Genomic DNA, 109,312 nt, shown 5'->3' on the forward strand with positions numbered 1-109,312 from the left:
CCCGCGCCGTCATCGCGAGCCGCAGGCGAAGCGATCTACCGTGTCTCGGGTCAAGCGGGTTTGAAGGGCTTTCCGGCTCGGATCATCGCGTTGAGGACGGTGACGAGCTTCCGCAGGACGGCGATGAGGGCGAGCTTGTGGGGTTTGCCGTCGGCGCGCAGGCGGTCGTAGACGGCCGTGAAGGTGGGGTTGTGGCGGCTTGCGGTCAGCGCTGCCATGAACAGCACGTCGCGCAGGGGCTTGCGGCCGCCGGCGATGGCGGCGGCGCGCAGGGCCGAGCCGCTGTGGCGGGTGATGGGGGCGACGCCCACGAGGGCGGCGACGGTGCGGCGGTTGAGGGTGCCGATCTCGGGCAGCCAGGCGAGGACGGCCTGACAGGCGCGCGGGCCGACGCCCTTGCACGAGCGCAGCAGGGCGGCCTTGCGGGCGAGGTCGGCGTCGGCGGCGATGGCGGCGTCGAGGGCTTGGGTCATCGCGGCGATCTGCGCCTCGATCACGGCGAGGCAGGCCGCGATCGAGGCGCGCACGGCCGGGCTCTCGGCGCGCTCGGCCCGGCAGCGCTCGGCGTGGCGCTGGTCCTTGAGCTGGGTGAGGCGGGCCATCAGCTCGGCCAGGGCGCGCTGGGCCGGGCTGGGCGGGGGCACGGCGGCCTCGTCTGCGGTGAAGGCGGCCAGCCCCGCCAGGACGGCGGCGTCGATCCGGTCGGTCTTGGCCAGCCGGCCCGTGGCGCGGGCGAACGCGCGGGCGCGGTTGGGGTGGAGGCGGCGGATCGGCAGACCGAGGCTCTGGGCGGCGGCCAGCAGCGGGCGCTCGTAGCCGCCGGTGGGCTCGTAGGCGAGGGCGGCGCAGGCGGCGGGCGCCCAGGGGCCGGCGAACGCCGCCGCCAGGGCCTCGGGGGTGTTGGCGGTGCGCAGGCTGCGGCCGGTGGTGTCGGCGAGATCGACCCAGGCCTTGGACACGTCGGCGCCGACGAAGCGGGCCGCAGGCGAGGGAGCGGGGGACGGAGCAGGCGGCGTGGGGAAGGGCGTGGGGAAGGGCGTGGCGGGGGACGTTCCGGCGCGGGACGTTGCGCTGGGCTGGACGGAGGCTACCATGGCGAGACCTTTCGCGAGAGAGGCGAGGTCCTCTGGCACCGGATCGTAGGCTCGGGCTGCTCCCGCTCTACCGTTCGTGCTCAAGACCGCGGAGGGACGGCCGGCGGATCCAGATTGCTTGCGACCTCGCGGTCCACCCAGGAGCGATCTCGCCGGCCGCCCTCCATCATCGGTCCGACCGGTCAACCGGCAAACCGATGGAGATGACGTACGACCCAGGGCTGCGCGCGTTCTCCGGACGTTGGCGCCGCTGGATTGCTTCGCTGCGCTCGCAAAGACGGCGTGGTGACGACGAGCGCTCCGATCGGAAACCGGATCGGGCATCGTGGGGCGATCGCCGAGCCCGCTCGGGCCGGTGCGGCGACCTCCGTGCCAACACGACGGCCCGCGCTGGACGACCTCTCAACCCCTCCGCCCGAGCCGCTTGGCGTTCGCCTGCACCTTGCGCCGGTAGTGGCGGATCACCCTCCCGTTCGAGGCGCCGGAGGCGACCATCAGCGCCGCCTCGCCGGCCGCCATGACCTTCTCGGTGACCATGCGCTGCGCTTCGAGCTGCGCCGCGGGACCGCCCATCGCCAGCATCGCCATGCGCTGCGCGATGACGCCCTGCGCCTCGAACCCGAGCATGGCCATGTCCAGGCCCGCTTTCCACCACCCGAACAGCATCGTCGCCCCCGTCATCGCCTCGGGCAACCGCCGAGCCGGACGTTGGGTCCCGGGCAGGGATGCTGAGGCCGGGAGACCCGGACATGCGTGCGATGCGGGGGCATGGCTTTGCGCAGGCACGGTCCGTGCCGTAAGCGCGGGCGGGACATCCCGTTGAGCCCGCGCGACGCATGATACGCCTGGACAGACTCGTCAAACAGAACGGGCGGCAGCTCGTCTTCATCGAGGCCTCCGCCGCCCTCCAGCGCGGGGAGAAAGTCGGGCTGGTGGGCCCGAACGGCGCCGGCAAGACCACCCTGTTCCGGATGCTGACCGGCGAGGAGCAGCCCGACGAGGGGCAGGTGGTGGCCGAGCGCGGCATCACGATCGGCTATTTCAGCCAGGATGTCGGCGAGATGGCCGGCCGCAGCGTCGTGGCCGAGGTGATGGACGGCGCCGGCCCCGTGAGCGCGGTCGCGGCGGAACTGGCCGAGCTCGGCGCGGCGATGGCCGATCCCGACCGGGCCGACGAGATGGACGCGCTGATCGAGCGCTACGGCGAGGTCCAGGCCCGGTTCGAGGAACTCGACGGCTACGCCCTGGAGGGCCGCGCCCGCGAGACGCTGGCGGGGCTCTCCTTCAGCCAGGAGACCATGGACGGCGATGTCGGCGCCCTGTCCGGGGGCTGGAAGATGCGCGTGGCGCTCGCCCGCATCCTGCTGATGCGCCCGGACGTGATGCTGCTCGACGAGCCGAGCAACCACCTCGACATCGAGAGCCTGATCTGGCTCGAGGATTTCCTGAAGGGCTACGACGGCGCCCTCTTGATGACCTCGCACGACCGCGAGTTCATGAACCGGGTGGTCGGCAAGATCATCGAGATCGACGGCGGCGCGCTCACGACCTACTCGGGCGACTACGCCTTCTACGAGGGCCAGCGGGCGCTCGCCGAGGCGCAGCGCCAGGCGCAGTTCGAGCGCCAGCAGGCGATGCTCGCCAAGGAGATCGCCTTCATCGAGCGCTTCAAGGCCCGGGCGAGCCACGCCGCGCAGGTGCAGAGCCGGGTGAAGAAGCTCGACAAGATCGAGCGGATCGAGCCGCCCCGGCGCCGCCAGACGGTCGCCTTCGAGTTCCAGCCGCCGCCGCGCTCGGGCGACGACGTGGCGATGCTGAAGGGCGTGAACAAGCGCTACGGCGGGCGGGTGATCTACGAGGGGCTCGACTTCTCCGTGCGCCGCCGGGAGCGCTGGTGCGTGATGGGCATCAACGGTGCCGGCAAGTCGACGCTCCTGAAGCTCGTGACCGGCACCATGACGCCGGATTCCGGCACGGTGACGGTGGGCGGCAGCGTCAAGCTCGGCTACTTCGCCCAGCACGCCATGGACCTGCTCGACGGCGAGCGCACCGTGTTCCAGTCGCTCGAAGACGCCTTCCCGCAGGCGGGCCAGGGCTCGCTGCGCACGCTCGCCGGCTGCTTCGGCTTCTCGGGCGACGACGTCGAGAAGCGCTGCCGGGTGCTCTCTGGCGGCGAGAAGGCGCGGCTGGTGATGGCGCGCATGCTCTACGACCCGCCGAACTTCCTCGTGCTCGACGAGCCGACCAACCACCTCGACATGGACACCAAGGCGATGCTGGTCGCCGCGCTCGCCGAGTTCGAGGGCACGATGCTGTTCGTGAGCCACGACCGCCATTTCCTGGCCGCGCTCTCGAACCGCGTGCTCGAACTGACCCCCGACGGCGCCCACCAGTACGGCGGCGGCTACACCGAGTACGTCGCCCGCACCGGCCGGGAGGCGCCGGGCCTGCGGAGCTGAGCGGGATCCGATGCCGCACGTCCTCACCCCCGGGATCGCCGACCGTTTCGCGGCGATCACCCTCGGCCACGTCACCCGGGAATACCCGTACAAGACCGGGCTCGTGCTCGCCGGGCCTGAGGACGCGCGCGTGCCGTCCGCGCTGCACCCGATCTTCCACGGCAGCTTCGACTGGCATTCCTGCGTCCACGGCTACTGGCTGCTCGCCAACCTGCTCGGGCGCTTTCCGGACGGTCCCCACGCGGGGGCGACCCGCGCCCTGTTCGACCGGCAGCTCGTGCCGGACAAGGTCGCGGGCGAGTGCGCGACCTTCCGGGCGCCGGCCGCCCGCGGCTTCGAGCGGCCCTACGGCTGGGCGTGGCTGCTGAAGCTCGCCGACGCCCTGGCGCGCCTGCCGGAACCGCGCTGGGCCGGGGCCCTGGCGCCGCTCGCCGACCTGATCGCCGACCGGTTCCGCGCGTTTCTGCCGCTGGCGGCCTACCCGGTCCGGGTCGGGACCCACTTCAACACCGCCTTCGCCCTGAATCTGGCGGCCGATTACGCGGAGGGCCGGGCGGATGCGGGCCTGTCGGCGCTGCTGCAGGACACCGCGCTGTCCTGGTACGGCGGCGACCGCGACTGCCCCGCCTGGGGCGAGCCCGGCGGCGACGATTTCCTGTCCTCCGCGCTGATCGAGGCCGCGTGCATGCGGCGCCTGCTGCCGCCGGAGGACTTCGCGCCCTGGTTCGACCACTTCCTGCCGGATCTCGCGGCGGGCCGGCCGGCCACCCTGTTCGCGCCGGCGCGGGTGACCGATCGCAGCGACGGCAAGATCGCCCATCTCGACGGGTTGAACCTCAGCCGGGCGTGGTGCTTCCGGTCGCTCGCCGAGGCCGTGCCGCCGAACGACCCGCGCGCCGCCGCCATGCGCGCGGCGGCCGAGGCGCATCTCGCCGTCAGCCTCCCGCACCTGTTTGCCGACTACATGGGCGAGCACTGGCTCGCCAGCTTCGCGCTTCTGGCGCTGGAGGCCTGAGGGTCCGTTCGGGACGACGCGCGCAGCCCAGGATCGCGTCGCGGCCGTTCGCGATGGCGGGCGCGGGCTCGATGCGGTGTCCCCGCGCCGTGGAATGTGGCTGGTCTCGGTTCGACGGACACGTCGTGGCCGGACGAGAAGGGCCGCGACCCGCTCAGGAGGCGGGTGCGGCCCTCGGTCCGTGTCGTCGAATCGCGCGGGCGGGGAAGCCCGTCCGTTGCCGGCTCAGTAAGGCTGGCCGTAATAGGGCCGCAGGCGCAGGCGCGGCTGGGCGGCCGGGGGTGCGGCGTAGGCGGCCGCGGCCTCCGGATCGTAGGTTCGGAGGTAGGGGTCGAGGGCGGGGTCGCGGTAATTGCCGTTGTTGACCCCCGCCGAGCGGTCGTTGCCGTTCAGCGCGGCGTAGGGCGAGAGCCCGCTGCCGCTGTTGCCGCCGGCCCCGCCACCGAAGGCCAGGGCCGCGCCCGAGAGGCCGACGAGCATCGCCGCCGCCAGGGGAAGCCGTGCAGTCCGGATCGTCATGGTCGCCTCTCAGGTCGCTTCTGGTGTCTAACGCAGTCCATCGTCATCGAACGGCCTGTCGATCGAACGGCCAAGCGTGGCCGTAAGTTCCGTGGCCGGCAAGGTCTTGCGGGCGCCGAGCCCCGTCACAGCCGGCGGATCCCCGTGACCGGGCCGTAGCTGGTCGCGAGGATCCGCGCCGCCGCCTCGGCCAGCGGCTCCACCGCGACGCTCATGTGGTGGCCGTTGGCGTGGATGAGGCGTGCGGCATCGAGCATCATCCCGACATGGCCCTTCCAGAACACGAAGTCGCCGCGTTGCAGGCCGTCGCTTTGCAGAGCGTCGTGGACCGGCGGCAGGGGCCGGCCCAGCGCCCGCTCCTGCATGTCCGCGTCGCGCGGGCAGGGCAGGCCGGCGGCGTCGAGGCAGAGCTGCACCAGCCCCGAGCAGTCGAGGCCGAGGGTGGTGCGGCCGCCCCACAGGTAGGGCGTGCCGACCATGCGCTCGGCGGTGCCGGCGTAGTCCGGCGCGGCCTCTCCGACCGGGACACAGTGGCGGGCGAACACGTAGCCGCCCGGCGTCTCCAGGTACGCCCCCGCCGCGCCGGTCACGACGAGGCGCGCGCCGAGGCTCAGATGCGCGCAGGGCGGGCGCTTCAGGTCGGGGGCCGGGTAGAGGAAGGTGCGCAGGGCCGCGACGCGGTGCGTCGGCTCGGGGCCGGCCGGCCCGAGGCTGTCGGCGGGCAGGTAGCCGACGTAGCCGTCGCGCGCGAGCTGCACGAGGACGTGGTCGCCGACCGCGTCGTAGGCGGTCACGGCGTCGCCGAGCAGCGCCTCCGTGTCGGTTCCGGACTCCGGCGACGGCGCGCGGCGCAGCGGGGCCGAGGGCACGACCACCCGGGCCGGCTCGCCCGCGACGTAGCGCTCGGCGGCGACCACGCCGCGCAGCGCGACGTCGGCGGCGTGGGGCCGGGCGGGGGTCAGGCGCGGGTCGAGGGTCTGCGTCATCGGCGGCCTTGAGGGAGGTGCGATCCTGGCGCCGGGACGTCAACCGACCGCTTCCGCAGGACCGCCAGCGCTCTGCGGCAAGACGACGCAGGACGCTCGGATCGCGGGGCGATGCGGGGTGCTGAAGCGGGACCGCGCGCCGGGCTCCATCCTTCTGATGCCGGCCTTCAAATGCAGGTGAACGTCACGGGAAACGGGGGCGGTCAGTCTGTCCGCCACGCAGCCCTGACGCCCGACTCAGGATTTTGATGCACTGCACAACACCGCAGATCCAGGCTATGATGCGCCCCATGAAGACCGCGAGTCGCCCCGTGAAGAAGTCGCCGAAGAGCTTCGCCGACCTGCCCCCGATCCGGGTGCGGCGTGAGCCCCCGACCGTCAACGAGGCGGTCGCCGCCGCGCAGGATCTGTCCGACGACGTCGAGCAGCAGGTCGAGATCGCCGCCGGGCTGATCGGCCTGCCCTCGGACGAGGTGCGCCCGCACGTGCTGGCGGCCAAGCGCCTCAAGCCGGAGCGCGCGCCGGAGCGGATCCTGACCCAGGCGAGCCCGAGCCGGGCGCCGCGTACCGTGGTCGTGGAGCGCCGCACGCGCCCGACCGTGGTGGTCGAGCGGCGCATCCGCCCCCTCGACCCGCGCCGCTGACTTTCTTCGCGGTTTCGGGCCCGCCCGGCCGCTGCCGGGCGGGTTTCTCGTGTCACCACGCCAGCGTGTCGCCTCGGTAATCGAGGTACTGGACACCCGGCCGGCCGAGCTGCGCCGCGATCACGTCGGCGAGGCCGGCGACGCTGGTCTCCACGTCGATGTCGGCCTCCGCGCCGCCCATCTCGGTGCGGACCCAGCCCGGATGCAGGATCAGCACGGACGGGCTCTCCGCCCGGTGGCGGACCGCGAAGCTGCGGGCGAGGGTGTTCAGCGCCGCCTTGCTCGCCCGGTAGGTCTCCCAGCCGCCCGTCTCGTTGAGCGCGACGCTGCCGAGGATCGAACTCATCACCGCGAGGCTGCCGCCGGGCGCGAGCCGGTCGCGGAAGGCTTCCAGGAAGCGGATCGGGCTCACCGCGTTGGTGAGGTAGACCTGGGCCGCGACCTCCCGCGACACCGCGTGCACCGGGTCGTGCGCCTGCGTCGCGACACCCGCCACCACGAAGATCAGGTCGTAGCGCTCAGGTCCGAGGCGGTCGTGCAGGGACGCCACGCCCGCGTCATCGTCGATGTCGGCGGTCTCGACCCGCAGGGCCGCGGAATTCAGGGCGGCGAGGCCCTGTGAAGGCCGGCGCTCGGTCGCGGTGACCTGCCAGCCGCGCGCCAGGAAGGTCTCGACGAGGCCGAGGCCGAGGCCGCGCGAGGCGCCGACGATCAGGGCGCGCTTTTGGGAATCGTTCGCCATGGTGCTCTCCGGGAGGCCGGGTTCAAGGTCCGGTCCTCCGGGGCGATGATCTCGGCCCGGCCGCCGCTCCGGGCCAGTCCGCCGCCGGCGGAGGCGTGCGCTGCCGCACGAACGGCGGTCGGGTGTCCCGCGCGGCGAGCGGGTGTGGACGAAACTTGTCACACCCACACGGCCAAGTCCGAAAAAATCAATCGGTGGTCTGGATGGACCAGGTGGCGTGGCGGATGCCCGGGGCACGGGCGAGGTCGGCGGTGACGGCGTCGAGTTCGGCGGCCTCGACGGCGCTGGCGGTGAGGGTGGCGATGACCTCGACCGCCTCCTCGCCGCGCTCCTCCACCTCGATGGCGCCGACGGGATAGTTCGCCGCCTCCAGCCGCTCGACGAGGAGGTCCTGGGCCGGGCCGGCGGCGCCGGGGGCGGTGGTGACCTGCACCTCGTAGGTCGCCTCGGTCTCGGATTCGCGGATCGGCAGGCGGTCGATCAGCTTCACGAGCGGGCGCAGGGCGGTGTTGCAGGCGAGCACCGTGACCGCCACGAATACCGCCTCCAGCGGCAGGTCGGCCCCCGCGAAGGCGCCGACCGCGGCCGAGCACCAGAGGGTGGCGGCCGTGTTGAGGCCGCGGACGTTCATGCCCTCCTTCATGATCACGCCGGCGCCGAGGAAGCCGATGCCGGAGATCACGTAGGCGACGGTGCGGGTGCCCCCCTCCGGCCCGGTGAGGCGCATGCCGAGATCGACGAAGGCCGAGGCGCCCACCGCCACCAGCACGGCGGTGCGCAGGCCGGCGGTGCGCTGCCGGTACTGCCGCTCGACCCCGATCAGGGTGCCGAGGCCGAAGGCGACGGCGAGGCCGAGGGCGGACCGGGCGGGTTCGGGGAGGCTGGCGAGCAGATCCATGGTGGCAGCGCTCTAGGATCGGCCGTGTGACGGGACCGTGACGCCGTGTGCCGGGGAGATGGGCCAAGGTAGGATTGACGGCCGCCCCGGCCAGCGGGCACACCGGCGCCCCTGAGGATCCCTTAAGAAAACGGGACCCGGGCCGAGGAGACGCGTCGGATGCAGAACGGGATTCCCGCCCCAGGAGCCGTCCCGGCATGAGCGATGCCGTCCCGGCCGAGCGCCCGCCGGAAGCCGCCGCCCTGCACGGCCGGGTCCTGGCGCTGCGCGACGGGCTGGAGCGGGGCCTGATCGGCGCCTCCGGCCTCGTCGAGCGGCTGCTGATCGGCCTCCTCACCGGCGGCCACCTGCTGATCGAGGGCGCGCCGGGGCTCGCCAAGACCCGGGCGGTCAAGCGCCTCGCCGACGGGCTCGACGGCTCCTTCGCCCGCATCCAGTGCACGCCGGACCTGATGCCGGCCGACCTCACCGGCACCACCGTGTGGCGCCAGGACAGCGGCACGTTCGAGTTCCTGCAAGGCCCCCTGTTCCACGCCCTCGTCCTCGTCGACGAGGTGAACCGCGCGCCGCCGAAGGTGCAGTCGGCCCTGCTGGAATCGATGGCCGAGGGGCAGGTGACGGTCTCGGGGGTCACGCACCGGCTGTCCGACCCGTTCATGGTGGTGGCCACCCAGAACCCGATCGAGCACGCGGGCACCTTCCCGCTGCCGGAGGCGCAGCTCGACCGCTTCCTGCTGCACGTCGTGGTCGACATGCCCGACGAGGGCACCGAGCGGGCGATCCTCGACCTCGTCGAGGGCGAGCTGACCCACCACGCCGAGCCGATGCCGACCCGGCTGACGCTCGCCGAGGTTCGCGCGGCCCGGGAGGCGGCGCTCGCGACCTACGTGTCGCCCGCTTTGAAGGACTACCTCGTGCGGCTGGTGGCGGCGACCCGCACGGACGCGGCGGCGCCGGACCTGCGCGCCCAGATCGAGCACCCGGCCTCGCCGCGCGGCACGCTGGCGCTGATGATGGCCGGCAAGGCGCGGGCGTGGCTGCACGGCCGCGACCACGTGACCCCCGAGGACGTCACGGCTCTCGCCCGCGACGCCCTCTCGCACCGCATCGGCCTGACGTGGCGCGCGGCCGCCGAGGGCCGGACCGCCCGCTTGCTGATCGACGAGCTGGTGCGACGGGTGCGGGCGCTGTGAGGACGGGCGCCGCCCCGGCCTCCAGTCCCGATGCCGGCATCCACCTCTCCGGCGAGGCGCTGATGGGCCTGCGCCATCTCGCGCGCCGCGGCGGGATGCCCGCGACCCGGACGCTGGCCGGCCTGCCCGGCGGGATCGTCACCCGGCGGCGCGGGCGCGGCTCCGAGCCGGAGGACGTGCGGCCCTGGACCGAGGGCGACGACCGCCGCCACATCGACCGCAACGCCACCGCCCGCACCGGCCAGTTGCACGTGCGCACCCACCACGACGAGCGTGACCGCGCGGTGGTGCTGCTCGCCGATTTCCGCCCGGCCATGCTGTTCGGCACCCGCCGGGCGCTGCGCTCGGTGGCGGCGGCCGAGGCGCTGGCGCTGCTCGGCTGGCGGATCGCCGCGGATGGCGGCCGCATCGGCCTCGCGGTCGCGGGCGTCGGCGAGCCGACGGTCCTGCGGCCGTCGGGCGGCGAGCGGGCGATGACCGCCGTCACCGGCGCCCTGGCCGCCGCCCACGCCCGCGCCCTGGAGAGTGCCGAGGCGGCCGACCCGCCGCTGGAGCCGGTGCTCGCCGCCGCCGCGAGCCTGCTGCCGTCGGGCGGCCACCTCGTGATCGCCAGCGCGCTGGACACGCCCGGCCCGGGCTTCGACGGGTTGCTGACGCTGGTGGCGGAGCGCGTCTCGGTCCGGCTGATCCTGGTGAGCGACGCGTTCGAGCGCGTGCGCCGTCCGGGCTTCTTCCCCTACGCGCTGGCGAACGGGCGCCGCGGCGTCCTGCGCGCCGACGGGGCGGGCGGGGCGAGCGCCGACGCGCGGCTGGCCGACTACGCCCGCCGCGGCATCGGCGGCCTGCGCCTCGACGTGGAGGCCGGGCCCGAGGCCTACGCGCCGCTGATGGAGCGGCTCGATGCGGTGCTGTAATTCTTTCGAGACATCCGCGCCCCTCCCTCCCCCCTCTGCGGGGGAGGGTACCCTGCGCAGCAGGGGAGGAGAGGGGAGCGCCGTCTACGGAAGACGCGCGACGGGTGCCGCCTCCCGCATCGTCGCGCTGCCCCTCTCCCGACCCCCGCTCACGCGAGAGGCGCCCATCGGGCCACCCTCCCCCGCAGAGGGGGGAGGGATGGGCGCGGACGCCGGGCGCCGTACCTGCGCGCTCGTGTACGCCCCATGACCCCCGCCGACGCCCCCCTGACCCTCGACGCCCTGCGCGGACTGCACCTGCCGGGCGGGGCCGCGGGCGCCGTGCAGGGCGAGATTCTCGCCGCCGCCGCGCTGGGCTTCCTGGCCGCGCTGCTCGTCGGCGCACTGCGGGTCCTCCGGGTCCGGGCGCGGGCCACGGTGCGGCGGGCGGCGCTGGCGGAGCTGGCGGGCAGCCGCGGGCTCGATCCGGACGCGCGCCTCGTCGCCCAGGCCCGGCTCCTGCGGCGGCTCGTGCGGACCGTATCGGGCGACGCCGACGCCGCGGTGCAGGGCGGCGACTGGGCGAGGCGGCTCGATGCCCTGTTCCGCACCGACTTCTTCACCGCCGGCGCCGGCCGGGTGCTCGCGGACGGCCTGTACCGGCGGCAGACGCCCGACCTCGATCGCCTCGACGCCGAGCTCGGCCGGCTGATCGGGCGGCTGCGGGCATGAGCGCGCTCCTGCCCGCGTGGCTCGGCGCCCTCGCCACCTTCGATCTCGCGGCGCCCTGGGCGCTGCTCGCCCTGCCGCTGCCCTGGCTCGCGGCGCGGCTGCTGCCGCCGGAGCGCGCGGGCGGCGGCGCGTTGCGCGTGCCCGGAACCCTGGCCGCGGAAGCCGGGCAGGGGGTCGACATCGCGGCCCGCGGCCGGCGCCGGGCCGCGGTCACCTGGACCCTGTGGGTTGCGCTGGTCGCCGCCCTGGCCGGGCCGCGGATCGTGCTGCCGGCCAAAGCTTTGCCGGCGTCCGGGCGCGAGATCGTGGTGGCGATGGATCTGTCGGGCTCGATGGAGCGGCGCGATTTCGCCCTGGACGGCGAGACGGTGAGCCGGCTCAACGCCGTCAAGCGGGTGGGCGCCGACTTCATCCGCAGACGGGCCGGGGACCGGATCGGCCTCGTGATCTTCGCCGACCAGGCCTACGTCGCCGCCGGGCTGACCTTCGACGCCGCCTCCGTCGCCCGCGCCCTGGAGGAGGCGACGATCGGCATCACCGGGCGCTCGACCGGCATCGGCGACGGGCTGGGCCTCGCCCTGCGCCGCCTCGACCCCCGGGAGCCGGCCGGACCGGGCGGCCCGCCGGCCGCGGCCAAGGCGGTGGTCCTGCTCTCCGACGGCGTCAACAACGCCGGGCAGACCGCGCCGCGGGACGTGGCCGACCTCGCCAAGACCCTTGGGATCAAGGTCTACACCATCGCGCTGGGCCCCCGCGACCTCGCCGACGCGAACGGCGAGCAGGACGTGGTCGACAGCGAGACCCTGCGGACGATGGCCGAGGTGAGCGGCGGCCGGGCCTTCCGGGTACGCACCACCGACGACCTCGTCCGCGTGACCGACGCCATCGACGCCCTGGAGGGCGGCCGGGCGACGGCGCCGCCGGTGCCCCTGCGCCGCGACCTCTGGCCCTGGCCCGCCGCGCTGGCGCTGCTCTGCGCCGCCGGGCTGCTGGCGACCCGGGGGCGCGCGTGATCGACGCGCTGGCCCTGCTGCGCCCCTGGTGGCTCGCCGCCCTGCCCGTGGTGGCGGTGCTCGCCGTCGTCGCGGTCCGCCGCGCCGCGCCGCTCGGCGACTGGGGCCGCGCCGTCGATCCGGCGCTGATGACCCATCTCGCCCGCTCCGGCGCGGTGCTCGGCGGCCGCAGGCGGGCGAGCCTCGCGGCCGCGCTCGCCGCCGGGCTGATCGCCCTGGCGCTCACCGGTCCGGCCGTGGAGCGCCGGGACGCGGCGACCTTCCGCAACCTCGACGAGACCGTCATCGTCCTCGACCTGTCCCGCTCCGTCGCCGAGGGCGGCAATCTCGGCGCCGTGCGGCAGGCCGCGGCCGCCGTCGCCGAGGCCGCCGGCACCCGGGCGGTGGCCTTGGTCGTCTACGCGGGCGACGCCTACCTCGCCGTCTCGCCCACCACCGACCGCGACAGCCTCGGCACCACCCTGTTCGCCCTCGACGCCGACACCGTGCCCGACCGCGGCAGCCACCCGGAGCGCGGCCTTGCGCTCGCCCGCCGCACCCTCGCCGAGGCCGACGTGGTCGCCGCCGACGTGGTGCTGATCAGCGACGGCGACGGGATCGGCGACGCGGCGGCCCGGGAGGCCCGGGCCCTGCGCGACCGCGGCTGGCGCCTCCAGACCCTGTTCGTGCCGGCGGGTCAGACCGTGCCCCCGGGCGCGCCGAGGCCCGACGCCCTCGCCCTCGCCCGGCTCGCGGCGGCGGGCGGCGGGGTCGCGGCCGACGTGACCGCCCCGGCCCCGGTGCTCGACGCGGTGGCCGAGCCCACCGCCCGCCACCTCGCCGCGGGCGGCTACGGCGTGTTCGCCTACGCCGATCTCGGGCGCTGGCTGCTGCTGCTCGCCGCCCTGCCGGCCCTGCTTCTGTTCCGCCGGAGCGCGTGACATGCTGCGCGCGAGAAGGGAGCGCCCGATATGACGGCCGGCCTCGCCCCCCCGCCCCGCGCCGCCCTGTCCCCGGGCTGGGGGCGCCGCGCCCGGATCGCCGGGCTCGGTCTCGCCGGCCTCGGCCTGCTCGGCGGCCTCGCCCTGTCGGAGCCGCGCACCGGCCTCGGCCGCGTGCTGATGGGCCTCGGCCTGCCGGGACTGGCCGCCGACGTGATCGCCGACCCGGCCTGGCGCGGCCCCGCCCTGTACGAGGCCGGGCGCTACGGCGAGGCGGTCGCGATCTTCCGGGCCGGCGGGCGGCGGGCGAGCTACAATCTCGGCAACGCCCTGGCGCGCTCCGGCGACCTCCCGGGGGCGGTCGAGGCCTACGACGAGGCCCTGCGCTACAACCCCCGCGACGCGGACGCCCAGGCCAACCGCGCCCTCGTCGCCCGCCTGCTCGCCGAGGCGATCGACCGCGGCCCCGGCGGCGGGATCGCCAACGGCACCGCCCAGTACGGCGCCCGCTACAACAAGACCGCCAACCAGGACCAGAACAACGACATCAACGCCTCCTCCAGCGGCGAGGGGCTGGCCGGCAACCGCGAGGCGGACAGCAGCGCCTCCCTGCCGGGCAACAGCGCGGTGGCCCGCCGCGGCCGCTCGGAGCAATCCGCCCTCGATCCGGGGGTGGGCCGCGCCCGCGGCTCGGCCGGCGACGCGGGCGGCCGCGGGCGCAGCGGGGTCGGCGCGGCGATGGTCGCCGAGTCGCCCGAGCGCGAGGCCCGCCGGGTGACGAAGAGCTTTGAGGCCCACGAGATCCGCCCCGACCGCCTGTGGCTCCAGACCCTGCCGGACGACCCCGGCCGCTACCTGAAGCTCCGCCTCAAGGCCGAGCAGGCCCGCCGCGTCGAGGCCGGCACCGCCATGCCCGCCGGGAGCAACCCGTGGTGATTGTTTTGGGACTTGGCGGAGAGGTTTCGAGCCCTCCCCCCTCTGCGGGGGAGGGTGGCCCCTGCGTGAGCAGGGGTCGGGAGAGGGGAACCCGGTTTCAGGCAAAGGCGCTGCGCGGGTGCGGGGCCCCTCGTCCGGCACCGTCGCTCCCCTCTCCCGACCCGCTTCGCGGGCCACCCTCCCCCGCAGAGGGAGGAGGGAGACCGCGCGCCTGCACCACCCGACGGGCGAATTCTTGCGTCCGCAGAGGGGGCAGCGACGTCGCGCTGGTCCTCGCCCTCCTGCTCGCCCTCCTCCTCGCCCCTCTGCCCGCCCGCGCCGAGATCGAGCCCGGCGACCTCACCCTCACGGTGACGCCGGAGCTGAACGGGGGCGCCGTGCCCTACCCGCGCGAGATGGTGCTGCTGCGCATCCACGGGGTCTACAAGCAGCCGATCATGCTGGAGGAGGTGATCCAGCCGACGCTCGCCAACTTCACCTGGACGCAGCTCGGCCGCGACCACTGGAGCCGCACCAAGCTGCCCGACGGCCAGAGCGCGCTGGCCTTCGACCGGACGGTGGCCGTCTTCCCCCACCACGCGGGCGACTTCACCATCGAGCCGTTCACGCACAAGCTCACCGTCAACGACGCGGGCGCCCGCCGGGTCGTCGAGGTGCGCTCGAACCCGATCCCGTTCCCGGTCGCGGCGTGGACCGCGCCGACCGGCGGGCCGGACGCCAAGGAGCCGTGGTGGCTCCCCGCCCGCGACGTGACGATCTCCGACACGTGGAGCCAGGACCCGGAGACGGTGAAGCTCGGCGAGACCGTGCGCCGGACCGTGACCCTGGAGGCGCAGGGCATGGTCGCCGAGGGGCTGCCGCCGCGGCCGGTGATGCGCACCCGCGGCATCCTCACCTTCGCCGGACCGGTCGCCCGCGAGACCCTGATCACCCCGTCGGGCCCCGTGGCCCGGGCGACCTACGTCTGGGACGTGAAGCCCGGCGTGCCGGAGGTGATCCCGCTCGACGCGATCACGATCCCCTGGTTCGACACGGGGACGCGGACGATGCGCGAGGCCGAGATCCCGGCCCGGCAGATCGGCGGCGGCCTGCCCGACCGGGAGACGGACCTCGCGCCCCCGGTCCGGGGCGGGCCGCTCGCCGCCGCCGCCGCGGCACTCGCCGCCTTCGGCCTCGGGCTGGCGCTCCTGGGCTTCGGCGCGGCGCGGGGCCGTCGGCGCCTCGCCGCCCCCGCGCGGCGGGCGCTGCACCGGGCCGCGCGGACGGGCGATCCGGTCCGGTTCCGGGCGGCCGTGGACGCGGCGCTGCGGGCGGCACCGGATCTCGCCGGGCTCTGGCGGGCCCGGCCCGAGACCGCCGCCCGGCTCGCCGCCCTGGATCGGGCCGTCTACGGAGGCGGGGACGCACCGGTGCCGGACCTCCCCGCCCTGGCGCGGGACCTGTCGCGCGGCGTGCGCGGGCCGGCGCCCGTCGCTGCGGGACGATTGCGGCCCCTCGACGGTCCCGCCTGATCCGGGAGCGGCTGCCCATTTTCCAGGCATGTAAGAAAATCGTGCAATAGCTCAAGTCCTGAGCAAGCATCAATGTTTTGCACCATCTTGCGGCATCTGTTTTCGGTCCGTAGATCTTGTTCGTCCGGGTGAGCGATCCCGCAGACCAAGGTTTCAGGAGGAACGAGGGATGGCGCGCAGCAACGAGGTCAAGGACCGTTTCCGGGAGCGGCTCGCGGCCGCGGACGCCCGCAGCAACGGCTTCCGCCAGAAGCTCCTCGAGGACGGCACCCGCGCGCTCCGCCCGGTGATCGAGGTCCTGACCCTGATGGCCGAGGTGCTCAACGAGGAGGACAACGTCCACGGCAGCATCCACGGCATCGAGCCCCAGATCGACCAGGACAACTTCATCGTCCTCTGCGCCAAGATGCGCGGGAACGAGACCGAGCAGAAGATCAAGATCAAGTACGGCCCCGAACTCGGCGGCAGCAACACCATCTCGGTCTCCGGCCTGAACCAGCGCTACAACGAGCAGCTGGTGCCGGGGGCGGGCTCCGTGGCGCATATCGGCCGGGTGATCGGCAGCGACATCCACCTGGACGAGAACCGGGGCGCGGAGCTCGCCGAGGTGGTGCGGGACGTGGTCGAGGATTTCTACGCCGCCCAGATCGAGCAGCGCAGCCACTTCGCAGCCGCGGCCTGACCGGCGATCCCGGACGGGAGACGGCACCGTCTCCCGCCCCCACGGTTGGTCCTCCCGGAACCGTCCCCGATCCCCGGATCGCGGGCGGTTTCTTCCTGTCCGGAGCGATCAGGGCTGCTCGGCGTCGAGGAGCGCCCGGTAGCGCGCCGCGGAGGCCCGAACGACGGCGTCGGCGCCCTCGCGGATGTGCAGGCCGAAGGCGCCGTAGATCCGCGCGAACCGCAGGCCGTCGAGCCGCGCCGCGATCCGCGCGACGCTGGCCCCCGAGAGCGGCAGCGCGTTGGGGTAGCTCCACTGGAACGACACGCTCTTCCGGTCGGCCCCCACCTGCAGGGTGTCGCCGACCATCAGCGCGCCCGCCCCCGCAGCGCCGGCCGCCCAGTGCAGCACCGTGCTGCCGGGGAAGTGGCCGCCGAGCCGGTGCAGCATCAGGCCCGGCCCGAGGGGCCGCACGTCCTCCTCCCAGAACGCCAGCCGGTCGTCCGGCCGCATCACCCAGGCCCGGTCGCGGGCGTGCAGGTAGACCGGGGCGTCGAGGGCGGCCGCCCAGTCCTGCATCGTCGTGTAGTAGTGCGGGTGCGAGATCGCGATACCGGTGATGCCGCCGAGCGCCTCGACGAGGGCGCGGGTGGCCGCGTCGCACAGGGCCACGCAGTCCCAGAGCAGGTTGCCCGTCGGCGTCCGGATCAGGAAGGCGCGCTGCCCGATGCCGAAGGCGGGCTGGGTCTGGATCTCGAACAGGTCCGGCTCGCGCTGCCGCCACGCGTTGGTGTGGCCGAGCGCCAGCGCCGCGGGCGTCGTCCAGCGCTGGCGCTCCACCGGCACGTACTGGCGCTCGTCCGCGCAGATCGGGCAGCGCCCGGGGGGCTCCGCCGCCTCCGGGTAGCTCGTCCCGCAGGCGGTGCACAGGAAGGTCGGCACGGGGATGCTCCGGCTCGGTGGGTCCCGGATCAACGCGCGAGCGTCGCCGAACGCGCCGCGACCGGCTTCCCCTCGCCCGCCCCATGCTCTAAGGCCGGCCGCGATGGGGATGGAGCTCCCCGACAACCGCCCGCGTCCCGCGGGCTGATGGCTCCTACCGCACGGGCGCGCTCCGCCCGCGGTAGGGCCGTGCGCCCGAGCCGCGCGGGGCCGCCCGACCCGAAGGAGAGGACGGGCAGGCATGTTCAACACCCTCATCGTGATCCTCGGCGCCGGGCTGGGCGGCGGGGTCCGGCACGGCATCAACGTCGCGGTCGCCCGCGCCCTGCCGGGGCTCGGCTTCCCGCTGGCGACGCTGCTCATCAACGTGCTCGGCTCGTTCCTGATGGGCGTGCTCGCCGAGGGCTTCGCGCTGCGCGGGGCGGCCGGCCACCCGGCGCGGCTGTTCCTCACCACCGGGATGCTCGGCGGCTTCACCACCTTCTCGACCTTCTCGCTCGACGCGATCAGCCTCTACCAGCGCGGTGAGACCGGCGCGGCGGCGGCCTACGTGCTCGCCTCGGTGATCGCGGGCCTCGCCGGGCTGGTGGCCGGCCTCGTGCTGACCCGGGCGGTGCTCGGGGGGCCTTGAGCCTCATGAAATGGGGTTCCCAAAGGGCTGCGCCCTTTGGTGGGTCATCAGGACAAAGTCCTGATATTGCAGGGTTCCACCCTGCACCCGCGAAAGGGTGCGCCCTTTCGAAACCTTGATCTCCCGCGCCCAGCCTCACACCGCGATGAACTTCATCCGGTGGTCGCGGTGCAGGTCGAGGATTGCCGCCGCGGTCTCCTCGATGGAGCGGCGGGTCACGTCGATCGTCGGCCAGCGGTTGCGGACGAACAGCCGGCGCGAGGCGGTGATCTCGTCGGCCACCGCCGAGCGGTCGACGTAGAGCGAGGATTCGTCGGCGTTGAGGCTGGAGAGCCGGTTCTGGCGGATCTGGACGATGCGCTCCGGCGACGCGAACAGGCCGACGACCAGGGGCTTCTTCGCCGCCTCGATCGCCGGCGGCAGCGGCACGCCCGGCACCAGCGGCAGGTTGGTGGTCTTGAGGCCGCGGTTGGCGAGGTAGATCGAGGTCGGCGTCTTCGAGGTGCGGCTGACGCCCAAGAGGATCACGTCGGCCTCCTCCAGGTCGTCCGGCAGGTTGCCGTCGTCGTGGGCGAGCGTGAAGTTCATTGCGTCGATGCGCTTGAAGTACTCGGCGTTCAGCATGTGCTGGGCGCCGGGCCGGGCCGCCTTCTGCGCGCCGAGGTAGGATTGCAGCAGGTCGTGGACCGGTTGCAGCACCGACAGGCACGGCGAGCCGCTCTCGCGCGCCGCCGCCTCCAGGGTCTGGCCGAGGTCGCCGCCGACGAGCGTGTAGAGCACGAGGCCCGGCGCCGCCCGGATCTCCGAGATCACCCGGTCGAGCTGCGCCGCCGAGCGCACCAGCGGGTAGACGTGCTCGATCGCCGAGATGCCCTCGTACTGCGCCGCCGCCGCGCGGCCGACGTTGATCAGCGTCTCGCCGGTGGAGTCGGAGACGAGGTGGAGGTGGAAGTAGCTGCGGCCCATACCCGTCGCCCGCTCGGTCGCCGTCCGGAAAGCGCTCCGCGCCGGACCGGCGGCCGCCGCGACGCCACATGCTCTCGGTCATCCACCGGCGACCGCCGGGGCGTGGACAGGTGTGGATAGGTCGCTCCGTTCGGCCGGTCCAGCGGGGCGGGTGCGCGAACCATCGACTCCGCCTTACACAGGCGGACGATCGGGACACGCGGAATCGGCGCCGTGGGAGAATCCGGGACGTCGCGGGGCCCGCGGGGGCCGGGGGCAGGCGCAAGACACTGAGCCTGCGACCGCTTCCCGAAGAATGGCGGGAATCCTTTAAAGCTCCGTTAACGGCGCGGTGGCGGGGACGGGCTGTGGACACGGTTGCGCTCCCGCCGTTCAGCCCCCAAGAGAAAAAAGAGAGTCTAGATTCTCTCTTCTCTTTGAGAGGGCCCGTGTGGGGATCGTCGCGCCCCGTCCGGACAGGCCAGGGGCGACAGGGGTCGAGCGAGCAGGCATGGCGACCGGACCGGACAGGAAGCTGCTGCGCGCGCTCTCCGGGGAGGCACTGTCGCCGCCCCCGGCCTGGGTCATGCGGCAGGCGGGACGCTACCTGCCGGAGTACCGGGCGACGCGGGCGGAGGCCGGCTCGTTCCTCGACCTCTGCTACAGCCCGGATTTCGCGGTCGAGGTGACCCTCCAGCCGATCCGCCGCTTCGGCTTCGACGGGGCGATCCTGTTCTCCGACATCCTCGTGGTGCCGCACGCGCTCGGCCAGGACGTGCGCTTCGTGGAAGGCGAGGGGCCCCGCCTCGACGCGCTGACCGGGCGCGCGGCCTTCGACCGGCTGCGGGAGGCCGGCGACCCGGCGATCTTCACCCATCTCGCCCCCGTGTTCGAGACGGTCGGGCGGCTGCGCGCCGAGCTGCCGCCCGAGACCACCCTGCTCGGGTTCTGCGGCGCGCCCTGGACGGTGGCGAGCTACATGATCGGCGGCCGGGGCACGCCCGACCTCGCCCCGGCCCGGGCGCTCGCCGAAGCCGACACGGCGCTGGTCGACGCGCTGATCGACCGCCTCGTGACGGTGCAGACCGAGTACCTCGTGCGCCAGTTCGAGGCCGGGGCCGACGCGGTGCAGATCTTCGAGTCCCACGCCGGGGTGCTGCCGGCCGCGCGTCCCCCCACGGCCGGGACCGTGGAGCCGGTCGGCGACGTGGCCGAGAGCGCCCTCCCGGGAGGATCCGAGGATGCCCTGACCCGCTGGTCCCTGAAGCCGATCGCCCGGATGGTCGCCGGGGTCCGCGCCCGGGTGCCGGGGGCGAAGATCATCGTGTTCGCCCGGGGCTCGGGGCTCGACGGCCATGCCCGGGTGATCCCCGAGACCGGCGCCGACGCGGTCGGCGTCGACTGGGCGGTGGACCTGAAGGCCCTGCGCGCCCGCCTGCCGGCCAGAACCGTCACCCAGGGCAACCTGCACCCGGAGACGCTGATCGCCGGCGGGGACGCGCTGGACGCGGCCGTCGACGCCGTGCGCGCGGCGACTGCCGGCCTGCCGCACGTGTTCAACCTCGGCCACGGCATCACCCCGCAGACGCCGGTCGCCCATGTCGAGCGCATGCTGGCGCGGCTGCGGGGCTGAGAGCGTGCTCTACGACTGGCTCAAGGCGGGGCACATCGTCAGCCTGATCGCCTGGATGGCGGGAATGCTCTACCTGCCCCGGCTGTTCGTCTACCACGCGAGCCTGCCGCCGGGCTCGGAGGCGCAGTCGGCGACCTTCAAGGTCATGGAGCGGCGCCTGCTCAAGGCGATCATGACGCCCGCGATGATCGCGACCTGGGCGTTCGGGCTGGCGCTCGCGGGGATGAGCGGCTTCTACGCGAGCCCCTGGCTCCAGGTGAAGTTCGCGCTGGTGCTGGTGCTGTCGGGCATCCACGGCTGGCTCGCCCGCATGGTCAAGGACTTCGCCGCCGACCGGAACACCCGCGGCCACCGCTTCTACCGGGTGATCAACGAGGTGCCGACGCTGCTGATGATCGTCATCGTGATCCTCGCCACGGTGAAGCCGGGGTTCTGATCTTTTGGGACCTGCCTCGGAGCAATCCTGAAGTCCGCGCGCTCCCTCCCCCCTGTGCGGGGGAGGGTGGCCCGCGAAGCGGGTCGGGAGAGGGGAGCGACGGTGCCGAAGAAGGCGTTCGGCATGAGCTACGGAGACCTTGCCTGAAGCCGGGCTCCCCTCTCCCGACCCCCGCTCACGCGGGGGCCACCCTCCCCCGCACAGGGGGGAGGGAGACGCGGCGCGTGTGGAAGCTGCCGGTTTCGCCGGCTACGGCCGCAGGGTTCCGCGGAGCCCGCCGCCGTTAACCGTACCGCCGCGCCCGCGGAGCCACCCGTCGCCACCGCCCGTTGTCCCGCATGCCCAAGACGATCCCCACCGTGGCGCTCCCCGCCGCCCTCGCCCTCCTGGCCCTGACGGGGACTGCCCGCGCCGCGAGCTTCCCCTGCGACCGGGCCGAGGCGCCCGACGAGCGGGCGATCTGCGCCAACCTGTCCCTCAACGACCGGGACGTGGAGATGGCGACCCGCTACGAGATCCTGAAGGCCGTGCTGCCGATGGGCGGCCGCGCCAAGTTGCAGGACGACCAGGAGGCGTGGCTGACCGAGCGCCGCGCCTGCGGGGCAGACGTCGCCTGCCTGAAGAGCGCCTACGACGCGCGGCTGACGGTGCTGCGCGGCGTGCTCTCCGAGTTCGCCAAGCAGGGGCCGTAGTCGCCCGCGCCGTCACCGCCGCAACAGACAATCGCGAGCCCGAGGCGAGGCGGCGCAGCCAGTGCGCGTTCCCCGAAGGTGGCGCGGCCCCCGGTCGCTTCGCTCCCCGGGGACGGACGAGGACGACCACGGCCCCTTCGACCAGCTCCGGTACGGGCGCCGGGATCCCTACTGCGTCGGCTTGGCGGGGGCGGCCGCGCTGCGCACGCGCCGCAGCGTCCACTCGCCCCCCGACGGCTTGCAGCCGGTGCCGCGCACGAACCGGCTGCGGCCGGGCGCGACCACCGAGGCGAGGAAGTTGCGGCAGATCAGGTCGTCGGCGACGTAAGGAAGCCCCGTCGGGTTGACCGAGCCGTACAGGCCGGTCTCCGGGTTGTCCCACTTCACCGGGCGGCCGTTGCCCTGGGGATCGAGGGCGACGGACAGGGCCGCCTTGGCGCGCCGCCAATCCTCCTCCGCGAGGTCGTCGCCGAAGCTCGCCGGGCGCCGGGCGATGCTGCCGGTGACCGCCGGCTCCTCGGCCGCGGCGACGGGCTTCGGCTGTGCCCGGAACACCAGCAGCGGGCCGCTGCATCCGCACAGGCCGCCGCCCAGGGCGAGCAGCACGGGGATCCCCAGCTTGAGGCGGACGTCTTTACAGGCGCGCCAACGCATTACACCTGACTCACACGGGTTTCCCGTTCGAGGACCCGCGCCGCTGCCCCCTCAGGCCCCGGTCGCGACAGGCCAGGAGTTTTCGCGTGGACCAGTTAAGGAACGATGATCCGATTGCGCACGAGGCGACGGACTTCACCCGCGCGGAGGATCCGTTCGCGCTGTTCGCCGCCTGGATGACGGAGGCGGAGGCGTCCGAGCCGAACGACCCGAATGCCATGGCGCTGGCCACCGCCGACGCCGACGGGCTGCCGGACGTGCGGGTGGTGCTGCTCAAGGGCTTCGACGCGCGCGGCTTCGTGTTCTACACCAACGTCGAGTCGACCAAGGGCGCGGAGCTGGCGCAGAACCCGCAGGCGGCGCTGGTGCTGCACTGGAAGAGCCTCGGCCGGCAGGTGCGCGCCCGCGGCTCCGTCGCGCGCGTCTCGGCGGCGGAGGCCGACGCCTACTTCGCCAGCCGCCACCGCAACAGCCGGATCGGCGCCATCGCCAGCCGCCAGTCGCGCCCGCTCGCCGACCGCGCCACGCTGATCGCGGAGGTCGAGGCGCTGACCGCGCGCTACGGCGACGGCCCGGTGCCGCGGCCGGAGAACTGGACGGGCTTCCGGATCGCGCCGGTCACCCTGGAATTCTGGCAGAACGGTGCGTTCCGCCTGCACGACCGCGTCCGGTTCACGCGCGACGGCGACCGCTGGAGCCGCGCGCGGCTCTACCCCTGATATGAGAGAAGCCCCGGCGGGGCCGGGGCTTCTCGATGGTGTTGCCGGGGTGGAGAGGCTCAGGCCTCCTCGCCCTCGTCCTTCTTCTCGTCCTCGGCGGCCTCGCTCTCGGCCTCGGCCTTCTCCTCGGCGGCCTCGGCGGACTGCGCCTCGGCGATCGCGGCCTCCTCGGCCTCGACCTCGGCGCCGAGCACCGTCGGCGGCACGATGTTGGCCACCGGATCGGTCGGCTCGCCGGTGTGGGTGCCGGCCGGGATGGTGATGTCGGAGACGTGGATCACGTCGCCGATCTGGCGGCCGGTGAGGTCGACCTCGATCGCGTCCGGGATCTGGTCCGGGGCGACGTCGAGGGTGAGGGTGTGCGCGACGATGTTGAGGGTGCCGCCGAGCTTCTTGATGCCCGGGGCCGCGTCCTCGTTCAGGAAGTGCACCGGCACCTCGACGGTGACCGTCTGGCCGGAGACGACGCGGAGGAAGTCAACGTGCAGCGGCACGCCGGTGACCGGGTCGAGCTGGAAGTCGCGCGGGATCGCGCGCACGGTCTTGCCGCCGGCCTTGATCTCGAACAGCGTCGTCTTGAAGCCGCCCGCGTAGATCAGGGTGCGGGTGCGGATGAGGTCGACGGCGATGGCCTGCGGCGGCTGGCCGCCTCCGTACACGACGGCGGGAACCTGGCCCTGGCGACGAACGGCCCGGGCGGCCCCCTTGCCGACCCGGTCGCGTGCCACGGCCTCAAGCGTCTTCACTGCGCTCATGGCGTGATCCTTCGATGGCTGGAGCCGGAAAACGAAAAAGCCGCCCGAAGCGGACGGCCCGACCGTTCCCAGCGCGCCCCTGCCTCCAAGGGTGTCTCGGGGGCGCGGGCTGCGGATACACAGTTCGACGCAGGAAAGCAATTTCCCCTCCGTCGCATGGATCGAAGCCCATTTGCACCGGTTCGCCGGATGATGGATGAACGCTGGAGCGGCCGTGTCAAATTTGGCGCGCTTCCCCTGGTTGATATTGTTGGTATGATGCTACCCCAGCGATCAGTGAGGAATAACTAGGAATTATTCGCTTGAAGGTTCGTTTCGAACTCTTGGATTTAGATTCCCTCGTCGCGAAAGGAGGCGATTTCGAGCGCGCATTGACGTGCTATGTGCGATCAACCGCCGCATCTGAGCGAACAGACACGCGCGAGATAGCTTATTGGCGGGAAATCCCGGTTGCTGACAGAGAGGGTATTAGATATTTTGCTTTTAAGATAAATGGAGATATAGTTGGTTATGCTCAATATAGATATGTATTGTCTTCAAAGATAGCCATACTTGATTATTTATGTATTGATCCTCAGCAAGAAAGCAACGCGGCTTACTTTTCCTTCATAGAGTTGTTTTGCAACATAATCGAGGTCTCTCATGTTGTATCGTATATTACGACAGAGATAAATTTTAATATTGACAGTGAAACTAAAGATGAAGCAAATAGATACTGGCTGAGGGTTTTGGAACTTTCGGGCTTTAAAGTTGCGCAAACAAAATACTTGCTTCCGTCCCTATCCATAGAAGCACCCTTGGAAAATCGGCTGGGCGTTCTCATGATACGCTCGAACGAGAAAAGTCCACAAATGTCAAATCAAACCTATATTAATATTGTTCATAGCATGTATTTTTGTCATTATATTCCATGGTACAAGCCATTCAAGAAGGACTTAAGCGCATATCAGTCCGTCTTAAAGAAGGAGTTAGATCGAGTTTCCTCATCTGTCAAAAAATCAAACTTTGTGAAATTAAATGGATCTCTCAAGCATTCCGGTCTTGTAGCAACGGAACAAATCGAGCCATCACTCACTGGGAAGGCTATATATGCTCTGGTTCTATTTGGATTGTTTTTCATACTGATTGTTTCTGCTAGCATTGCAATACTATCTGTTTACTTTGGACTTGGATCATATGCATCCATATTGATATTTCTCGTGTCTCTTATTATATTTGCTGGATTAATCACATTATTTATGCCTAGCCGGGCAGAGACATTGAAGAGTCTCACGAGACCGATTTGGAAGTTGTTCTCCGGGCTATGATGAAGACGTTTGATGATCTATTTCTGAGAACTGGTATATTGCAAAATATTTGATCAATACCACAGGAAATAGATGTGGCAACATTGCTCTCCGTCAAGCGCCAAATCAGCGATGAAAGTGTATGTATGTTGATGACATCGACTATATCAAAACCAGCAGCGTTCAAAAGTGCTTTCACATGATTCAATGAAAATACCCAGATTGTTTCATCAAGGTCGTTGAAGTCAGTCAGAAATAAATAGGAAGATTTTCCATATATTTCGGTTCCATAATGCTCATAAGCGGCCGACTGCTCAAAATCGAATAAAAAATATCCTTTTTCTTCTATGACTCGAGAAACTTCAATAAACAATTCGGTCGGCGCACAGTAGTTTAAGACGGAACCAATTGCAATTATAGATCGAAATGATCTACTACTAAAGGGCATACGGTGCCCGTCCCCGCATACGGCATGTTGATCACGTGGCAGGGACTTCTCGGCTACGTCAAGATACACCATATCCAAATTTGAAATATTGTAGTTCTCGCTCGCGCTTCCTAAATTTAATATACGTCCACCGCATAGCAGTTCTTCTCTTGCTTTCAGAATCCGCCTGTAGTTTTTGTGTAAGTGGAAATGCCAATAATCAGCAGCATTCCAAATTTGCAGTTTATGGTTGTACTTGTTTCTGACCTCTCTGAGGGGAATTCTCTCAAACATAATTCCTAGTTATTGTTGCGAGCGAAAATCCAACCTAATTGTTGAAGTGATTGTGTAATCGCTCAAAAACGCTCGCAGTCTGAATTGCTCCTCGCAGCGCCCGGTCACTCACATGCGTGTAAAGCTGAGTTGTGGAAATACTGCGGTGACCTAGCAAGCGCTGCACGAATCGGATGTCGACACCAGCTTCGAGAAGTTCCGTCGCTGCCGTGTGACGCAGCATGTGAGGCGTTACTGGGCGCGAAAGACCAGCCGAGCGTGCCAAACGTTTGATCCGCAATCGGATGCCGGCTGAACTCACAGGACGATTGAAAGGGTCTCGAAGCAGGCGCACGCTACCGCCATTGCCGTCGACGTGATGGATCCGAACATAGTCGCGTACGAGGCTCGCCACCTTTTCGTCCGGCACGAAAACTTGCCGTTGGCGATCACCTTTGCCGACGATGCGGATGCTACCGCTTTCGAGATCGATATCGGAGACGCGAATAGCTGCTAATTCGCTCACGCGAACACCAGTGGCGAACAAGAGGGTGGTGGCGAGGCGCGTCAGTGGCGGAGCGGCCTCGGCAGCGCGCGCCAGGGTGGCCATCTCGCCAGTCGCAAGACAGCGCGGCAGCCGGTCTGGCACCCGGACACGAATCTCTACCATGGCGAAGGGATTGACCCCGATCACCCGACGACGGACGAGCCAGCCGAACATTGAGCGCGCGCAAGCGAGGCGCCGCTTGACCGTGGCAGGGGCGAGCTTGCGCGCTGTCGACAGGTGCGCGGCATAAGCAACCAGCCGGGTGCCCGTTACGTCCGCGACCGCGACCGATCCGAGATTCCCGACCAGCTCGGCGATGTCTTGTCTGTACGCAGTTAAGGTGTTGGGCGAGAGATGTCGTTCGACCCGACAATGCTCCAGGAAACTTGCACCTGCCTCGTCTAGAATCATGACCCGCACCCCGCTCCGCGATGGAAGGGGCGGACCTAGCCGCGAGGTGATGGTAAACGGTTTAAGGTCGAGCTGCCGGCCAAATCGGGCTGGCAGAGGATCCGCGGGCGTCGCCGACGTGAAGAACCCGAAGACCATCTTCGTGCTGACCGGGGCGGGCGTCTCGGCCGAGAGCGGGCTCGGCACGTTTCGCGACCGCGGCGGCCTGTGGGCGCGGTTCGACCCGATGAAGCTCGCCACGCCCGAGGCCTACGCGGCCGACCCCGACACGGTGCTCGACTTCTACAACCATCGCCGCCGGGGCGTGGTGGCGGCCGTCCCCAACGCCGCGCACGCGGCGCTGGCCCGGGCGGAGACGCGCCTGGCCGAGCGGGGCGGGCGCCTGTTCCTGTGCACGCAGAACGTCGACGACCTGCACGAGCGGGCGGGTGCGCGGGCGGTGACCCACATGCACGGCGAGCTGCTCAAGGCCCGCTGCACCGCCTGCGAGGCGGTCACGCCCTGGCACGGCGACCTGACCCGGGCCGACGCCTGCCCGGCCTGCGGGGCGGCGGGACGGATGCGCCCGGACGTGGTCTGGTTCGGCGAGATGCCCAAGCACCTCGACGCGATCGAGCGGGCGCTGACGGCGGCCGACCTGTTCGTGGCGGTCGGCACCTCGGGGGCGGTCTACCCGGCGGCGGGCTACGTCCGCCTCGCGAAAGCGCGCGGCATCCCGACCTGCGAGGTCAACCTGGAGCCCTCCGACAACGCGGACGCCTTCGACACGGCGGAGTACGGACCGGCCAGCGTGGCGCTGCCGGCCTACCTCGCCAGGCTCGGCCTGTAGGGCGGCGCTCCGCGCAACGACTTGCAGAACATAGGTTAATCCGGAACGGCCTTTCCGGCCGGTGATCGCTTAACCATGCGAATCACATCCGCGCGATCTGTCAAGAACTGGCGGGAGCGTTGCAGGCGGGCTACAACGGTCAAGCTTGGACCGAGGCGTCGCGGTCCGGTCCGGGCATTCGTTGAAGCCACAAGGGGAAGCGAAGACCCATGCAGAACTTCACCGTATCGGACCGCGAGCGCGACACCGTCCTGGCGGCGCTGCGCTACTACCAGTTCTACCGGATGCAGGGGCATCCGTTCGACCCGCGCCAGGACCACCTGATCGACAGCATCGCCGGCCGGACCGGCGACGCGCTCGATCTCACCGAGGTGGACGATCTCTGCGCCGGCCTCAACGGCAACCCGCACGCGCTGGCCGCCTGCGCCTGAGCGCCTCCATCCGCACGGGCGGGACGTCCGGAACCGGCACGGTCGCTTTCCCGTGTCCCGCCGCCGATTGCGGACCCGGCGGACGAGCAACGACAGAAAAGGGCCCCCGCCGGGGCTAGAAGCTCAGCCTTTCGAGCGATCGTCGAGGCCGGCACGATCGTGCGGATCGCACAGCCCGATCCGCCGGTCCGCGGGCGACGGTCGTCAGGGCGCCGCCTTGAGATGCCCCTCGGCCCGCGTCACGGCCGCCTCGCAGGCCGCGGCGTCGCCCTTCCCGTCGGCGGTGCGCGCCTCGTTCAGGGCGACGCGAGCCTGCTGCGCGGCGTCCGCACCCTTGCCGGCCTCCGCCGAGGCCGCAGCCGGAGCCTGGGGCGCCTCGCCGGCCCGCTGTCCCTCCGTGCCGGTGACGCCCTCGCCCTCGCGCTTGGCCGCCACCCCCTTGCCGCCGGTCGAGGCCGAGATCGCCTCCCGCGACTGCGCGTCGACGCGTTTGTCCAGCGCGCCGAATTTTTCCGAACACGGCGAGGCGAGGGCGGGGGTGGCCGCCAGCAGGGTGGCGAGGCAGGCGAGACGCATCACTCTCTCGATCCTTATGTTCTGGACAGCCCGCGGGCCGCGGAAACCTCTCCCCGCGGCCCGCAAACGTTTCGGCGCGCCGCCCGGTTCAGGCGCTGAGCTGATCGCGGATCGGCAGTTGCCGCACCCGCCGGCCGGTGGCGGCGAACACCGCGTTGGCGATCGCCGGGGCCACCGGCGGCACGCCCGGCTCGCCGACGCCGCCCAGGGGCCCGTCGTAGGCGCCGGTGGGCACGAGGTGGACGCGCACGATCTTCGGGGCCGCGTCGATCCGGATGATCTCGTAGCCGTCGAAGTTGTTCTGCTGCGCCCGGCCCCCCTTGAAGGTGATCTCGGAGGTGAGGGCGAGCCCCATCCCCATCACCACGGCGCCCTCCATCTGCGAGCGGATGCGCTCCGGGTTCACCTGCGGCCCGCAATCGACGGCGATGTCGATGGCCTGGACCTTCACCTGCCCCTTGTCGTCGACCTCCACCTCGGCCGCGACCGCCGTGTAGGTGACGAAGCTGTAGTGGCCGGCGACGCCGAGGCCCCGGCCCTTCGGCAGTTGACGTCCCCAGCCGGCGCCCTTGGCCGCCGTCTCGATCACCCCGCGCAGGCGCCCGGTGTCGATCGGATAGCGCTTCGGGTCCTCGCCGTAGTTCCACACGTCGCCGATCTCGGCCGGGTCGATCTTGCGGTCGGGCCCGATCAGGGCGAGCAGGTATTCCTTCGGGTCGCGGCCCGCCGCGTGGGCGAGTTCGGCCACGAAGGACTGGATCGCGAAGGCGTGCGGGATGTTCGAGACCGAGCGGAACCAGCCGATGCGCACGTGGGCCGCGGCCTCCGGGTTCTCCATCCGGACGTTCGGCAGGGCGAAGGGCGTGTTGACCAGCCCCATGCCGAGCTCGAACGGCAGCTCGTGCTTCGGGTCGGGCGCGAAGATCGAGCCGATCGTCGGCGCCGCCGAGCGGTGCAGCCACGCCACCGGCATCCCCCTGTCGTCGAGCCCGGCCTCCAGGTGCTCCACCGAGATCGTGTGGAAGTAGCCGTTGTGGATGTCGTCCTCGCGCGTCCAGGTGAGCTTCACCGGCGCGCCGCCCACCGCCCTGGAGCACAAAGCCGCCTCGACCACGTAGTCGGGCTTCGACTTGCGGCCGAAGCCGCCGCCCAGGAGCGTCACGTTCACCCGCACCTTGTCGGCGGGGAGATTGAGCGCCTTCATCAGCCGGTCGTTGGCGGCCTGCGGCCCCTGCGTCGAGGCCCAGACCTCGCAGGCGCCGTCCTTCACCCGGGCGATGGCCGCCGGGGGCTCCATCGGCGCCTGGACGAGGTGGGGCACGAAGTACTCGGCCGTGACCTTGGTCTTGGCCTTGGCCATCGCGCCGTCCACGTCGCCCTGGGCGCGCACCACCTTGCCGGGCTTGCGCGCGGCGGCCTCCAGCTCCTTGCGGAACGCGTCGGTGTCGTATCCGGCGTTCGGGCCGTCGTCCCAGGTGATCTTCAGGGCGTCGCGGGCCTTCAGCGCCGCCCAGGTGTTCTTCGCGACCACCGCGACGCCGCCGAGCGGCATGAACTCGGACGGGATCGCGCCGCCGTCGATCTTGAAGATCTTCACGACGCCCGCGACCGTCTTCGCTTGCGAATCGTCGTAGGCCTTGACCGTGCCGCCGTAGACCGGCGGGCGGGCGACCACCGCGCACAGCATCCCGTCGAGCTTGGTGTCGGCCCCGTAGACCGCCCGGCCGGTGGTGATGTCGCGGTTGTCGATCAGCCCGATCTTGCCGGTGCCGATGTACCGGAAGTTTTTCGGGTCTTTCAGCGTAACATCGGTCGGGACAGGCAGCTCCGCCGCCGCGGCCGCCACGTCGCCGTAGCCGAGCCGGCGCCCGGACTTGGCGTGCGTGAGCGTGTGGTTCTCGGCCGTGACCTCGGAGGCCGGCACGCCCCACTGCTTGGCGGCCGCCTGCACCAGCATCTGGCGCGCCGCCGCGCCGGCGTGGCGGAAGTGCTGGAAGAAGTGCCGGAGCGAGCGCGAGCCGTCGGTGTCCTGGTTGCCGAAGCGGGTCTCGTCGCCCCAGGCCTGGGCGATCTTCACCCGCGGCCAGTCGGCCTCCAGCTCGTCGGCGACCGTGAGCGCCACCGAGGTGCGCACGCCCTGGCCCATCTCCGAGCGGTGGTTGGTCACCGTCACGGTCCCGTCGGGCGCGATGGCGATGAAGATCCTCGGGTCGTCGCGCCAGCCGTGCGGCATGCCGTCGGCGCCGAACTTGTGGGCCTTCTGCTCCGCGGTCTGGGTCTCGTCCGCCCGGGCGGGGCCGCGCAGGGACAGGGCCAGCACCAGGGCGCCGGCGCCGCCGAGCAGGCCGCGGCGGCTGACGTTGTCGAGCCGCGCCGGGGCGGTAGGCTCGGTGGCGGCCAGCTCGGCCATCCGCTTCGCCGAAGTCTTGGCTTCCTGGATCACAGGCGCTCTCCCTTGCTGGCGGGGGTCTGGCCGGCGGCCTGGTGGATCGCGGCGCGGATGCGCGGGTAGGTGCCGCAGCGGCAGATGTTGCCGCTCATCGTGTCGTCGATGTCCTGGTCGGTGGGCTTGGGCGTGTCCTTCAGGAGGGCGGCGGCCTGCATGATCTGGCCGCACTGGCAGTAGCCGCACTGCGCCACGTTCAGGTCGCGCCACGCTGCCTGGACCGGATGGTTGCCGTCCGGCGACAGGCCCTCGATGGTCACCACCTCCTGGCCCTCGGCGGCCGAGACCGGGGTGATGCAGGCGCGCGCCGCCGCGCCGCCGAGGTGGATCGTGCAGGCCCCGCACAGGGACACGCCGCAGCCGAACTTGGTGCCGGTGAGGCCCAATTCGTCGCGCAGGTACCACAGCAGCGGCATGTCGGGGTCGCCGTCGAAGCTGCGCGCAGCCCCGTTCACGGTCAGCTTGATCATCGGGTCATCCTCTCGTCGCCGCGCGCGGCGCGGCTCGCTCGGGATGGCGGCGCAGGGCGGCCGTCCCGGCACGCGACGGCCCCCCGGCCGCCGGCTTTAGAATTCGTTTAAGGCGCGGGTTGCACACCGGCAACGGCGCAAGCCGTCACGTGTATCCCGGCCGCCCGCGTCCGTGCGCTGGCGCACACCGCGGATGCCGCGCCGGGGCCCCGGGTCCGGAGGCCGCGACGACCCTCATCCGCCCGGTTCACGCGGGTGCGCGCGACGTTCCCCGGCGGTGAACCGCGTCGGAGCGGTCACGCGTGCGCGCAAGCACAGCTTTGGGATCGCGGGCGGAGGAGAGTGATCCGGCGCCGGGGCACACCGCCCGGACGAGAGTCGCACCGAAAGCCCGCCGTCATGAAGCTCCTCCCCGTCATCGCGGCGCTCGCGCTCACCGCCGTCCCGGCCCGCGCCGACGTCACCGCCGCGCAGCGCGCCGCCTGCACCGGGGACGTGTGGCGCCTCTGCACGTCCGAGATCCCGAACGTCGAGGGCATCAAGGCCTGCCTGCGCCGGGAGAAGCCCCGCCTCAGCGCAGGCTGCCGGACCGTGATGGAGAGCGCCGACCGGGGCGTGCAGACCGTCTCGGCCAGGACCGGCGCGGTGGCGCGGAATTGATCGGTTCTCCTCATGATCTCTGATCGAAGGGAGGACTTTTAACCCATTCAAGACTGCGGTACATACGTGGTCCATGGATGTGCTGCGTCACAATCCAATCGGTTCGGGATGTCGCGGATGAGCACAGTCAGCCTCACCGACGCGAAGGCCAACCTCAATGCCCTGATCGATCGCGTCGCCGGCGGCGATACCGTCACGATCACCCGCCGTGGCCTCCCTGTGGCCCGGTTGATGCCAATCCCGAATCCGCCCCGCAGACCCGTTGATCTCGATGCCCTGCAGGCGCTGACGGCCGGAATGCCCGATCCGGGTGACGGAGCCGCGGCTTTCGTCCGCACCATGCGCGACGGCGACCGCTACTGAATGCCTTATCTCGACACCTCGGTCTTGGTCGCGGCCCTGACGGCCGAGGTCGAGACGGCGCGCGTGCAGTCCTGGCTCGCGCGACAAGAGGTCGGCACGCTCGTCATCAGCGCGTGGGTCGCTACGGAGTTTTCGGCGGCTTTGTCGATCAAAGCCCGCATGGGTCATCTCGGAACCGGTCATCGCACGGCGGCGCTCGCCGCATTCTCGCGGCTCTCTGCCGAGTCGTTCGTGCTACTTCCCGTTCCGGAAAGCGCGTTCCGAGAAGCCTCGCAGTTCGCGGACCGGTCGGAACTCGGCCTGCGCGCTGGCGACGCCTTGCACCTCGCGATCCTTGCCGAGGCGGGACTCGCACTCGCGACCCTCGACCGAAAGCTCGCTCAGACGGGTGCAGCCCTCGGCATACCGATAGCGCACCTCTGACCGGGCCCCCGCCTCAGACCGTCACCTGGGTCCCCACCTCCACCACGCGTCCCGTGGGAATCTGGAAGAAGTCGGTGGCGTCGTTCGCGTTCTTGGCGAGCGTGATGAAGATGCGGTCCTGCCAGAGCGGCATGCCGGAATGCGCCGCCGGGCGGATCGAGCGGCGCGACAGGAAGAACGAGGTGGCCATGATGTCGAACTTGAAGCCCTGACGGCGCAGCAGGGTCAGGGTCTTGGGGATGTTGGGCGTCTCCATGTAGCCGAACTTCATCACCACCTTGAAGAAGTGCGGCCCGACCGGGTCGATCCGGACCTTGTCGGCCAGGTTCGAGCGCGGGGTGTCGACGGTCTCGACGGTGAGCACGACGTTCTTCTCGTGCAGTACCTTGTTGTGCTTGAGGTTGTGCAGCAGCGCGGCCGGGGCGATCTCGGGGTCGCTCGTCAGGAACACGGCGGTGCCGCGCACGTGGTGGGGCGGGCTCTTCTCCAGCATCGCCACCAGCTCGGCGAGCGGCACGTCGGTCTTGCGGGTCTTGTTGAACAGGATCGTGACGCCCCGCGTCCAGGTCCACATCAGCACGATCAGGCCGCCGGCCAGCAGCAGCGGCACGTAGCCCCCCTCCACCACCTTGATCAGGTTGGAGAGCAGGAACAGGAACTCGATGACGATGAACGGCAGCATCATCGCCGCCGCCGCCACCGGCGACCAGCCCCACAGCCGCCACAGCACGAGGAAGGTCAGCGAGGCGGTGAGCAGCATCGTGCCGGTGACCGCGATGCCGTAGGCCGAGGCCAGCGACGAGGAGGTCTTGAACAGCAGCGCCAGCAGCACGACGCCGACCATCAGCAGGGTGTTGATCTGCGGCAGGTAGATCTGGCCGGCATGCGATTCGGAGGTGTGGCGGATCTCCAGCCGCGGCAGCAGGCCGAGCTGGATCGCCTGCCGCGACAGGGAGAACGCACCGGTGATCACCGCCTGGCTCGCCACCACCGTGGCGATCGTGGCGAGCACCACCATCGGCAGCAACCCCCAGGCCGGCACGAGCTGGAAGAACGGATCGGAGGTGTCGGGCTTCTCCAGCACCAGGGCCGCCTGGCCGAGATAGTTCAGGGCCAGCGCCGGGAAGACGAGGCACACCCACGCCACCTGGATCGGCCGGCGCCCGAAATGGCCGAGGTCGGCGAACAGCGCCTCGGCGCCGGTCACCGCCAGGAACACCGCGCCGAGGGCGATCAGCGCCCCCGAGCCGTGGCCGACGAGATAGTGGACCGCGTGCCACGGGTTGACCGCCCGGAACACCTCCGGGTGCAGGACGATGTGCGGCAGCGCCGCCAGCGCCATCGCCAGGAACCAGACGATCGTGACCGGCCCGAAGAACGCGGCCACCTTCCCCGTCCCGCGGTTCTGCACCAGGAACAGGGCGACGATGATGCCGATGGTGATCGGCAGCACGTATTCCTCGAAGGCGGGGGTGACGAGCTTCAGGCCCTCCACCGCCGAGAGCACCGAGATCGCCGGGGTGATCACCGCGTCGCCGTAGAACAGCGAGGCGCCGAGCAGGCCGAGCAGGAACACGATGCGCGAGCCGCCCATCGCCTTGCGGGCCAGCGCCATCAGCGAGAGGATGCCGCCCTCGCCGTTGTTGTCCATGCGCAGCAGGATCGTGACGTACTTGATCGTGACGATCAGGAACAGCGCCCACAGGATCAGCGAGACGGTGCCGATCACCTCCTCGGCGAGCAGGATCCCGTCGGTCCGGGCCGGGACCAGGGCCTCGCGGAACGCGTAGAGCGGGCTGGTGCCGATGTCGCCGTAGACGACGCCGACCGAGCCGACGAGCAGCGTCCAGAAGCCGGCATGGCCGGCTTGCGTCTGCGCCTTCTCCGGCGCGTCGAGGGCGCCGGCCGGGGCGGCCCCGCCCTCGCCGGTGGCGGGCGCGGCGGCGGGCTGGGCGGAGGCGCCCGGATTCGCGGTCTGGCTCATGCGGGATGTCGGAGACTCGGGCGCGGCCGGCGCGACGCGTGAGGGCTCGTGGGGCCGCGCCGCCGCGGGGTGTCCGCCAGCCGCTCGCGGCATCGTGCGGCCTTGCTATCACGGCCCCGGGCGGCCGGAAACCGTGTGCGGGTGCGAAGGTGGGGCGGCGGTCCGCATGAAAACGCGGCCGCGTCGGGTGGACGGGCCGCGCTCGCGAAGGGCGGGGGAGACCTCGCAGGCCAAGCCGTCACTCCGCCGCGGTGCGGGTCCCGCCCTGGCCGAAGCGGCGCTCGATGTAGTCGACCACGATCGCCTCGAAATCCTTGGCGAGGCTCGCGCCGCGCAGCGTCATCGCCTTCTTGCCGTCGATGAACACCGGGGCGGAGGGCGCCTCGCCGGTGCCGGGCAGCGAGATGCCGATGTCGGCGTGCTTCGACTCGCCCGGGCCGTTGACGATGCAGCCCATCACCGCGACGTTCAGGCCCTCGACCCCCGGATAGGTCTTCTTCCACTCCGGCATCGAGGTGGTGATCCAGTTCTGAATGTCGCGGGCGAGTTCCTGGAAGGTGGTCGAGGTGGTGCGGCCGCAGCCGGGGCAGGCGGCCACCAGCGGCACGAAGGTGCGGAAGCCCATGGTCTGCAGCAGTTCCTGCGCGACCTTCACCTCCACGGTCCGGTCGCCGCCGGGCTCGGGGGTGAGCGAGTAGCGGATCGTGTCGCCGATGCCCTCTTGCAGCAGCACGCCGATGGCCGCCGAGGCCGCGACGATGCCCTTCGAGCCCATGCCCGCCTCGGTCAGCCCGAGATGGATGGCGTAGTCGCCGCGGCGCGCGACCTCGCGGTAGACGGCGATCAGGTCCTGCACCGCCGAGACCTTGGCCGAGAGGATGATCCGGTCCTTCGGCAGGCCGAGTTCCTCGGCGCGCCGCGCCGAGCCGAGCGCCGAGCGGACCATCGCCTCGCGCATGACCGCGCGGGCGTCGATCGGCTTCGGGGAGCGGGCGTTCTCGTCCATCAGGTGGGTCAGCAGCTCGCCGTCGAGCGAGCCCCAGTTCGCGCCGATCCGCACGGTCTTCCCGTGCCGGATCGCCTGCTCGATGATGGTCGAGAACTGGGTGTCCTTCTTCTCCTTGAAGCCGACGTTGCCGGGGTTGATCCGGTACTTGGCCAGCGCCTCGGCGCAGGCCGGGTGGTCGGACAGGAGCTTGTGGCCGATGTAGTGGAAGTCGCCGATCAGCGGCACGTGCACGCCGATCCGGTCGAGGCGCTCGCGGATCTTCGGCACGGCGGCGGCGGCCTCGTCGCGGTCGACGGTGATGCGCACCAGCTCCGAGCCGGCCCGGGCGAGCTGGGCGACCTGCGCCACCGTGCCGTCGATGTCGGCCGTGTCGGTGTTGGTCATCGACTGGACGACAATCGGCGCCCCGCCACCGACGGTCACCGCGCCCTCGCCCGCGCCGATGGTGACGCCCACCGTGCGGTGGCGCGGGGCCGGTCCGGCGATCTCCGGGCCGGTGCTGGCCAGCGGGTTCGCGGTCTCGGGGCGGAGGGCTTCCATGGCTTCCATCGTGGACCTTCGTACGGTGGACCTGCGTGCGGACGCCGGGGCGTCGGTGCGGCCCGGTTCGAACGAGCCCGCCACGCGGCGCGAACGCGTGGGTGCAGAGCGTTAGCTGCGGTCGACGCGGCGCGGCGTCAAGCCGACCGGGCGCATGCCGGCTCCCACCGCCTCATGTCGCAGAAGTGTGGCGATGTCGAGGTTGAACACTGTTCGCGGGGGCGGGTTTGCCCGCCGCTGTTGCGCGATTGCGGCGAAACGGACCGCGGAACCTTCGGCCAAGGACCTTCGGGGAGACCGGCGACGCGCGGCCGGCGCGCATGCCCCGGTTGCATGCTGCGCTGCACAATAGCGGTGGTTGATGCTGCGTTGCAGCAACCCATCTCTCCGGGTTCGACGACGCAGGAGGTCGACATGCCGACGCAGTCCGGCGGCCCCGAGCCGCACAACCCGGCGACCGCGATTCCGGAGGGCGATCGGGCCGCGCCCGCCGCCGCGGCCCCCGGCCACGTCCTGGCCGGTCCCCGGGCCGAGAAGCCCGTCGCCCTGGCGCTCCAGGGCGGGGGTGCCCACGGCGCCTTCACCTGGGGCGTGCTCGACGCGCTGATCGAGGACGGGCGCCTCGCCTTCGAGGCGGTGACCGGGGCGAGCGCGGGGGCGATGAACGCCGTCGTGCTGGTCGACGGCTGGCTGGAGGGCGGCCCGGACGGGGCCCGCGCCGGGCTGGAGCGGTTCTGGCGCGAGGTCAGCCTCGACGGCGATCTCGGGCCGGCGCAGCGCAGCGTCGTCAGCGGCGTGCTCGGCCTGTTCAAGGGCAACCCGGTGGCCGAGTTCTGGGGCAAGGCGCTCCAGCCCAGCCCCTACGTGTCGAACCCGCTCAACATCAACCCGCTGCGCAAGGCGCTGGACCGGCAGGTCGATTTCGAGCGGCTGCGCGCGGCCGACACCGCCGGCCTGTTCGTCTCGGCGACCAACGTCTGGACCGGCAAGCTCGCGGTGTTCGAGCGCGAGCGCCTCACCGCCGACCACCTGATGGCCTCGGCCTGCCTGCCGACCGTGTTCCAGGCGGTGGAGATCGACGGCGTGCCCTACTGGGACGGCGGCTATCTCGGCAACCCGCCGCTCTATCCCCTGCACCGGGCGGCGCGGACCCGGGATATCCTGCTCGTGCAGATCAACCCCGTGGAGCGCCGCGAGACCCCCCGCACCGAGGCCGAGATCCGCGACCGGCTCAACGAGATCACCTTCAACGCCAACCTGATGCGCGAATTGCGGGCGATCGACTTCGTCGACGGGCTGATCGAGGAGGGCACGCTCGGCCGCGGCGATTACCGGCGGGTGCTCGTCCACCGCATCGACGGAACCGACGCGCTGGAGGATTCCAACGCCGCCTCGAAGCTCGACGCCCGCTGGGCGGGGCTCCAGCGCCTGCGCGACCGGGGCCGCGCCGCCGCGCAGGACTGGCTCGCGCGCCACTTCGCGCAGGTCGGCCGGCAGAGCACGATCGACCTCCGGCAGGCCTACCAGTAGGCCCCGGTAAGCCCGGGAACCGGATCGGACCGGCGGCTGGACGGCCGCCGCGTCCGGGTGCCTCATGCAACCGAAGGTACAATTTTCGATCTACTACGGGAAATACAACTACAACTGGACGTGGCGTGATGGATTAACGGCCACTTAAGCGTCCGCACGTATCGGCTCCACAGTGCAGCGAGGCGTTGCATTTCTCGCCTGCTCGGCGCGAACGCCAAGGAGAGCTTCATGTTGACCCGGATGGCCGACCTCAAGATCGGCGTGAAGATCGGTCTGGTCACGGCCGGCATGGTCGCCGTCACCCTCGGCGTCTCCGCGGTGTCCCTGCGCAGCAACGACACGATCGAGCGGACGAATACCTGGACCGACCACACGTACCAGGTCCTCAATCAGGTGACCCGGATGACCGGCGCGATGGTCGACCGGGAGACCGGCCTGCGCGGCTACCTCATCTCGGCCGACCCCGCCTTCCTCGAGCCCGAGCGCCGCGGCCGCGAGGCGTTCGCGACGGCTTGGGCGGAGGCCAAGCGCCTCACGGCGGACAATCCCGTCCAGCAGGCGCGCCTCGCCGAACTCCAGACCCTGGCCAAGCGGTGGAGCGACACGGTGGCGGACCGCGAGATCGCCCTGATGGGCGATCCGATGACCCAGGCCGAGGCCCGCCGCGTCGAGAGCTCGGGCGCCGGCAAGGCCGCGATGGACGGGCTGCGCGCCAAGGCCGCCGAGATCGCGGACGCGGAGAGCGCCCTGCTGAAGGAGCGGTCCGCCGCCTCGGCGGACGCCATCGCCGCCTCGCGGCTGGCCAACTGGGCGAGCCTCGGGCTGATGCTGGTCATCGCGCTGGCGGGCCTCGTGCTCCTCCATCTCGGGATCAGCCGGCCGATCCGCCGCATGACCGACGCGATGGGCCGGATCGCCGGATCCGACCTCGACGTCGCCGTGCCCGGCGTGGGCCGCCGGGACGAGATCGGCGCCATGGCCGACGCGGTGCAGATCTTCCGCGACAACCTCGCCCGGACGAAGGGGCTGGAGGAGGAGGCGGCGCTGGCGCGGGCCGGCATGGAGGCGCAGCGCCGGGCCGCCATGCGCGAGCTCGCCGACGGCTTCGAGCGGGCGGTCGGCGGCATCGTGCGCTCGGTCTCCGCCTCATCGACCGAGCTGCGGGCGACCGCGGAGGCGATGAGCGCGGCGGCCACCGAGACGGCCAGCCAGTCCACCACCGTCGCCGCCGCCGCGACGCAGGCCGGCACCAACGTGGCGACCGTCGCCGCCGCGGCGGAGGAACTCGGATCGAGCGTCACGGAGATCGGGCGGCAGGTGCAGTCCTCGGCGAGCCTCGCCCAGTCGGCGGTCGCCGATGCCGGGCGGTCGGCCGAGATCGTCGGGACCCTGCGGCAGGGGGCGGCCCGGATCGGCGACATCGTCGGCCTGATCTCCGGCATCGCCGCGCAGACCAACCTGCTCGCGCTCAACGCCACCATCGAGGCGGCCCGCGCCGGCGCGGCGGGCCGGGGCTTCGCGGTGGTCGCCGCCGAGGTGAAGGAACTCGCCGCCCAGACGAGCCGGGCCACCGACGAGATCGGGCGCCAGATCGGCGGGATCCAGTCCGCGACGGGGGATGCGGCGGGCGCGATCGACGCCATCGTCGGCCGGATCGACGAGATGAGCGCGCTGGCCACCGCCATCGCCGCCGCGGTCGAGGAGCAGGGGGCGGCCACGCAGGAGATCGTGCGCAACGTCACGCAGGCCTCGACCGGGACCGGGGAGGTCGCCGCCAACATCGCCGGGGTTGCCGAGGCGGCCGACAGCGCGGGCGCCGCCGCCGCCCAGGTGCTGGGCTCGGCCTCCGAACTCTCGGTCCAGGCCGAGCATCTCGACGCCGAGGTCCGGAGCTTCCTCGACACCGTCCGCGCGGCCTGATCCGGACCCCGATCCCTGTCGGCGGTCGCAGGCAGGGATTAAATGCGGGCGGCGCGACGTTCACCCCATTATGCTCGACAAGCACAAGCGCCCGGACATCGTCGAACTGCTGGGGCCGCTGCGCCGCTACGCCCGCTCGCTCACCCGCGACGCGCTGCGCGCCGACGACCTCGTGCATGATACCCTGGTGCGGGCGCTGGAATCGCAGGGTTCCCTGCGCCCGAACACCAACCTGCGCACCTGGATGATGACGGTGCTGCACAACGCCTTCATCGACGAGCAGCGCCGCCGCCAGGTGGAGGCCCGCCACGCCGACGCCCTGGTGCAGATGAGCGACGACCGGGCGCCTCCCGCGCAGGAGGGGCAGGTCCGCCTCGCCCAGATCCGCGAGGCCTTCCTGACCCTGCCGGAGGAGCAGCGCGCCGCGCTCCACCTCGTGACGCTGGAGGGCATGGCCTACGCCGACGCCGCCGCGGTGCTCGGCATCCCGATCGGCACGCTGATGTCCCGCCTCGGCCGGGGCCGGGCGGCGCTCCGGGCGTTCGAGGAGGGGGGGCGCTCGGCCCGGGCGGCGGACCCGGATCCTCCCCCGGCCCGGGCCCGGCCGGCCCTGCGGCTCGTCTCCGCGGATCCCCCGGCCGACCCTCCGGATGAGGCGTCCCCGCGCCGCGCCGCCGGGGGCGCGTGAGGCGCAAAGCCCCCGCATGCACGATCGGCCGGCTCGCGGGACCATCCGCGGGCGCCGGAACCGAGGACTTCACCGATGATCGATCCGATCACTGACAGCGATCTCATCGCCTTCGTCGACGGGCAGCTCGACCCCATGCGCCGGCTCGACGTCGAGGCCCATCTCGCCGCCCATCCCGAGTCCGCGGCCCGGGTGATGGCCGACCTGCACGACCGCGACGCCCTGCGCGCCTGCTTCGCGCAGGTCCCCGGGCCGGGGCCCGAGCGCAACCGCGCCCTGGCGCGCCGGCTCGACCGCTCGTTCCGCTGGCGCCGGGTCGCCTCCCGCCTGAAGCGCGCCGCCGCCATCGCCGTGCTGGTCGGCGCGGGCTGGCTCGCCCACGACGAGATCGGCCGGTTCGGCGTGCCCGACACCCTGGCCGCCGCCGCCGACCCGGCCCTGATCGAGGATGCCCGCCAGGCCCGCGCCGCGGCCAAGCTGCGCATGACGCTCGCCGCGAGCGGCGAGACCGCGCCCTACGACCGGGCCCGCATCCGGGCCGCGACCGGCATCGTCCTCCCGCCGCTGCCCGAGGGCTGGCAGGTGCGCGACCTGCAGATCTTCCCGTCCCGCCACGGCCCCGGCATCGAGATCGCCTTCGAGTCCGGCGATCTCGGCGAGACCTCCCTGTTCGCCACCCGCAACGGCCGCAGCGGCCCGGCGGCGATGACCGACTCGGTCGACGGCGCCGTCCTGTCCTGGACCGCGGGCGACACCGCCTACGCCCTGAGCGGGTCCCGGGACGACGCCGCGCTGACCCGGGCGGCCAACCTCCTCGGCGCCGGCCCGACCACCCCGCGCTGAGCCGGGCCCGCCCGGAGGCCGCCGCCTCTCGACTTTCCGTCGCGCCCGGTGCCAAACATCACCGATGCAGGGCGAGGCAACCGGAGCGGAGGACCACGGGCTCGCGGCCCTGTTCGAGGCCGCGCGCGATGTCCGGTCGCGCGCGCACGCGCCGTACTCGCGCTTCCCCGTCGGCGCCGCCCTGCGCGACGAGGCCGGCCGCATCCATGCCGGCTGCAACGTCGAGAACGCGGCCTACCCGGTGGGCACCTGCGCCGAGGCGGGGGCGGTCGCCGCGATGGTCGCCGCGGGCGGCCGGCGCATCGCCGCGATCCTGGTCTGCGCCGCGGGAGCCGGCCCGGTCACCCCGTGCGGCGCCTGCCGCCAGCGCATCCGCGAGTTCGCCGCCCCCGACACCCCGGTCCACGCGGCGGGCCCGGAGGGCGTGATCCGGAGCTTCACGCTGGAGGCGCTGCTGCCCGCCTCCTTCGGGCCGGAGACGCTCGATGTCTGAGGCCGAAGCGGTCACTACCCTGCGGGCGGCGGGTTTTTCCGGGCCCTACGCCTGCGCGATCGTCACCGGCACCGGTCTCGGGACGGTCGCGGCCAGCCTCGATGACGCGCAAGCCCTGGACTACGAAAGAATCCCGGGCTTTCCGGGGGCGGGGGTCAGCGGGCATCGCGGCCGGCTGCACCGGGGGCGGATCGCCGGCCGGCCGGTGCTGGTGTTCGAGGGGCGGGCGCACGCCTACGAGCGCGGCGACGCCGGCGCGATGCGGGTGCCGCTCGCATGCGCGCGGGCGCTCGGGGCCCGGCGCCTGCTGCTGACCAACGCCTCCGGCTCCCTGTGCCCGGAGGTCGGGCCCGGCCGCCTCGCGGTGCTGGCCGACCACATCAACCTCTCGGGGCTCAACCCGCTGATCGGCGAGGCCAGCGACGCGCGCTTCGTGCCGATGACCGGGGCCTACGATCCGGGGCTGCGCGCGGGCCTGCGGGCGGCCGCCTCGGCCTGCGGCCTGGATCTGCCGGACGCCGTCTACGCGTGGTTCTCCGGCCCGAGCTTCGAGACGCCGGCCGAGGTGCGGATGGCCGGGATCCTCGGCGCCGACCTCGTCGGCATGTCGACGGTGCCCGAGGTGATCCTCGCGCGTTTCCTCGGCCTGCCGGTGGCGGCGGTCTCGGCGGTGACGAACCTCGCGGCGGGCATCGCGGGCGGGGCGCCGCACCACGCCGAGACGAAAGCGGTGGCCGCCCGCGCGGCGGGCGACCTCGCCCGCCTGATCGCGGCCTTCGTCGCGGGCCTGCCGCCGGAGGAGGGAGACGCATGACCGAGTTCGACCCGCGCGCGGTCGCCGCCCGCGCCCTGCCGCTCCTCGACCTCACCGACCTCGGCGACGCCTGCACCGAGGCGAAGGCCGCCGCCCTGTGCCGGGACGCGCGGCTCGGCGGCGTGGCGGCCGTCTGCGTCTGGCCGCGCTTCGTCGACCAGTGCGCGCGGGCGCTGCGGGGCGTCGGCATCCCGGTGGCGACGGTGATCAACTTCCCCGCCGGCGGCACCGATTCCGCCGCGGCCGCCGACGACGCGGCGGAAGCCTGCCGCGACGGGGCGCACGAGATCGACCTCGTCCTGCCCTACCGCGCATTCCTGGCCGGCGACGCGGGGACCGCCCGCGACGTGGTCGAGGCGACCCGCGACGCCTGCCCGGACGCGGTGCTGAAGGTCATCCTGGAGACGGGCGAGCTGCGCGCGCCCGAAACGATCCGGGCGGCGAGCCGCCTCGCCCTCGAAGCCGGCGCCGACTTCCTGAAGACCTCGACCGGCAAGAGCCCGGTCTCGGCGACCCCGGAGGCGGCCGAAGCGATGCTCGCCGAGATCCGCGCCAGCGGCCGGCCCGCCGGGCTGAAGGTCTCCGGCGGCCTGCGCACAGTGGCGGATGCCGCCCTCTACCTCGCCCTCGCCGACCGCATCATGGGCCCGGGCTGGGCATCCCAAAAAACCTTCCGGCTCGGGGCGAGCAGCCTGTTCGGCGCCCTGATGGCGGCGCGGGATTCGTGAGCGTGCGGCTGCCGCAGGAGATCATCCGCGCCAAGCGCGACGGCCACACCCTCGACGAGGCGGCGATCACCGCCTTCGTCCAGGGCCTGACCGACGGCACGGTCACCGAGGGGCAGGCGGCGGCCTTCGCCATGGCGGTGTTCTTCCGCGGCCTCACGCTGCCCGAGCGGGTGGCGCTGACCCGGGCCAAGACCCGCTCCGGCACCGTGCTGCGCTGGGACCTGCCCGGCCCGGTCCTCGACAAGCACTCCACCGGCGGCGTCGGCGACGCGGTGAGCTTGGCCCTCGCGCCGATGGTGGCGGCCTGCGGCGGCTACGTGCCGATGATCTCCGGCCGCGGGCTCGGCCACACCGGCGGCACCCTCGACAAGCTCGCGAGCATCCCCGGCTACGACGTCGCCCCCGATCCCGCGACCTTCCAGCGGATCGTGCGGGATGTGGGCTGCGCGATCATCGGCCAAACCGAGCAGATCGCGCCCGCCGACCGGCGCCTCTACGCCGTGCGCGACGTGACCGGGACGGTGGAATCCCTCGACCTGATCACCGCCTCGATCCTGTCGAAGAAGCTCGCGGCCGGGCTCGACGGGCTGGTGATGGACGTGAAGCTGGGCTCGGGCGCGTTCATGGTGGATCCGAGCGGCGCGCGAGCGCTCGCCGAAAGCATCGTCACCGTGGCCGAGGGCGCCGGCCTCTCCACCGCCGCGCTGATCACCGACATGGACGCGCCGCTCGCCTCCAGCGCCGGCAACGCCCTGGAGGTCGCCTACGCGGTCGACTACCTCACCGGCGCGCGCCGCGAGCCGCGCTTCCACGCCGTCACGCTCGAACTCGGGGCGCTGATGCTGCGCGTCGGCGGCCTCGCCGCGACCCCGGCCGAGGCGGTGGCGGCGCTGGAGGCGAGCCTCGCCTCGGGCCGGGCCGCCGAGATGTTCTCGCGCATGGTCGCGGCGCTGGGCGGTCCCGCCGACCTCGTCGAGAAGCCGGCAAAGCACTTGCCGGTGGCGCCGGTCCGCCGAGAGGTGCGGCGCGAGGGTTCGATCGCGGCCGTGGACGCGCGGGCGGTCGGCCTCGCGGTGATCGGGCTCGGCGGCGGCCGCACCCGGCCGCAGGACGGCATCGATCCCCGGGTCGGCTTCACCGATCTCGCGCGGCCCGGGGAGGCGTCCGGCGACCGCCTCGGGACCGTGCACGCGGCGGACGAGGCGTCCGCCGACCGGGCCGAGGCGGCGCTGCGTGCGGCCTACCGGGCGGGCGAGGCGCCCCCCGGCGGGCCGGCGATCGTCGAGCGGATCGGGGCCGGCTGAGATCCGGGCCCCGGCCGTCCTACCAGTGATGATGGCGGCGGTGGCCCCAGTGGCCGCGATGGTGGTGATGGTGCCCCCAGCGCGGGCCGTGATGGTGGCCCCAGTGCCGCCGGTGGCCCCAGCCGTGGTGATGGTGGTGGTGATGGCGGCGCCAGCCACCGTGGTGGCCGTAGCCGTAACCGTACTGCACGGCGACGACGCCGTCGCGGCCGTCGCCGAGGCCGGCGTCGCGCGCGAGCGGGGCGGCCATCGCCGGGGCGGCCAGCAGGCCGAGCGCCGCGGCGACGGCGAGGAGGCGGGTGCGGGCGGAGGTCGAGACCATCGAGGATCCTTCCTGTCTGCTGCCGGATGCGGGACCGCGCCCGGGCATGGGACAGGTGTGGCGCACCGCGGATGACGCGGACGTGATCCGGGTCTTCAGACCGAGTTCAGGGAGGCGGGCGGTCAGGGCCGGCGGTAGACCCACACCCGGGCCGGGGGCAGGTTCAGCCACACCCGGTTCGAGCGGTCGGCGGTGTAGCTGCCGGCCTCGCAGCGGGCCGGGATCGGCGGCACCACCGCGTAGGTGAACTGCACGAACGGCGCGCCCGGCTGCATCAGGTCGTGGGCGGCGTTCAGCAGGTCGAGGCGCTGCTCCAGGGGCTTGGTGAACAGCGGCAGGCTGGAGATCGTCGCGGCGGCGGGCTCGGCCAGCGCGGATTCGAGGGTCGCGCGGATGTCGTAGGCGTCGCCGCGGATCACGGTGACGCCGGGGAAGCGGTGCCGCAGCAGCCGGCAGAAATCGGGGTTGAACTCGACGAGCAGCAGGCGCTCGGGCGCCACGCCGCGCCGGATCAGCGCCTCGGTCACCGGGCCGGTGCCGGGACCGAGCTCGACCACTGGACCCGTGCGGGACGGATCGACGTAGGCGGCCATGGTGCGAGCGAGCATCTTGCCCGACGGCGTCACCGCCCCGGTGACCAGCGGCCGCTCCAGCCAGGAGCGCAGGAACCGCGCCTCGTCCTCCAGCGAGTCGCGCCGCGGCCCCGACACCTGGGCCCTCGCGCCGGGAATCTTCGCACTGGTGCGGCGGAGCGGCGGCAAGTCCTGATTCCCTGATGCCGGGTGGGAGGAAGAGAGGCTGACGACGGAGCGCTCTTACAGTCAAGCTCGTCCGGCGCCTAGGTACGCGCGCCGGAGGTACGCACACCCTGGGTCCGCGCGCCATAGGGACGCGCATCATCCTGGCCGGATGCATAACCGGCCTGCCACGGTTTGGATCCGGCCCGCCGCGCCGCGTCCGGCCGGCGGGAGCGGACCGTCACGCCCGAGCGGCGCCGAAGAAGTCGCGGACCTTCGAGAAGAAGCCCTCCGACTCCGGGTGGTTCTCCGGCGAGGCCGACTGATCGAACTCCTGGAGCAGCTCGCGCTGGCGCTTGGTCAGGTTCTGCGGCGTCTCGACGAACACCTGGATGTAGAGGTCGCCGACATCGCGCGCGCGCAGCACCGGCATGCCCTTGCCCTTGATGCGGAACTGCTTGGCGGTCTGGGTGCCGGCGGGGATGCGCACCTGCGTCTGCGAGCCGTCGATCACCGGCACGGTGATCTCCCCCGACAGGGCGGCGGTGACCATCGAGATCGGCACCCGGCAGAACAGGTCGGCGCCGTCGCGCTGGAAGAACTCGTGCTGCTTGATCGACAGGAACACGTAGAGGTCGCCGGGCCCGCCGCCGCGCAGCCCGCTCTCGCCCTCGCCCGCGAGCCGGATGCGCAGGCCGTCGTCGACGCCCGCCGGCACGTTGATCGACAGGGTGCGCTCGCGGTTGACCCGGCCCGCGCCCTGGCAGGACGGGCAGGGGTCGTCGACCACCTCGCCGCGGCCGTGGCAGTTCGGGCAGGTGCGCTCGATGGCGAAGAACCCCTGCGCGGCCCGCACCCGGCCGTAGCCGGCGCAGGTCTGGCAGGTGCGCGGCTTCGAGCCGGGCTTGGCGCCGGAGCCCGAGCAGGCCTCGCAGGTCACCGAGGTCGGGATCTTGATGGTCTCGGCCTTGCCGGTGAAGGCCTCCTCCAGGGTTATCTCGAGGTTGTAGCGCAGGTCCGCGCCGCGCTCCCGCCCGGGCGCCCCGCCGCGGCCGCGGCCGCCGCCGGCGGCGCCGCCCCGGCCGTCGCCGAAGAAGTTGTCGAAGATGTCGGACATGAAGTCGCCGAACTCGTTGCCGAATCCGGGGCCCCCGCCCGCGCCCTGACTGAAGGCGGCGTGGCCGAAGCGGTCGTAGGCGGCGCGCTTCTGCCCGTCCGAGAGGCACTGATAGGCCTCGTTGATCTCCTTGAACTTGATCTCGGCTTCCTTGTCGCCGGGATTGCGATCGGGATGATAGCTCATCGCGAGCTTGCGGAAGGCGACCTTCATCTCCCCGTCGCTGGCGGTCTTGGCGACCCCCAGAACCTCGTAATAGTCCCGCTTCGACATCCCGCCCTCAGGTGCCCGTCCGCATCCGCTCGGAGAATCGCGCCGTCTCTACCACGGAACCGCCGGTCCGCGACCGTGCGGCCGGGCCGGGACGGCGCTCCGTCGGGCCGCGCGAACAAGGACGGGGCCGGATCGCTCCGGCCCCGCGCGTCGGTCGAGGAAGCGCCTCAGGCGCGCTTCTTCTGGTCCTTGTCGTCGACCTCCTGGAAGTCGGCGTCGATGACGTCGTCCTTCTTGGCCTCGCCCTGGCCGGCCGCCGCGGCGTCCGGGCCCGCCGCCTGGCTCGCGGCGTACATCGCCTCGCCGAGCTTCATCGAGGCCTGCATCAGGTCCGTGGTGCGGGCCTTGATGGTCTCGACGTCCTCGCCCTCCAGCGCGGTCTTGAGCGCGGTGATCGCGGTCTCGATCCCGTCCTTGTCGGCCTGGGAGACCTTGTCGCCGTACTCCTTCACCGACTTCTCGGTGGAGTGGACGAGGCTCTCGCCCTGGTTCTTCACCTCGACGAGTTCGCGGCGCTTCTTGTCGGCCTCGGCGTTGGCCTCGGCGTCCTTCACCATCCGCTCGATGTCGGCGTCCGAGAGGCCGCCCGACGCCTGGATGCGGATCTGGTGCTCCTTGTTGGTCGCCTTGTCCTTGGCCGTGACGTTCACGATGCCGTTGGCGTCGATGTCGAAGGTCACCTCGATCTGCGGCATGCCGCGGGGCGCCGGCGGGATGCCGACGAGGTCGAACTGGCCGAGCAGCTTGTTGTCGGCCGCCATCTCGCGCTCGCCCTGGAAGACCCGGATCGTCACCGCGTTCTGGTTGTCTTCAGCCGTGGAGAAGGTCTGGGACTTCTTGGTCGGGATCGTGGTGTTGCGGTCGATGAGCCGGGTGAACACGCCGCCCAGCGTCTCGATGCCGAGCGACAGCGGGGTCACGTCGAGCAGCAGCACGTCCTTGACGTCGCCCTGGAGCACGCCCGCCTGCACCGCGGCGCCGATCGCCACGACCTCGTCCGGGTTGACGCCCTTGTGGGGCTCCTTCCCGAAGAACGACTTCACCACCTCCTGGATCTTCGGCATGCGGATCATGCCGCCGACGAGCACCACCTCGTCGATCTCGGCCGGCGACACGCCGGCGTCCTTGAGCGCCTTGCGGCACGGCTCGATCGTGCGCTGCACGAGGTCGTCCACGAGGCTCTCGAACTTGGCCCGGCTGAGCTTGAGCGCGAGGTGCTTCGGGCCGGTGTTGTCGGCGGTGATGTAGGGCAGGTTGATCTCGGTCTGCGTGGCGGACGACAGCTCGATCTTGGCCTTCTCGGCCGCCTCCTTGAGGCGCTGGAGGGCGAGCTTGTCCTTCGTCAGGTCGATGCCCTGCTCCTTCTTGAACTCGGCCGTCAGGTACTCGACGATCCGGTTGTCGAAGTCCTCGCCGCCGAGGAAGGTGTCGCCGTTCGTGGACTTCACCTCGAACACGCCGTCGCCGATCTCGAGGATCGACACGTCGAAGGTGCCGCCGCCGAGGTCGTAGACCGCGATGGTGCCGGCCTTCTTCTTGTCGAGGCCGTAGGCCAGCGCCGCCGCGGTCGGCTCGTTGATGATGCGCAGCACTTCGAGGCCGGCGATCTTGCCGGCGTCCTTCGTCGCCTGCCGCTGGGCGTCGTTGAAGTAGGCCGGCACCGTGATGACCGCCTGCGTGACCGGCTGGCCCAGGTGCGACTCGGCCGTCTCCTTCATCTTCTGCAGGGTGAAGGCGGAGATCTGCGAGGGCGAGTACTTCTTGCTGTCGGCCTCGACCCAGGCGTCGCCGTTGTCGCCGCGGACGATCTTGTAGGGGACGAGGCCCATGTCCTTCTTGGTCATGGGATCGTCGAAGGTGCGCCCGATCAGGCGCTTGATGGCGAAGAACGTGCGGTCGGGGTTGGTGACCGCCTGGCGCTTGGCCGGCTGGCCGACGAGGCGCTCGCCGTCGTCGGTGAAGGCGACGATCGACGGGGTCGTGCGCGCGCCTTCCGAATTCTCGATGACCTTGGGTTGCGTGCCTTCCATGACGGCCACGCAGGAATTGGTGGTGCCCAGGTCGATGCCGATGACTTTACCCATGGTGGGATCCCTTTTCTGTCGCGTTCAAGCAGACCGCCGAGCCCCGAAGCAGCTCGGCCCATGGCGTGTGAGAACTGGTGGGTGGAAGCTGTGGTGGCTGATGTGAGTATGGGACCCGGGCCGGATCAAGGGCCGCGAACGGCTGAAATCCAGCGCATAATCCCGCGTCGAGAGCGATATAAGAAGCTCGGCACGGGCTCGCAAGGCGAGGGCCGAACGCGCGGCCGCCGATCCCAGCCTCGCGCTATCCCCTTGCGCGGCGGGAAAAATCGAGCGCCGCCGGGCCGGATTTCGCGAGCCGGCGATGGATTTTGTTGCTCCGCTGCCACGTCCGCGCCATCGAAGCCGTGTTAACCCTCCGGACAGGGCTTCGCCCGGCCCCGCTTCTCCGCTCCTGTCAGGGCCCTCGTCCGAGCCGCCTTTCCGAGTCCCCTTCCAAGTCCCCTTCCAAGTCCTCTTGCCCGAGCCCCCTGCCGAGCCCGATGTGCCCGACCCGCAGACTCCCGCTCCACGTCCTGGCGGCCGGCCTCGCGCTCGCGGCGCCGCTCGCGGCACCCTTCGCCGCGGCTCCGGCGCAGGCCCAGAACTTCTTCGAGCGCCTGTTCGGCATCAAGCCCGAGCGGCCTCCGGTCCCCCCGCGCGGGGTGCCGGAGGGCGCCCCCGCCGCACCGGCGGCCCCGGCCGAGCCCGGCACCGCCGCCCCCGAGGCGCCGCGGGCCCCGCCCGCGCCCCGGGGGCCGGTGGTGCTCAAGGCGCCGGCCGAGGAGAGCGTGCTCGGCCAGGATCTCCAGCTCAACGGGCTGGCCGGCACGCTGAAGCTGGAGCGCAGCGGCGGCGCCGTGACCGCGCGGGTGAAGCTGCCGGGCACCAAGATCTCGCAGCCGACCGAGTCCTGCACGGTGCCGCTCGCCGGGGGCAACCCGATCCCCCTGACCGCGGAGGGCAAGCCCGAGGGCGTGCCCCGCTACGAGGCGGCCGCCGCCGAGTGCCCGCTGCGCTTCGACCTGACCGAGGGCGCGGTGCTGGTCTCGACCCTCGGCTCCGGCCCGGTCTGCACCTTCTCCGCGGCCGACTGCGCCACCACCCCGGCGGGCATGTGGGGCCCGGCCGCCGCCACCCTGATCCCGCGGGCGGGGGAGTTCGACGCGGCGCGCGGCGTCGCCGACAAGGCGGTGCGCGACAATTACAAGGTGATGACCCAGCGCGCCCGCCGCGAGGACATGCGCCCGATCGTGACCGAGCAGGCGGCCTTCTCCGCGGACCGGGAGCAGCTCTGCCGCACCTACGCCCGCGAGGGCGCGCACGGCTTCTGCCACCTGCGCGTCACCGAGAACCGGTCGCTGTCGCTCGCCACGCGGCTCGGCGCCAACACCGCCGCGCCGACCGCGGCGGCCGCCCCGCGCAAGCCCCGGCCGAAGCCCGCGGTGGAGGGCATGAACCCCGACGCCGCGGGCGGCGGGCCGGCGGCCGAGTAGCGGCGGCGGCTTAGAGTGCTCTCCGTCGAGGTGGACACCGGCTCGGCGCGAGAGAGCGCGTCAAAACAAGGGCTTAGAGCCGTGCACGATTGCAACGCGATCGGGAACGGCTCTAGCGGCGGCCGGGGCGCTACGGAGGCGCGGGGCGCGCGTCAGGCCCGCCCGGCCGTCATCGACAGCATGGCCGGGTCGATGCCGTTGCCGCGCAGCGCCCGCTCGTACTTGGCGTCGAGGTCGGGGTTGAAGATCAGCTCCGGGTCGGCCGGGCAGTTGAGCCAGCCGTTGGCCATGATCTCGCTCTCGAGTTGCCCCGCCTGCCAGCCGGCGTAGCCGAGCGCCAGCACCGCGCTCGCCGGCCCCTCGCCGGAGGCGATGGCCCGCAGGATCTCGACGGTCGCCGTGAGGCAGATGCCGTCGTCGATGATCAGCGTCGATTGCTGGATGTGGAAGTCGTCGGTGTGCAGCACGAAGCCGCGCCGGCCCTCCACCGGCCCGCCCATCAGCACCGGCATGTGCCCGACCCGCTCGCGCAGGCGGATCGCGTCGGCCTCCGGCGCCACGTCGAGCTGGACCAGCAGGTCCGGCATGCTGATGTCGGCCGCCGCCTTGTTGACGATGATGCCCATCGCCCCGTCCGCGGAATGGGCGCAGATGTAGATCACCGAGCGGGCGAAGCGCTCGTCGGCCATCCCCGGCATCGCCACGAGGAACTGGCCGTCGAGGAAGTTCGAGCCGGAGAGCGCGGTCTGCTGCGGCGACGGGGGGATCGGCATGCGCCCATGCTAGCCCGCCCCCACCCGTTGTCCAGCGGGCAAACGGGACGCGGCCCGGGTTCCGGCGGATCGGCCGCGGGACAACCCGCGATCCTCGACAGGCCCGATCCGCCACGCTAGGTCAGGCCCGCATTCTCCCGCGCGGCCCGGCCGCGCGCCAGCCCGAGGACCCGCGATGATCCAGGTCGGCGACCACCTGCCCCAGGCGACCTTCCGCGTGATCGGCCCCGACGGCCCGATGGCCCGCACCACCGACGACGTGTTCAAGGGCCGGCGCGTGGTCCTCGTCGGCGTGCCCGGCGCCTTCACCCCGAGCTGCCACCGCAACCACCTGCCGGGCTTCGTGGAGAAGCGCGGCGAGATCCAGGCGCGCGGGATCGACGCCGTCGCGGTGACGAGCGTCAACGACGTGTTCGTGCTCGACGCGTGGTCGAAGGCCAGTGGCGCCGAGGGGATCGAGTTCCTGGCCGACGGCAACGCCGACTTCGCCCGCGCGGTCGGCCTCGACATGGACGGCACCGGCTTCGGCCTCGGCACCCGCTCGAAGCGCTACTCCATGCTCGTCGAGGACGGCGTGGTGCGCCTCCTCAACGTCGAGGAGACCCCCTCGAAGGCCGAGGCCTCGGGAGCCGAGGCGCTGCTGAAGGTGCTGTGAGGCGGTTCGAGCGCGATCACGGCTCGTAGCCCCCGCGACCTCCGCGCGCTCGTGCGGAGCGCGCCGCAGGATTGCGGCGGCGGCGACCGCGCACCAGAATGGGGTCATGACCGTCGACTTCTCGTACCAACTGCGGACGGACGAGCCGGGGGCGTTGCTCCGCGACCTCGACGACGTGGTGCTCCTCGCGCCCGTCGTCACGGATGACGGCGACACGATGCCGGCCGGCACGGAGGGCACGATCGTCGGCGTGTGGAACGGCGGCGACGCCTTCTGCATCGAGTTCGCTGTACCGGAAGGGGCGCTCGCCGTCGTTCGTCCCGCCGATCTGAGGCGTATCGGCCGGCACGCTCCGTGACGCGTGACCATCCCGGCGTTCTCGGGCTGCGCATCCGGCGCGAGAAGGTGGTCGACTATCTTCTCGATCCGACGCATCCCAGGGGCGGGTCGAAAGCCGCCTTCCTGATGCGGTTCGGCTTCGCGGCGTCGCAGCCGGAACGCCTGGCGGACGCACTGAGCCGGCATTTCGCGGAAGCCCCGCACACGCGCACGACGATCGACGCGGTCGGCGCCACGCGGATCATCTGCGAAGGGCCGTTGCACGGTCTCGACGGCCGCGCGCCGACGATCCGATCCGTGTGGCTGATCGAGCCGGATCGGTACGCGCGCCTGCTCACGATCGTCCCGAGACCGCGCGGGGTCGGCCGGACCTGAGCGTCCATCGCGTTTAGCGTCCATCGCGTTTCAAGGGCGTCGGTGGTGCGGGCTCCTGGCCGGGCCGCGCCGCGCCGGACCCGGCGCGACCTCGCCCGTGGCCCGATCGCCCGGAGCGTCCGTGTCGTCCAGATCATCCAAGTCGTCGTGGTGCAGGAGCAGCACGTCGGTCGCCGCGGCGAGGCGGCGGGCGGCCGGGGTGAAGCCGGCATTGGTCACCACCGCCGCCCGGTCGCCCGCCCAGAAGTGCAGGGCGGCGGCGGCCTCCTGAACCGCGGCGTTGCCCACGGGCTTGCCCAGCCGCTTGCACTGCACGACGAGGCGGAACCGGGCGCGGGTCGCGACGAGGTCGGCGCCCTGGTCGCCGCTCGGCGGCGTCCGGTGGACCTGCCAGCCCGCCCGCTCCAGGCGCCCGGCGCAGTAGCGCTCGTAGTCCAGGCCGTCCTCGGGCGCCTCGTCCTCCTCCGGGCGCGCGACCGCGGCGGCCTCCGCCTCGACGATCTCCAGCATGCGCCCCCGCGCCGAGGCGGCGAGGTCGGCGAACCGGGCCCCGAGCCGCGGCACCACGGTGCGGTCGAGGAAGTACGCCCGCTCGCGCAGCCAGCCGTCCTCGATGGCGTTGCCGTAGGCGTCGTGGAAGCGCTCCTGCCGCCGCCGCAGCGCCAGCGTCCCGGCATGCGCCCGGGCGATCCGGCGGACCCGCGCCCGGAAGCGGCGCGGCCGGTCGAGGTGGCGGGCGAGCACCAGCACGAGCGCCAGCCCGGTGGCGGCGAAGGCCGGCGGCCCGTACCAGAGCGAGAGGGCGCTGCCCGCGGCCGCCGTCCAGAACAGGCGGGCGACGGGGCTCGGCGGGAGCGGGGCGTCCTCGGGCGGCGTCGCGCGGAGCGGGGCGCTTCGCGGCATCGGGCTCGGCATCGGGCGTCTCGGGACGGGCGGATCCGCCCTACGTCGCAGGGCGCCCTTGCCCGAGCCTGAATCCCGGCGGGAAAGCTGTGGACCGGACGATCGGACGGGCCGCGCGCACCGGAGCGCAGCCGCGATCCGCTCCGGCCCGGATCGCTCTACTCCGCCGCCTTCCGGCGCTGCTGGCCGAGCCCCATGGTCTTGGCGAGGGTGGAGCGGGCGGCGGCGTAGTTCGGCGCCACCATCGGGTAGTCGTGCCCCAGCCCCCACTTCTCGCGGTACGCCTCCGGCGTCAGGCCGTAGCGGGTGCGCAGGTGGCGCTTCAGCGACTTGAACGTCTTGCCGTCCTCCAGGCACACGAGGAAGTCGGGCTGGATCGAGCGCCGGATCGGCACGGCGGGGCGCAGCGCCGCCTCCGGCTCGGCCCGCGGCGCCGACAGCCCCTGAAGCGTCGCGTGCACGGCTTCGAGCAGCGCCGGCAGCTCGGGGACGGGCACGCGGTTGTTGCTCACGAACGCCGCCACGATGTCGACGGTCATCGCGAGCGGGTCGATGTCCGGCCCGGTCACCATCTCCGCGTCCGTCTGCGCGTCCATCGCCCCGATATCCTCCTGAAGGCAGCCGCGACCGCTCGACGTCCGCGATGCGTGGAACGCCCGATGAAGCGGCCGATGAAACGGCCGATGCGTGGCTGTTGAGACGACGCTCCTATGGCTTTCTCAGTTGCAGGGCAAGATGCAAACGGACTGTCCTGTGTTGATGCGCGCGATCGATTGACAAATCCGGCACACTGCCCGGATCCGGACCCTCAATATACTCCAGCCCTGTACGCGGCCGGTCCGCGGCCGGGGCGCAGGAACGGCGCCCGGCCTGGGGCGTTGCGCGCAGGAACCGCCTCGGGGCCGGCACGCGCCGTGCTTCCGGTGCGTCGCGCGGAGGGACCGGCACATGCGGGCGGACGGCATCGACGCCCCGGCTCTGGCCGGATGAGGCGTGCGGGCGCCCCGGCGGGGCGGGCGTGAGCACCTACCGGTTCGACAGGCTGCTCGCGCCCCGGGCGATCGCCCTGGTCGGGGCCGGCGCGGAGGCGGGCTCCCTCGGGCGCAGCGTGCTGGACAACCTGCGGCGGGCGGGCTTCCCCGGCCCGATCCTGCCGGTCCATCCCGACCTCGACCGGGTCGACGGGCTGCCCTGCGTCCCGCGCCTCGCCGACCTGTCCACGACCCCCGACCTCGTCGTCGTCGCCGTGCCCCCGGCCGCGGTGCCGGAGGCCGTCGATCACGCCGGGGCGCGCGGTGCGGCCGCCGCCGTGATCCTCACCGCGCGGCTCGGGCGCGAGCCCGAGGATCCGGGGCCCCGTGCCCGCGCCATCGCCCGCGGCCACTCCCTGCGCCTGCTCGGGCCGGACAGCGCCGGGCTCACGGTGCCGGGGGCCCGGCTCGACGCCAGCCTGTTCGCCCACGCGCCGGGGGCGGGCGACATCGCCCTGATCTCGCAATCCGGGACCGTCTGCGCCGCGATCGTCGAGTGGGCGGCCCGCCACGGGGTCGGGTTCTCGGCGGTCATGGCGATCGGCGGCGCCCTCGACATCGACGTGGCCGACTGCCTCGACCACTTCGCCGGCTGCGTCCGCACCCGCGCGATCCTGCTCTGCCTCGACCGGGTGGAGGACGCCCGCCGCTTCATGTCGGCCGCCCGCGCGAGCGCCCGCGCCAAGCCGGTGGTGGTGCTGCGGGCGGGCCGCCACCTGCCCGACACGCGCAGCGCGGTGACGCATACCGGCGCCCTGGCCCGGCCCGACGCGGTCTACGCCGCAGCCTTCCGCCGGGCGGGGCTGCTCGCGGTCCAGGATCTCGACGAGATGTTCGCCGCCGTCGCGACCCTCGGGCGCCAGCGCCCCTTCCCCGGCGGCCGCCTCGCGATCCTCACCAACGGCCGCGGCATCGGCCTGCTCGCCGCCGACCGCCTCGCCGACCGCGCCGGCACCCTGGCCGATCTCCCGGCGGACGCGGGGCGCCCGGCCGGCAACCCGGTGGATCTCGGCATCGACGCGGGCGGCGCCGATTTCGCCGCCGCGCTGGCGCCGCTGCTCGCCGACCGGGCGAGCGACGCGGTGCTGGCGGTCCACGTCCCCACCGCCCGCTCGCAGGCGGGGGCGGTGGCCGCGGCGGTCGCCGACACGGTGCGCGGGGCGCGGACCGGCACGCGGAAGAAGCCGGTCTTCGCGGTCTCGCTCGGCGAGGACGAGGCGGCGCAGGCGGCCTTCGCGGCGGCCGGCATCCCGCACTTCGCCACCGATTCCGAGGCGATCGAGGGCTTCCTCCACCTCGTGCGCTACCGCGAGGCGCAGGACGACCTGATGCGCACGCCCGACTCGCTGCCGCGGGACTTCTCCTCCGACACGGCCCGGGCGCGCCAGATCATCGCCGCCGCCCTGCGGCAGGGCGCGGCGTGGCTCGATCCGATCGCCGTGAACGGCCTGCTCGAAGCCTACGCCGTCCCGACCGTGCCGCTCGCGCTGGCCCCCGACATCGATGCCGCCGCCGCCGCGGCGTGGCCGATCATCGCCCGCGGCGAGGCGGTGGCGCTCAAGGTCGTCTCGCCGGACATCGTCCACAAGTCGGATATCGGCGGCGTCCATCTCGACCTGACCAGCGAGGCCGCCGTCTGCGAGGCGGCCCGGGACATCCTGGCCCGGGCCCGGCGCGAGCGGCCGGACGCGCGGGTGACCGGCTTCGCGGTGCAGCCGATGGTGCGGCGGGGGCGCCGCCGCGAGCTGATCGCCGGGCTCGCCGAGGACGCGGTGTTCGGGCCCGTGGTGGTGTTCGGCCGCGGCGGCGTCGCGGTCGAGGTGATCGACGACCGGGCGCTCGGCCTGCCGCCCCTCGACCTGACGCTCGCCCGCGACCTCATCGCCCGCACCCGGGTCTCCCGGCGGCTCGCCGCCTACCGGGACGTGCCGGCGGCCGACCTCGGCGCGGTCGCCCTGACGCTGGTGAAGCTCGCCCAGCTCGCCGCCGACCTGCCCCAGGTGCGCGAGCTCGACATCAACCCCTTGCTCGCCGACGAGACCGGCGTCCTCGCCCTCGACGCCCGGGTGCGGATCGGCCGCCCGGAGCCCGGCCGCTACGCGCATCACGGCCGCCGCGGGCGCGGCCATCCGGGCTTCGCCATCCGGCCCTACCCGGCGGAGTGGGTGCGGCTCCTCAACGTCAAGGACCGCACCGTGCGGGTGCGCCCGGTGCGCCCGGAGGACGAGGGGCTGTTCCTCGCCTTCTTCGAGGGACTCGATCCCGAGGACGTCCGCATGCGCTTCTTCGGGCCGGTGCGGGCCTTCAGCCACGCCTTCCTCGCCCGGCTGACCCAGCTCGACTACGCCCGCGCCATCGCCTTCGTCGCCGTCGAGGTCGGCGCCGACGGGGCGGAGCGGATGCTCGGCGCGGTCCGGCTGCACGCCGACGCCAACCGCGACAGCGGCGAGTACGCGATCGGCGTCGGGCGCGACGCCCGGGGCACCGGCCTCGCCTACGCGCTGATGCGCCTGATGATCGACTGGGCGCGCTTCGAGGGCATCGGCCGCGTCGAGGGCAGCGTGCTCGCCGAGAATCGCCCGATGCTCGCCGTCTGCCGCCGCCTCGGCTTCGCGCAGAGCCGCGATCCCGATGATCCGGGGCTGGTGATGGTGCGGCTCGACCTCGCGGCGGGGTGATGCCGTTCTCCGGCTGAAATCGCTCGGTCGCCCCCCGCCCGCGCCGTCATCGCGAGCCGCAGGCGAAGCGACCCAGGGCTGCGCGCGACTTCAAACCGTGGCGCTGCTAGATTGCTTCGCTGCGCTCGCAAAGACGAGCGGAGACGACCGCGGCCCCTCGACCGAAACAGCGTGACGTGCACGGTCGACGCCGCGCTCAAGTCCACGAAAAAGCCCCGCATCCGGGGATGCGGGGCTGTTCGGATCGTCGATCCGGACGTGGGATTTAGTGGCCGCCCTCGGAGGCGTTGCGGGTCGCCTCGTAGAGGAACCACGTGCGCTCCTCGGACTGGTCGATCCACTCCTCGAGCAGCGAGGTGGTGGAGACGTCGTTGGCCTCGTCAGTGATGCCGTGCAGCTCGCGCATGTTGGCGGTGAGCGCCTTGTTGTCGTCCCGCAGCTCCTTGAGCATGTCGAGCGGGCTCACGTACTCGGCGTCGTTGTCCGGCACGCGGGTCAGCGCATGGGCCTGGCCCAGCGAGCGCAGCACGGTGCCGCCGATCTTGCGGGCGCGCTCGCCGACCGCGTCGATGATCGCGAAGATCTGCTGCGACTGCTCGTCCATCAGCAGGTGGTAATCGCGAAAATTCGGGCCGCTGACGTGCCAGTGGAAGTTCTTGGTCTTGATGTAGAGCGCGAACAGGTCGGACAGCAGGACGGTCAGGCCCTCGGCGATCTTCTTGGTATCGTTCGGGTCGAGGTCGGTCGGGGTGTTGAGCCGGTCGCTCTCGATGCGGCTGATCGGCTTGGCCTTGGCCATGGGGTATCTCCGGTTCCTTGGCTGTGGGTGTCGCAGCAGCGTGCCGCTTCCCGGGCGGGGAAGGGCCGGCCGCGTTCACACCGGCAATGACCGGTCCCCTCGAATGTTCCGCCTCCTTTCGCCGTGCATGGCAGGGTTGGGATCAGCGCGCAGGTTGGAGCGATTCCAGAGTGCGGCGCGGCGCCGCGGCAGGCTCGGCGGCCTTCTTGGCGGCGGCCTTCGGACCGGTCGCGCCGGTCACCGGCGGGTCGGCCGGCCGGGCGGCGGCGGCGGCCGGAGCCGGGGCGGTGGTCGCGGGGGCGGGGCTGTCGAGCCCGTAGATGTCGTCGCGGAAATGCGCCCGCCCGTCCGGGCCGCCATAGCCCGTCAGGTAGACGAATCTGACGGGGACCGGCTTCGCCAGCTTGATGTCGCGGCGCTCGCCGTCGGCGATGCCGGTCTCGACCTCCATCGGCCCCCAGGCCGAGCCCGGACCGTTCGGCCCCTCGACCCCCTGGAGGAGCCAGCCGACGAACTCCTTCACCTGCCCGACGCGGACGCAGCCGTGGCTGTGGAAGCGGACGCTGCGCGCGAACAGCGACTTGGCCGGCGTGTCGTGCATGTACACCGCGTAGCGGTTCGGCATATCGATCCGCACCTGGCCGAGCGAGTTGTCGAGGCCGGAATCCTGGCGCAGCGTGTAGTTCACCGCCTTCTCGGTCGCCCAGTCCACCTTGGTCGGGTCGACCTCGATCCCGCCGGGGCCGAGGATGCGGATGCGGTTCTTGGCCAAGTAGCCCGGGTTCTTGCGCATCTGCGGGATGATCTCGTTCTTCACCACCGAGACCGGCACCGTCCAGGTCGGGTTGAAGTTGATGTCGGTGATCCGGGTCTCGATCGCCGGCGTCGCCTTGTCGGGCGAACCCACCACCGCGACGTAGCGGCGGACGACCTGGCCGCCCTCCACCGCCTCGACGGTGGCCGAGGGGATGTTCACGGTCACGTAGCGCTCGCCGAACGGGAACTTCGAGCCCATCAGCCGCGCGGCGGAGGCGGCGAGCTGGCGCTGGCGCGTCTCGGCCGGAACGTTGAGCGCGTTGAGCGTCAGCCGGCCCAGAATGCCGCTGTCGGGCAGGCCGTGGCGGGCCTGGAACGCGGCGATCGCGGCCACAAGCGGCGGGTCGAGCCGGTCGCTCGGGGCCGCGTTGGCGGGCAGGTCGCCGACGAGGGTCAGGTGGTGGCGCAGGGCGGGGATCGCCGGGCTGCGCTCGCCGGGCTTGAGGCTCGCGAGCGCGTCCGGGGTCCGCTCCCAGCCGCCGGCCTCGGCGAAGGCCGCGTAGCGCTCGGCCGCCGCCAGCGTGTCGAGGAAGGTGCGGGGGGTGAGCGTCGGGAGCGGGTCGGCGGAGACCTTGGCGTAGACGAGCGGCGCCGGCTCCCGCTTCTTCGGGGGCGTGTCCGCGGGCTTGACGGACGGCGCGGCCGCCTCGGCCGCGGGCGGCGTCGCCGGCTGCGGGACGGGGGCCGCGGGCGTGGCGGGCGCCGCTGCGGCGGCGGGGACGGGCCCCGCCGCGGGAGCGGCCTGTTGCGTCGGCGCGGGGGCGCCCTGGGCGAGGGCCCCGCCGAGGCCCGCGAGCAGGGCGGGCAGGCAGAGGCCCGCGCGGAGGCGGGCGCGGGGGCGGGGCGGGACGGGGTGGGGCGGGACCATGACGCGACTCTCCCGACGGCGCCCACCGGCGCGATCGGCGGCGATCATGGGTCGGGATGGTTACCGTTTTCCTCCGCCGCCGATTCACCATGGCGCGGGTCCGGGCGCCCGCCGCCCCCGCGCCCGTGTAGTAGTGAGAAGGCTCGCCGGATCTGCCCACCATGACGCCGCCCGCCGCGACAATGCCGCCCGCCCCGGAGCCCGCGCCGGCCGGCTACCCGCGCGCGATGCCCTACCTGCCCCAGCTCGACGGGGTGCGGGCGCTGGCGGTGCTCATCGTGTTCGCCGCCCATTGCGGCTACAGCCACGTGGTGCCGGGCGGCTTCGGCGTCACGGTGTTCTTCTTCCTCAGCGGCTACCTGATCACCACGCTGCTGCGGATCGAGCGCGCGGCCGCGGGCACCGTCTCGCTGCGGGCCTTCTACATCCGCCGCGCCTTGCGCATCCTGCCGCCGCTCTACCTGACGCTCGCGATCGTGGGCGCGCTCTACGCCGCCGGGCTGCTCGACTGGATGCCGGTCGAGCCGGCGGCGGTGCTGGGGCAGGTGACCTTCCTGACGAACTACCCCGGCCTGTTCGGCACCGAGGCGGTGCTGCCGGTGCCCCTCTGGAGCCTCGCCATCGAGGAGCACTTCTACCTCGTCTTCCCCGTCGTCTTCGCCCTGTGGCTCGGCCGCGCGCGCCCGCGCCGGGCGGCGCTCGCCTGCCTCGCCGTCTGCGTGCTCGTCCTGGGCATCCGCGGCCTCAACGTCTGGCGGCTTGCCGACTACAGCCTGAACTACTCGTGGACCCACACCCGCATCGACGCGATCCTGTTCGGCTGCTGCCTCGGCCTGTGGAACAACCCCGTGATCCCCGCCGACCGGGCGTGGCGGCCGCGGGCGTGGCACGTCGGCTTGAGCCTCGCGGTGATCCTCGGCACGCTGGCCGTGCGCGATCCCGCCTTCCGCGAGAGCCTGCGCTACACGCTCCAGAGCGCCGCCCTGTTCGTGCCCTTCGCCTACCTGCTGCACGGGGCGGGGCCGGTCGTGCGGCTGCTCGCGAGCCGGCCGCTGCGCCAACTCGGGCTGTGGTCCTACAGCTTCTACCTCGCGCACGCGGCGGCGGTCGCGCTGGTGCTGCACGTCGCCCCCGGCCTGTCCCGCCCCGCGCTGATGCTCGCCGCGTTCCTGCCCACGCTGGCGTGGTGCTGGGCGATGTCCGCCCTCGTCGAGCGCCCCTGCGCGCGCCTGCGCCGCCGCCTGCTCGCCGACCGCCCGCCCGAGCCGGCGCTCGGCGAGGCGGCCCGGATCACGCCCGCCTGAGCTTGTCCCGCGCGGCCGCGTGGTCGGGGGCCTCGCGGAAGGCGCGCTGCATCGCGTGCCACACGGGCTTGCGCTGGAAGCGCGCGTCGAGCGGCAGGGCCCGCTGCGGCAGGCCGTCCGGCCGCTTGCGGAAGGGATGGTCGTTCAGCCACGTGTCGGGGTCGTAGATGTCCCAGCTCACGATATCGAGGGTCGCGGGCTCGGCCAGCACCACGTCGAGGTAGCGCCGGGCGAAGTCGGCCACCATCCGGTCGCGGGTCGGCACGTCCGAGGGGAAGGCGCGGTCGTCGATGTCGAACTCGGTGATCTCGATGCCGAGCCCCATCGCCCCGATCTCGGCGAGGAAGCGCCGGAGCTGGCCCTGGTCGATCGGCACCGTGCTCGTGAGGTGCGATTGCAGGCCGAAGCGCTTGATCGGCACGCCGCGGGCGCGCATCGCCGAAAGCCGCCGCAGCACCTTGGTCCGCTTGGCCTCCATCCAGGGGGCGCCCTGCTCGACCGCGTCCTCGTTCCACGTGCCGGCCGCCGCCGGGTCGGTCTCGCGCAGGATCCGGAAGGCGAGGTCGACGTAGCCGGGCCCGATCGCCGCGAGCCAGGGCGAGTCGCGCAGGCCGCCGCCGCGGTCGGGATCGCTCTCGTTGCCGAAGATCTCGTTGACCACGTCCCAGGCGACGATCTGCCCGCGGTAGTGCCCGGCCACCGTCTCGATCCAGCGCCGCATGAAGTCCTCGGCCTGGACGGCGTTGGCGCGGGCGAGCAGCGGTCCGACCCAGGGCGGCAGCGCCGCGTGCCAGACCAGGGTGTGGCCGCGCATGCGCTGGCCGTTGGCGCGGGCGAAGCGCAGGATCGCGTCGCCGCGGGCGAAGTCGGTGCGTCCGGGGGCGGGCAGCACCTCCTCCATCTTCATCTCGGTGCCGCAGACGAGGAGCCCGCATTCCCGCGCCACCGCCTGCCGGTAGGGAGGGGACGTGTCGAAGCGGTGGAACGGCACCTCGCAGCCGTAGAGCAGGCCCTTGGCCGCCGCCGCCGCCTGGAGGCTGTCCGCGGACCACGACGGCCGGCCGAGCGGCCCGAACCCCGCGGCGGGGGCGGCCCCGGCGCTGGGTGCGGCGGACGCGGGACGGGCGAGGCCGCAGGCGGCCCCGGCCAGCACGGCGCGGCGGCTCAATCCAGGCATGTCCGTCCCCGATCCCCCATCCCGATCCTCCATCCCGATCCTCCGTGCGGCCGATTACAGCACACGCAGCCGGCCCCGGGCGATCCGCGCCGGATGCGGGCCGGGGCTTGTCCCCACGGCGTCGCCTTCGGCCCGGCGCGCCCCATGTTGCGGGGCCGTCCGCCAGCCAGGAACCCGCCGATGAGCCAGCACCCCGCGATCAGCCCCGGCCGCAGCGCGGTGGTGACCGGCGCCGCGAGCGGCATCGGGCTCGCCGCCGCCAAGGCGTTCGCGTCCGCCGGCATGAACGTCTGGCTCGCCGACCTGCCGGGCGAGCGCCTGGAGGCGGCCCGCGCCGCGGTGGCCGCCCTCGCCGCCGTCGAGGTGCGCGCCGTGCCGACCGACGTCTCGGACCGTGCCGCGATGGAGGCGCTCGCCGCCGCCAGCGCCAAGGCCGGGCCGCCGGCCGTGGTGATGCTCAACGCCGGGATCGAGGCCGGCGGCACGCTGTTCTCCGAGGCGGAGGTCTGGGAGCGGATCCTGGGGGTGAACCTCTGGGGCGTGGTCAACGGCATCCACGCCTTCGCGCCCGGCATGATCGCGGGGGGCAAGCCCGGGGCGGTGGTCGTCACCGGCTCGAAGCAGGGCATCACCACGCCGCCGGGCAACACGCCCTACAACGTGTCGAAGGCGGGGGTGAAGGCGGTCACCGAGGCGCTCGCCCACGACCTGCGCGGTCGCGAGAGCTGCCGGGTCAGCGCCCACCTGCTGATCCCCGGCTTCGTCTATACCGGCCTGACGAAGGCCCGCGGCGTCGCGGAGAAGCCTGCCGGCGCCTGGACGCCGGAGGAGACGGTCGCCTTCCTGCTGGAGCGGCTGGCCCTGGGCGACTTCTACATCCTCTGCCCGGACGGCGAGACCACCCGCGCGCAGGACGCCAAGCGGATCGCCTGGGCGGCGGGCGACCTCGTCGAGAACCGCCCGGCCCTGTCGCGCTGGCACCCGGATTTTGCCGAGGCGTTCAAGCGGCACATGGAGGGATAAGCCTCTGGAAGGGTGAGCCTCTGGAGGGGTGATACGGCTTCCGGCCGAAGGGTTCGGGATCGACGCTCTCCGTCCTTGCGAGCGGAGCGAAGCAATCCAGCAGCGCGACGTTCTGAGACCGCGCGGTGCCCTGGGTCGCTTCGCCTGGGGCTCGCGATGACGGCGCAGGCCAGGATCACCGAACGGTTCACCCGGAAACGCCATGGGCCTCCGGCGCCGTCGAGACCCGTCGGCGCTCTCGTGCTCCCCGGTCGGATTCAATCTCCGGTCGGCTGGACATCGCTCCCGACGGGGCCGCATCCTCGATCCGCTCCGGCGCGCGGCACTCGTCCGGGCGATGATCCGGGGAGGCACGCCTGGCCCGCCGCGAACGCCCCCGCCCCGCGCCGCGGCACGCCATCTTCGGTCCCCGGCCACGAGCCCGGAGGCGGCGTTCCTCCGCTTCGGCAACGCCTTCCATTGGGAAGCAGAGATCGGCCCCCTCATGGGCGCGGATCACGGCTCGGACAGGGCCTTCCTCGCGGCCGTGCTCGCGCGGATGACGCGGGCGGAGCACCGCCTCGTGGCCGCGTTCATCACCGACCTGACGGGCGGCGGCTACACCTTCGCCGAGGCGCGGGCGCTCTGGACGCGGACGTGGATCGCCGGCGCCGCGTCCGACTGGACCGATCCGGCCGCCTTCCTCCGCTTCCTGCTGACCGTGCGCGACACGATCGATCCGCACGCGTGGCCCGCTACCGCGCCGCGGTTCCGCCCCGGACCTGCGGAGAAAGCGCGGCGGCGCTAGCGCATCGTCCCGGATATCGGATCCGGGACGATGCGCTAGCCCTTTGATTGGCATCATCTTTTCCGAAAGCCGGTGACCGCCTTTCGGGACGATGCTCTAGGATAGGTCTCGCACGGCGCGGGTTCTGCACCAGTATAAGCCCGGCGGCGCGGCGGACCGGCTCGATCGGAAGCCCGGGCCGCCGTCCGCGTCCGCACGACACCGGAGAGCCGCCCTTGGCCACGATGATCATCCCCGTCGCCTCCTTCGACTTCGTCGTGTTCGGCGCCACCGGCGACCTGACCGCGCGCAAGCTCCTGCCGGCGCTGTACTACCGCTACCGGGACGGCCAGATCCCCCAGTCCAGCCGGATCATCGGCGCCTCGCGCTCGAACCTGACGGCCGAGGCGTTCCGGGACCACGCCCGCGACGCGCTCAAGCGCTTCGTGACCGCCGCCGACCTGCCGGAGGAGACGCTCCAGAGCTTCCTCGACCACGTCGACTACGTCGCCGTCGACGGGACCGGCGACGAGGGCTGGCCGGCGCTGAAGGCCAAGCTCGACGAGCGCCCGGACCAAGTGCGGCCCTACTACCTCGCCACCTCGCCCGACCTCTACGGCGCGATCTGCCGGAACCTCGCCGCCCACGGGCTGATCGGCGAGAAGTCCCGGGTCGTGCTGGAAAAGCCGATCGGCAAGAACCTGAAATCGGCCCAGGCCATCAACGACGCGGTCGGCGAGGTCTTCCCCGAGTCGCAGATCTTCCGCATCGACCACTATCTCGGCAAGGAGACGGTCCAGAACCTGCTCTCCCTGCGCTTCGCCAACACGATCTTCGAGCGGCTGTGGACCTCGGACGTGATCGACCACGTCCAGATCACCGTGGGCGAGACGGTGGGGGTCGAGGGGCGGGCGGGCTACTACGACACGTCGGGCGCCCTGCGCGACATGCTCCAGAACCACATCCTGCAGCTCCTCTGCCTCACGGCGATGGAGAGCCCGCTCAACCTCGACGCCAACGCGGTGCGCGACGAGAAGCTGAAGGTGCTGCGCGCCCTCAAGCCGATCACCCCCGCCGACGTCCACGCGGTGACCGTGCGCGGCCAGTACGCGCCCGGCGCCGTCGACGGAAAGCCGGTGGACGGCTACCTCTCGGAACTCGGCCACGACAGCCGCACCGAGACCTTCGTGGCGATGAAGGTGGAGGTGCAGTCCTGGCGCTGGGCCGGCGTGCCGTTCTACCTGCGCACGGGCAAGCGCCTGCCCCAGAAGCTCTCCGAGATCGTGGTGCAGTTCCGCGCCGCACCGTTCTCGATCTTCCCGGCGGAGGCGTTCGGGCGCGAGCCGAACCGCCTCGTCATCCGCCTCCAGCCGCAGGAGGGGATGAAGCTCGAAGTGATGACCAAGGACCCCGGCCCCGGCGGCCTGCGCCTGCGCCCGACCGCCCTCGACATCTCCTTCGAAGAGACGTTCAAGCAGCGCTACCCCGACGCCTACGAGCGCCTGCTGATGGACGTGGTGCGCGGCAACGCCACCCTGTTCATGCGCCGCGACGAGGTGGAGGCGGCCTGGGCCTGGGCCGACGGCGTGCTCCAGGCCTGGGCCGAGCGCGCCGAGCCGCCGCGCCCCTACCCGGCCGGGAGCTGGGGGCCGACCGCGGCCATCGCGCTGATCGAGCGCGACGGGCGGACGTGGCATGAGGAGCTGCGGTAGGATCTCCGGGGGGCTCGCGTCGCCGCCGGACTTCCGTCCGACGCGACGGGCCGCATCCGACCTGCTCGTGGACGCGCCGTCCTGACACCCGGGGTGATGAGCCGGCGATCCCGAGGGAGGGGTCAGGCCGCCGCCCTGATCGTGAAGTCGACATGGACCGCATCGTAGGGGAACACGATCCGCTCGTCGTCGGTGCGATCGAGGATGCCGGCGCTCAGCAGGGCGTGAATGTCGCTGTGGGTGTTCTTCACGTCCCGATCCAGCAGCCGGGCGACCGCCCGCAGCGACATGGGCGCTCGGCCGGCCATAGCCCGGATCAGCGCCCACCGGCCCGGCGTCAGCACGGTCCACAGACGCTCCACGGTGGGGAACGAGATGAATTCGCCCTGCGCCTCGCCGCGGAAGGCCGCCAGAGCCCTGGCGGAGGTCTCCTCCGTCGAGGCGATGCCGATGGTCACGGTCCGCATGGTCGCCTCCAGGGTTCGACGTCGGCCCAGAAGTCGGCCAGCAGGGTCTCAGGATCGGTGAAGGCGTAGGGGCGTTCCTGCCCGCCGACGTGCCTGTGGTCGCCCTTGCCGGCCTCGTTGTCGTAGCGAAGCACGCACACGCCATCGACGACCAGGGCGAGGCGATACTTGAAGCCGTGCGCGCTTCCGCGAACCGGGACCGGCACGGTCCAGACCACCAGTTCGGCGAAGGCGTGATCGGCAGCGATCTCGACCCTCTCCTTGAACAGCAGCCCGGCCTTCATGTTGGTCATGATGCCAACAGTCGAGGCCGTTGGCAAAGGCACTCGTCGAACCGCTGACCCGTCTCCCGTTACGGCCAAGCTGCCCTGATCCGGCCAAGCCCGTCCGCGACGATGCGGGCCGCCGCCGACGCCTCCGTCAGAGGGGCGCGGCCGGCCGTGTCAGGGAGAGGGCCATGCACGACATCGACACCGCGGAGCGCCGCACCGCCGAGCACCGATTGGCGCGCTCCGTCGCCGCGACCTTGCGGATCATCGACGCCGCCCAGGTCGAGCGGCAGGCGCCGCCGGTCCGGGCCGCGCGCGAGCGGCTGGGGGCGGTCTACGGCGCCACCCGGCTCGCCCGGGCGCGGGAGCGCGCGCGGCGCACGGCCTGAGCGGGCTACACCGCCGCGTCCCAGGTCTCGCTGACCGGCTTGCCGCCGCGCACGAGGCGCGCGCGCAGGATCACGTCGCCCGCCGGCATCGGCTGCGGCGGGCGCCACTCGACGCAGATCCGCCAGCCGCCGATCTGCGGCACGCGCTCCAGGATCGGCTCGACCATCTGGCCGGCGCTGGCCGAGACCTCGGCGGCGAGCGCCGGATCCTCGGCCTTCGGCAGGTCCGGCCCGACGAAGTCGATGCAGTACAGCCGCCGGCCCGGGATCGGCGGGTCGGCTGGTCGCGTCAGGTCCGGCGAGCCGACGCGGGTCGAGACCACCCGGGCGAGGCGGCCGGGCAGCTCGGGCACCGGCTCCGGCCCGACCGTGGTGAGCGTGTAGGCGGGGCGCAGCGGCGTCCCGGGCTGGGCCGCCGCGCGCGGCACGAAGGCGGCGACGATGTTGTCGACCCACTCCGCCCGCTGCGGGATCTCGTAGAGCTGCACCGCACCGTCGCCGAAGCCCGACTCGGGGGCGACCCACAGCCCCGGCCGCGCCTCCTGCCGGCCCAGCACGTCCAGATAGGCGGCAAAGTTCCGCTCCCGCTGGAGCAGGCCGAAGCCCTTGAGGGGAGCGGCCGCGAAGGCCGAGATCTGCGGCTGCGCCCGGCCGTTGACGAGGGGCCGCCACAGCCGGTCGCCCGGGGTCTCGACGACGAGACCGTCCGAATCGTGTACCTGCGGCCGCACGTCGTCGAAGGGCTGCGCCCCGCGGGCGCCGGGCCCGTTCTGCCCGAACAGGAACATGCTGGTGAGCGGCGCGAGCCCGAGCCGCGGCAGGGACTTGCGCGGGAACAGGGCGCTGGTGACGGCGATCCGCGAGGTCTCCCCGGGGGTGATCACGAACCGGAAGGCGCCCGACAGGCTCGGGCTGTCGAGGAGCGAGAGCACGGTGATGGCGCGCGCGTCGGGTTCCGGCTCGCACAGCCAGTGGGCGACGAAGTCCGGAAACTCCTCCCCCTCCGGCGCGCCGGTGCCGATCGCCGCACCCCGGGCGGAGAGGCCGTATTCCTGGTCGCGCCCGCGCAGGCGGAAGTACGAGGCGCCGAGGAAGACGGCGAACTCCTCGCGGAAATCCGGCCGGTCGGGGTGGAAGGCGTAGTGCAGGCGGAAGCCTGCGAAGCCGAGGGAGGCGGGGAAATCCTGGCCCGCGAGCTTCGGGCCGAGATCGAACAGCCGCGCGGCGTAGGGGATCGCCCGCGGCGGTCCCTGGAGCGGCTGGAGGTAGAGGTCCACCGCCTTGCGGTGCAGGAAGCCGCGGTGGAACATCTGCACCGAGAAGTGGCGCCCGAGCCGCGGGCTCTCCGGCTCGCGGAAGCGGATCTCCCGGTAGGCGTCGTAGTCGAGGGCGGCGAGCGGCGCGGGCAGATCGTCGCGGGGGGCCGCGTAGGGGGCGGCGCCGCGCTGCTCGGCGATCCCCGCGAGACGCTCGAAGGTCATCGGCCCGGCCGCCGTCCCGGCCACCGGAGCGGTAACGCCTTCCTGCGCCATCGTTCTGGCGGCATTCAGGTCCATCACGCTAGGAAGAAATCCACCGGCAGCGGCGGTCACGGCCGTCCGGAGCACGTGTCGACGGGAGGGGGCCTCCGGGTCCGGGGCTTGCGGCGGGCGTCCGGCCCGTCCCCGGTCGTCGCGCGCTTCGGCATCCTCGTCCATCCGCTGTCGGTCCTCCGTTGAGGCGGCCCGGTCCCACGCGGGCCCGGTCCAGAGTGCTAGGCCAAACCCCGATGCCGACCAAACCGTTGCCGCACGACGCCCAGGACATCGCCGCCCAGGACGCCGCCGCGCAGGCCCCGCGCGTCCCCGCCGCGCCCGGCGCCGAGATCTGGCATCGGGCGCGAGGGGCCCTGACCCGGCGGCGGCTGGCGCTCGCCCTGCCGACCCTCGCCACCGTCGCGGCGCTGGCGTGGCTCGCCGCCGAGGCCTACCCGGCGGGCGGCCCGCTCGCGGGGACGGTGCTGGCGCTGTTCTGCCTCGTGATGGGCTGGCAGGCGTTCGTGGCGTGGCAGTACGTCTACGGGCTCGCCGCCGCCTGCCTCGGCGCGCGGGCGAAGTCCGATCTGGAGCGCCGCTCCGAGGGGGCGGTCCCCGCCGCCGGCACCGGCCGCACCGCCGCGGTGGTGGCGATCCACGCGGAGGACGCCGTGGCGGTGTTCGCGCGGCTGCGGGTGATGGCCCGCTCGCTCGCCCGCACCGGCGCCCGCGACATCGACCTGTTCGTCTTGTCGGACACCCGCGACGGCGCGATCAGCGCGGTGGAGGAGCACGAGTTCGCGCGCATCCGCGCCTGGGCCGCGGCCGACCCCGACCTGCCGCGCATCCGCTACCGCCGCCGGGAGAAGAACGTCGGCCGCAAGGCCGGCAACATCGGCGAGTTCTGCGCCAGCTACGGGTCCGAGTACGAGTTCATGATCGTGCTCGACGCCGACAGCCTGATGACCGGTCCGGCGATGGTCCGCCTCGCACGGCTGATGGCCGAGAGCCCGCGCACCGGCCTGATCCAGACCGTCTCCTACGCCGCCGGCCGGGACACCCTGTTCGCCCGGATCCAGCAATTCGCCGTGCGCCTCTACGCGCCGCTGGCGCTCCGCTGCCTGGAGACGTGGCAGGGGCCGGAGGGCAGCTACTGGGGCCACAACGCCATCCTGCGGATCGCCGCCTTCGCCGACAACGCCGCCCTGCCGGTGCTGCCGGGCCGCGCGCCGCTCGGCGGCGAGATCCTGTGCCACGACATCGTCGAGGGCGCGCTGATGGTGCGGGCCGGCTGGGAGGTGCGCCTCCTGCCGGAGATGACCGGCACCTGGGAGGAGATGCCGACCAACCTCGTCGACCTGCTGGGCCGCGAGCGCCGCTGGTGCCAGGGCAACCTCCAGCACCTGAGGGTGCTGCCCTGGGCGGGCCTCACCGGCGCCAGCCGCTGGCACCTCGCGGTCGGCATCCTCGCCTACGGCATGCTGCCGCTCTGGATCGCCTTCCTCGGGCTCGGGGCGTGGCAGGCCGCCGGCACCGGCGACCTCGGGCTGCTGGCCTACGGGCTGACCGGGCAGGGCGCGGCCGCCCACGCGCTCGCCGCGCTCAGCGTCGCGGTGCTGGCCCTGCCGAAGTTCTTGAGCCTCACCCACGTGCTGGCCTCGGCGGAGCGCCGCGCCGCCTTCGGCGGGACCGGGCCGCTGCTCGCCAGCGCCGCCCTGGAGCAGGCCGTGTGGGTGTTCCTGTGGCCGGTGATGACCCTGTTCACCGCCGGTGCGGTGGTCTCGACCTTCCTCGGCCGGGTGGTGCGCTGGGAGACCCAGGCGCGCGACGACCGCCAGGTGTCGTGGGGCGAGGCGTTCCGCCTCCAGGCCGACGCGGTGGTGGTCGGCGCGCTGATGGGCCTCGGCCTCGCGATGGCCGGCGACCCCTGGCTCGCCCTGTGGCTGGCGCCGGTCGCCGCGGCGCTGCTGACCAGCCCCGCCCAGAGCGTGTGGACGAGCCGCTCGGACCTCGGCCGCGCCGCCACGGCCCGGCGCCTGTTCCTCACCGCCGACGACACGGCGCAGGCCCCGGAACTCGCCGAACTCGCCCAGATCCGCGGCGTGCCGGCGAGCCCCGCCCGCCCGGCCCCCCGCGAGGCCGAGCCCGCCGTCTGGCTCGCCGCCGCCGACGAGGCGTGAGGCGCCAATCCTCGGGCTCGACGCCCTCGGCATCGATGCGGAAGACGATGGAAGCCTGCCGCTGAGATCCGAGGGTGCGCAGGCCCGGGCGAAGATCGTCGCGCCGGGTTCCGCGCTCGGGAAACGCCCCCAGCCGCAGGCAGGCCCCTTCGAGGCGCGCAATATAGGCAGCGGCGCGGTCGTGACCGGACTGCCCGGCGATGTGGGCGTAGAGATCGAGCAGGTCCGCGAGCGTCGCCGGTCGGAAGCGGACCTTAACGGCCACGCCGGAGGGCTTCGACCTGCTCGGCGTGATGCGCGCGCACCTGTGCGAACGCCTCCTCCACCGGGATCGACGGTCTGGGATCGTCGAAGGCCGCGGTGATCGCACGCTTTAGGTGGTCACGGTGCGCGGCGAGGTCGGCGTCCCGGCCTTCCAACAGGCGCAAGCCCGCCTGCACGACCTCGCTGACCGTCCGAAACCGGCCCTGCGCGATCTGCTCCCGCACGAAGCCGTCGAGATGGGCATCGAGATCGACGTGGGGCATCGGCATCGTCTCCGTCAGCGAGGTCTAGACGGCGCGACGCGACCTGACAACGCACGGGCCGGATCGGCGCATCGGGCATCGCAGCGCGGACGACCTCTCTCGATACGGTCAAGCTGCCACAGTGTTGCCACGACGTCACGGCGCTGCCGGAACGGCCCGGCGGGCGGGTTTCAGGCTTGGCTTTGGGGCGCGAGCGTTTAGGCCTTGGTGAGGATCGGCACGCCATCGTGCCCGCCAGAGTCCCCCGCGTTCCCAACCCATCCGCGCCTGCCCTCGTGAGGCTTTGATGCGTCGTTTCCTCCCCGCCCTGATCGGGCTTTTCGGCGCGGCCGCCTGCACCGCGCCGGCCCTCGCCTACGAGATCGACCCGCTCACCCGCCAGCCCCTCGACAACGCCCTGACCGTGCGCGTGCGCCCGCAGGCGGTCGAGACCGTCGCGGTGCCCGTCGCCAACGCCGCCCTCAACACGGTCGACCCGCTCAACGACGCGGCCGTGCCGCAGATGTCGGCGATCCCGCGCGAGACCGTGGCCTATAACGGCCCCTACGGCCCCGGCACCATCGTGGTCTCCACCGCCGAGCGGCGCCTCTACTACGTGATGGGCGGCGGCCAGGCCCTGCGCTACGGCGTCGGCGTCGGGCGTCCCGGCTTCACCTGGGGCGGCGCGCAGACCATCACCATGAAGCGCGAGTGGCCGGACTGGCGTCCCCCGGCGACCATGCTGCGCCGCCGCCCCGACCTGCCGCGCTATATGAAGGGCGGCGTCGAGAACCCGCTCGGCGCCCGCGCCATGTATCTCGGCGGCACGATCTACCGCATCCACGGCTCGAACGAGCCGGAGACCATCGGCACCGCCGTGTCCTCGGGCTGCATCCGCATGACCAACGACGACGTGATGGACCTCTACACCCGCGCCAAGGTCGGCACGAAGGTCATCGTCCAGCGCTGATCCGTTTCGAGAGCGTTTCGGGGGAGGGCCGGCGGCGACGCCGGCCCTTTCGCGTTCAACCCGTCTCGGGCAGCGTCACCAGCGCGTCCGGCCGCTTCACCTCGATCTCGACGAAGGCGATCGGGTGGTCGGAGCCGTTCATCACGTCGTGGCGGATCCCGGCGGGACGGCTGTAGGCCTGCCCCGCCGCCAGCGCCGTGTCGGTCACGGCCTGCCCGTCGTGGACGCGCAGGATCCCGTCCACCAGCATCACCACGAAGTAGGGCCAGCCGTGCGCGTGCCAGCCGGTGGCGGCGCCGGGCGGGAAATCCCAGCGGGTGATGCGGACCGTCGCGTCGTCCTGCTGGACGGTCGCCACCGCGGGGATCGTGCAGGCGAAGGCCATCGCGCCAGCCCCGTCAGTGGCAGCCGCAGGAGCCCGAGCCGCCGCCGCCGCCCTTGGCGGGCGCCGCCGTGTCGCGGTCGAGGCCGCGCTCGGCGAGTTCCGTGAGGTAGGTCCGCCAGCGCGCGTCGTAGTCGCGCCCCAGCTCGTGCAGGTAGCCCCAGCCGAAGATGCCGGTGTCGTGCAGGTCGTCGAAGCCGAGCTTGACCGCGTAGTTGCCCACCGGCTCCACCGCCAGGATCTCGACGCGGCGCTTGCCGCCGAGCACCTTGCGCTCGGCCGGCGAGTGCCCCTGCACTTCGGCCGACGGGCTCGACACCCGCAGGTACTCGGCCGGCAGGGTGTAGCGCCCGCCGTCGTCGAAGGCGACGTTCAGGGCCCGCCGGTCGGCCGACAGGCGGATCTCGGTCGGCCATGGAGTCTCGGTCACGGTCACACTCCTCACGCATTCGCGCGCCGCGACCCCGGGCGCGCTTGCCCGCGGACGCGCCGGACATCATATCCGGGGTGATGCTCGATGACATCTCCCGTCCGCCGCAGAATCCGGCGCCGCAGGATGGCGCGCTCCGGCCATCCGAGGCCGGCGCGCCCGCGCCGCTGATCGACCCGTTCCAGCGGGCGATCACCTACCTGCGCATCTCGGTCACCGATCGCTGCGACCTGCGCTGCGCCTACTGCATGTCCGAGCACATGGAGTTCCTGCCCAAGCGCGACCTGCTCAGCCTGGAGGAACTGGACCGGCTCTGCGGCGTGTTCATCGCCCGCGGCGTGCGGAAGTTGCGGATCACCGGCGGCGAGCCGCTGGTGCGGCGCGACATCATGCACCTGTTCCGCCGCCTGTCGCGCCATCTCGATTCGGGGGCGCTGCGCGAGCTGACGCTCACCACCAACGGCACGCAGCTCGCCCGCTTCGCGCCGGAACTGGCCCGGCTGGGCGTGCGCCGGGTCAACGTTTCCCTCGACACCCTCGACCCGGACAAGTTCCGCGCCATCACCCGCCGCGGCGACCTCGCGGTGGTGCTCGGCGGGATCGAGGCGGCGCGGGCGGCCGGCATGCAGGTCAAGATCAACGCCGTGGCCCTGCGCGACCTCAACGCCGACGAGATCCCGGACATGATCGCCTGGGCCCACGGGCTCGGCATGGACATGACGTTGATCGAGGTGATGCCGCTCGGCGAGGTCGAGGCCGACCGCACCGACCAGTTCCTGCCGCTCTCGGTCGCCCGCCAGCGCCTGGAGAGCCGCTACACCCTGACGCCGCTGCCCGACCGCACCGGCGGCCCCGCCCGCTACGTCCGCGTCGAGGAGACCGGCGGCCGGCTCGGCTTCATCACGCCGCTGACCCACAATTTCTGCGAGAGCTGCAACCGGGTGCGCCTGACCTGCACCGGTCAGCTCTACATGTGCCTCGGCCAGGAGGATTCTTCGGATCTGCGCGCCGTGCTGCGCGCCAGCGAGGACGACACCGTGCTGGCCCGGGCGGTGGAGGAGGCGATCGCCCGCAAGCCGAAGGGCCACGACTTCGTCATCGCCCGCCGCCGCCCGGCGGCCGTGCCGCGGCACATGAGCGTGACGGGCGGTTAGCCGGCTCAAGGCCCGCACCCGACCGGGGCGTTCGGGCTCCGACACCCGCACCCTCATCGCGAGCCGGAGACGAAGCGACCCGGGGCGACGCGAGGCCCACAAGCGTGGCGCGGCTGGATTGCTTCGCTCCGCTCGCAATGACGGTAAGAAGCCGGGACAGGTTTTCGATCGAAGGGTCGGATCAGGCGTCCTCGTCCGCGTAGCGGGGTGCGGACCGTCCCCGCTGACCGCCGCGCCGCGGGGCGGTCGCGCCGATCCCGGCCACGAGGTCGGCGATGTGCCGCAGGCTCTCGACGCTCATCGCCTTGTCGCCCTCGCCGCGGCCGTCCGACCGACCGGTCTCGGAGCGACTCTGCGGCGTCAGCGCCTTGCCGAAGCCGAGCTTCTGCGCCTCCTTGAGCCGGGCCCCGGTCTGGGCGACGGGCCGGATCGCCCCGGAGAGGCCGATCTCCCCGAAAAAGACGGTCTCCGGCGGCAGCACCGCCCCCGACAGGGACGAGACCAGGGCGGCGGCCACCGCCAGGTCCGCCGCCGGCTCGGTGATGCGCAGGCCCCCGGCGACGTTGAGGTAGACGTCGTGGGCGCCGAGCCGGATGCCGCCGTGCGCCTCCAGCACGGCCAGCACCATGGACAGCCGGTTCGGGTCCCAGCCGACCACGGCGCGGCGGGGCATGCCCAGCGACGAGGGGGCGACCAGCGCCTGGATCTCGACGAGCAGCGGCCGCGTGCCCTCCATGCCCGCGAACACGGCCGTGCCCGCCGCCTGATGGTCGCGGCCGGCCAGGAACAGGGCGGAGGGGTTCGGCACCTCGCTGAGACCCGCGTCGGTCATCTCGAACACGCCGATCTCGTCGGTCGGGCCGAAGCGGTTCTTCACCGCCCGCAGGATGCGGAAATGGTGGCCCTGGTCGCCCTCGAAGGAGGCGACGGCATCGACCATGTGCTCGACGACCCGCGGTCCCGCGATCTGCCCGTCCTTGGTGACGTGGCCGACGAGGATCACCGCCGTGCCGGTGGTCTTGGCGAAGCGGATCAGGGCCTGGGCCGAGGAGCGCACCTGCGTGACCGTGCCCGGCGCCGATTCCACCGTCTCGGTCCACATGGTCTGGATCGAGTCGATGATCGCCAGCGCCGGCGGGCGGCCCTGGCTCAGCGTCTCGACGATGTCCTCGACGTTGGTCTCGGCGGCGAGCTGCACCGGGTGGCGGCTCAGCCCCAGGCGCTCGGCGCGCAGCCGCACCTGCCCCACCGCCTCCTCGCCGGAGATGTAGGCGACGCGCTCGCCCTGCGCCGCCATCGCGGCGGACGCCTGCATCAGCAGGGTCGACTTGCCGATGCCGGGATCGCCGCCGAGCAGGATCACCGAGCCGCGCACGAAGCCGCCGCCGGTCACCCGGTCCAGCTCGCCGATGCCCGAGGCGACCCGGGGCGCCTCCTTGGCCTCGCCGGTCAGCCCCTCCAGCGGGAAGACCCGGCCGCGGGCGCGCGAGGGCCGGGTGGCGGCCGGGCCGGACTGGCCGGGGGCGGCGGCCGCCTCCTCGACGATCGTGTTCCAGCCGTTGCACGCCTCGCAGCGCCCCCGCCAGCGGTTGTAGACCGCCCCGCAGGACTGGCAGACGAAGGTCTGATGGATCTTGGCCATGCGCTTCGGGATTCCGCCCGTCCAACGGCGCCTCCCACCCGCGCCCTCGTCCTGAGGTGCTGCGAAGCAGCCTCGAAGGAGGGCTCCAGGAATCGCGCGACCGCTGGAGGTCTCCTTCGAGGCCCGCTCGCGCGGGCACCTCAGGATGAGGGCGTGTGCAGGAGACGCCGGGACTTCGCCTACCCTACATAGTTTCGAACATAACGGGAACCCAGCCCGGTGAGGATCTCGTAGCCGATCGTGCCCGCGGCGCGGCCGACCGCGTCGACGTCGAGGGCGTCGCCGATCAGCACCGCGCAGGCACCGCGGCTTGCCTCCGGCGCCCCCGTCACGTCGAGGATGATCAGGTCCATCGAGACGAGGCCGAGGATCGGGCAGGGCACGCCGCCGACGAGGGCGTGGCCGCGCCCGCTGATCGCCCGGGGGAAGCCGTCGGCGTAGCCGAGCGACAGGGTCGCGAGGCGGCTGGGGGCCGGCGCCGTCCAGCGGCCGTTGTAGCCGGCGCTCGCCCCGGCCTCGACATCCCGGACCTGGAGGATCGGCGCCTCCAGCCGCACCACCGGCCGCATCGGGTTCTCCCCCGCCTCCGGCGTCGGGTTGCCGCCGAACAGGGCGTAGCCGGGCCGCAGCAGGTCGTGGCGGGCGCCGTCGAGGAAGATTCCGGACGAGTTGGCGAGCGAGCCCGGGAGACCGGGATAGGCCGCGCGCACCCGGGCGAAATCGGCGATCTGGCGGGCGTTGACGGGATCGCCCGGCCGCTCGGCGCTGACGAAGTGGCTCATCACGAGGTCGATCCCGGCCGCGGCGATCCGGGGATCGCCCGCGAGCGCCACGGCCTCGGGCACCGGCAGCCCGAGCCGGTTCATGCCGGTATCGACGTGGAGCGCGGCGGGGAGCCGGCCCGCGGAGAAGGCCGCCCAGTCCGACAGCTCCTCGGCGCTGCCGACCACCGGGCGCAGGCGCGGTTCGGCGTAGGCCGAGCCGGCGCCGGGCGGCAGACCGTTCAGGACGTAGATGTCCGCGTCTGGCAGGCAGGCGCGGGCGGCGAGCCCCTCGGCGAGATGGGCGACGAAGAACGTCCGGCAGCCGGCCGCCCACAGGGCCGGGCCGACCCGGGCGATCCCGCAGCCGTAGGCGTCGGCCTTGATCACGGCGGCGCACGGGGCCCCGCCCCGCGCGGCGAGGCGCCGCCAGTTCTCCGCGACCGCGCCGAGATCGATCGTCAGCCGGGCGCCGTGCACGCCGCGCGCGTCTCCCGTACCGGTGCCCGTCACGCCGCCACCCGTCACCCGGTCACTCCCGATGCGCCGCTCACCGCCGCCCGGATGCACCAGCCGGGCCGCCGATGCCAGATCGCCGACATGCGTGCTCATCGCGCTCCTCTGATGCATCCGCAGCACAGGCCGAGATGTGCGGAAGCGGACGAGGGTGACGGCCGAGGTTCCGCGCGGTATACGTAGGCGGCGGTCCCGGGGAGCCGCAGCATGTCCGCGGCATCCCCCGTGCGGTTCTGAAGTCTCTCGATGCCGTTCACCGTCCTCGATCTCGTCGTGCTCGGCATCGTCGCCGTCTCCGCGCTGCTGGCGGCGGTGCGCGGCGTCACCCGCGAAGTGCTGGCGATCATCGCCTGGGTCGCGGCGGCGGCGGTGGCGTGGTCGTTCTACCCGCTGCTCCTGCCCACCGTGAAGCAGCACGTGAGCAGCGACACGGTCGCGCTCGTGGCCTCCATCGCCGCGATCTTCCTCGGCACGCTGATCATCGTGTCGATCATCACCGTGAAGGTCTCCGACGTGGTGCTCGACTCGCGCATCGGCGCGGTGGACCGCTCGCTCGGCTTCCTGTTCGGCGCGGCCCGCGGCTTCCTGATCTGCGTGATCGGCTGGGTGTTCCTGTCCTGGCTGGTGCAGGGCAAGGTGCCGGACTGGGCGGCGCAGGCGCGCTCGCGGCCGATGCTGGAGAAGTCCGGCGACGCCCTGGTGGCGCAACTGCCCGAGAACCCGGAAGGCTTCCTCAAGCAGTTCAAGAAGCCGAAGCCCGCTACGCCGCCGAACGAGGCGGCCGACGCGCCGGCGGACGGCGACGCCGCGCCGCAGCGCCGCACCGAGACGGCCCCGGCACCGGCCCCCGCGCGCCGCTGACCTGCGGCCGGCGCCGTTGGCCGCGGTGCGGGAAGCGATTACATGACGCTCGCGTGACGCGCGCCGTGCGCGGTCCCGTCGCCGCCCCGGGGGCTGTCCAGTGATCGAGTCCATCCCGTCCCGAGCCGACACCGCCGATCTCGACCTCGACGGCGACACGCTGCGCGAGGAGTGCGGCGTGTTCGGCATCTTCGGCCACCCCGACGCCTCGGCGGTGGTGGCGCTCGGCCTCCACGCGCTCCAGCACCGCGGGCAGGAGGCGGCCGGCATCGTCTCCTTCGACGGCGCGGTGTTCCATTCCGAGCGGCGGCCGGGCCTCGTCGGCGACTCGTTCTCGGACGGGGGGACGATCGAGCGCCTGAAGGGCCGCGCGGCCATCGGCCACGTGCGCTACTCGACCACCGGCGGCACCATCCTGCGCAACGTCCAGCCGCTGTTCGCGGAGCTGGCGAGCGGCGGGCTCGCGGTGGCCCACAACGGCAACCTCACCAACGCCCTGTCGATCCGCCGCGACCTCGTGCGCGACGGCGCGATCACCCAGTCAACCTCCGACACCGAGGTGATCCTCCATCTGGCCGCCCGCTCGCGCAAACCGCGGATCATCGAGCGCTTCATCGACGCGCTGCGGGAGATCCAGGGCGCCTACGCGATCGTGGCGCTGACCAACAAGAAGCTGATCGGCGCCCGCGATCCGCTCGGCATCCGCCCGCTGGTGCTCGGCGAGCTCGACGGGCGCTACCTGCTGGCCTCCGAGACCTGCGCGCTCGACATCATCGGCGCCCGGTTCGTGCGCGACATCGAGAACGGCGAGGTCGTGGTGATCTCCGACGAAGGGATCGAGTCGATCCGCTTCGCCGAGGCGCGGCCGATGCGGCCGTGCATCTTCGAGTACATCTACTTCGCCCGGCCCGACTCCGTGGTGAACGGCAAGAGCGTCTACGCGGTGCGCAAGGCGATCGGCCACGAGCTCGCCCGGGAGGCGGGGGTCGCCGCCGACGTGGTGGTGCCGGTACCCGATTCCGGCGTGCCGGCCGCTTTGGGCTTCGCGCAGGAGACCGGCATCCCATTCGAGATGGGGATCATCCGCAACCACTATGTCGGCCGCACCTTCATCCAGCCGACGCAATCGGTGCGCGAACTCGGCGTGCGGATGAAGCACTCGGCCAACCGCGCGGCGATCGAGGGCAAGAGCATCGTCCTCGTCGACGACAGCCTCGTGCGCGGCACCACCTCGGTGAAGATCGTGCGGATGATGCGCGAGGCCGGGGCGCGGGAGGTTCACTTCCGCATCGCGAGCCCGCCGATCACCCACCCGGACTTCTACGGCATCGACACGCCGGAGCGGGAGAAGCTGCTCGCCGCGACCCACGACCTCGAGGGCATGCGCCGGTACATCGGCGCCGACTCGCTCGCCTTCCTGTCGATCCCGGGCCTGTACCGGGCGATGGGCGAGACGGGGCGCGACGCCGCCTGCCCGCAATACACCGACCATTGCTTCACCGGCGACTACCCGACCGGGCTGACCGATCTCTCCATCGCCGGCGAGCGGCGTTTCGCCATGCTGGCCGAGGCCGACTGAGCGCCGTTCGACCGGTTCACCCCACCCGCGCCCTCATCCTGAGGTGCTGCGGAGCAGCCTCGAAGGAGGGCTCCAGAAGTCGCTGCGATCCCTGGAAGCCTCCTTCGAGGCTCGCTGACGCGGGCACCTCAGGATGAGGGCGCGGGTGGGATCGGAGAGACTTCGTCCTTCGCCAATCGTCGCAATCACCGTCACCGGTGGCCAGAGGATCCCGAGAACCGTCGCATGCCGCAGTCTGACAAGAAGCTCGACGGCCGGGTGGCGGTCGTCACCGGCGCCTCGCGCGGCATCGGACGGGCGGCGGCGCTGGCGCTGGCGGGGGCCGGCGCGCACGTGGTCGCGGTGGCCCGCACGGTCGGCGCGCTGGAGGAGCTGGACGACGCGGTGCGCGCGGCCGGCTCCAGCGCGACGCTGGTGCCCCTGGATCTCGCCGACCACGAGGCCATCGACCGCCTCGGCGCGGCGATCAACGAGCGCTGGAAGCGCCTCGACGTGCTGGTGGCCAATGCCGGCATCCTCGGCGCGCTGATGCCGCTCGGCCACATCACGCCGAAGGTCTGGGATCAGGTGATGGCGATCAACGTCACCGCCAACTGGCGGCTGATCCGCTCGCTGGACCCGCTGCTGCGGATGTCGGACGCGGGCCGGGCGATCTTCCTCACCTCCGGCGCGGCGTCGAAGTGCCGGGCGTACTGGGGCCCCTACGCGGTCTCGAAGGCGGCGCTCGACGCGATGGTGCGCACCTACGCGGCCGAGACCGAGAGCACGGCGATCCGGGCGATGCTCTTGAGCCCCGGCCCCCTGCGCACGGCGATGCGCCGCTCGGCGATGCCGGGGGAGGACCCCGAGACGCTGCGCACGCCCGAAGACCTCGCGCCCCACATCGTCCGCCTGGCGAGCCCGGACTGGACCGAGACGGGCAAGCTCTACGATTTCCCGGGCGACCGGGTTCTCAGCTTCCGCAGCCCCGAGTAATGGGGTTCGGGGCCTGCGGCCCCGGCGGGTCCGGGCGGAGCCCGCGAGTGTGAGTTTTCCGGAATGATCGACGTCCGCTGCATCTGCGCGATCGGCCAGCGGGGCCAGCTCGGCCTCGACGGCCACCTGCCCTGGGAGGGCAACACCGACCCGCTCTACGTGGAGGATGTGACGCGGTTCTTCGCGCTGACGATGGGCCACGTGCTGATCGCCGGCCCGAAGACGGTGGCCTCGGTGCCCGAATTCGCCTTCAAGGACCGCACGATCGACGTGATCCGCTCGCACGAGGATCCCGAACAGGTCCTCAAGCGCTATCCGGGCCGGCGGATCTTCGTGGGCGGCGGCATCGCGGTGTGGAACGTCTACGCGCGGTTCATCCAGAACTGGGACATCACCCGGCTGCCCTACGATGGCGAGGCCGACCGCTGGTTCGACCCGGCCTGGCTGGTGGGCGGGGCGCTGCGGACGCCCTAACCAACGAGGCGCGGCGGGCGGCATCGACGCGCGTCCGGTCATCGAGGCCCGCGCCGTCATCGCGAGCCGAAGGCGAAGCGACCCAGCGGCGCCATGCTTGCGGGCCGCGCGCTGCCCTAGGTTGCTTCGCTGCGCTCGCAAAGACGGAGCGCGTCGGCGCCCAGCCGCACGGCCCGACTTGAGAGCGACGGGTCTGTCCTCAGGCACACTCCGTCTTCATCCGGGCTGGGCGCAATGTCACCGGACGCTGTCGAAACAGCCCGCGCGCCGTTATCTCGTCACGACCGCCACGCCGGAGACGAGGATGACCGCCCACAGCTACCGCTTCGGCATCGAGGAAGAGTATTTTCTGGCCGACGCCGAGACCCGCGGCACGCCGCGGGGCGACCTCGCGGGCTTCCACGCGGCGGTGATGGCGCAGCTCTCCGACACCGGGCGGGAACTCGTCGCCGCGCAGGTCGAGGTCTGCACCAAGCCGCTGACCGAATCCCAGCCGGCGCTGGACGACCTCGCCCGCCAGCGCGGGGTGCTGCGCGGGATCGCCGCCGAGCACGGCCTCAGCCTGCTCGCCTGCGGCACCCACCCGCTCGCCCGCTGGGACCGCCAGACCGCCTCGGACGGCGAACGCTACCAGGACATCCTCTCGGATGTCGGCATCGCGGCGCGCCGGGCGCTGATCTGCGGCATGCACGTCCACGTCGAGGTGCCGGACCCGGCCGTCCGGGTCGATCTGATGAACCGGCTGATGCCGTTCCAGCCGCTGCTGCTCGCGCTCTCGGCCTCCTCGCCGTTCTGGCAGGGCGAGCCGACCGGGCTGATGGCCTATCGCCCGAGCGTGTTCGGCGAGCTGCCCCGCTCCGGCCTGCCCGAGCTCTTCCCGGACGCCGCCGCCTACGACCGCTACGTGGCGATCATGACCCGGGCCGGCGCCATCGCCGACTCGAGCTACCTGTGGTGGTCGCTGCGCCCGTCGATCAAGTTCCCGACGGTGGAGCTGCGCATCGCCGACGCCTGCACCCGGCTCGCCGACTCGCTGTGCATCGCCGCCCTGTTCCGCTGCCTCGTGCGGCTCTGCGTGCGCCGGCCCGACCTCAATGCCGGGCTCGACGGCGTCTCGCGGGCACTCGTCCTGGAGAACCTGTGGCGGGCCCAGCACGACGGCACCCGCGCCGCGCTGATCGACGAGGCGCGGGGCGAGGCGGTGCCGTTCCCCGAGGCGCTGGAGGCGGTGCTGGCGCTGGTCGCCGCGGACGCCGCGGCGCTCGGCTGCGCGGCGGAGGTGGCCCGGGCGCGCGCGATCGTCGATGACGGGACCAGCGCCGACGGGCAGGTCGCCGCGTTCGAGGCGGCGCGGGCCGGGGGGAAGGACGCGCGGGCAGCGCTCGCCGCGGTGGTGGACTGGATCGCGGCGGAAGCTGCCGGCTGACCGCATCGGCGGCTCGCCGTCATCGCGAGCCGAAGGCGAAGCGACCCAGGGCTGCGCGCGGCCGGCGGACGTGGCGCCGTTGGGTTGCTTCGCTCCGCTCGCAAAGACGGCAGGCGCCGCCTCAACCCTTGTCGAACGGATTCGTGCTCGTGCGCAGGGACAGCCGGATCGGCGTGCCCGGCAGGTCGAACGCTTCCCGCAGTCCGTTCACCAGATACCGCGTGTAGGATTTCGGCAGGGCGTTGAGCTGGTTGCCGAACAGGGCGAAGTGCGGCGGGCGGCTCTTCACCTGGGTGGCGTAGCGGATCTTGATGCGCCGGCCCGAGACCGCCGGCGGCGGGTTGCGGGAGGTCGCCTCGGACAGCCAGTCGTTGATGCGAGAGGTCGAGACGCGCCGGTCCCAGACCTCGGCGGCGCCGGTCACCGCCTGCATCAGCTTGTCGACGCCCTGGCCGGCGAGGCCCGAGAGCGGCACCACCGCGACGCCGCGCACCTGCGGCAGCAGGCGGGTGCAGTCCTCGCGGAGCTGCTTCAGCAGGCCCGGCTGGTCGGCCACGAGGTCCCACTTGTTGAGGCCGATCACCACGGCGCGGCCCTCGCTCTCGACGAGGTCGACGATGGTGAGGTCCTGCTTCTCGAACGGGATCGTGGCGTCGAGGAGCACCACCACCACCTCGGCGAAGCGCACGGCGCGCAACCCGTCCGAGACCGCGAGTTTTTCCAATTTGTCGTCGATGCGGGCGCGGCGGCGCATGCCCGCGGTGTCATGAAGTTTTATGCGTCTCCCGCGCCACTCCCAATCCAGGGAGATCGAGTCGCGGGTGATGCCGGCCTCCGGGCCGACGAGCAGCCGCTCCTCGCCGAGCATCCGGTTGATCAGGGTCGACTTGCCGGCGTTGGGGCGGCCCACGATGGCCACACGCAGCGCCCGGCCGCCGGGGGCGTCGTCGTCCTCGTCCGCCTCGTCCGGGTCGCGGGCGGGGAGGGCGGTCGCGAGCGCCCCGTGCAACTCGCCCAGGCCCTCGCCGTGCTCGGCCGAGAACGGGATCGGGTCGCCGAGGCCGAGGCGGAACGCCTCGTAGGCGCCGGCCATCCCGGCGCCGCCCTCGGCCTTGTTGGCGATCAGGATCACCGGGACGCCGGCCCGGCGGACCAGTTCCGCGAAGGGCTCGTCGGCCGGCAGCACGCCGGCGCGGGCGTCGATCACGAACAGCACCACGTCGGCGGCGAGGATCGCCGCCTCGGTCTGCATGCGCATGCGGCCGGTGAGGGTGTCGGCGTCGGCCTCCTCCAGGCCGGCGGTGTCGATGACGCGGAACTCCAGGCCGCCGAAGGCCACGTCGCCCTCGCGCCGGTCGCGGGTCACCCCCGGCCGGTCGTCGACCAGCGCGAGCTTCTTGCCCACCAGCCGGTTGAACAGGGTCGATTTGCCGACGTTCGGCCGGCCGACGATCGCGACGGTCGGCATGTCCATGGCGGGTCTCGAAAAGTCCGAAGAAACTGAGCCGGTTTCGCAAAAGTGGCCGCCGGTTTTGCGTCGAAAACCTGCGGCCCTTCAAGACGCTGAGCGGGTGAAGCGTCGGCCTGCCGACGTGATCCTGCTCAGCGCGTGATCGGTGGGGGCGGGGCGGCGGGCTCGGGCTTGGCCTCCGTCACGGTGACGGGCCCGCCCGCGACGATCGCCGCGTAGACCTCGATGCGCTCCCGCAGGTTCCGCGGGGTTTCGGGATCGGCGACGATCTGGTCGAACCAGCGGCCCGCCTCCTCGTAGTCGCCCTTCTTCAGCGCGGCGAGGCCCAGCATCTCGCGGGCGGTGTGGCGGAACGGCGTGCCGGCCGCCAGACCCTGGAGGCTCGCGAGCGCCGGCGCCGGGTCGGCCCCGTCCATGCGGATCAGCGCGGCGCGCAGGCGGGCGAGGTCGCGCAGGCCGTCGCCGAGGGCGGTATCCTCGGCGAGCTTGTCGTACTCGGCGGCGCCCTTGGCCGGGTCGGCCTTGGCGGTCTCGGCGGCCGAGCGGAAGCGGGCGAGCAGCCGGTAGCCCGCGGGCCCCTGCGCCTCCAGGGCGTCGTAGGCCTTGTCGGCCTCGGCGGTCTTGCCCTCGCGGGCGAGGCGGTTGGCGTCGTCGAACTGCACCGAGGCGGTCTCGGCGGCGGCGCGCTGCTGGGCCTCCCAGTAGCGCCAGCCGGCCACGCCCGCCACCAGCAGCACCGCCACGGCGATGATCACGCCGCTGTAGCGCCGCCAGATCTGGAGGATGCGGTCGCGACGGTAATCCTCGTCGACCTCGCGGATGAACTCGTTGTTCTGGGCCATCGTATCCCGGCCCGCGCGTCGTCCCGCGGGCCACCTCGTGCCAAACGTCGGCCAGCGCCTAACACAGCGGCGCGGGCTTGGCGACCGACGGTTTGGCGGGCGTCTCCCGCGCTCAGGCCTGCCCCGGCCACACCGGCACGCCGATCACCGGGTAGTGCAGGTAGCGCGAGAACACGAACCACGCGACCGTGCCGATGGCGACGGCCAGGATGTCGTTGCGCCAGCCGTGCGGCGCGGCCGCGCCCCCGTGCTGGGCGGCGACCGCCCCCGGGGCAAGCGCCCGGCGCTTGGCGCTGATCCGCGCCGCCACCGCCCAGGCGAGGAAGCCGCCGAACAGCAGCATCGAGCCGAGATCGCCGTTGGCGAGCAGGTGCGCGGTGGCCCAGATCTTCACCGCGAGCAGCATCGGGTGCTTGGCCCGCGCCCGGATGTGGCCCGGCAGGTAGGCCGCGGCGAGGCTGATGAAGGCGAACAGCACCAGCAGCAAGGCGAGGTGGCGCGTCCAGACCGGCGGGTTCCAGACCGGGATGTAGCCGCTCATGCGGTAATCGTGGAAGCCGACGCCGATCAGCACCAGCCCCAGCGCCGACAGAGCGGTGTAGCCGAGCTTGTACCGGCCCTCGCCGATGCGGGCGACGATCCGCCCGCGGGGGCCGCGGGCCATCGAGAAGGCGTGCGTGCCGAGGAACAGCACGAGGCCGAGGATCAGGAGGGTCATGGGGATGTCGCGGGTCGGGGGCGCTGCGGCAAGCAGTCTGTAACGGTTCTCAACCGAATCTCGGCCGCTTTGTCCAGGCGCGGCCCGGACGCGGCCGGGACACCCCATGCGCGCAGCCCTCGCCCTCTCGCTCGCCGTCCTCCTCGCCACGTCGCCGGCGCGGGCGGGAACCGCCGAGCCGCCGCTCTCGGCCCTGACCCTCGTCGGCCCGCCGACCCTCGTGTTCAAGGCCGGCCGCGACGCCTGCGACGGCGCCGACGTGCCGGACGCCCCCGCCCGCGCCTTCCGCGACGCCTCCGGGGCGGTGGCGCTGTACGGGATGCACTACCGCAACCGGGCCCTGCGCGGCCCCGACCTCGAGCACCTGAAGCTCGACTGCGCGGTCGTGCTCGAGTCCGGCGAGAAATCCGACCCCGCCCTCTACGACGACCGCTCCTGGATCACCGCCACCTGGACCGAGGACGGGCGGGCGGTCGCCGCGCTCCTCCACCACGAGTACCAAGCCAACGAGCACCCGGGCCGCTGCCGCTCCAAGGTCTACATGGAGTGCTGGTACAACACGATCACCGCGGCGGCCTCGACCGACGGCGGCCGCAGCTTCGCGCGCAGGAGCCCGCCGACGGTGGTGGCCGGCGCGCCGTTCCGGCAGGAGGTGGACCAGGGCCATCACCGGGGCTTCTTCAACCCGTCGAACATCGTCGCCGACGGGCGCTGGCGCTACTTCCTCGCCTCGACCACGGGCTGGGACCGGCCGGGCAGCGACCAGGAGGCCGGCGTCTGCCTGTTCCGCAGCGACGACCCGGCCGATCCCGGCCGCTGGCGGGCCTGGACCGGCGGGGGCTTCACCGCCGCCTTCCCCGACCCCTACCGGACGGCCGTGAAGCTGCCCGACACCTGCCGGCCGGTCGGGCCGTTCCCGGGGCCGGTCGGCGCGGTGGTGCGCCAGCGCGGCACCGGCGCCTTCATCGCGGTGTTCATGGCCAAGGCCGACGCCAAGGCCGGGGGCCAGTTTCCGCAATCCGGCTTCTACTGGACCACCTCGCGCGACCTCCTGACCTGGGACCGGCCGCGGCTGCTGATGGCGGGCGCCACCCTCTACGACGACCCGTGCACGGCGCCGGGCGGGCTGATCGCCTACCCGTCGCTCCTCGACCCCGGCGCGCGCGGCCGCAACTTCGACGACGTCGGCGACAGCGCGCTGCTCACCTACGCGACGCTGCGCACCGAGGGCTGCGCGATCACCTCCGACCGCGACCTGATGCGGCGCCCGGTGTCGATCCGGGTCTGGCCTTGAGCGGGCGCTAGCCGGCGCGGCCGTCTCTGGTACGGTTCGTGCGGGGCGACGCGCGACCGGGGAATTGCATGGACGGTGACATGGACCGCGACACGGCGACGATCCGCGACGCGGACGCGCTGCGCAGCCATTTCGGCGCGGTCGGCCCGCTGGCGGCGGGCAAGGTGCTCGATCACCTGGACGATTACGGACGCCGCTTCGTCGCGCTGTCGCCGCTGCTCGTGCTGGCGAGCGCGGGGGCGGACGGCAGCGTCGACGCGAGTCCGCGCGGCGACGCGCCGGGCTTCGTGGCGATGCCGGACGCGCGGACCCTGGTGATCCCCGACCGGCGCGGCAACAACCGGGTCGATTCCTTCGCCAACATCCTGACCAATCCCGGCGTCGGGCTGATCTTCTTCGTGCCGGGCATCGACGAGACCCTGCGCGTCAACGGCGTCGCCGAGATCGCCCGCGACCCGGACCTGCTGGTGCCGCTGACCGCGCAGAGCAAGGTGCCGGCCGCCGCCCTGGTGGTGCGGGTGCGCGAGGTCTTCTTCCACTGCGGCAAGGCGCTGATGCGCGCGAAGTTCTGGGACCCGGCCGGCCACGTGCCGCGCGCCACCTTCCCGAGCCTGGGGCGCATCCTCGCCGAGCAGACCGCCGCCGCCCCGGTGGAGGAGGCCGAGGCGACGATCGCCGAGGCCTACCGGACGCGGCTGTATTAGGGGCGACGCCGCCCGGGCGGGATGCGGGGAGCGTCCACTGGCACGTAACCAAGATCGTCGCTTGGTCCCAGGATCGAGCGTGAGCGTGTCCGCGAGGACCGCTCTTGTCCGAGGACGGCCTGCGGGCGGCAGGGGACGCATCGCGTCTCGATACCGCGCCGCCCGGTGGGGATCGGCCTTGCCTTCTCGCGCGGACCGCGGCGATACCCGCCGGACGCGGAGGGCGCTGCACATGGACGAGACGCGATATCCGGCGGAGCGGTTTGGCGGACCCGTGGCGCGTCCCGCCAGCGCGACCGGGGCGGCGTCGCTGGGGGCCGGGGCGGCGGGGGCCGTCGCGCTCGGGGCGCTCGCCCTCGGCGCGGTGGCGCTGGGTGCCTTCGCCATCGGCCGGCTCTCGGTCGGGCGGGCGCGGATCGGCACCCTGGAGATCGACGAATTGCGGGTCCGGTCCCTGTACCTGCCGGACGAGGACGGGCCCGCGCGCTAAGCCTCTGTTGAGGACGATCCGTTAGGGAAGGGGAGGTCCACCCCCCGAGGCGGCCGATGCGCGTCCCGTCCGCTCTCCTGCTGTTGCTCTATGCCGGTACCGCGCAGGCTCGCCCGGCGACCTTCGTGACGGTGCATGCCCGCGGCATGGCCGCCCTGCCGGCGCTCCCACCCCCTGTACGGGTCGCCGCCGGGGCCGTCGCCGCCCCGACCCGCGTCGCCTCGGCCAGCGCCGCCTCTGCGAATGTCGCCCCGGCCCGCACCGCCTCCGGGAGCGCTGCTCCGACCCACATCGCCACGGCGAGCATCGCCCCGGCCCGCACCGCTTCCGCGAGCGTCGCCCCGGCCGGTGCCGCCTCCGTGAGCGCCGTTCCTGTCCCGGTCGGCGCCCGCGCCTGCTTCCTGCCGCTGATCGCCCGCGAGGTCGCCGCCACCGGGCTGCCGCTGGCGATCGCCGACGCCGTGGCGCAGATCGAGAGCGGCTACGACCCGACCGTGGTCGGCAGCGTCGGCGAGGTCGGCCTGATGCAGGTCCGGCCCACCACCGCGGCGATGCTGGGCTTCCGCGGCACGGTGGCGGAATTGTCCACGCCCGAGGTGAACGTCCGCTACGGGGTGCGCTACCTCGCCGCCGCGTGGCGGCTCGCCGAGGGCGACCTGTGCCGGGCGCTGATGAAGTATCGGGCCGGGCACGGTTCCGAGACGATGTCGCCCCTGTCGCAGGTCTACTGCGCGCGGGCGCAGGCGATCCTCGGCGGCGCCGTCCCGGCCGGGCGGCCGGCTTCTCCCGCGGCGCGCTGGGCGGTGGCCGCCGCGCGGCCGAAGGCGAGGCCCGAGACCGAGCCGGCTCCCGCGCCCCGAACGTTCTGGGAGGCGCACCGGGCCCGGGTGGCGCGGCTCAACGCCCGCGTCCTGGCGGCGTGGCGCGCCCGCGGGTGGAAGTCGGGCTGAGGACGGTTCCAGCGCGGCAGGTCTCGGCGGCCGCCGATCCGCCCGGAGGACGCCGACCCGAGAACCCGTTCGAGCGACCCTATCCGTGCGCCCGACGCAGGCCTCAGGAAGAGGTCGAGGATGGACGGAGCCGAATCCGGCAGGTGATTGGCGGGACTTGAGGTCGAACGGCCTCTTGCTGCGTGCGGCCGCACTCGCGTGAACGCCCCGGTCGAGCGCGCGCTGGGGAAGGCCCACCCGTTCCGCGACCATCCTCGCCGGTTTCGCCGATCGGGGCAGGGGCTGCCGCGACCGACAGCGACCCGGCACCGTGTCCGACCGGCGCGCTTCCCAGCGGGATCCGTGATCGTCACCCGGTTCGTCCCGCCGGACCCGCTCCGGATAAGCCGCGGCGTCCGGCGGCGCGGTTTCACGTGAAATTAGGACCTCCCGGGCGATGGATCGGTCCTGCAATCGAAGGTTGGATACTTTTCGATCGGGTTGCAGAACGCAGGACAACGATACCCGAGCGGGACGCCATGCCGAGCCGGTCCGACCCTCCGCCGTCCCCGTCAGCCCTGCCGGTGCTGGTGGTCGACGATGTCGCCCTGATCGTCGAATTGGTCCGCGCGGTGCTCGGCCAACTCGGCTTCCGCGACGTCGATGCGGCCGCCGACGGCACCGTCGCCCTGGTGCGGATGCGCGAGCGCCGCTACGGCCTCGTGATCGCCGACTGGAACATGCTGCCGATGACCGGCTACGAGCTGCTGCGGCGCGTGCGGGCCGATCCGGATCTGCGCCGGACGCCGTTCGTGATGATGACCACGCAGGAGCAGGCCGAGTGCTTCCCGGCGGCCCGCCGGGCGGGCGTCAATGCCTGCCTCGTGAAGCCGTTCATGCCCGCCGCCCTGCGCGAGACGATCCGAGCAGTCTGCGGGACCGGACCGACGGACGTCGCGCCCGTTTTGCCGGCTCACGGAACGGCAGGCGCGCCCGATCCGCGGGTGGTGCGGCTCTGAGCATCGCGGGTCCCTGAGAGATCGGCCCGGCACGTCCGATCGACCGGGGCCGGTCGCGCTCGAAACCGGGCCGCGCCCGCCCCAGCTCCGCCGGGACGAGGCCGCGTCCGCGCCGTCGTCGAGGGGTTCACGTCCGGGACGGCCCGGCCCTTTCGAGGAGGGCCGCATGGCCTGGATTCTCCTGATCTCCGCCGGCCTCCTCGAAGTCGTCTGGTCGTTCGCGATGAAGCAGTCGGACGGCTTCACGCGCCTGTGGCCGGCCGCCGTCACGCTCGTGGCGATGATCGCCAGCGTCGGCCTGCTGGCCCTGTCCATGCGCAGCCTGCCGCTGGGCACCGCCTACACGATCTGGACCGGCATCGGCGCGGTCGGCGCCTTCGGGGTCGGCATCGCGGTCCTCGGCGAGCCCGCCACACCGGCCCGGCTCGCGGCGGCCGCCCTGATCGTGTCCGGCCTCGTGCTGATGAAGCTCGCCAGCCCGCAATGACCCGCCCGGCATCGCATACCAGCCGGCGCTGAGGGCCGCGCATCGCCGGCTGTCCCCCACGCAGAGAACGTCTTCCTGGGGGCGGCGGGCGCCCGCCGGACGCGCCGATCCCGACGATTGGTCGGGATCCGAGCCGCCCGGTGTCACGCGGCGCGCAGGGTCTCGATCTCGGCGATGGCCTCGGCCGTGCGGGCGCGCAGGGTGTCCAGCGCGGCCCCGTAATCGCCGCCCGAGCGGCAGGTCTCCTCGACCGTCCGGCAGAGCCGGGCCAGGCCGTCGAAGCCCAGCATGCTGGTCGCGGCGATCATCGTGTGGGCGTCGTCGGCGATGCTGTCCCGGTCCCGGTCCCGGGCCGGGGCGGCGTACCCGAACCGGGCGTCGAGTTCCTCGGCGAGCATCGCGAGCAGCCCGCCGATCCGGTCCCGGCCCACGGAGGCGGCCAGGGTGTCGAGGGCGTCCCGGTCGATCGCGCCGCCCCCCGCCTCGGGCCGTGCATCGCCCGCGGCCGGCCCGCCCGTCATCCCGCCCGCCGTCCCGCCGAGGGCCCAGCGGTCGATCGCGTCGAGCAGCGTCGCGCGGGTGAAGGGCTTGCCGACGTGGTCGGTCATCCCCGCGACGCGGAACTCGGCCACCTGCTGCGGCAGCACGTTGGCGGTGAGCGCCACGATCGGCACCCGGGCCGCGGGGTGATCCAGGGCGCGGATGCGGCGCGTGGCGCTCACCCCGTCCATCACCGGCATCTGCACGTCCATCAGGACGAGGTCGTAGGGGCTCTCCTGGACGGCGCGCAGGGCCTCGGCGCCGTCCGCGACGACGTCGACCGCGTGGCCGGCCGCCCGCAGGAGGGCGCAGGCGAGTTCCTGGTTGAGCGGCGTGTCCTCGGCGAGCAGCAGACGGCGCGGGCGGCGCGCCGGGGTCCCGGCACCGGCCGGCGCCGGCGCGGCCGGCGCCGCGGCCCGCGGCAGGTCGACGGCGAACCGGAAGGTGGAGCCGCGCCCGGCGGCGCTCTCGACCCCGACCGCCCCGCCCATCAGCTCGACGAGGCTCTTGCAGATGGCGAGGCCGAGCCCGGTCCCCTCGTGGGCGCGCCGGTACGAGCCGTCCACTTGGCTGAAGCGCCGGAACAGCCGGTCCTGCTTGTCCACCGGGATGCCGATGCCGGTGTCGGTCACGGAGAAGCGCACCCGGATCGGGCGGTCGGCCCCCTCCGGCGCCCCCGCCTCCACCGCGAGGTCGACGCGGCCGGCCGCGGTGAACTTGATGGCGTTGTTGAGGAGGTTGAGCAGCACCTGCCGCAGCCGGTCCTCGTCGCCCGACAGCCAGGGCGGCAGGGCGGGGTCGAGGACGACGCCGAGGGCGAGCCCCTTCGCGTCGGCGAGGCCGCGCACGATCGACACCGTGTTGTCGATCAGCCCGGCGAGCGCGAACGGCCGCGGCGCGATCTCCACCTGACCGGCCTCGATCTTGGAGACGTCGAGGATGTCGTTGACCACGGTCAGCAGCGCCGCGCCGGCCGAGCGGATGCGCGCGCCGTACTGGCGCACCCGCGGGTCGATGTCGGGCTCGTCGAGCAGCAGGTCGCTGTAGCCGATCACGCCGTTGAGGGGCGTGCGGATCTCGTGGCTCATCGAGGCCAGGAATTCCGATTTCGCCCGGCTGCCCGCCTCGGCCTGGAGCCGGGCCGCCTCGGCCTCCCGGGTGCGCTCGGCCACGCGCTCGCTCAGCGTCGCGTTCAGGTCGCGCAGCCGCGCCTTGCCCGCGCGCAGCGAGCGCTCCGCCGCCTCGCGGGCGGTGTCGTCGCGCAGGGTCAGCACCGCGCCGATCTGCGCCCCGTCGGGCCCGAGCAGCGGCTGGGCGCTGCCGATGGCCAGCACCTCGGTCCCGTCCGGGCGGCGGATGCGCCAGCGCGCGTCCCGGACCGTCTCGCCGCGCACGGCGCGGGCGAGCGGCAGGTCCTGGGGCGGGTGGTGGCGGCCGTCCTCCGTGAACAACCGGTAGGTGTCGCTGTAGGCGTCCGGCTCCACGTCGAGGCGCGACACCCCGTGGATCGCCGCGGCGGCGGTGTTGACCAGGGTGATCCGGCCGGCCGCGTCGGTGACGATCACGCCCTCGGCGAGCTGGGCGAGGATGGCGGCGCTGGTGGCGGTGGTGAAATCGGCCCGCGCCTGCGCCTCCTGCAACCGCGCCTCGACGAGGGCCCGGTCGCGCGCCGCGCCGCTGCGGGCCTCCGCTTCGGCGGCCAGCCGGGCGCTGACGTCGCGCAGGGTCGCGACGAAGCCGTCCGGGCGCCCGGTCCCGGCGTCGCGCGTCAGCCGGAACGACAGCTCCAGCGGGATCCAGCGGCCGTCCCGGTGCCGGTAGCGCTGGACCGTCAGCGCCCGCTCGGTCCGACCGGCCGTCAGGTCGTCGAGGAACGTCCGGTAGGCGGGGACGTCGTCGGGATGGACGAAGTCGAGGGGGCGGGTGCCGATCAGCTCCTCCGGCGCGTAGCCGAGGGTCGCCGTCACCGCGGGCGAGACGTAGCGGCGGGTGGTGTCGAGATCGCTGAGGATGATGATGTCGGTGGCGGTCTCGGCGATCAGCCGGTAGCGGCGCTCGCTCTCCCGCAGCGCCCGCTCGGCTTCGCGCCGGGCGGTCACGTCGGTGAAGGTGCGCACCACGCCGCCGTCCGCCAGCGGCAGGGTGCGGATCTGAAGCACGGTGCCGTCCGGGCGCGCGCGCTCGTAGTCGTCGACGCGCAGCGCCGGCTCTCCGCGCTCCAGCCAGCGCCGGAGCGGGTCCGGCAGGCGGGCGAACTCCCCCCGTCCCGCCTGGAGGGCCCGGACCGCGCCGAACGGCGCGCCGTCGCGCAGCAGCTCGGCCGGGATGTCCATCAGGGCCGCGGCCCGCCGGTTGTGCACCCGGACGCGGTCGTCGCCGTCGGTCATCACGAGGCCCTGGTCCATGGCCTCGACCGCGGCGCGCATCAGGGCGTCCGCGGCACCGAGATCCCGCTCCCGGCTGACGAGGTCGGTCACGTCGAGGCAGACGCCCTGGAGCGCGGTCAGGCGGCCGGCCGGGTCGCGCTCGGCGATCCCGTGCACGCAGACGTGGCGGATCTCCCCGTCGGGCCGCAGGACCCGCGAGCGGTGCTCGTAGCCGCCCCGGTGCTGGCGGCTGAGGCCCGTCAGGGCGCCCTCGACCCGCTCGCCCACCGCCGCGCGGTCGTCCGGGTGGTAGAAATTCAGGTGCGCGTCGAGCGGCACGGGCTCCAGCACGGCGTTGCGGCCGAAGATCCGGGCGGTCCCGGCCGACCACGCCAGGGTCCGCGTCTCGGGATCGAGCCGCCAGTGGCCGAAGCCCGCCTGCTGCTCGGCCACCCGCCGGGCGGCGCGCATCGCGGCGAGCTGTGCCTCGCCCTCGGCGAGACCGCGCTCGGCCGCGCGGGCGCGCAACTCCCCCGCCGCGAGGCGGGCGAGGTCCCGCAGCCGGTCGAGGGCGTCCGCCGGGAGGCCGAGCCGGGATTCGTCGAGCGCGCCCGGGTCGACCGCGCACAGGAGGCCGAGACAGGTCCCATCCTCCGCGCGCAGGGGCGCGACCGCGCACAGGCGCGCGCCCGCCCACGGCTCGTGCAGGAGCGCCTCGGCCGGACGCGCGAGGATCGCCCGCAGGGCCGGCGCGGCGAGTGCTTGAGCGACCGCCTCCGCGCCCATCCCGGCGGACCCGGCCGGACGGGTTGCGCCGTCCGCGCCGAGGAGGGCGAGCGCGGCCGGCGCGCCGAGGAGGGCGCAGGCGGTGCGGCAGGCGCCGTCGAGGATCGGCGCGCCGGCGGACGCGTCGCGGTCGGGCGGTGGAACCGGGGGCCCGGGCTCGGCGGAGGTGCGCTGCACGGCGCGGTTCTCTCGGTGTGACGAGCCGGCGGGGGCTGCCTCGGCGGCGAGCGGACGCGGGTCCCGCTCGCCCCGGAGCATGACCGCAGGAGGGTTGCCGCTTCCTTGCGATCGCAACGCGCGGCGTCCACGCGGACGGCCTCGCACGATCACGTCGCGGTGATCGCCGGTCGGGGCGCGCCCGCCGCGGATGGCGCCCCCGTCAGGTCTCGGGATCGGACGCCCCGTCCGACCGCGCGCCGCGCGCCACCTCCCGCATGTCGGCCTCCGGCAACGGCCGCTGTAGCCGCACGGCGTCGGCCACCGGCGCGTCGAGCCACGCCGCCCACTCCTCCGGCCGCGTCAGCAGCACCGGCATCGCCTTCGGATGGACGGGACCGACGACGCCGTTCGCCTCCGTGGTGAGGAACGCGAACAGCCGGTGCTCGGCCGCGACCCGGTCCGGGTTCTCGCGCTTCGTGCCGCGCACGCCCGTCCAGGGCCGCCAGATGCCCGCGAAGGCGAAGAGCGGCCGGTCCTCGGACAGCGCGAACCACACCGGCGTCTTCCTGGGCTTCGTGTCGGCGTACTCGCTGAAGGCGGTGGCCGGCACGAGGCAGCGGTACTCAGGCTTCAGCCAGGGCCGCCAGTGGGGCGAGGCGGTGTTGCGCACGTTGGTCACCGGCTGCGCGCCGAACGCCTGCGGGCCGGGCATGCCCCAGCGCATCATCGCCAGCGCGCGGCCCGCCGCGCCGCCGACCACCACCGGCGCCATCTGGTCGGGGAAGATGCCGGGCAGCGGCGGGAGGTTGCCGGTGCGGTCGTGCGCGACCCCGAAGGCGCGGCGCAGCTCCGCCGGTCCCGTCCGCAGGCTGTAGAGGTTGCACATCGGGCTCTCGCGCGGGCTCCACCTTCACCGATGCTACACCGCGCCGTTGCATTCGGCCCCGCCCCGGCCGCCCTTTTACCGATTCCTTCACGGCCGGCGGGCGAACACTGCCACGTCAAGATCTCGAACGTGGCGCTGACGGGGGCTGTCGATGAATGCCTACATGAAGGGGATGCGGAATTATGTGACCTTCAGCGGCCGCGCGTCGCGGTCGGAATACTGGTACTTCATCCTGGTATACGTCGTTCTATGCTTCGTGGCCGGGTTCCTGGACGGTTTCATCCACGGCTATACGAAGAGCAGCAGCGATCCGCAGATCCTCTCGGCGCTCGTCCACCTGATCCACTTCCTCCCCTCCCTGGCCGTCCTGGTTCGGCGGCTGCACGATACGGACCGGACCGGGTGGTGGTATCTCGCCGGATTCACGATCGTGGGCCTCATCCCGCTGTTCATCTTCTCCGTGATGCGCGGGACGATCGGCCAGAACCGCTTCGGACCCGATCCGGTCGAGGCCGATCTCGGGCTCGTCAACGCCGGCGGGGTGCGGTTCGGTTAAGGCGCGCCGTCCCGATCCCCCGGGTGGGCGGTCATCCTTGGGGGACCGCCCACCTCTGCTCGCGTCGATCCCATCCTGAGAGCATCGCCATGCCGAAGCGAGACGCGCGCGCCCACGGGCCGGCCCGGGGCTTCCGGCCGGTCTGCCGCCTCGGCGTCGGTGCGGGCTTGGTTCTGGGCCTGGTCGTCGCCGCGGCGCCGTCCCGGGCCGGCGACGAGGGCTACCGGTCCTGCATGGCCCGGAGCGCGTCGACCTACGCCTCGGTCCAGTGCCAGACGGCCGAGCTGGCCCGGGTCGAGGCGGAGCTGAACGCCACCTACCGGACGGTCCTGTCCGCCCTGCCGCAGGACCAGCAGGAGAAGCTGCGGGCGGCCGAAAGGCTCTGGGTCGCCTTCCGCCAGAGCGACTGCGACGTATTCTACGGCCAGCAGACGGGGACGATCGCGTCGATCCAGGGCGGGGATTGCATGATCGCCCGCGCCCGGCAGCGGATCAGGGATCTGAAGGTCTTCACCGAGCCGTGACGGCTCGGGTCACTCCGGCACGGCCGCGCGCTCCCGGACATCCGGTCGAGTCGGCAAGGCACGACCCTCAAGAGCAGAGTCCCCAAAGACCGACCTCCTTGGAAGCGACAGCTAGCGCGGAAGAAGCTCGTCGACTCGAAGGAGATCGGCTGGTTGAACCTACGCGCCGTCGAGGTCCGAACGAAGGACTCGGCGCGATCGGGACGCTCAGCGCCCACCGGCGGAACGCCGGGTGAGCGCTTCAGGCATGCATCAGAGGCAGGTTGTTGTTCTGCGCCTGCTTGCGGACGACGTCGGGATTGATCCCGAGGGCGTTGGCAACGCCGTATACCTCGTGGCTTCCCAGCGGTTGCGAGCGGGCGACCATCCTGAGGTAGGCGATCGGCGCCGTCAGCTCGACGGCGAAGGCACGGCTCGCCTGCTGATCGCGCGTCACAGCCATTGTGACGAGGCGGTGATCGTGCACTCGCTCGGCCGTCCAGGCCATGTAGGCGCAGCGCGCGGCCGTAAACTTCCGCTGGGCCCTATGCCGCTGGAGTAGGGCAATCCGCGAGCGCAGCTCGTGGCGCTCGATCGCGCCAACGATCGGTTGCCCTTCGCTCTCCCAGGTCGTGGCGGTCGTCGGCTCGGCCTCGGCCACGTACGAGTTGGGTGTCAGATCGATGCCGAGGATGTCGAAAAATTTCGAGCTGCCCTGCGCGTCCGTGTCCTTGATCTGGAGAGCCTTGCGTACCGCCTGTGCGGCTGTAACCCCACGCTTCCACGCCGGCAGCGCTGGAATGTCGGCGGGCACCGGAACCTTCTTGAGCGGTTCGAGGGTCGACTCCGGCGCTTGATCGGTCAGGATTTTCGCCTGGTCGATCAGCTTCACGGCCGCTTCGATCGTACCGGGGGTCGACGCGAGGCACAGGTCCATCAGGGCCTGGCTGTCGTGCACGTCTGCAGCGCGCTCGATCGCGTCCGCGATCCGCTCGGGCACCGCGTACGGTGACAGCCCCAAGGCACCCATCAGACGGCAGAAATCCACCTCGTCCGGTGACGTGCCCTCCACGAGCGCCCACTCCGCCTGGAGATCGGTGCTCATGAGGCCGCGATCGGCCAGGCGACCGACTACGCCTGTGACGAACTTGCGCAGCTCGCTCTCGACGTCCTTGCGGGGCATCTGCGCCCGCCCGCCGACCTTGAACCGGACGTCCGCGTGCAGCACTTGGCGCGGTGCGGCGCTAACGACGACGTCGTCACCCGTCGACAGGAACTCCAACTGCGGCAGCGCAAACCCGTGCTGTGCGGCGAGGGGCGAGTGGCGTCCGAAAAAATCGCCATCGGCCGCCGCATCCTCGCTCTTCCGCGGCTCCCACAGGATCGGCCACCAGTTCTCGGCGACCCATTCGGCCAGGTAGTACAGCGGGATTTCGAGGTGGTCGGTGCGCGGCTCGCTCTCGCCCTCGAATTCGGTGACGTTCCGGCCGCCAAACATGACCTGGAGCTTGGCGAACGTGGCCGCTTCGACCGAGCCGCCGTCCGCCTTCATCCAAGATCGCAGGATCGAGAACGTGCTCATCGGAGGAGACCTGATGGCAGAGCAGAGGGTTCTACCGGGTGACCGTGGTAAACTCCCGGCCAGCCATCGTTCGTACGACCCTCATACCAGACGTCGCCTTCGCGGTGCCAGATGTGGCGCGGGAAGCCGTCGAGGACCTTCGCCTTCGATACCTGCCCGGCCCTGATCGCGGAGCGAACGGCGTTGAGACCTTGCTGCTTCGTCCAGTCGCGAGGGCACGGCATGGCGGGCTTCGGCCGGGGCTTGGGCGGCCGCCCGTTCGGACCATAGCAGTGATAGTCGCTGGACTCGTACGCGGCTGCTTCAGCCCACCGGATCAGGAAAGCCGGCGGGACATTTCGATCCAGCGATTTCGGCTTGTCCGGGTACCGACTTTTCTGGCTCGGCCGCTTCACGCAGGGTCCCTCGGCGAACGTCAACAGAACAGCATTTGCAAACGGGCATGCAAACCGCGGTTCTGCGACGCTACCTTAGTCGCGATCCGTTGAGAAATAAGCTAGTGAAAACAAGTTGGTGCGGCCAAGAGGACTCGAACCTCCACCCCTCGCGGGACTAGCACCTCAAGCTAGCGCGTCTACCAATTCCGCCATGGCCGCATCGGACGCGGGCGAGCCCGTCCGTCTCTCCCGCGCGCCGCGCCCGGGGGCGCCGTCTTCGCGGGTGCGGCAGCCGATACCAGATCGTTTCCGCCCCGACAAGCGCGAAGCGCGCGGCCTCTCCGCCTCAGGCCGCGTCGAAGCTTCCGTCGAGGAACGGGACGGCGCCGTCGCCGATGCTGGCGCCGGCCTCGACGATCGCCGCCGCCTTGCGGATCAGCTCGGTCACCTCCACCGAGATGCGGTCGCCCGTCACGACGATCTGGCCGCGGGCGATCGGGTGGTCGTTGGCGAGGATCTCCACCATGTCGGTGTCCGAGGCCTCCAGCTCGATCACCGCGCCGCGGCCCATGCGCAGCAGCATGTGCAGCGGCATGCGCGCCCGGCCGAGCACCACCGTCAGGTCGACCTTCAGGGTCTCGAAGACCGCCACGCCCGCTCCGCCCCGCCTTGCCAGCACCCGCCGCGGGTGGTCAGAGACCGTGGACGCAGGATGGTGAAGCCTTGGTAAACGCTCCGGTCGGCACCCCGCGCCTCGCGGTCGCCCCGCACGGCTTCCTGCCGCGTCCGGGCTCCGGCCCGGTGGCGTGGCGGGTGAGCGACGCTACCGTTGACTATCCCGAAGCGGTCGCCTGGATGGAGGCGCGCGCCGCCGCGATCGCCCGGGGCGAGGCCGGCGAGTGCGTCTGGCTGCTGGAGCACCCGCCGCTCTACACGGCGGGCACCTCGGCCCGGCGCGAGGATCTCGTCGCGCCCGACCGCTTCCCCGTCCACGCCGCGGGCCGGGGCGGGCAGTACACCTATCACGGGCCGGGCCAGCGGGTGGCCTACGTGATGCTCGACCTCGCCCGCCGCCGCACCGACCTGCGCGCCTACGTGGCGAGCCTGGAGGCGTGGCTGATCGCGACGCTGGACGCCTTCAACGTCCGCGCCGAGCGGCGGGAGGACCGGGTCGGCGTCTGGGTGCGCCGGCCGGAGAAGGGGCCGGGGGTCGAGGACAAGATCGCCGCCATCGGCATCCGGGTGCGCCGCTGGGTGAGCTTCCACGGGATCAGCCTCAACGTCGAGCCGGACCTGTCCCACTTCTCCGGCATCGTGCCCTGCGGGGTGCGCGAGCACGGGGTCACGAGCCTCGTCGATCTCGGCCTGCCGGTGAGCCTCGCCGAGGTCGACATGCAACTCCGCGCCGCCTTCGAACCGATCTTCGGCGCGACGGTGATCGGCGATTGAGGGTGGACCCATTCGCGGGCGGTTGATCTGACGCCGCACGGTATCGCGTCGCGGGTGGTCGCTTCGCTGCGCTCGCAGGGCCGATGGTGGGCCGAGGGATCGATTTTGTCCGATCGATCCGGTGCGGCCGGTTCGGAAAAAAATCAGAAATCGGCGTGGAGGCGCGAGGCGAAGAAGTGGGCCGGGCCGCGGTCGCGGTTGTAGCCCGGGTTGTCGACGAACTGGTAGTCGAAGGTCAGGGTGAGAAACTTGGTCAGGCCGAGCGCGTAGTAGGTCTCCACCGCCCGCTCGGTGCCGTAGTTCAGGCGCCCGTCGCCGACCAGCAGGCCGTAATAGCCGGCCGCGAAGGCCGCCCGGTGGGAGGGCGAGAGGCCGTTCATCGCGGCGCCGATCCCGACCGTGTCGCGCGGCCGGCCCCAGGCCGTTCCTTTCAGCGACAGGCCGCCGGAGAAGCTCTGGTCGATGTCCGTGAAGGATATGTTCTCGGTGCGGCCGTCGTTGAGGCTCGCCCGGGCGAACAGGCCGAGATCGGGGGTGAGCGCCTGCTCCAGGTTGACGTAGCCGCCGGTCTTGCGCCGCGGCCGGCGGGTGGCGCCCACCGCGTCGTTGATGTCGTCGAACAGGCCGAGCTGCGTCAGGGTGACGACGTCCCGGTTGTTGGCCGAGACGCCGACGTTGGAGAAGATACCGACGCGCAGCTTGCCCGGCTGCTCCAGCCACGGCAGCGTGTAGCGCCCCTCGAACTCGGCGTTGAGGCCCGCCCGCCGGAACACCCGCGGGTCGAGAACGTCGCTCGACGGTTCCTTGGGCACCTGCGTGTAGGCGGCGCGGATCGCGAACTCCGGCCGGTTGTACTCGGCGTAGACGCCCTGCGTGAAGCCCGGCAGGTTGGCCGGGAAGTCCCAGGCCGAGGCGGCCCAGAGCGACCAGTTGAAGAAGTCGACCCGGGGATCGTGCGCGTAGACGTTGCCGTCGAAGAAGTCGCCGAGGGCGAACTTGCCCGCGATCAGGGTGATCCGCTCGGCGTCGTAGCGGGTGGCGACCTGGTTCGGCCCGTCCGGCACGTCGAGGGTCTCGCCGCCGAGGTTGATCGTCTGCTTCACGAAGTAGCGGTTCGAGCGCAGCTTCGGGAACGGGGCGCCGGCCTTCTGCGCCTCGCCGTTGACGAAGCCCGCCACGCCCAGCGTGCGCGACAGGCCGAAGCCCTGGCTGAACTCGGGGTTGTAGTAGACCTCCGTCGTGTCGGTCAGCTTAAGCCCTAAGAAGATCGTCGCGGTGGTGGTCTGCCGCGCCTGATGCGGGATCAGGCTCTGATCGCCGACGTAGGGCGAGCGGAAGCCCGGCACCCCCTGCGCGATCAGCGTCGTCTGGCCGTGCAGGGAGAAGCGGTCCGAACGCGCGGTGTCGGGGTCGTGCGGGGCGGCCTCGTCGGGCTCGGCCGGCACCTTCAGGCCGCCGGGGAACCACAGCAGCCGCAGGAAGAGCTGGTTCGAGGTGAAGCGCGCCCGCGTCGCCACCGGCCCGAGATCCGGCACGCTCCCCAGGGCGAAGGTCCGGCTGCTGCCGAGATCGACGTAGCGGTAGTCGATCCCGAGCGCGAGGCTGTCGCTGATCGCGTACTGGATGCCCGCGCCGAGGGTGAAGCCGAGATAGGACTGATCCCGCCGGGTGCGGCTGAGGCCGCCGGTGCGCTGCCCGTCGGCGTCGAGCTCGGGATAGTCGGCGAGGAAGCGGGCGTTGGCGCCGGTGAGCCCGAAGGCGCCGTAGACGAGGTAGCTGTCGAAGCTGTAGCCGAGCCGGGCGCGCAAGGATCCGTAGACGTCTGTCTTGGCGCGGATGATGTTGAAGGCCGGGTCCACGGTCTCGTAGCCGAAGCCCGGTACGGTCGAGGGGACCGGCCGCTTGAGGTTGGCGGCGTCGAGATTGGCTTCCACTCCGTAGACCCAGGGGCCGGACTGCCAGTTCCACCCGGCGAAGCCGCCGCCGACCTCGGTGGTGGCGTTGCGGCCCTGGTCGCTGCGCCCGGTGGAATCGCCGCTCTTGAACGACGCGATCGGGCGCCCGCCGACGGTGGTCGGCCCGAACGTGTAGGCGCCGTAGGAGCCGCTGGCGCTGCCCTCCAGGCCGACGTAGCCGCCGGACCAGTCGGTGTAGGCCGGCGCATCCGCCGCTCGGTCCGGGCGGGCGAGGTCGGCCGCCGCGGCCGGGGCGAGCGAGGCCGTGGCCAGGACCAGCACGGCGGGGATCGTGGCTCGGGCGCGCATGGACCTCACCGGATTCCTGGACCTCACCGGACGCTGGCCTCACCAGCCGCTGGCCTCACCGAATTATAGCATTTGCTATAAGAGCGGCATCCTCGACGCAAGGCCCTCGCGGCGGATCCCTGCTCCGGCCGGCGTGCCGGTCCGGCAGGCGGGATTCGCCCTCTCGCGTCGCTCCGTCCGGACCATCCTCACGCGATCGTTGCGGTCAAGACACCGGCGGACACACCGAGCCGGCTATCTTCACTGACGTCGCGCTGGCCGCCCTTTTATCGCTCGTGACCAAGACGATACCGACCGTGAACTGTATAGGCGCCGCAGATTGGAATTGTTATGATGTGATTCCTCCCCCGGCGGCACTTTGAACTTCCGGCGGCGGGCCTTATGTCGGGGCCATGCGCACCTCCGCCCGTCTCCTCCGCGGCCTGTCCGCGGCCGCCTTCCTCGCGACCGGCCTCCTCGTGACCGCCGGCGCCGCGGCGGCCAAGGAGGTGCCGATCGGCCCGCACGTCACGAAGAACGGCCTGGAGGTCGCCGCGGTCTACCTCCAGCCGATCGAGATGGACCCGCCCGACATGATGCGCCCGGCCGCGCAGTCGGACATACACCTGGAGTCGGACATCCGCGCCGCCAAGGACAACCGCAACGGCTTCGCGGAGGGCGACTTCGTGCCGGCGCTCGACGTGCGCTTCACCCTGGTGAAGCTCGACGGCGACAAGCCGACCGACCAGACGATCTCCGGCGCGCTGATGCCGATGGTCGCCAACGACGGCCCGCATTACGGCGACAACGTCAAGCTGTTCGGCCCCGGCCGCTACCGCCTCACCCTCGCGGTCGCGCCCCCCGGCAAGGGCAGCCATTTCGGCCGCCACGTCGACAAGGAGACGGGGGTCGGCCCCTGGTTCGAGCCGTTCGACGTGACCCAGGACTTCACCTTCGCCGGCATCGGCAAGAAGGGCGCCTACTGATTTTTTTCGAGACGGTCCCGTGATCCCTGCCCTCCACCTCGCCCTCGTCTCCGCCCTGCTACTCGCGACCGCGCCCGCGCGCGCGCAGGACATGCCCGTGATCAAGGTCGAGATGCGCGACGGGGTGATCCTCCCGGCGGTGATCGAGGTCCCGGCCAACACCCGGTTCAAGCTGGAGATCTCGAACACCGGCCAGTCGCCGGTGGAGTTCGAGAGCCTGGAGCTGAAGCGCGAGAAGGCTTTGGCGGCGGGCTCCACCTCGGCGATCATCTTCCGCACCATCGATCCCGGCACCTACGAGGTGTTCGACGACTTCCATCCGGAAGCGAAGGCCAAGCTGGTGGCCAAATGACCCGGCCTGCGAACGCACGATCGACCGCGCGCCCGAACGCGGCGGCCTGACGGTGGCGGCGACCGCGCTCGACCGCGCGCCGCCGGCGTGGCGCAACGCCCTCGACGCGGGCCTCGCCCGGTTCGGCGACCGGCTGCGCGCGCACGGCCGGCTGATCCGGGCGGTGCAGTGGGCGGTGGTGGCGGTCTACGCGGTGCTGGTGATCGTCCCGGCGCTGCTGCCGCTGCCGGGCAACGCCCAGCACATCTGGAACGACCTGACGCTCGCGGCGCAGTTCGCCTTCTGGGGCATCTGGTGGCCGTTCGTGCTGGTCAGCATGGTCCTCGTCGGCCGGGCGTGGTGCGGGGTGCTCTGCCCCGAGGGCACGCTCACCGAGTTCGCCAGCCGCTGGAGCCGGGGCTACGCGATCCCGCGCTGGATCACCTGGGGCGGCTGGCCGTTCGTGGCGTTCGCCGGCACCACCGTCTACGGCCAGATGACCAGCGTCTACGGCTACCCGAAGCCGGTGCTCGCGGTGCTCGGCGGCTCGACGCTCGCGGCGGTCGCCGTCGGCCTGCTCTACGGGCGCAACAAGCGGGTGTGGTGCCGCTATCTCTGCCCGGTCAACGGCGTGTTCGCGGTGCTCTCGAAGCTCGCGCCCCTGAGCTTCCAGGTCGACCGCGCCGCCTGGGCCGCCTCGCCCAAGCCCCTCCGCGGCGCCGAGAGCTTCAACTGCGCCCCACTGGTGCCGGTGAAGGCGATGCGCGGCGCGGGGTCCTGCCACATGTGCGGGCGCTGCTCCGGCCACCGCGGCGCGGTGCGGCTCGCCCTGCGCGCGCCCAACCACGAGATCGTGCACGTGGCCGGCGACGAGCCGTCGTGGGAGCAGACGAGCCTGATCCTGTTCGGGATGATGGCGCTGGCGGTGGGCGCGTTCCAGTGGTCGTCGAGCCCCTGGTACGTCGATGTCAAGCAGGCGGTGGCGACGTGGCTCGTCGAGCGCGGCACGACCTGGCCTCTGGAGCACACGGCGCCGTGGTTCGTGCTCACGGACTACCCCGAGAAGAACGACGTGCTGACGCTCCTCGACGGGGGGCTGCTCCTCGCCTACATCGCCGCCGCGACGCTGGTCCTCGGGCTGGCGCTGTCCGCCCTGGTGGCGCTGGCGGCGCGGGCGCTGGGGCCGTTCTCGCTCCGGCGCTTCCACCACTTCGCGCAGACGCTGATCCCGGTCGCCGGCTGCGGCGTTTTTTTGGGACTCTCGGCGCTCACGGTCACGTTCCTGCGGGGGGACGGGATCCACGTCCCCTACGTCGCGGAGATGCGGGCCGGGCTGCTCGCCGGGGCGAGCCTGTGGAGCGCGTGGCTCGCGTGGCGGGTCGCGGGGCTGTCGGCGGTGGGCTTGCGCCGGGCCGCCGCCACCGCCTGCATCGCGGGGGCGGCGGCCCTGTCGGTGGCCAACTGGGTGCTCCTGTTCTGGGTCTGGTAGCGCGGGAGCCCCGCGCGCAACGGAAAGTCTCGCCATGATCGGCGCCTTCGTCATCGCCTTCCGCGAGGTCATCGAGGCCGGCCTAATCATCTCGATCGTGCTGGCCGCCACCCGCGGCATCCCGGGGCGGATGCGCTGGGTGCTGCTCGGCGTGGCCGGCGGCCTGTCCGGCGCGGCGCTGGTCGCCCTGTTCGCCGAGCGGATCTCGGACGCGTTCGAGGGCAACGGCCAGGATCTGCTGAACGCCGCGGTGCTGATCCTCGCGGTCGTGATGCTGGTCTGGCACAACACCTGGATGAGCCGGCACGGCCGGGAACTCGCGGGCGAGCTGCGCGCGGCCGGCGAGGCGATCCGCAACGGCCAGCGCGAGGCGGCGGCGCTGGCGATCGTCGTCGGCGCGGCGATCCTGCGCGAGGGCGCGGAGCTGGTGCTGTTCCTCTACGGTCTCGTGGCCTCCGGCACGTCGGGGGCCGACATCCAGTTCGGCGCCTTCGCGGGCGTCGGCGCGGGCGTCCTCCTGTCGGCGGTGAGCTATCTCGGCCTCGCCTCGATCCCGAGCCGCTACGTGTTCTCGGTCACCAGCGCGCTGATCATCTTTCTCGCCGCCGGCCTCGCGGCGCAGGCGGCGCAGTTCCTCGCCAACGCGGGCGTGGTCGAGGTGCTGGGCCAGACCGTGTGGAACAGCTCGGGCCTCATCGCCGAGAATTCCTGGCCGGGCCGGGTGCTGCACGCGCTGGTCGGCTACACCGACCGGCCGACCGCGCTCCAGCTCGCGGTCTACATCGGCACCATCGCGGTGATGGTCGGGCTGATGCAGTGGAGCGCGGCCGACAGGCGCCGGGCCGTGCGGCCGGCCTGAGGGGCTGGGGAGACGGATCAGCCCGTCGCGACCGGGCGCTCCGGTGCCGCGCCCCATTCCGACCACGAGCCGTCGTAGAGCCCGCGGGCGTGGCGGCCGGTGGTCTCCAGGGCGAGGCTGACGATCGCCGCGGTCACCCCCGAGCCGCAGGTGGTGACGATCGGCCGATCGGGATCGACGCCGGCCTCGGCGAAGACGCGCTCCAGCTCCTCCGGGCTCTTCATGCGGCCGTCCCGCTGGAGGGACGCGTAGTGCAGGTTGCGGGCGCCGGGCATGTGGCCGGGCCGCACGCCGGGCCGGGGCTCCGGCTCCTCGCCGCGGAAGCGGGAGCCTGAGCGCGCGTCGACCACCTGTGCCGAGCCGGTCTCCAGCGCCCGGGCCACGTCGGCGGCGTCGGCCACCGCGCCGTGGTCGAGCCGGGCGGTGAAGTGCCGCCGCTCGCGCACCCGCGGCTCGCCCTCCTCGGTCGGGTAGCCCGCCGCGACCCAGGCCGGCAGGCCGCCGTCGAGCACCAGCGCGTCGCGCACCCCGAAGGTCTTGAGCATCCACCAGACCCGGGGGGCCGAGAACAGGCCCATCCCGTCGTAGACGACGATCTGCTGGCCGTCGCCGATCCCCAGCGCCCGCATCCGCGCGGCGAACACCTCCGGGCGCGGCAGCATGTGGGGCAGGCCCGCCTCGGTGTCGCTCATCGCGTCGAGGTCGAAGCGCACCGCCCCGGGGATGCGGGCGGTGCGGTACTCGGCCTCCGGGTCGCGGCCCGCCGCCGGCAGGTACCAGGAGGCGTCGAGCACCACGATGTCGGGGGCGTCGCGGCGCTCGAACAGCCACGCGGGCGTCACGAGGGGCGGGCGGGCCGTATTCTCGGCCGATCCCTGGGCCGATCCCTGGGCCGATGCTTGGGCCGTATCCTGGGCCGTATCCTGGGCCGTATCTTGGGCCATGTCCGAAGGGTCCGGTCGATTGCGCGAAGGGGGCGCACCAAACCACAGCCGGCCCGGCGATGCACGCGCCGCCGGGACCGCCCGCTTCGCGGTCGCCCGGTTTCGTCAGGACCCGCGGCGGCCCGGCCGGCCGGCCCGCGGCGGGCGCGAGCTACGCACACGGCACCGTGGTCCGATGCGCGGAGCGCAGGCCGGACTTGTTTTCAAGGGCCGGAACCCCAGTTACGACAACATGATGACGCCCATCGCCGGCCTCCGAGTCGGCGCCGGTCGGGTCCCCCGGACGCCGCGCCACGCGCGACGGGGACTTCCCGGTCCGCCGGGCGTTCCACCCACGACTCTCTGCCGGGCGCCGGAGCCGACCGCGCAGACGCCCGTTGAGCACGCGAGCCCATGAACCAAATCGTCCGGATGTCCCAGATCAACGAGGCCGAGACCGTCGAGGAGCCGTCGGCGGACCTGCGCGTCCCGTTCGCGCAGTCGGGCGCCTTCGTGTGCAAGTACATCATCGGCGAGCCGAACGACCGCGCGATCTGTTGCGGCGCGCCCGTCGCGGACGGCAAGAGCTGGTGCGCCTTCCACCGCCGCATCGTGTTCGAGCCGACCCGGCCCGGCCGCATCCGCTGAGCCGAGGTCGGCGGGCCTACTGCGTCCGCATGATCTGGATCACCGCCGGGGTGATGATCACCACGAACAGCACCGGCAGGAAGAACAGGATCATCGGCACGGTGAGCTTGGGCGGCAGCGCGGCGGCCTTCTTCTCGGCCTCGTTCATGCGCTGGTCGCGGCTCTCCTGGCTGAGCACCCGCAGCGCCTGCCCCACCGGCGTGCCGTAGCGCTCGGCCTGGATCAGCGCGGTCGCCACCGCCTTGACCGGGTCCAGCCCGGTGCGCAGGGCGAGGTTCTCGTAGGCGAGCCGGCGCTCGGGCAGGAACGACATCTCCGCGGTCATCAGCGCGAGTTCCTCCGCGAGCACCAGGGAGGAGACCGCGATCTCGGTGCTCACCTTGCGGAAGGCGTGCTCGATCGCCATGCCGGATTCCACGCAGATCAGCGTGAGGTCGAGGGCGTCGGGCCACGCCTTGCGGATCTCCACCTGCCGCTTCTTGGCGGCGTTGATCAGGAACAGCTCCGGCGCCTTCATGCCGAAATAGGCCGCGCCGATTACCATCGCGAAGCGCATGAGGTAGGAGGCGTCGACCGCCTCCAGCACGAACAGGTAGAACAGCGCGGCGATCACCGCGCCCACCGGCACGACGAGGCGGAAGAACAGGAACGCGGTCTCCGCGCCGTGGCCGCGGTAGCCGGCCATCAGCAGCTTGCGCTTGGCGGTCTCGGTGCCGAGCCAGCGGTCCAGGTGGTAGCGCTCCACCACCGACTTCATGTAGGCCTTCGGCGCGACCCGCAGCGTCGCCTTGCCCGCGGTCTTCTCGCGCTCGCGCCGCCGGATGATCTCGCGCTCGTCGCTGACGAGCTTCATCCGCTTGCCGAGCCGGTCCGTCTCCAGGAACGGCTGGGCCACCGCGAAGGCGGTCGCCGCCGCGGCGAGCGCCGCCAGCGCGGTGCCCACGAAGCGCGGGTCGAACAGCCGGTCCGCTATCGCGTCGATCATGTCGGCGGACCTCAGAAGTCGAAGGCGATCATCTTCCGGATGGTCAGGATCCCGAGCAGCATCCAGATGCCGCTCCCGACCAGGGCGATCCGGCCGGCATCCGTCGTCCAGAGCAGCGAGATGTAGTCGGGGCTGGTGAGCGTGGTGATGCCGGCCACCCCGAAGGGCAGGCAGGCGATGATCGAGGCCGAGGCCTTGGCCTCCATGCTCATCGCCTGAACCTTGCCGCGCATCTTGGCGCGCTCGCGCAGGACCCGGGACAGGTTGCTCAGCGCCTCCGAGAGGTTGCCGCCCGATTGCTGCTGGATGTTGATGACGATCGAGAAGAAGTTCACCTCGGCGGTCGGCACCCGCTCGTGCAGGCGCGCCACCGCGTCGCCGAGCGACAGGCCGAGCGCCTGGGTCTCGATGATCGTCCGGAACTCGCTGCGCACCGGCTCCTCCGCCTCGCGCGAGACCATGCGGAAGCAGTCGCTCACCGGGATGCCGGTGCGGATGCCGCGCACCACCACGTCGACGGCGTTGGGCAGCTCCTTGTTGAACCGGGCGATGCGGCGCAGGCGCAGGGTGCGCAGCATCCAGGCCGGCAGGCCGAACCCGCCCGCGAAGGCGCCGGCGGCGGCCGGCAGGAGGTTGTCGGTCACCAGCAGCAGCAGCAGGCCGAGGACCAGCCCGAGGCCGCCCGAGACCAGCCAGTAGGTCCGCTTGCTCCAGGCGAGGCCGGCGCGGGCGAGCTTCAGCTCCAGGCTCACCTTGCTCGCGCCCTTGGCCTTGGCCTCGATCTCGCCCAGCGTCCGGGCGACCTGCTCGCGACGGTTGACGGTGGTGCCGCGCACCACCGCGGTCGCGGTCGGGACGCTGATCGTCTTGAGCCGCCGGCTCGCCCGGCGCTCGCCCGGCATCGCGGCGAGGATCGCCACGTAGGTGAGACCGGCCACGGCGACGCCGACGAGGCCCGCCGCGACCGGCAGGTCCGGGAGCCCGAGGGCGGAGAGGTCCATCGCGCTCACGCCTTGTCCGAGACCTCGGCGGCGTCGAGCGCCTCGCCGAGGCGGCCCTCCAGGCCGTAGTAGCGGGCCCGCTCCCAGAAGCGCGGCCGGCCGACGCCGGTGGAGCGGTGGCGCCCGATCAGCTTGCCGTTCGCGTCCTCGCCGAGGATGTCGTAGAGGAAGATGTCCTGGGTGGTGATGACCTCGCCCTCCATCCCCAGCACCTCGGTGATGTGGGTGATGCGCCGCGAGCCGTCGCGCAGGCGCATGGCCTGGATGATCACGTCGATCGAGCCGACGATCATCTCGCGCAGGGTCTTCGAGGGCAGGGTGAAGCCGCCCATCGAGATCATCGACTCGA

General features: G+C 72.4%; 108 protein-coding genes, 1 tRNA gene, 2 pseudogenes and 1 riboswitch (1 of these 112 cut by a window edge). Of the genes and pseudogenes, 62 read left to right on the forward strand and 49 right to left on the reverse strand.

All coding sequences use genetic code 11. The features are described from left to right. Positions 1 to 50 precede the first annotated feature (50 nt). On the reverse strand, positions 51 to 1,418 hold the full coding sequence (locus Q8W71_RS08600) for an IS110 family RNA-guided transposase (protein WP_370875368.1): 1,368 nt from the start codon (positions 1,416 to 1,418) through the stop codon (positions 51 to 53). A gap of 78 nt (positions 1,419 to 1,496) precedes the next feature. Then, positions 1,497 to 1,760 carry a hypothetical protein gene (locus Q8W71_RS08605; protein ID WP_305525063.1) on the reverse strand — a complete coding sequence of 88 codons (264 nt, stop codon included), beginning with the start codon at positions 1,758 to 1,760 and terminating at the stop codon, positions 1,497 to 1,499. A gap of 170 nt (positions 1,761 to 1,930) precedes the next feature. Here Q8W71_RS08605 and Q8W71_RS08610 point away from each other — a divergent pair, with 170 nt between their 5' ends. After that, positions 1,931 to 3,553 carry an ABC-F family ATP-binding cassette domain-containing protein gene (locus Q8W71_RS08610; protein WP_305524937.1) on the forward strand — a complete coding sequence of 541 codons (1,623 nt, stop codon included), beginning with the start codon at positions 1,931 to 1,933 and terminating at the stop codon, positions 3,551 to 3,553. A 10-nt stretch (positions 3,554 to 3,563) separates the two neighbouring features. After that, entirely contained in the window at positions 3,564 to 4,568 is a 1,005-nt protein-coding gene (locus Q8W71_RS08615) for a DUF2891 domain-containing protein (protein WP_305524938.1), read from the forward strand. A 225-nt stretch (positions 4,569 to 4,793) separates the two neighbouring features. On the opposite strand, the gene Q8W71_RS08620 is transcribed toward Q8W71_RS08615, so the two are convergent. Next, on the reverse strand, positions 4,794 to 5,087 hold the full coding sequence (locus Q8W71_RS08620; RefSeq protein ID WP_305524939.1) for a hypothetical protein: 294 nt from the start codon (positions 5,085 to 5,087) through the stop codon (positions 4,794 to 4,796). Positions 5,088 to 5,212: 125 nt separating this feature from the next. Then, on the reverse strand, positions 5,213 to 6,073 hold the full coding sequence (locus Q8W71_RS08625; RefSeq protein ID WP_305524940.1) for a C40 family peptidase: 861 nt from the start codon (positions 6,071 to 6,073) through the stop codon (positions 5,213 to 5,215). Positions 6,074 to 6,363: 290 nt separating this feature from the next. Between Q8W71_RS08625 and Q8W71_RS08630 the strand changes: the two genes are divergently transcribed. Then, positions 6,364 to 6,717 carry a hypothetical protein gene (locus Q8W71_RS08630; protein ID WP_305524941.1) on the forward strand — a complete coding sequence of 118 codons (354 nt, stop codon included), beginning with the start codon at positions 6,364 to 6,366 and terminating at the stop codon, positions 6,715 to 6,717. 52 nt (positions 6,718 to 6,769) lie between these two features. Here Q8W71_RS08630 and Q8W71_RS08635 read toward each other — a convergent pair whose 3' ends face one another. Both Q8W71_RS08635 and Q8W71_RS08640 read right to left on the reverse strand, forming a co-directional pair. Further along, a complete protein-coding gene (locus Q8W71_RS08635; protein ID WP_305524942.1) occupies positions 6,770 to 7,459 on the reverse strand; it encodes an SDR family oxidoreductase in 690 nt (229 codons plus the stop codon). Between the two features lie 187 nt (positions 7,460 to 7,646). Then, the gene (locus Q8W71_RS08640) at positions 7,647 to 8,357 is read right to left on the reverse strand and encodes an MgtC/SapB family protein (RefSeq protein WP_305524943.1); all 711 of its coding nucleotides are present in this window, start codon (positions 8,355 to 8,357) and stop codon (positions 7,647 to 7,649) included. Positions 8,358 to 8,554: 197 nt separating this feature from the next. Between Q8W71_RS08640 and Q8W71_RS08645 the strand changes: the two genes are divergently transcribed. From Q8W71_RS08645 to Q8W71_RS08680, 8 genes are all read left to right on the forward strand, one after another. Next, positions 8,555 to 9,550 carry an AAA family ATPase gene (locus Q8W71_RS08645; protein ID WP_305524944.1) on the forward strand — a complete coding sequence of 332 codons (996 nt, stop codon included), beginning with the start codon at positions 8,555 to 8,557 and terminating at the stop codon, positions 9,548 to 9,550. Further along, positions 9,547 to 10,464 carry a DUF58 domain-containing protein gene (locus Q8W71_RS08650; protein WP_305524945.1) on the forward strand — a complete coding sequence of 306 codons (918 nt, stop codon included), beginning with the start codon at positions 9,547 to 9,549 and terminating at the stop codon, positions 10,462 to 10,464. Before Q8W71_RS08645 ends, Q8W71_RS08650 begins: the two co-directional genes overlap by 4 nt. A gap of 246 nt (positions 10,465 to 10,710) precedes the next feature. Further along, complete coding sequence (locus Q8W71_RS08655) at positions 10,711 to 11,175, forward strand: DUF4381 family protein (protein ID WP_305524946.1); 465 nt, start codon at positions 10,711 to 10,713, stop codon at positions 11,173 to 11,175. An 8-nt stretch (positions 11,176 to 11,183) separates the two neighbouring features. Beyond that, positions 11,184 to 12,188, forward strand: coding sequence for a VWA domain-containing protein (locus tag Q8W71_RS08660; protein WP_305525064.1), 1,005 nt, complete (start codon positions 11,184 to 11,186; stop codon positions 12,186 to 12,188). Continuing rightward, on the forward strand, positions 12,185 to 13,108 hold the full coding sequence (locus tag Q8W71_RS08665) for a VWA domain-containing protein (protein ID WP_305524947.1): 924 nt from the start codon (positions 12,185 to 12,187) through the stop codon (positions 13,106 to 13,108). Before Q8W71_RS08660 ends, Q8W71_RS08665 begins: the two co-directional genes overlap by 4 nt. 30 nt (positions 13,109 to 13,138) lie before the next feature. After that, on the forward strand, positions 13,139 to 14,044 hold the full coding sequence (locus Q8W71_RS08670; RefSeq protein ID WP_305524948.1) for a tetratricopeptide repeat protein: 906 nt from the start codon (positions 13,139 to 13,141) through the stop codon (positions 14,042 to 14,044). A 266-nt stretch (positions 14,045 to 14,310) separates the two neighbouring features. Further along, positions 14,311 to 15,555 (forward strand): hypothetical protein, encoded by a 1,245-nt coding sequence (locus Q8W71_RS08675; protein ID WP_305525065.1) that lies wholly within the window; start codon positions 14,311 to 14,313, stop codon positions 15,553 to 15,555. A 169-nt stretch (positions 15,556 to 15,724) separates the two neighbouring features. Continuing rightward, entirely contained in the window at positions 15,725 to 16,237 is a 513-nt protein-coding gene (locus tag Q8W71_RS08680; RefSeq protein WP_305524949.1) for a hypothetical protein, read from the forward strand. A gap of 108 nt (positions 16,238 to 16,345) precedes the next feature. Here the strand turns inward: Q8W71_RS08680 and Q8W71_RS08685 are convergent, their stop codons facing one another. Then, the gene (locus Q8W71_RS08685; protein WP_305524950.1) at positions 16,346 to 17,158 is read right to left on the reverse strand and encodes an MBL fold metallo-hydrolase; all 813 of its coding nucleotides are present in this window, start codon (positions 17,156 to 17,158) and stop codon (positions 16,346 to 16,348) included. Positions 17,159 to 17,254: 96 nt separating this feature from the next. Then, positions 17,255 to 17,322: riboswitch (Fluoride riboswitch) on the forward strand. A 77-nt stretch (positions 17,323 to 17,399) separates the two neighbouring features. Between Q8W71_RS08685 and crcB the strand changes: the two genes are divergently transcribed. After that, on the forward strand, positions 17,400 to 17,789 hold the full coding sequence (gene crcB, locus Q8W71_RS08690) for a fluoride efflux transporter CrcB (protein ID WP_305524951.1): 390 nt from the start codon (positions 17,400 to 17,402) through the stop codon (positions 17,787 to 17,789). A gap of 135 nt (positions 17,790 to 17,924) precedes the next feature. Here crcB and Q8W71_RS08695 read toward each other — a convergent pair whose 3' ends face one another. Continuing rightward, positions 17,925 to 18,755 carry a pyruvate, water dikinase regulatory protein gene (locus Q8W71_RS08695; protein WP_305524952.1) on the reverse strand — a complete coding sequence of 277 codons (831 nt, stop codon included), beginning with the start codon at positions 18,753 to 18,755 and terminating at the stop codon, positions 17,925 to 17,927. Positions 18,756 to 19,245: 490 nt separating this feature from the next. On the opposite strand from Q8W71_RS08695, the gene Q8W71_RS08700 reads away from it, so the two are divergent. From Q8W71_RS08700 to Q8W71_RS08710, 3 genes are all read left to right on the forward strand, one after another. Further along, entirely contained in the window at positions 19,246 to 20,367 is a 1,122-nt protein-coding gene (locus tag Q8W71_RS08700; RefSeq protein ID WP_305524953.1) for a uroporphyrinogen decarboxylase, read from the forward strand. A 4-nt stretch (positions 20,368 to 20,371) separates the two neighbouring features. After that, on the forward strand, positions 20,372 to 20,803 hold the full coding sequence (gene hemJ / locus Q8W71_RS08705; RefSeq protein ID WP_305524954.1) for a protoporphyrinogen oxidase HemJ: 432 nt from the start codon (positions 20,372 to 20,374) through the stop codon (positions 20,801 to 20,803). Between the two features lie 338 nt (positions 20,804 to 21,141). Then, positions 21,142 to 21,495 carry a lysozyme inhibitor LprI family protein gene (locus tag Q8W71_RS08710; RefSeq protein WP_305524955.1) on the forward strand — a complete coding sequence of 118 codons (354 nt, stop codon included), beginning with the start codon at positions 21,142 to 21,144 and terminating at the stop codon, positions 21,493 to 21,495. 168 nt (positions 21,496 to 21,663) lie between these two features. Here the strand turns inward: Q8W71_RS08710 and Q8W71_RS08715 are convergent, their stop codons facing one another. Next, on the reverse strand, positions 21,664 to 22,149 hold the full coding sequence (locus Q8W71_RS08715) for an RT0821/Lpp0805 family surface protein (protein WP_305524956.1): 486 nt from the start codon (positions 22,147 to 22,149) through the stop codon (positions 21,664 to 21,666). A gap of 86 nt (positions 22,150 to 22,235) precedes the next feature. Between Q8W71_RS08715 and pdxH the strand changes: the two genes are divergently transcribed. Continuing rightward, entirely contained in the window at positions 22,236 to 22,868 is a 633-nt protein-coding gene (gene pdxH, locus Q8W71_RS08720; RefSeq protein WP_305524957.1) for a pyridoxamine 5'-phosphate oxidase, read from the forward strand. Between the two features lie 59 nt (positions 22,869 to 22,927). Here pdxH and Q8W71_RS08725 read toward each other — a convergent pair whose 3' ends face one another. Continuing rightward, positions 22,928 to 23,623 (reverse strand): 50S ribosomal protein L25/general stress protein Ctc, encoded by a 696-nt coding sequence (locus tag Q8W71_RS08725; RefSeq protein WP_305524958.1) that lies wholly within the window; start codon positions 23,621 to 23,623, stop codon positions 22,928 to 22,930. A 302-nt stretch (positions 23,624 to 23,925) separates the two neighbouring features. Here Q8W71_RS08725 and Q8W71_RS08730 point away from each other — a divergent pair, with 302 nt between their 5' ends. Further along, entirely contained in the window at positions 23,926 to 24,930 is a 1,005-nt protein-coding gene (locus Q8W71_RS08730; protein WP_305524959.1) for a hypothetical protein, read from the forward strand. On the opposite strand, the gene Q8W71_RS08735 is transcribed toward Q8W71_RS08730, so the two are convergent. Continuing rightward, the gene (locus Q8W71_RS08735; RefSeq protein WP_305524960.1) at positions 24,893 to 25,630 is read right to left on the reverse strand and encodes a methyltransferase domain-containing protein; all 738 of its coding nucleotides are present in this window, start codon (positions 25,628 to 25,630) and stop codon (positions 24,893 to 24,895) included. The two genes, Q8W71_RS08730 and Q8W71_RS08735, sit on opposite strands and share 38 nt — an antisense overlap. 34 nt (positions 25,631 to 25,664) lie before the next feature. Beyond that, entirely contained in the window at positions 25,665 to 26,567 is a 903-nt protein-coding gene (locus tag Q8W71_RS08740) for a tyrosine-type recombinase/integrase (RefSeq protein WP_305524961.1), read from the reverse strand. A gap of 118 nt (positions 26,568 to 26,685) precedes the next feature. Between Q8W71_RS08740 and Q8W71_RS08745 the strand changes: the two genes are divergently transcribed. Beyond that, on the forward strand, positions 26,686 to 27,396 hold the full coding sequence (locus Q8W71_RS08745; RefSeq protein ID WP_305524962.1) for an SIR2 family NAD-dependent protein deacylase: 711 nt from the start codon (positions 26,686 to 26,688) through the stop codon (positions 27,394 to 27,396). Positions 27,397 to 27,605: 209 nt separating this feature from the next. Beyond that, a complete protein-coding gene (locus Q8W71_RS08750) occupies positions 27,606 to 27,827 on the forward strand; it encodes a hypothetical protein (protein ID WP_305524963.1) in 222 nt (73 codons plus the stop codon). 204 nt (positions 27,828 to 28,031) lie between these two features. On the opposite strand, the gene Q8W71_RS08755 is transcribed toward Q8W71_RS08750, so the two are convergent. From Q8W71_RS08755 to Q8W71_RS08765, 3 genes are all read right to left on the reverse strand, one after another. After that, positions 28,032 to 28,403 (reverse strand): hypothetical protein, encoded by a 372-nt coding sequence (locus tag Q8W71_RS08755; protein ID WP_305525066.1) that lies wholly within the window; start codon positions 28,401 to 28,403, stop codon positions 28,032 to 28,034. Between the two features lie 88 nt (positions 28,404 to 28,491). Next, positions 28,492 to 30,813: a xanthine dehydrogenase family protein molybdopterin-binding subunit gene (locus Q8W71_RS08760; protein WP_305525067.1), complete on the reverse strand. Its 2,322-nt coding sequence runs from the start codon at positions 30,811 to 30,813 to the stop codon at positions 28,492 to 28,494. 29 nt (positions 30,814 to 30,842) lie between these two features. After that, complete coding sequence (locus tag Q8W71_RS08765; protein WP_305524964.1) at positions 30,843 to 31,319, reverse strand: (2Fe-2S)-binding protein; 477 nt, start codon at positions 31,317 to 31,319, stop codon at positions 30,843 to 30,845. 399 nt (positions 31,320 to 31,718) lie between these two features. On the opposite strand from Q8W71_RS08765, the gene Q8W71_RS08770 reads away from it, so the two are divergent. The 3 genes from Q8W71_RS08770 to Q8W71_RS08780 all read left to right on the forward strand — a co-directional run bounded on the left by Q8W71_RS08770 (position 31,719) and on the right by Q8W71_RS08780 (position 32,765). Beyond that, entirely contained in the window at positions 31,719 to 31,979 is a 261-nt protein-coding gene (locus tag Q8W71_RS08770) for a hypothetical protein (protein WP_305524965.1), read from the forward strand. Positions 31,980 to 32,096: 117 nt separating this feature from the next. Then, the gene (locus tag Q8W71_RS08775) at positions 32,097 to 32,342 is read left to right on the forward strand and encodes a type II toxin-antitoxin system Phd/YefM family antitoxin (protein ID WP_305524966.1); all 246 of its coding nucleotides are present in this window, start codon (positions 32,097 to 32,099) and stop codon (positions 32,340 to 32,342) included. After that, positions 32,343 to 32,765 (forward strand): type II toxin-antitoxin system VapC family toxin, encoded by a 423-nt coding sequence (locus tag Q8W71_RS08780; protein ID WP_305524967.1) that lies wholly within the window; start codon positions 32,343 to 32,345, stop codon positions 32,763 to 32,765. A gap of 13 nt (positions 32,766 to 32,778) precedes the next feature. Here Q8W71_RS08780 and Q8W71_RS08785 read toward each other — a convergent pair whose 3' ends face one another. Both Q8W71_RS08785 and ispG read right to left on the reverse strand, forming a co-directional pair. Next, positions 32,779 to 34,749 carry a potassium transporter Kup gene (locus Q8W71_RS08785; protein WP_305524968.1) on the reverse strand — a complete coding sequence of 657 codons (1,971 nt, stop codon included), beginning with the start codon at positions 34,747 to 34,749 and terminating at the stop codon, positions 32,779 to 32,781. A 238-nt stretch (positions 34,750 to 34,987) separates the two neighbouring features. Then, complete coding sequence (gene ispG / locus Q8W71_RS08790) at positions 34,988 to 36,307, reverse strand: flavodoxin-dependent (E)-4-hydroxy-3-methylbut-2-enyl-diphosphate synthase (protein ID WP_305524969.1); 1,320 nt, start codon at positions 36,305 to 36,307, stop codon at positions 34,988 to 34,990. Positions 36,308 to 36,712: 405 nt separating this feature from the next. Between ispG and Q8W71_RS08795 the strand changes: the two genes are divergently transcribed. From Q8W71_RS08795 to deoA, 8 genes are all read left to right on the forward strand, one after another. Continuing rightward, entirely contained in the window at positions 36,713 to 37,828 is a 1,116-nt protein-coding gene (locus tag Q8W71_RS08795; RefSeq protein ID WP_305524970.1) for a patatin-like phospholipase family protein, read from the forward strand. A 231-nt stretch (positions 37,829 to 38,059) separates the two neighbouring features. Then, on the forward strand, positions 38,060 to 39,748 hold the full coding sequence (locus Q8W71_RS08800) for a methyl-accepting chemotaxis protein (protein ID WP_370875374.1): 1,689 nt from the start codon (positions 38,060 to 38,062) through the stop codon (positions 39,746 to 39,748). Between the two features lie 70 nt (positions 39,749 to 39,818). Next, positions 39,819 to 40,436, forward strand: coding sequence for a sigma-70 family RNA polymerase sigma factor (locus Q8W71_RS08805; protein ID WP_305524972.1), 618 nt, complete (start codon positions 39,819 to 39,821; stop codon positions 40,434 to 40,436). Positions 40,437 to 40,511: 75 nt separating this feature from the next. Further along, the gene (locus Q8W71_RS08810; RefSeq protein WP_305524973.1) at positions 40,512 to 41,279 is read left to right on the forward strand and encodes an anti-sigma factor family protein; all 768 of its coding nucleotides are present in this window, start codon (positions 40,512 to 40,514) and stop codon (positions 41,277 to 41,279) included. 64 nt (positions 41,280 to 41,343) lie between these two features. Next, positions 41,344 to 41,772, forward strand: coding sequence for a cytidine deaminase (locus tag Q8W71_RS08815; protein WP_305524974.1), 429 nt, complete (start codon positions 41,344 to 41,346; stop codon positions 41,770 to 41,772). Continuing rightward, on the forward strand, positions 41,765 to 42,586 hold the full coding sequence (locus Q8W71_RS08820; RefSeq protein ID WP_305524975.1) for a purine-nucleoside phosphorylase: 822 nt from the start codon (positions 41,765 to 41,767) through the stop codon (positions 42,584 to 42,586). The genes Q8W71_RS08815 and Q8W71_RS08820 overlap by 8 nt, the downstream gene beginning before the upstream one ends. Next, positions 42,583 to 43,314, forward strand: coding sequence for a deoxyribose-phosphate aldolase (gene deoC / locus Q8W71_RS08825; RefSeq protein ID WP_305524976.1), 732 nt, complete (start codon positions 42,583 to 42,585; stop codon positions 43,312 to 43,314). Before Q8W71_RS08820 ends, deoC begins: the two co-directional genes overlap by 4 nt. 2 nt (positions 43,315 to 43,316) lie before the next feature. After that, positions 43,317 to 44,618 carry a thymidine phosphorylase gene (deoA, locus tag Q8W71_RS08830; protein WP_305524977.1) on the forward strand — a complete coding sequence of 434 codons (1,302 nt, stop codon included), beginning with the start codon at positions 43,317 to 43,319 and terminating at the stop codon, positions 44,616 to 44,618. A gap of 19 nt (positions 44,619 to 44,637) precedes the next feature. On the opposite strand, the gene Q8W71_RS08835 is transcribed toward deoA, so the two are convergent. From Q8W71_RS08835 to dnaK, 4 genes are all read right to left on the reverse strand, one after another. Continuing rightward, positions 44,638 to 44,940 carry a hypothetical protein gene (locus tag Q8W71_RS08835; RefSeq protein WP_305524978.1) on the reverse strand — a complete coding sequence of 101 codons (303 nt, stop codon included), beginning with the start codon at positions 44,938 to 44,940 and terminating at the stop codon, positions 44,638 to 44,640. 122 nt (positions 44,941 to 45,062) lie between these two features. Then, on the reverse strand, positions 45,063 to 45,701 hold the full coding sequence (locus Q8W71_RS08840; RefSeq protein ID WP_305524979.1) for a class I SAM-dependent methyltransferase: 639 nt from the start codon (positions 45,699 to 45,701) through the stop codon (positions 45,063 to 45,065). A 217-nt stretch (positions 45,702 to 45,918) separates the two neighbouring features. Next, positions 45,919 to 47,067 carry a molecular chaperone DnaJ gene (gene dnaJ / locus Q8W71_RS08845; protein ID WP_305524980.1) on the reverse strand — a complete coding sequence of 383 codons (1,149 nt, stop codon included), beginning with the start codon at positions 47,065 to 47,067 and terminating at the stop codon, positions 45,919 to 45,921. Between the two features lie 167 nt (positions 47,068 to 47,234). Next, positions 47,235 to 49,151: a molecular chaperone DnaK gene (gene dnaK, locus Q8W71_RS08850; RefSeq protein ID WP_305524981.1), complete on the reverse strand. Its 1,917-nt coding sequence runs from the start codon at positions 49,149 to 49,151 to the stop codon at positions 47,235 to 47,237. Between the two features lie 482 nt (positions 49,152 to 49,633). Between dnaK and Q8W71_RS08855 the strand changes: the two genes are divergently transcribed. After that, positions 49,634 to 50,626, forward strand: coding sequence for a hypothetical protein (locus Q8W71_RS08855; protein WP_305524982.1), 993 nt, complete (start codon positions 49,634 to 49,636; stop codon positions 50,624 to 50,626). 152 nt (positions 50,627 to 50,778) lie between these two features. Here the strand turns inward: Q8W71_RS08855 and Q8W71_RS08860 are convergent, their stop codons facing one another. After that, complete coding sequence (locus Q8W71_RS08860) at positions 50,779 to 51,399, reverse strand: YqgE/AlgH family protein (RefSeq protein ID WP_305524983.1); 621 nt, start codon at positions 51,397 to 51,399, stop codon at positions 50,779 to 50,781. 175 nt (positions 51,400 to 51,574) lie between these two features. On the opposite strand from Q8W71_RS08860, the gene Q8W71_RS08865 reads away from it, so the two are divergent. The 3 genes from Q8W71_RS08865 to Q8W71_RS08875 all read left to right on the forward strand — a co-directional run bounded on the left by Q8W71_RS08865 (position 51,575) and on the right by Q8W71_RS08875 (position 52,768). Next, positions 51,575 to 52,054 (forward strand): peroxiredoxin, encoded by a 480-nt coding sequence (locus tag Q8W71_RS08865; protein ID WP_305524984.1) that lies wholly within the window; start codon positions 51,575 to 51,577, stop codon positions 52,052 to 52,054. Positions 52,055 to 52,160: 106 nt separating this feature from the next. Further along, the gene (locus tag Q8W71_RS08870; protein ID WP_305524985.1) at positions 52,161 to 52,412 is read left to right on the forward strand and encodes a DUF4926 domain-containing protein; all 252 of its coding nucleotides are present in this window, start codon (positions 52,161 to 52,163) and stop codon (positions 52,410 to 52,412) included. After that, entirely contained in the window at positions 52,409 to 52,768 is a 360-nt protein-coding gene (locus Q8W71_RS08875) for a DUF6883 domain-containing protein (RefSeq protein ID WP_370875369.1), read from the forward strand. The genes Q8W71_RS08870 and Q8W71_RS08875 overlap by 4 nt, the downstream gene beginning before the upstream one ends. A gap of 30 nt (positions 52,769 to 52,798) precedes the next feature. On the opposite strand, the gene Q8W71_RS08880 is transcribed toward Q8W71_RS08875, so the two are convergent. Both Q8W71_RS08880 and Q8W71_RS08885 read right to left on the reverse strand, forming a co-directional pair. Beyond that, a complete protein-coding gene (locus Q8W71_RS08880; RefSeq protein ID WP_370875370.1) occupies positions 52,799 to 53,683 on the reverse strand; it encodes a restriction endonuclease in 885 nt (294 codons plus the stop codon). Between the two features lie 146 nt (positions 53,684 to 53,829). Next, positions 53,830 to 54,267 (reverse strand): Ros/MucR family transcriptional regulator, encoded by a 438-nt coding sequence (locus tag Q8W71_RS08885; RefSeq protein WP_370875371.1) that lies wholly within the window; start codon positions 54,265 to 54,267, stop codon positions 53,830 to 53,832. 422 nt (positions 54,268 to 54,689) lie between these two features. Between Q8W71_RS08885 and Q8W71_RS08890 the strand changes: the two genes are divergently transcribed. Beyond that, positions 54,690 to 57,380, forward strand: a complete 2,691-nt coding sequence (locus Q8W71_RS08890) for a bifunctional acetate--CoA ligase family protein/GNAT family N-acetyltransferase (protein WP_305524987.1) — start codon at positions 54,690 to 54,692, stop codon at positions 57,378 to 57,380. A gap of 265 nt (positions 57,381 to 57,645) precedes the next feature. Here the strand turns inward: Q8W71_RS08890 and Q8W71_RS08895 are convergent, their stop codons facing one another. Together Q8W71_RS08895 and Q8W71_RS08900 are read right to left on the reverse strand one after the other, a co-directional pair. After that, positions 57,646 to 58,179: a Dps family protein gene (locus Q8W71_RS08895; RefSeq protein WP_305524988.1), complete on the reverse strand. Its 534-nt coding sequence runs from the start codon at positions 58,177 to 58,179 to the stop codon at positions 57,646 to 57,648. Positions 58,180 to 58,321: 142 nt separating this feature from the next. After that, positions 58,322 to 59,863: a L,D-transpeptidase family protein gene (locus tag Q8W71_RS08900; RefSeq protein ID WP_305524989.1), complete on the reverse strand. Its 1,542-nt coding sequence runs from the start codon at positions 59,861 to 59,863 to the stop codon at positions 58,322 to 58,324. Positions 59,864 to 60,024: 161 nt separating this feature from the next. Between Q8W71_RS08900 and Q8W71_RS08905 the strand changes: the two genes are divergently transcribed. Further along, positions 60,025 to 61,167 carry an acyltransferase family protein gene (locus Q8W71_RS08905; protein ID WP_305524990.1) on the forward strand — a complete coding sequence of 381 codons (1,143 nt, stop codon included), beginning with the start codon at positions 60,025 to 60,027 and terminating at the stop codon, positions 61,165 to 61,167. Here Q8W71_RS08905 and Q8W71_RS08910 read toward each other — a convergent pair. After that, positions 61,154 to 62,344 (reverse strand): endo-1,4-beta-xylanase, encoded by a 1,191-nt coding sequence (locus Q8W71_RS08910; RefSeq protein ID WP_305524991.1) that lies wholly within the window; start codon positions 62,342 to 62,344, stop codon positions 61,154 to 61,156. The genes Q8W71_RS08905 and Q8W71_RS08910 overlap by 14 nt on opposite strands. Positions 62,345 to 62,524: 180 nt before the next feature. Here Q8W71_RS08910 and Q8W71_RS08915 point away from each other — a divergent pair, with 180 nt between their 5' ends. The 3 genes from Q8W71_RS08915 (at position 62,525) to zwf (ending at position 65,845) form a co-directional block, all read left to right on the forward strand. Continuing rightward, entirely contained in the window at positions 62,525 to 63,367 is an 843-nt protein-coding gene (locus Q8W71_RS08915; RefSeq protein WP_305524992.1) for an SDR family NAD(P)-dependent oxidoreductase, read from the forward strand. A gap of 484 nt (positions 63,368 to 63,851) precedes the next feature. Further along, positions 63,852 to 64,154, forward strand: coding sequence for a hypothetical protein (locus Q8W71_RS08920; protein ID WP_305524993.1), 303 nt, complete (start codon positions 63,852 to 63,854; stop codon positions 64,152 to 64,154). Between the two features lie 224 nt (positions 64,155 to 64,378). Beyond that, positions 64,379 to 65,845, forward strand: a complete 1,467-nt coding sequence (gene zwf / locus Q8W71_RS08925; RefSeq protein WP_370875375.1) for a glucose-6-phosphate dehydrogenase — start codon at positions 64,379 to 64,381, stop codon at positions 65,843 to 65,845. 122 nt (positions 65,846 to 65,967) lie between these two features. Here zwf and Q8W71_RS08930 read toward each other — a convergent pair whose 3' ends face one another. Together Q8W71_RS08930 and Q8W71_RS08935 are read right to left on the reverse strand one after the other, a co-directional pair. Further along, positions 65,968 to 66,312: an HVO_A0114 family putative DNA-binding protein gene (locus Q8W71_RS08930; RefSeq protein WP_305524995.1), complete on the reverse strand. Its 345-nt coding sequence runs from the start codon at positions 66,310 to 66,312 to the stop codon at positions 65,968 to 65,970. Beyond that, complete coding sequence (locus Q8W71_RS08935) at positions 66,300 to 66,596, reverse strand: toxin-antitoxin system TumE family protein (RefSeq protein WP_305525070.1); 297 nt, start codon at positions 66,594 to 66,596, stop codon at positions 66,300 to 66,302. Before Q8W71_RS08935 ends, Q8W71_RS08930 begins: the two co-directional genes overlap by 13 nt. Positions 66,597 to 66,769: 173 nt before the next feature. Between Q8W71_RS08935 and Q8W71_RS08940 the strand changes: the two genes are divergently transcribed. Then, the gene (locus Q8W71_RS08940; RefSeq protein WP_305524996.1) at positions 66,770 to 66,970 is read left to right on the forward strand and encodes a hypothetical protein; all 201 of its coding nucleotides are present in this window, start codon (positions 66,770 to 66,772) and stop codon (positions 66,968 to 66,970) included. A gap of 5 nt (positions 66,971 to 66,975) precedes the next feature. Here Q8W71_RS08940 and Q8W71_RS08945 read toward each other — a convergent pair whose 3' ends face one another. After that, positions 66,976 to 68,451, reverse strand: coding sequence for an OpgD/OpgG family glucan biosynthesis protein (locus tag Q8W71_RS08945; protein ID WP_305524997.1), 1,476 nt, complete (start codon positions 68,449 to 68,451; stop codon positions 66,976 to 66,978). A gap of 287 nt (positions 68,452 to 68,738) precedes the next feature. Between Q8W71_RS08945 and mdoH the strand changes: the two genes are divergently transcribed. Then, the gene (gene mdoH / locus Q8W71_RS08950) at positions 68,739 to 70,664 is read left to right on the forward strand and encodes a glucans biosynthesis glucosyltransferase MdoH (protein ID WP_305524998.1); all 1,926 of its coding nucleotides are present in this window, start codon (positions 68,739 to 68,741) and stop codon (positions 70,662 to 70,664) included. 43 nt (positions 70,665 to 70,707) lie between these two features. Here the strand turns inward: mdoH and Q8W71_RS08955 are convergent. Both Q8W71_RS08955 and Q8W71_RS08960 read right to left on the reverse strand, forming a co-directional pair. Further along, positions 70,708 to 71,034, reverse strand: a pseudogene (locus Q8W71_RS08955) (type II toxin-antitoxin system RelE/ParE family toxin); the annotation flags it as partial. Next, on the reverse strand, positions 70,919 to 71,191 hold the full coding sequence (locus Q8W71_RS08960) for a type II toxin-antitoxin system ParD family antitoxin (RefSeq protein ID WP_305524999.1): 273 nt from the start codon (positions 71,189 to 71,191) through the stop codon (positions 70,919 to 70,921). The gene Q8W71_RS08960 and the pseudogene Q8W71_RS08955, both read right to left, overlap by 116 nt. Positions 71,192 to 71,477: 286 nt before the next feature. On the opposite strand from Q8W71_RS08960, the gene Q8W71_RS08965 reads away from it, so the two are divergent. Further along, entirely contained in the window at positions 71,478 to 72,140 is a 663-nt protein-coding gene (locus tag Q8W71_RS08965) for a L,D-transpeptidase (protein ID WP_305525000.1), read from the forward strand. A 55-nt stretch (positions 72,141 to 72,195) separates the two neighbouring features. Here the strand turns inward: Q8W71_RS08965 and Q8W71_RS08970 are convergent, their stop codons facing one another. Together Q8W71_RS08970 and Q8W71_RS08975 are read right to left on the reverse strand one after the other, a co-directional pair. After that, positions 72,196 to 72,525, reverse strand: coding sequence for a cupin domain-containing protein (locus Q8W71_RS08970; protein ID WP_305525001.1), 330 nt, complete (start codon positions 72,523 to 72,525; stop codon positions 72,196 to 72,198). Between the two features lie 13 nt (positions 72,526 to 72,538). Beyond that, positions 72,539 to 72,952: a gamma-butyrobetaine hydroxylase family protein gene (locus tag Q8W71_RS08975; protein WP_305525002.1), complete on the reverse strand. Its 414-nt coding sequence runs from the start codon at positions 72,950 to 72,952 to the stop codon at positions 72,539 to 72,541. A gap of 80 nt (positions 72,953 to 73,032) precedes the next feature. On the opposite strand from Q8W71_RS08975, the gene moaA reads away from it, so the two are divergent. Beyond that, positions 73,033 to 74,106: a GTP 3',8-cyclase MoaA gene (gene moaA / locus Q8W71_RS08980; protein WP_370875372.1), complete on the forward strand. Its 1,074-nt coding sequence runs from the start codon at positions 73,033 to 73,035 to the stop codon at positions 74,104 to 74,106. Between the two features lie 181 nt (positions 74,107 to 74,287). Here the strand turns inward: moaA and radA are convergent, their stop codons facing one another. Both radA and alr read right to left on the reverse strand, forming a co-directional pair. Then, positions 74,288 to 75,748, reverse strand: a complete 1,461-nt coding sequence (gene radA, locus Q8W71_RS08985) for a DNA repair protein RadA (protein WP_305525003.1) — start codon at positions 75,746 to 75,748, stop codon at positions 74,288 to 74,290. Between the two features lie 179 nt (positions 75,749 to 75,927). Then, entirely contained in the window at positions 75,928 to 77,121 is a 1,194-nt protein-coding gene (alr, locus tag Q8W71_RS08990; protein ID WP_305525004.1) for an alanine racemase, read from the reverse strand. A 150-nt stretch (positions 77,122 to 77,271) separates the two neighbouring features. Here alr and Q8W71_RS08995 point away from each other — a divergent pair, with 150 nt between their 5' ends. The 5 genes from Q8W71_RS08995 to Q8W71_RS09015 all read left to right on the forward strand — a co-directional run bounded on the left by Q8W71_RS08995 (position 77,272) and on the right by Q8W71_RS09015 (position 82,340). Next, on the forward strand, positions 77,272 to 77,886 hold the full coding sequence (locus Q8W71_RS08995) for a CvpA family protein (protein ID WP_305525005.1): 615 nt from the start codon (positions 77,272 to 77,274) through the stop codon (positions 77,884 to 77,886). A 100-nt stretch (positions 77,887 to 77,986) separates the two neighbouring features. Continuing rightward, complete coding sequence (gene purF, locus Q8W71_RS09000; RefSeq protein ID WP_370875373.1) at positions 77,987 to 79,465, forward strand: amidophosphoribosyltransferase; 1,479 nt, start codon at positions 77,987 to 77,989, stop codon at positions 79,463 to 79,465. Positions 79,466 to 79,690: 225 nt separating this feature from the next. Then, positions 79,691 to 80,440 (forward strand): SDR family NAD(P)-dependent oxidoreductase, encoded by a 750-nt coding sequence (locus Q8W71_RS09005; RefSeq protein WP_305525006.1) that lies wholly within the window; start codon positions 79,691 to 79,693, stop codon positions 80,438 to 80,440. A gap of 63 nt (positions 80,441 to 80,503) precedes the next feature. After that, entirely contained in the window at positions 80,504 to 80,914 is a 411-nt protein-coding gene (locus Q8W71_RS09010; protein ID WP_305525007.1) for a dihydrofolate reductase, read from the forward strand. 304 nt (positions 80,915 to 81,218) lie between these two features. Then, a complete protein-coding gene (locus tag Q8W71_RS09015) occupies positions 81,219 to 82,340 on the forward strand; it encodes a carboxylate-amine ligase (RefSeq protein WP_305525008.1) in 1,122 nt (373 codons plus the stop codon). A gap of 121 nt (positions 82,341 to 82,461) precedes the next feature. On the opposite strand, the gene der is transcribed toward Q8W71_RS09015, so the two are convergent. From der to Q8W71_RS09030, 3 genes are all read right to left on the reverse strand, one after another. Further along, positions 82,462 to 83,814: a ribosome biogenesis GTPase Der gene (der, locus tag Q8W71_RS09020; RefSeq protein WP_305525009.1), complete on the reverse strand. Its 1,353-nt coding sequence runs from the start codon at positions 83,812 to 83,814 to the stop codon at positions 82,462 to 82,464. Between the two features lie 128 nt (positions 83,815 to 83,942). After that, on the reverse strand, positions 83,943 to 84,653 hold the full coding sequence (locus Q8W71_RS09025) for a tetratricopeptide repeat protein (protein ID WP_305525010.1): 711 nt from the start codon (positions 84,651 to 84,653) through the stop codon (positions 83,943 to 83,945). Between the two features lie 112 nt (positions 84,654 to 84,765). After that, positions 84,766 to 85,371 carry an NnrU family protein gene (locus Q8W71_RS09030; RefSeq protein WP_305525011.1) on the reverse strand — a complete coding sequence of 202 codons (606 nt, stop codon included), beginning with the start codon at positions 85,369 to 85,371 and terminating at the stop codon, positions 84,766 to 84,768. 106 nt (positions 85,372 to 85,477) lie between these two features. Here Q8W71_RS09030 and Q8W71_RS09035 point away from each other — a divergent pair, with 106 nt between their 5' ends. The 6 genes and pseudogenes from Q8W71_RS09035 to Q8W71_RS09060 all read left to right on the forward strand — a co-directional run bounded on the left by Q8W71_RS09035 (position 85,478) and on the right by Q8W71_RS09060 (position 90,294). After that, entirely contained in the window at positions 85,478 to 86,665 is a 1,188-nt protein-coding gene (locus Q8W71_RS09035; protein ID WP_305525012.1) for a hypothetical protein, read from the forward strand. A gap of 80 nt (positions 86,666 to 86,745) precedes the next feature. Further along, positions 86,746 to 87,369 carry an MSMEG_1061 family FMN-dependent PPOX-type flavoprotein gene (locus Q8W71_RS09040; protein ID WP_305525013.1) on the forward strand — a complete coding sequence of 208 codons (624 nt, stop codon included), beginning with the start codon at positions 86,746 to 86,748 and terminating at the stop codon, positions 87,367 to 87,369. 232 nt (positions 87,370 to 87,601) lie between these two features. After that, entirely contained in the window at positions 87,602 to 87,859 is a 258-nt protein-coding gene (locus Q8W71_RS09045; RefSeq protein WP_305525014.1) for a hypothetical protein, read from the forward strand. Between the two features lie 56 nt (positions 87,860 to 87,915). Next, positions 87,916 to 88,809, forward strand: a complete 894-nt coding sequence (locus Q8W71_RS09050; RefSeq protein ID WP_305525015.1) for a lytic transglycosylase domain-containing protein — start codon at positions 87,916 to 87,918, stop codon at positions 88,807 to 88,809. A gap of 518 nt (positions 88,810 to 89,327) precedes the next feature. Further along, positions 89,328 to 89,726, forward strand: a pseudogene (locus tag Q8W71_RS09055) (response regulator); the annotation flags it as partial. A gap of 247 nt (positions 89,727 to 89,973) precedes the next feature. Continuing rightward, positions 89,974 to 90,294: a DMT family transporter gene (locus Q8W71_RS09060; protein ID WP_305525016.1), complete on the forward strand. Its 321-nt coding sequence runs from the start codon at positions 89,974 to 89,976 to the stop codon at positions 90,292 to 90,294. 143 nt (positions 90,295 to 90,437) lie between these two features. On the opposite strand, the gene Q8W71_RS09065 is transcribed toward Q8W71_RS09060, so the two are convergent. After that, positions 90,438 to 94,163 carry a PAS domain S-box protein gene (locus Q8W71_RS09065; protein ID WP_305525017.1) on the reverse strand — a complete coding sequence of 1,242 codons (3,726 nt, stop codon included), beginning with the start codon at positions 94,161 to 94,163 and terminating at the stop codon, positions 90,438 to 90,440. Between the two features lie 202 nt (positions 94,164 to 94,365). Continuing rightward, positions 94,366 to 95,031: an SOS response-associated peptidase gene (locus Q8W71_RS09070; RefSeq protein ID WP_305525018.1), complete on the reverse strand. Its 666-nt coding sequence runs from the start codon at positions 95,029 to 95,031 to the stop codon at positions 94,366 to 94,368. Positions 95,032 to 95,182: 151 nt separating this feature from the next. On the opposite strand from Q8W71_RS09070, the gene Q8W71_RS09075 reads away from it, so the two are divergent. Both Q8W71_RS09075 and Q8W71_RS09080 read left to right on the forward strand, forming a co-directional pair. Next, positions 95,183 to 95,587: a DUF805 domain-containing protein gene (locus Q8W71_RS09075; RefSeq protein ID WP_305525019.1), complete on the forward strand. Its 405-nt coding sequence runs from the start codon at positions 95,183 to 95,185 to the stop codon at positions 95,585 to 95,587. An 89-nt stretch (positions 95,588 to 95,676) separates the two neighbouring features. Continuing rightward, positions 95,677 to 96,111, forward strand: a complete 435-nt coding sequence (locus tag Q8W71_RS09080) for a lysozyme inhibitor LprI family protein (protein ID WP_305525020.1) — start codon at positions 95,677 to 95,679, stop codon at positions 96,109 to 96,111. 241 nt (positions 96,112 to 96,352) lie between these two features. On the opposite strand, the gene Q8W71_RS09085 is transcribed toward Q8W71_RS09080, so the two are convergent. The 3 genes from Q8W71_RS09085 to Q8W71_RS09095 all read right to left on the reverse strand — a co-directional run bounded on the left by Q8W71_RS09085 (position 96,353) and on the right by Q8W71_RS09095 (position 98,701). Beyond that, on the reverse strand, positions 96,353 to 97,672 hold the full coding sequence (locus tag Q8W71_RS09085; RefSeq protein ID WP_305525021.1) for a hypothetical protein: 1,320 nt from the start codon (positions 97,670 to 97,672) through the stop codon (positions 96,353 to 96,355). 511 nt (positions 97,673 to 98,183) lie between these two features. Then, a tRNA-Leu gene (locus Q8W71_RS09090) sits at positions 98,184 to 98,268 on the reverse strand. A gap of 127 nt (positions 98,269 to 98,395) precedes the next feature. Continuing rightward, on the reverse strand, positions 98,396 to 98,701 hold the full coding sequence (locus Q8W71_RS09095) for a FliM/FliN family flagellar motor switch protein (protein WP_305525022.1): 306 nt from the start codon (positions 98,699 to 98,701) through the stop codon (positions 98,396 to 98,398). A gap of 71 nt (positions 98,702 to 98,772) precedes the next feature. On the opposite strand from Q8W71_RS09095, the gene lipB reads away from it, so the two are divergent. Next, a complete protein-coding gene (lipB, locus tag Q8W71_RS09100) occupies positions 98,773 to 99,498 on the forward strand; it encodes a lipoyl(octanoyl) transferase LipB (RefSeq protein WP_305525023.1) in 726 nt (241 codons plus the stop codon). 143 nt (positions 99,499 to 99,641) lie between these two features. On the opposite strand, the gene Q8W71_RS09105 is transcribed toward lipB, so the two are convergent. Continuing rightward, positions 99,642 to 101,762 carry a carbohydrate porin gene (locus Q8W71_RS09105; protein WP_305525024.1) on the reverse strand — a complete coding sequence of 707 codons (2,121 nt, stop codon included), beginning with the start codon at positions 101,760 to 101,762 and terminating at the stop codon, positions 99,642 to 99,644. A 392-nt stretch (positions 101,763 to 102,154) separates the two neighbouring features. Between Q8W71_RS09105 and Q8W71_RS09110 the strand changes: the two genes are divergently transcribed. From Q8W71_RS09110 to Q8W71_RS09125, 4 genes are read left to right on the forward strand one after another with little or no spacing between them, the layout of a single operon-like run. Beyond that, positions 102,155 to 102,727 (forward strand): iron transporter, encoded by a 573-nt coding sequence (locus Q8W71_RS09110; RefSeq protein ID WP_305525025.1) that lies wholly within the window; start codon positions 102,155 to 102,157, stop codon positions 102,725 to 102,727. Positions 102,728 to 102,746: 19 nt separating this feature from the next. Continuing rightward, on the forward strand, positions 102,747 to 103,079 hold the full coding sequence (locus tag Q8W71_RS09115) for a cupredoxin domain-containing protein (RefSeq protein ID WP_305525026.1): 333 nt from the start codon (positions 102,747 to 102,749) through the stop codon (positions 103,077 to 103,079). Between the two features lie 46 nt (positions 103,080 to 103,125). Further along, entirely contained in the window at positions 103,126 to 104,547 is a 1,422-nt protein-coding gene (locus Q8W71_RS09120; RefSeq protein ID WP_370875376.1) for a 4Fe-4S binding protein, read from the forward strand. 34 nt (positions 104,548 to 104,581) lie between these two features. Next, positions 104,582 to 105,406: an FTR1 family iron permease gene (locus Q8W71_RS09125; protein WP_305525028.1), complete on the forward strand. Its 825-nt coding sequence runs from the start codon at positions 104,582 to 104,584 to the stop codon at positions 105,404 to 105,406. 17 nt (positions 105,407 to 105,423) lie between these two features. On the opposite strand, the gene sseA is transcribed toward Q8W71_RS09125, so the two are convergent. Continuing rightward, a complete protein-coding gene (gene sseA, locus Q8W71_RS09130; protein WP_305525029.1) occupies positions 105,424 to 106,350 on the reverse strand; it encodes a 3-mercaptopyruvate sulfurtransferase in 927 nt (308 codons plus the stop codon). A 393-nt stretch (positions 106,351 to 106,743) separates the two neighbouring features. Between sseA and Q8W71_RS09135 the strand changes: the two genes are divergently transcribed. After that, positions 106,744 to 106,977, forward strand: coding sequence for a GcrA family cell cycle regulator (locus Q8W71_RS09135; RefSeq protein ID WP_305525030.1), 234 nt, complete (start codon positions 106,744 to 106,746; stop codon positions 106,975 to 106,977). Between the two features lie 16 nt (positions 106,978 to 106,993). On the opposite strand, the gene Q8W71_RS09140 is transcribed toward Q8W71_RS09135, so the two are convergent. The 3 genes in view from Q8W71_RS09140 to Q8W71_RS09150 are tightly spaced (at most 11 nt apart) and all read right to left on the reverse strand, a layout consistent with a single transcriptional unit that may run on beyond the window. Then, positions 106,994 to 107,962, reverse strand: coding sequence for a type II secretion system F family protein (locus Q8W71_RS09140; protein WP_305525031.1), 969 nt, complete (start codon positions 107,960 to 107,962; stop codon positions 106,994 to 106,996). A gap of 11 nt (positions 107,963 to 107,973) precedes the next feature. After that, positions 107,974 to 108,963 carry a type II secretion system F family protein gene (locus Q8W71_RS09145; RefSeq protein ID WP_305525073.1) on the reverse strand — a complete coding sequence of 330 codons (990 nt, stop codon included), beginning with the start codon at positions 108,961 to 108,963 and terminating at the stop codon, positions 107,974 to 107,976. A 5-nt stretch (positions 108,964 to 108,968) separates the two neighbouring features. Beyond that, on the reverse strand, positions 108,969 to 109,312 hold the final stretch of the coding sequence (locus Q8W71_RS09150; RefSeq protein ID WP_305525032.1) for a CpaF family protein. Its footprint extends 1,096 nt past the window's final position; 344 of the gene's 1,440 nt are visible here — the last part of the coding sequence; its start codon lies beyond the right edge, outside the window — the gene reads right to left on this strand; it ends in the stop codon at positions 108,969 to 108,971.

The organism is Methylobacterium amylolyticum (assembly GCF_030700245.1).
In the GTDB taxonomy this organism is placed as follows: domain Bacteria; phylum Pseudomonadota; class Alphaproteobacteria; order Rhizobiales; family Beijerinckiaceae; genus Methylobacterium.

Coding starts and splice junctions, on each gene's coding strand:
- Q8W71_RS08945 (WP_305524997.1), bottom strand. CDS start 68,451: ATGACCTTCGAGCGTCTCGCGGGGATCGCCGAGCAGCGCGGCGCCGCC.
- Q8W71_RS09060 (WP_305525016.1), top strand. CDS start 89,974: ATGGCCTGGATTCTCCTGATCTCCGCCGGCCTCCTCGAAGTCGTCTGG.
- Q8W71_RS09070 (WP_305525018.1), bottom strand. CDS start 95,031: ATGTGCAACCTCTACAGCCTGCGGACGGGACCGGCGGAGCTGCGCCGC.
- Q8W71_RS08885 (WP_370875371.1), bottom strand. CDS start 54,267: ATGGACGCGCAGACGGACGCGGAGATGGTGACCGGGCCGGACATCGAC.
- Q8W71_RS09005 (WP_305525006.1), top strand. CDS start 79,691: ATGCCGCAGTCTGACAAGAAGCTCGACGGCCGGGTGGCGGTCGTCACC.
- Q8W71_RS08930 (WP_305524995.1), bottom strand. CDS start 66,312: ATGCGGACCGTGACCATCGGCATCGCCTCGACGGAGGAGACCTCCGCC.
- sseA (WP_305525029.1), bottom strand. CDS start 106,350: ATGGCCCAAGATACGGCCCAGGATACGGCCCAGGATACGGCCCAAGCA.
- Q8W71_RS08610 (WP_305524937.1), top strand. CDS start 1,931: ATGATACGCCTGGACAGACTCGTCAAACAGAACGGGCGGCAGCTCGTC.
- Q8W71_RS09050 (WP_305525015.1), top strand. CDS start 87,916: ATGCGCGTCCCGTCCGCTCTCCTGCTGTTGCTCTATGCCGGTACCGCG.
- Q8W71_RS08815 (WP_305524974.1), top strand. CDS start 41,344: ATGCAGGGCGAGGCAACCGGAGCGGAGGACCACGGGCTCGCGGCCCTG.
- Q8W71_RS08770 (WP_305524965.1), top strand. CDS start 31,719: ATGAAGCTCCTCCCCGTCATCGCGGCGCTCGCGCTCACCGCCGTCCCG.
- Q8W71_RS08620 (WP_305524939.1), bottom strand. CDS start 5,087: ATGACGATCCGGACTGCACGGCTTCCCCTGGCGGCGGCGATGCTCGTC.
- Q8W71_RS09110 (WP_305525025.1), top strand. CDS start 102,155: ATGCGCACCTCCGCCCGTCTCCTCCGCGGCCTGTCCGCGGCCGCCTTC.
- Q8W71_RS08880 (WP_370875370.1), bottom strand. CDS start 53,683: ATGCCGAGCCCGATGCCGCGAAGCGCCCCGCTCCGCGCGACGCCGCCC.
- Q8W71_RS09075 (WP_305525019.1), top strand. CDS start 95,183: ATGAATGCCTACATGAAGGGGATGCGGAATTATGTGACCTTCAGCGGC.
- Q8W71_RS08755 (WP_305525066.1), bottom strand. CDS start 28,403: ATGCGTCTCGCCTGCCTCGCCACCCTGCTGGCGGCCACCCCCGCCCTC.
- Q8W71_RS09140 (WP_305525031.1), bottom strand. CDS start 107,962: ATGATCGACGCGATAGCGGACCGGCTGTTCGACCCGCGCTTCGTGGGC.
- Q8W71_RS09080 (WP_305525020.1), top strand. CDS start 95,677: ATGCCGAAGCGAGACGCGCGCGCCCACGGGCCGGCCCGGGGCTTCCGG.
- Q8W71_RS08625 (WP_305524940.1), bottom strand. CDS start 6,073: ATGACGCAGACCCTCGACCCGCGCCTGACCCCCGCCCGGCCCCACGCC.
- Q8W71_RS08670 (WP_305524948.1), top strand. CDS start 13,139: ATGACGGCCGGCCTCGCCCCCCCGCCCCGCGCCGCCCTGTCCCCGGGC.
- Q8W71_RS09010 (WP_305525007.1), top strand. CDS start 80,504: ATGATCGACGTCCGCTGCATCTGCGCGATCGGCCAGCGGGGCCAGCTC.
- Q8W71_RS08855 (WP_305524982.1), top strand. CDS start 49,634: ATGTGCCCGACCCGCAGACTCCCGCTCCACGTCCTGGCGGCCGGCCTC.
- Q8W71_RS08895 (WP_305524988.1), bottom strand. CDS start 58,179: ATGGCCAAGGCCAAGCCGATCAGCCGCATCGAGAGCGACCGGCTCAAC.
- dnaK (WP_305524981.1), bottom strand. CDS start 49,151: ATGGGTAAAGTCATCGGCATCGACCTGGGCACCACCAATTCCTGCGTG.
- radA (WP_305525003.1), bottom strand. CDS start 75,748: ATGGCCAAGATCCATCAGACCTTCGTCTGCCAGTCCTGCGGGGCGGTC.
- Q8W71_RS08615 (WP_305524938.1), top strand. CDS start 3,564: ATGCCGCACGTCCTCACCCCCGGGATCGCCGACCGTTTCGCGGCGATC.
- alr (WP_305525004.1), bottom strand. CDS start 77,121: ATGAGCACGCATGTCGGCGATCTGGCATCGGCGGCCCGGCTGGTGCAT.
- ispG (WP_305524969.1), bottom strand. CDS start 36,307: ATGGAAGCCATGGAAGCCCTCCGCCCCGAGACCGCGAACCCGCTGGCC.
- Q8W71_RS08740 (WP_305524961.1), bottom strand. CDS start 26,567: ATGATTCTAGACGAGGCAGGTGCAAGTTTCCTGGAGCATTGTCGGGTC.
- Q8W71_RS08835 (WP_305524978.1), bottom strand. CDS start 44,940: ATGGTCTCGACCTCCGCCCGCACCCGCCTCCTCGCCGTCGCCGCGGCG.
- Q8W71_RS08605 (WP_305525063.1), bottom strand. CDS start 1,760: ATGCTGTTCGGGTGGTGGAAAGCGGGCCTGGACATGGCCATGCTCGGG.
- Q8W71_RS08780 (WP_305524967.1), top strand. CDS start 32,343: ATGCCTTATCTCGACACCTCGGTCTTGGTCGCGGCCCTGACGGCCGAG.
- Q8W71_RS08805 (WP_305524972.1), top strand. CDS start 39,819: ATGCTCGACAAGCACAAGCGCCCGGACATCGTCGAACTGCTGGGGCCG.
- Q8W71_RS08960 (WP_305524999.1), bottom strand. CDS start 71,191: ATGCCCCACGTCGATCTCGATGCCCATCTCGACGGCTTCGTGCGGGAG.
- Q8W71_RS08630 (WP_305524941.1), top strand. CDS start 6,364: ATGAAGACCGCGAGTCGCCCCGTGAAGAAGTCGCCGAAGAGCTTCGCC.
- Q8W71_RS08765 (WP_305524964.1), bottom strand. CDS start 31,319: ATGATCAAGCTGACCGTGAACGGGGCTGCGCGCAGCTTCGACGGCGAC.
- Q8W71_RS09085 (WP_305525021.1), bottom strand. CDS start 97,672: ATGAGCACGTTCTCGATCCTGCGATCTTGGATGAAGGCGGACGGCGGC.
- moaA (WP_370875372.1), top strand. CDS start 73,033: ATGCTCGATGACATCTCCCGTCCGCCGCAGAATCCGGCGCCGCAGGAT.
- Q8W71_RS08905 (WP_305524990.1), top strand. CDS start 60,025: ATGACGCCGCCCGCCGCGACAATGCCGCCCGCCCCGGAGCCCGCGCCG.
- Q8W71_RS09040 (WP_305525013.1), top strand. CDS start 86,746: ATGGACCGCGACACGGCGACGATCCGCGACGCGGACGCGCTGCGCAGC.
- Q8W71_RS08865 (WP_305524984.1), top strand. CDS start 51,575: ATGATCCAGGTCGGCGACCACCTGCCCCAGGCGACCTTCCGCGTGATC.
- Q8W71_RS08870 (WP_305524985.1), top strand. CDS start 52,161: ATGACCGTCGACTTCTCGTACCAACTGCGGACGGACGAGCCGGGGGCG.
- Q8W71_RS08735 (WP_305524960.1), bottom strand. CDS start 25,630: ATGTTTGAGAGAATTCCCCTCAGAGAGGTCAGAAACAAGTACAACCAT.
- Q8W71_RS09145 (WP_305525073.1), bottom strand. CDS start 108,963: ATGGACCTCTCCGCCCTCGGGCTCCCGGACCTGCCGGTCGCGGCGGGC.
- Q8W71_RS08785 (WP_305524968.1), bottom strand. CDS start 34,749: ATGAGCCAGACCGCGAATCCGGGCGCCTCCGCCCAGCCCGCCGCCGCG.
- Q8W71_RS08640 (WP_305524943.1), bottom strand. CDS start 8,357: ATGGATCTGCTCGCCAGCCTCCCCGAACCCGCCCGGTCCGCCCTCGGC.
- Q8W71_RS08820 (WP_305524975.1), top strand. CDS start 41,765: ATGTCTGAGGCCGAAGCGGTCACTACCCTGCGGGCGGCGGGTTTTTCC.
- Q8W71_RS08700 (WP_305524953.1), top strand. CDS start 19,246: ATGGCGACCGGACCGGACAGGAAGCTGCTGCGCGCGCTCTCCGGGGAG.
- Q8W71_RS08935 (WP_305525070.1), bottom strand. CDS start 66,596: ATGAAGGCCGGGCTGCTGTTCAAGGAGAGGGTCGAGATCGCTGCCGAT.
- Q8W71_RS09105 (WP_305525024.1), bottom strand. CDS start 101,762: ATGCGCGCCCGAGCCACGATCCCCGCCGTGCTGGTCCTGGCCACGGCC.
- Q8W71_RS08680 (WP_305524949.1), top strand. CDS start 15,725: ATGGCGCGCAGCAACGAGGTCAAGGACCGTTTCCGGGAGCGGCTCGCG.
- Q8W71_RS08600 (WP_370875368.1), bottom strand. CDS start 1,418: ATGCCCGATCCGGTTTCCGATCGGAGCGCTCGTCGTCACCACGCCGTC.
- Q8W71_RS09025 (WP_305525010.1), bottom strand. CDS start 84,653: ATGGCCCAGAACAACGAGTTCATCCGCGAGGTCGACGAGGATTACCGT.
- Q8W71_RS08635 (WP_305524942.1), bottom strand. CDS start 7,459: ATGGCGAACGATTCCCAAAAGCGCGCCCTGATCGTCGGCGCCTCGCGC.
- deoC (WP_305524976.1), top strand. CDS start 42,583: ATGACCGAGTTCGACCCGCGCGCGGTCGCCGCCCGCGCCCTGCCGCTC.
- Q8W71_RS08970 (WP_305525001.1), bottom strand. CDS start 72,525: ATGGCCTTCGCCTGCACGATCCCCGCGGTGGCGACCGTCCAGCAGGAC.
- Q8W71_RS08775 (WP_305524966.1), top strand. CDS start 32,097: ATGAGCACAGTCAGCCTCACCGACGCGAAGGCCAACCTCAATGCCCTG.
- dnaJ (WP_305524980.1), bottom strand. CDS start 47,067: ATGTCGAAGCGGGACTATTACGAGGTTCTGGGGGTCGCCAAGACCGCC.
- Q8W71_RS09125 (WP_305525028.1), top strand. CDS start 104,582: ATGATCGGCGCCTTCGTCATCGCCTTCCGCGAGGTCATCGAGGCCGGC.
- Q8W71_RS08965 (WP_305525000.1), top strand. CDS start 71,478: ATGCGTCGTTTCCTCCCCGCCCTGATCGGGCTTTTCGGCGCGGCCGCC.
- Q8W71_RS08810 (WP_305524973.1), top strand. CDS start 40,512: ATGATCGATCCGATCACTGACAGCGATCTCATCGCCTTCGTCGACGGG.
- Q8W71_RS08760 (WP_305525067.1), bottom strand. CDS start 30,813: ATGGCCGAGCTGGCCGCCACCGAGCCTACCGCCCCGGCGCGGCTCGAC.
- Q8W71_RS08920 (WP_305524993.1), top strand. CDS start 63,852: ATGGGCGCGGATCACGGCTCGGACAGGGCCTTCCTCGCGGCCGTGCTC.
- Q8W71_RS08710 (WP_305524955.1), top strand. CDS start 21,142: ATGCCCAAGACGATCCCCACCGTGGCGCTCCCCGCCGCCCTCGCCCTC.
- Q8W71_RS08695 (WP_305524952.1), bottom strand. CDS start 18,755: ATGGGCCGCAGCTACTTCCACCTCCACCTCGTCTCCGACTCCACCGGC.
- Q8W71_RS08750 (WP_305524963.1), top strand. CDS start 27,606: ATGCAGAACTTCACCGTATCGGACCGCGAGCGCGACACCGTCCTGGCG.
- mdoH (WP_305524998.1), top strand. CDS start 68,739: ATGCCGACCAAACCGTTGCCGCACGACGCCCAGGACATCGCCGCCCAG.
- crcB (WP_305524951.1), top strand. CDS start 17,400: ATGTTCAACACCCTCATCGTGATCCTCGGCGCCGGGCTGGGCGGCGGG.
- Q8W71_RS08910 (WP_305524991.1), bottom strand. CDS start 62,344: ATGCCTGGATTGAGCCGCCGCGCCGTGCTGGCCGGGGCCGCCTGCGGC.
- Q8W71_RS09030 (WP_305525011.1), bottom strand. CDS start 85,371: ATGACCCTCCTGATCCTCGGCCTCGTGCTGTTCCTCGGCACGCACGCC.
- Q8W71_RS08860 (WP_305524983.1), bottom strand. CDS start 51,399: ATGCCGATCCCCCCGTCGCCGCAGCAGACCGCGCTCTCCGGCTCGAAC.
- Q8W71_RS08725 (WP_305524958.1), bottom strand. CDS start 23,623: ATGAGCGCAGTGAAGACGCTTGAGGCCGTGGCACGCGACCGGGTCGGC.
- zwf (WP_370875375.1), top strand. CDS start 64,379: ATGATCATCCCCGTCGCCTCCTTCGACTTCGTCGTGTTCGGCGCCACC.
- Q8W71_RS08795 (WP_305524970.1), top strand. CDS start 36,713: ATGCCGACGCAGTCCGGCGGCCCCGAGCCGCACAACCCGGCGACCGCG.
- Q8W71_RS09035 (WP_305525012.1), top strand. CDS start 85,478: ATGCGCGCAGCCCTCGCCCTCTCGCTCGCCGTCCTCCTCGCCACGTCG.
- der (WP_305525009.1), bottom strand. CDS start 83,814: ATGGACATGCCGACCGTCGCGATCGTCGGCCGGCCGAACGTCGGCAAA.
- Q8W71_RS08715 (WP_305524956.1), bottom strand. CDS start 22,149: ATGCGTTGGCGCGCCTGTAAAGACGTCCGCCTCAAGCTGGGGATCCCC.
- Q8W71_RS08655 (WP_305524946.1), top strand. CDS start 10,711: ATGACCCCCGCCGACGCCCCCCTGACCCTCGACGCCCTGCGCGGACTG.
- Q8W71_RS09135 (WP_305525030.1), top strand. CDS start 106,744: ATGAACCAAATCGTCCGGATGTCCCAGATCAACGAGGCCGAGACCGTC.
- Q8W71_RS08940 (WP_305524996.1), top strand. CDS start 66,770: ATGCACGACATCGACACCGCGGAGCGCCGCACCGCCGAGCACCGATTG.
- Q8W71_RS09015 (WP_305525008.1), top strand. CDS start 81,219: ATGACCGCCCACAGCTACCGCTTCGGCATCGAGGAAGAGTATTTTCTG.
- Q8W71_RS09045 (WP_305525014.1), top strand. CDS start 87,602: ATGGACGAGACGCGATATCCGGCGGAGCGGTTTGGCGGACCCGTGGCG.
- Q8W71_RS08900 (WP_305524989.1), bottom strand. CDS start 59,863: ATGGTCCCGCCCCACCCCGTCCCGCCCCGCCCCCGCGCCCGCCTCCGC.
- Q8W71_RS08645 (WP_305524944.1), top strand. CDS start 8,555: ATGAGCGATGCCGTCCCGGCCGAGCGCCCGCCGGAAGCCGCCGCCCTG.
- Q8W71_RS08995 (WP_305525005.1), top strand. CDS start 77,272: ATGCCGTTCACCGTCCTCGATCTCGTCGTGCTCGGCATCGTCGCCGTC.
- Q8W71_RS08915 (WP_305524992.1), top strand. CDS start 62,525: ATGAGCCAGCACCCCGCGATCAGCCCCGGCCGCAGCGCGGTGGTGACC.